We start from the raw sequence: 106,317 nt of genomic DNA on the forward strand, positions 1-106,317 counted from the left end.
ACCGTGCCGTCGGCGTTGAAGCGGTCCATCCGCGGACCGAGCATCCACGCGGCGGTGAGGCCGGCGATGCCGCCCATCCCGTGGACGATCATCCCGCCCGCGAAGTCGTGAAAGCCCAGCCCGTCGAGGAAACCGCCGTCCCAGGTGAGGCCGGTGACGACCGGGTAGATGACCGCCGCGAGCAGCACCGTGTAGGTGACGTACGCCCGGAGCTTCGCGCGGCCGGCGACGGCCCCGGAGACGATGGTCGCTGCGGTCATCGCGAACACCGCGCCGAACAGCCAGTACACCCAGTCGACCGACGAGCCGGGCGCGTAGACCCCCTCGAACGCGCCGACGACGGAGTACGATCCGCCGCCGGTCGCGCCGCCGACGACGGCCGAGACGGCCGCGCCGACGAGGAAGAAGGTGATCACGCCGACGCTCCACGTCAGCAGGTTCTTCGTCAGCTGGTTCGCGACGTTCTTCGCGCGCACCTGGCCCGCTTCGAGCATGGCGAACCCGGCGTGCATGAAGAAGATGAGGAACGTGACGGTGAGCACCCAGACCATGTTGACGCTCTCGACGACGGCCGAGAGGTCGGTCTGCAACAGCGCCCCGGTCATTCTCCCCTCCTGATATCGAGCGGTTCGGAGTCACTTCTTGGACAAACGTTTACGGTTCCGCCGAGTTTGGTCGAATCTTTGTCGGTGATCACGGTGAAAGGTCACGGAACGTCTCTATATAAGGGTTGGCGTTAACAAACGTCTATTTTAACACGGAATAGTAGATGTACGTCCGGTTTAAAATCGAATAAGGGTTATATAAGGTCGTTTATCGGAGGATCGGTGGACAAATGTTGCCGCGGAATTTGACGCCCGTAGTGTCGGACGAACTACCGGTTCGTCGAAACGGCGTCGATCGGGGGACGGTTCGCGTCTCGCGCGGCGGGGACGAGCGCCCGTTCGCGGTCGCGAGCGGTCGGAGAGCGCCCCGTCCTACAGCCTCGGTGCGACGTCCTCGGCGAAGTACGTCAGGATCAGATCCGCGCCCGCCCGCTTCACGCACAGGAGCGATTCGAGCGCCGTCTCTTCGAGGTCGAGCCACCCCCTCTCCGCGGCGGCGTGGAGCATCGCGTACTCCCCGCTGACGTTGTACGCGGCGACCGGGCGGTCGAACTCCCGTCGCACGTCGCGGACGACGTCGAGGTACGGCAGAGCCGGCTTCACCATCAGCACGTCCGCGCCCTGCTCGACGTCGAGGCGGACCTCGCGCATCGCCTCGCGGGCGTTCGCGGGGTCCATCTGGTAGTGTCGCCGGTCGCCGAAGGCCGGCGCGCCGTCGGCGGCGTCCCGGAACGGGCCGTAGAAGGCGCTCTCGAACTTCGCGGCGTAGCTCATGATCGGCACGCTCTCGAACCCCGCGCCGTCGAGCCCCTCGCGGATCGCGCCGACCATCCCGTCGGTCATGCTGCTCGGCGCGACCATGTGCGCGCCCGCCTCGGCGTGGGAGACGGCGATCTCCGACAGCAGTTCGAGCGTCTCGTCGTTCCGCACGGTGAGGCGGGGGTCGCTCTCCGCGCTCTCCTCCAGCAGGCCGCAGTGGCCGTGATCCGTGTACTCGCAGAGGCAGACGTCGGTGATCACGTAGGCGTCCGTCTCCGCGACGATCCGGCGGGTCGCCTCCTGGACGACGCCGTCCTCGGCCCACGCGCGGCTGCCGCGCTCGTCCTTCGAGCGCGGGATGCCGAACAGCATCACCGCCTCGACGCCCGTCTCGCGCACCTCCTCGACGCGGGCGACCGCCTCGTCGATCGGGACGCGCTCGTGGCCCGGCATCGAGTCGATCGGGACGCGCTCGTCCGCCGTCGCGTCGACGAACACCGGCGCGATGAGGTCTGTCGGGGCCAGCCGCGTCTCGCTCACGAGCGGCCGGACGCCGTCGCTTCGCAGGCGTCGAGGGCGGTCTCTGAGCTCCATGGCGGGTGCTTGCCGCCCCCGACGCAAAACCGCATCGCTCGCGGACCGTCCCGCGCGGAGCGTTCTCGCCCGCCGGACCGTCAGCGCGGGGTCAAAAACGATATAGCGGAGAGTGAGGAAGGTAGTCCCGATGGTAACGCCGGTCCTCCAGGTCGAGGAGATGCCCGCCGAGTTTCAGCAGCTCCTCGAATCGGAGTACGCGCTCTTGGTCCTCCTCGGGGTGTTCGTCCTCGAGGGGGCGATGCTGATGTACTTCATGCCGAGCGAACTCATCGTCCCGGGGTCGATCTTCCTCATCGGCGACACCTCCCGCCTGGTCGCTCCGGCGAACCTCGCGATCATCGCCATCGCGGTCGTCGGCGCGACCATCGGCCAGTACGCGCTGTTCAAGGTCGCGCGGCGGGGCGGTCGGGAGTACCTCCTCCAGAAGCGGTGGTTCCGGATCAGCGAGGCGCAGCTCGACCGCTTCGACGGCTGGTTCGAGCGGTGGGGACCGGCCGCCGTACTCCTGAGCAACACGCTGCTCTTCACCCGCGGCATGCTGACCGTCCCCGCGGGGCTCTCGGACCTGAGCGATCGGCGGTTCGTCGCCTACTCGGCGCTGGGGACGCTCTCGTTCGAACTGATCCTCGCCGGGCTGCTCGTCTTCGCCGGTCGGTTGCTCTGAGGCGATTCGCCCGACGGCGTCCGACCGCGCCGCCGTCGAAGGGTCGATCGAAGGGGGTCGAGAGCGAAAAGAGGCGACGAGATCGCTCGCGGTCTACTCGGTTCGGTCGATGTCGAGCTTCTCGCGGAGCGCCGCGAGTTCGTCGGAGTCCGCGAGCTCCTCCAGCCGCTCGCGGAAGTGGACCTCGCAGAGGCCGACCTTGATCCCGTCCTTCTCGGCGGCGTAGGTGGCCTCGCGGTCGCAGTAGTGGCAGTACATACACGGAGTTCGCGCCCGACCGGGTTGAAGGCTACGCTCTCGGCAGCCGAGTGCCGCGCTTTCCCCGGGCGGTCACCCCAGCGCCCGCGCGGCGAACTGGTCGAACGCCTCCCGCGGCGGCCCGGCCAGCCCCAGCTCGGTCCCGTGCGCGTCGCTCCCGCCCGTCGCCAGCAGGTCGCGCTCCGCGATGACGCGGTCGAGGAGCGCCGCGTCCACCTCGCGGTCGTACGGGTAGTACCGTTCGACGGCGTCGAGGTGCGCCGTCAACGCCAGGGCGCGCTCGGGATCGTCGTAGCGGAACGGGTGCGCCAGACTCGTAACCGCACAGGTCTCCGAGAGCAGTTCGACCCCGCGCTCGAACGGCGTGAGCCGGCGCGGGACGTAGCAAGGCCCCCCGTCGCCGATGAGGTGATCGAACGCCCCCTGGTAGTCGTACGGCGCGTCGCTGGCTTCGATCGCCCGGGCCACGTGCGGGCGGCCGATTCCCTCGCGCGCCTCGATCCCGAGGTCGACGCCGAGGGACGACTCGACGCGCGCGACGATCTCCGCCCCGCGCTCGACCCGGTCCCGCTGGAGTCGGTCGAGTTCCGCCGTCAACGCCTCGGTCGGGCGGACGGCGTACCCGAGCAGATCGACCGGCCGTGGATCGGCGTCCACCCGGAGTTCGAGTCCGCGGACGACCGTCACGCCGCCGCGCCGCTCGACCGGGTCGTCGAGGCCGGGGTGATACCGGTCGTGATCCGTGATCGCCACGCACTCGACCCCGGCGGCGCGAGCCGCGGCGGGCACCGCCGCGAGCGTCAGCTCGCCGTCGGAGGCCGTCGTGTGGACGTGCAGATCGGCGACCGGGCGCGCGTCTCCCATGCCTCCGGTTCGGCGCGTCCGTCGCAAATCGCTTGCGGACCGCGTGCGACGGAGCGCGGACGGCAGAGCGCGGACGACGGGATGCGGACGACGGGATGCGGAGGACGGGCCGCGGACGACGGGAGACGCACGGCGGGACGCGGACGGCGAAGCGCGTGCGGATTAATGACCATTAAGGAATCGAATCACTCTAAGGATGTACATGGAAAATCGTTATAATTATCTTCCGGGTAGAATCTGCCGATGCGACTCAACCGCACCGGCGACGCGTTCGACGGTCACGAGTTCCCCGCCACGAGCGAGGAACTCGTCGAGGAGTACGGCGATCAGCTGATCGAACTACAGAACGGCGAGGAGACGTTCCGGGAGGTGCTCGAACGGCTCGGAGCGCAGACGTACGAGGGCCCGGACGACGTTCGGAACGCCCTGCTCACGGGCGTGAGCCACAAGGCGATCGGCCGACGCTTCTACAGCGACCGCGACGCGCCCGCGCTGGGCGAGAACGGTCCCGACCCCGTGTCGTTCTGACCCGGCTCCCGACGCCCTCCTCGTTTTCGCGGCCGGTACGTCAAACCCAGTCCAGCGCTCCGTCCAGATCGAGCGGGAGTGAGCCCTTGCTGTACCCTTCGATCCGCCCGTCGGGCCGCGCTCGAAAGACGAGCGCCGGGCGGTGTCGGACCTCCGGCCGCTCGCCGCGGACCGCGCGCCAGTCGTCGTCGGGGAAGGACGTGCAGTCGACGAACAGCACGACGCCGCCGCCGTGGCGTTCGAGCTGTCCGCTCGTTTTCGTCTCCGCGGTGTCTCTGACGGCGGCGACGGGCGTGCTCGCGCTCCGGCGGTTCGGCGGCAGCGGGCGCGTCACCTCGACCAGCGTCCCGTTCTCGCCGGGTCGCTCGGCCCGGAAGTCGAGCGAGTGCCCCGTCGTCACCTCGATCTCGGGCGTCACCTCGTAGCCCGCGCCGACGAGAAGCTTCGCGGCGTCGAACTCGCCCATCGCGGCGCTCATCCGCACTGGATCGAAGCGCGCGGAGGTGCCGAGTTTGCCGGCCATCTCCTCGCGGTAGGAGTCGAACACGCCCGTCCGGAGGAACTCCTCGTAGAAGTCGAGCGCCTCGTCGCGGGTCGCGTCGGGGAACCCGGCGGCGTGTTCGTCGAAGAACCGGCGGGTCGTGTCCCGGCCGTCCTTCGAGAGGAAGACGGGGAGGAAAAACCACGAGAGGTGCGGGTACGGTTCGAGCCACGGCGACTCCTCGTGGAGCTGCGCGAGCAGTTCGCGCTGCGCCCAGCGCGCGACGGGGTAGGGGACCTCTTCGAACCCGTACTTGTTGGTCTTCCACAGCGCGCTCGGCGTCTCGGTGTTGCCGAGCCAGTACCCGCCCGGTCGCCGGTCGCCGCCCGTCCCCGCCGGGCCGTCGTCGGCGTCCGTCGCCCAGCAGAACAGCGCGAGATCGCCGTTGTCCATTTCGAACCGCCGGGCCTCGTAGCCCGGCGGCGGTCTGAACCACGGATCGCGCATCGTCGCGCCGAGATTCGAGTCGAGCGGCTTCAGCAGGTCGCGGCGGAGTCGATCCGGGGTCCACCGGCCGGGCGAGTACCGAAATCGGAGTGGGCGTGCCACACCCTCCGTAGGCGCTTGGTAACTAAAGGTTCGCCCTTCTGTCCGCCGCGATCGGAGTCGTTCTCCGGCATGCTACGTGTATGACCGTTACATATTTATCCGAAAACTTGCTACGCCATGTCGTATCATGTCAATGGGTGCCTACGACGAGAACGAACACGAGCGGCGCGAGCAGAAGACGGCTCAGATCGACATCGAGTCCGACGACCGACGCGGGGACTTCCACGGCACGCTCGAGTTCGACGCCGGCGACTCGGCCGAAGCACTCCTCGACCAGTTCCGCAAGATCAAGGGCGATCACGCCGACTAGCCGGTTCTGAGTGACGCTATCGCCACCGACGAGACGACGGTGACTGCGACGACGTGGCCGCCGACCGCGAGCAGCAGCGCCGGCTCGTCCCGGACGAACGGCACGAGCGCGAGCTGCGCCGCGGCGAAGCCGACGTTCGTCGCGTCGAGCCGCCGGAGCGCCCGCGCCGAGGTCGACGCCGGGAAGCGCGCCGACGATGCTCTCGTACACCCACGCCTCGCCGCACTCCGTCCCCGAGTCGCCCATACCCCGGCGCAGCGCGCCCCCGACCTGAACCGACCCGAACCGACCCGCGTCGGCCCGGCCGGTCACCACCCCGGCGTCGGTGGTGCCCCTCGATCCTCCTCGACAGACGCGGCGAGGCCGGCCGCGTCGGCCGCGTCGCCCCCGCGGTCGCCCGCTCGCTCCTCCCACTCCTCGACGGCTCGACCGACCCACGAGTCGGCGGCCCGCGCCCGCGCCGCCGCCTCGGCCGCGCGCGACTCGTCGACCTCGGTCGCCCCGGGCGTCGATCCGACCGCGACGCCGACGAACTCGGCGCGGTCGGCCGCGGTCAGCCGCCCCTCGGCGGCGCGCCCGACGATCCCTCCGAGTCGCCCGGGCTCGGGGTGGACGAACAGCACCGATCCCACCGCCTGCGGGCCGAACCGGGGGCCGTGGAGGTCGTCCGGAACCGTCCGGTCGAGCAGCCGTTCGCCCCCGTGGGCCGCCTCGACGCGCTCGCACTCGGTTTCCCGGTCGAGCGCGAGGTTCCGTCCCGGGTAGTCGGCGCACGCCTCCGGGTACAGGTCGTCGTCGTGGATGCGACACTGGAGCGTCTCCGGGTCGAGGAAGACGCAGGCGTCGAGCCACCGCCGCCCGAGCCCGAACGGGTCGACGGGCTTCGGCGGCTTCCGCAGGCCGACGGCGAACACCGGTCGTCCGTCGAGCGCGGCCAGGTCGCGACCGTCGATCGTCGCCGCCCCGTCCGCGCCGCCCGCCGCGAACAGTCGCGGGATCAGCGCGTCGCCGTAGCCCGCGTCGAGGAAGTCGCGGACCTCGTCCCGCGTCAGCGGCACGAGGTTGTACGTGTCGTCGAGCGGCCGGCGCGAGCCGCGGCGCTCCCGGTCGAGCGAGTCGGGCCCGATCGGACGCCAGTCGATGCAGCACCCGGCGCACCCCCGGCAGTTCACCTCCATGCGTTGGTGTTCGGTACGGTAGCGCGGCACAATAAGGACGCGGCCTCGCGCCCGCCTCTCCGCCGTCTCGCTCGCGACGACGTCGGTGCCCTCTTCTCTCTCGCCCCCCTGGGTTCGAGCCATGAGCAGCGAACCGTGCGACGGCTGCGGTCGGAGGGTGCGGATCGCCGGCGGCATCGGCGACTTCTGGTCTTTCGCGGAGGGGTCGACCGGTGGCATCGACCTCGAACTCGCAGACGGGAGCCGGCACTTCCTCTGCTTCGACTGCCTCGAACGGCTGCCGGACGACCGGGAGGTCACGGCCGCGGACGTGCGACGGCTGGGGTGACGAGGGGAGGGCCCCCCGCCCGACTCCCGTCGCCGAGTCCGGCGTCGAATCCGCGTCGCCGAAGCCGGTGGATTTAGGCCGGCCGCCAGTCACAACCGACCGTGGACCCGGAGCGCATCCTCGACGAGTTTCCCGCCCCGAGCTTCCGCGGCAACCAGGAGCGGGCGCTCCGCGACGTTCGGGACGCGTTCGCCGCCGGCAACGACGTGGTCCTCGTCCGCGCGCCGACCGGCAGCGGCAAGTCGCTGCTCGCCCGCGCGATCGCCGGGGCCGCCCGCCGGCTCGACGAGGCGGAGCCGAAGGAGGCGACCGGCGCGTACTACACGACCCCGCAGGTCTCCCAGCTCGACGACGTCGCCGGCGACAAGTTGCTCTCGGATCTGAAGGTCATCCGGGGAAAGCGAAACTACACGTGCATTCTCCCCGGCGAGCACGACACCCCGGTGAACCGCGCCCCCTGCGCCCGGCAGAAGGGGTTCGACTGCTCGGTGATGCACCGCTGCCCGTACTTCTCCGACCGCGCCATCGCCTCGGGCGGCGGCGTGGCGGCGATGACGCTCGCGTACTTCATGCAGACCGCCGGCTCGGACGTGTTCAGAAAGCGCGACGTGGTCGTCGTCGACGAGGCGCACGGGCTCGCCGAGTGGGCGGAGATGTACGCCACCATCGAGCTGAAGCCGCGGACGGTCCCCGTCTGGGACGACGTCGGCGTCCCCGAGGTCGACGCGGCCGCCGATCCCGTCGAGCGGGCCGCCCGGTTCGCCGAGACGCTCGTCGGGGTCTGCTCGCGCGCCAAGGACGACCTGCTGGCGAAGCCGGAGCTCACGCCCGAGGAGGCCGCCCGTCGGGACCGGCTTCAGGAGCTCATCTCGGAGCTGAACTGGTTCGTCGACGACTACCGCGACCCCGAGAGCCCGACGACGTGGGTGGTGGACCAGGCCCCCGGAGCGTCGACGGCCGGCGGGAGCGGCGCAGACGGGAAGGGGGGACCGATCACCATCAAGCCGCTGAACCCGGAACGGTACCTGCACCACACCGTCTGGGACCGCGGCAACGCGTTCGCGCTCCTGTCGGCGACCATCCTGAACAAGGACGCCTTCTGCCGGCAGGTCGGGCTGAACCCGGCGAACGTGGCGCTGGTCGACGTGGCGCACACGTTCCCCCTCGAAAACCGCCCGCTGTACGACGTGACGCGGGGGAAGATGACGTTCGAGCACCGGGACGAGACCGTCCCGAAGATCGCCCGGCTGCTCGTCCGCCTCATGGCGAAACACCCCGACGAGAAGGGGATCGTTCACGCGCACTCCTACGCGATCCAGGAGCGCCTCGCCGACCTGCTCGTCGACTTCGGCGTCGGCGAACGCGTGCGCGTCCACGGCCGCGACGACCGCGACGCCGAACTGGAGGCCTGGAAGGCGAGCTCCGACCCCGAGCTGTTCATCGCGGTGAAGATGGAGGAGGCGCTGGACCTCAAGGGCGACCTCGCGCGGTGGCAGGTGCTCTGCAAGGCGCCGTACCTCAACACCGGCGACTCCCGCGTCGCCCGGCGGCTCGAAGAGGGGCAGTGGGCGTGGTACCACCGCGCCGCCCTCCGGACGGTCATCCAGGCCTGCGGCCGCGTCGTGCGCGCGCCGGACGACTACGGCGCGACCTACCTCGCGGATTCGAGCCTCCTCGACCTGTTCGACAGGGCCCGAAGCGACATGCCGCCCTGGTTCGAAGCGCAGGTGTCCGCGATGACCGAGCCGACCCTGCCCGAGTTCGACCCGGCGGCCGCGCTCGGGAACGTGTCGGCGGGCGGACGATCCCGGCGGTCCCGGCGGTCGCGTCGGGGACCGTCGCGGACGACGCGATCGAGCGCCGACAGGCGGAAGGATCACCCGCTGTCGGACGTGTGGGGCGACAACTAGAGGAAGAGGCTCACGCTGTAGACGATCGAAGACCCGACCATGAGCGCCGCGAGCAGCAGCGCGATGAGCTGTTGGCGGTCCATGTGCGCGGCTCGGTCCGGCTCGGTTTATGTCCTTTGGCGCGCCGCTCCGACTGGGCAAATATTGCAAGTGTCGCGAATATTGCCGGACAAGTCCAACACGATTCTTCATACAGCAATACGAACGTATGATAGTCTCGGGAAATAGATAACGAATGTACTGATTTAGACGGAGCAAATCGAAGTATTGCTACTATTTCTCACGATACCTTTACATGCTTTGTTTCGGTACGTGGTACCGAAGACTGATGCACACCCACTCCCTCACGCAGGCCCTGACCCTGTATCAGAGCGGCACGCTCACGCTCGGTCAGGCCGCCGCCCGCGCCGGCCGCTCGGAGGACGAGTTCGAGAAAACGCTCCGTCGCTACGGCCTCCCCGTCCGCCCGGAGCCGGTTTCGGTCGAGACGACGACCCGTCGCCGGGTCGGAGCCGACTGAGACACCTGAGTCGACTCAGGGCCGGTCTCGCCCCGACGCCCGGCCGCCCGATCGTCCCCTTTAGCAGAAGTTCTGCGTCGCGTAGACCGCCGTCCGCCCGTCCTCGGTCGTCACCGCGACGCCGATCCCCTCGTTCTCCCAGTACGGCTGGAGGAGGTTCTCGCGGTGGCTCGGGGAGTTCATCCACCCCTCGACGATCGCCGCGGCCAGCTCCTCTTCGGTCTCGTACCGCTCGACGCCCCCGTCGGTCGCGACCGGCGCGCCGCGGTAGTTCTTCGCGATGTTCTCCCCGCCCGTCGCGTACTTGAGCCCGGAGACGCGCACCCGGCACTCGTAGCCGAACTTTTCGTAGCGGTCGCTCAGGTCCTCTCCTTCGGGGGAGACGTGGGCGAAGTAGCCGCGCTCGGCCATGTCCTCCGAGTGGTACCTCGCGACCTCGCGGAGCTCCGGATCGAACGCGACCGGGTCGAGGCCCCGTTCGGTCCGCCGGTCGTTCACCTCGGCGTGGATCGCGTACTCCAGCGCGGTGCGGTTGACGCCGTGCTGAACCGCCTCGTCCGAGACCGCCGGCCGGTCGGCGGGCTCGCGGTCGTCCCCGCCGAGCGGCGGGAGGTCGGGCCCGCCGTCGATCCCCAGCGCGCCGAACTGCGCGGCGAGGAGGGCCGCGCCGGCGAGGACGGCGACGAAGAGCAGAAATCGGACGATCGCGCCGACGATCGATCCGACGATACCCGCCCGAAGCGGGCCGGAGGGCTCTGCCCCGCGCCGTCGCCGGTCGCGGGCTTCGTGCGTAGACATCGTCTCTCGGACGACCGTGCGGTCCGGAGGACTATGTGCCGTTCGGCTCCTCTCACTCGGTGGGAATTCCGCGCCGCCGGGCGGTGCGGCGTATCGGCGCGTCGCGTCGCCCGGCACGTCGCCCCGGTCGACGCGACCGCGGCTACCGTCGCCGAACGAAGTGGTCGTCGAGCGATCGTCGGTCAGCCGTCGAGGGCGTCCTCGGGAACGACGTGGAGCCCGGCGCGGCTCTTGAACACGGGCACGGTCGCGGCGTCGGGATCGAAGAAGTCCGGCCGGGGGATCGTCTTCGACTCGAACGTCTCCGGGTCGAGCACCTGCACGGCGTGTTCGTCCTCGACCGTGACGACGGTCGTCTCCGCCGCGTCCTCGACGGTTCCGAGCGATCGGGCGTCGGGCGCTTCGCCCTCCTCGAAGCTCGACTCGTACCGTTCGCCGGAGACCAGCCTGATTCCCTTGAGGTTCCCGCGGACGCTCCGGACCAGCACCGGTCCCTCCCCGTCGGACGGATCGATGATGTCGCCCGGCGTGAACTCCGGCAGGCGGACCGCGTAGGTGACCCGGTAGACCTCGTTGCCGTCCTCGTCCTCGGTGACGAGCGTCGGGTGGGTGTTCACGCGCCCGCCGAGCTCGCGGGTGATGCGGTTCGCGATCGCCTGCCCGAGCTGGTTCGTCGAGACCTTGACGTCGACCCCGTCGGCGACCTCGTCGATCTCGGTGATGAACGCGTCGCGGTCGCCCGCTTCCTCGCGGTCGGCGACGAACTCCTCCGCGATCTCGACCGCGCGGCGCTCCTCGTCGGCCGTCGGCGTCCGCTCGTCCGCGCGGACCTGCACGACGCCCGCGTAGTAGCCGCCGGCGATGCGGCCGCAGCGCTGGCAGGTCCCCCGGGAGATCTTCACCGGGACGACGACTTCCTCCTCCACGGGCGTCCCGCGGACGACGCCCGAGAAGTAACAGTGCATCCGGATGGTGTTCTGGTCGACCTGCTCCGGTTCGACGGCCCAGGCGACGTCCTCGGCCTTCACGTGGACGCCGAGCGCCTCGGAGACCGACTCGACGGCGACGTCCGTGTAGTCGCGCGCCCCGACGTCGACCCAGCGGTTCCCCCGGTGGACCGCGCCGCAGCTCGAACAGACGAGCACCTCGACGCGCTCCGGCGCGTCCACGAGGTCGAAATCCTCGAAGTAGCACGCGTCGCAGAGCGCCTCGTCGCGGTCCCGCGGCGACCCGGGCAGCGGCTCGTCCCGCTCGGGCACCGGGTTTCCGCAGCGCGGGCAGAACTCGCGGGATGTCATCGCCCCCGCTACGCCGGTGCGACGTTTAAGCCCCCCGAACGCGGTCCGCCCCCGGTTTCGATCGACCGTCTCGATCACCGCCCCCACCGCCGACCACCGCCTCCCCACCGCCGATTACCGCCGATCCCCGTCGACCACCGTCGAGCGCCGGATCGTCGCGCTCCGCGACCGCGCGGTTCCCTCGCCCCGAGGGCGACTCACGCGCTCCGGGGGTGAGTCACTCGTCCCGGAGGTACTCGATCGCCTCCTCGTCGGGGACCTGCCTGAAGTCCCGGTAGTACGCGCCGACCGCGCCGAAGCCGGCGGGCGTCTCCACCGCGACGATCCCGTCGGCCTCGCCGCGGAGCTCTTCGACGGCTCTGGGCGGGGCGACCGGCACCGCGAGCACGGTTCGCTCCGCGCCGGCCTTCCGGATCTGCCGGAGGCAGGCGACGGCCGTCGCGCCCGTGGCGAGCCCGTCGTCGACGAGCGCGACCCGCTTTCCCTCCAGGTCCGGGAGCGCTTCGCCGCCGCGGTACTGTTCGACTTTCCGCCGCGCGGCTTCCGCCTCCTCCCCCCGGGTCCGCTCGACGTACTCCTCGGAGACGCCGAGCTGTTCGACGAGGTCGTCGTTGAGCCAGACGCTCCCGTCGCCGGCCACCGCGCCGATCGCCAGCTCCGGGTTGTGCGGCGCGCCGAGCTTCGACGCGACGATCACGTCGAGCGGGACGCCGAGGCGGTCCGCGACGGCGCGCCCGACCGGGAGCCCGCCGCGCGGGATCGCGAGCACGACGTCGACTTCGATCCCGCGCTCGACGAGGCGATCGCCCAGCCGCCTCCCCGCGTCGGTTCTGTCGGTGAACATGGCTCACCGGAACTAGGACCGCGACGATGTTAAGGGCTCACACGCGTCGCCCCGCTCACTCGTCGAGAAATCGCACCGCTCACCGATCCAGGAGCGACGGCGGCTCGACCGCCTCGTCGGCCGCTTCGCGCCACGAGTGCGCCGGCGTCCAGCCGAGCAGGCGTTCGGCCTTCGCGGTCGACAGCGCCGACTCGTCGCCCTCGACGCGGCACGGCTCCGGGACCGCGCCGAAGAACTCCTCGACGACCGCGGCGGTCGGGCGGTCGAGGTAGTTCTCCGCCGCCGCGGCGTGGAACGCCTCGTGGCCGTCGAAGTCCGCGTCGAGCGCGGCGGCGACGACGCCGGCCACGTCGCGCGCGTCGACGTACGACCAGAAGTTGCCCGCGCCGGCCGCGAGATCGCCGAGCACCTCCTCGGACCGGCAGTTGTACTCCCCGGGATACTGAATCCACGACGGGCGGATCGAGGCCACCGGCACGCCGTACCGCCTGGTCACCATCTTCGCGATCTCCTCGCCGACGACCTTCGAGGTCCCGTAGGGGTCCTCGGGGCGCATCGGGTGCGTCTCCGCGATCGGGAACTCGTCGGGGAGCGTCTTCTCGCGGGCGAACGGGAAGCCGTACGCGCTCTCGCTGGAGGCCCAGACGACCCGCGCCCCGGCGCGGCCGGCGGCGACGAGCGCGTTGTACGTCGAGAGGGCGTTCGTCTCGAAGACGCGACCGCCCGGGTGCCGCGTCGGCGAGGGCAGCGCCGCCCAGTGGACGACGGCGTCGGGGCCCACCTCGGCGACGAGGTCGAACGCCTCGCCGCGGTCGGTGAGGTCGGCGGCCCGGAAGTCGATCCGGTCGCGCTCGGGCACTTCGAACCCCGGCTGCGACAGGTCGACGCAGACGACGTCGTACTCCCCGGCGAGGCGGTCGACGATCCAGCGGCCCGAGCGGCCGAGGCCGCCGGTGACGAGCGCGGTTTCCATGCGTCGACCGACGGCCGCGGCCGACTATTAGTCCCCTCCGGCGGCAATCCCGGCCGGCTCTTCGGCGTCACGGAGCGCCTCCGGAGAGCGATTCCGATCGGCGGCGCCCTCCTGCCGGCAAGTACGGTTATGCCCTCTCGCCACCTCAGTGGAAACGCCTACAGGAGCGAGTGCAGCGTGAGTGACGACGAATCCATTTCAGAGACGGACGTTCGAGAGGCTGTCGAGCGCTCGCGGAGCGGCGCGCCGGCCGCCGGGAAGGCGGTCAGAGATCGGTTCTCCCCGGACGAGATCTTCCAGCGCATCATCGCCGCGGCCGACGAGGAGATCACCGCCGGCAACCGGGAGCTGTTCTTCAGCGGGCTCGCGGCCGGCTTCGCCATCACGCTGACGTTCTTCCTCCACGCGTCGGTGACCGCGTCCACGGGGGACGAGACGGGGCTCGTCGGCGGGTTGCTGTACCCCCTCGGCTTCGTCTACATCATCCTCGGCGGCTATCAGCTGTACACCGAGAACACGCTCCCGCCAGTCGCGCTGGTCCTCGAACGCATCGCGAGCGTTCCGGCGCTCCTGCGAATCTGGACGATCGTCCTGATCGCCAACGTCGTCGGGGCCGGCGTCGGCGCGTTCGTGCTGGCGAACACGGGCGTCCTCTCGACGGAGGCCGTCACCACCGCCGCCACGTTCGGCGCCGAAGGGCTCGAAACCTCCTGGTGGGACCTCTTTTTCAAGGGCGTCTTCGCCGGGTTCATCGTCGCCGGCGTCGTCTGGCTGGACTACGCGGCGCGCGACACCATCTCCCGGCTCGTCCTGGTGTACCTGGCCTTCTACACCATCGCCGCCGGCCACCTCTACCACGTCGTCGTTTCGGTCTGCGACATGTTGTTTCTCGTCTTCCGGGGGGAGATCGGCCTGTTCGCCGGCGCCTGGGAGTTCGTCTTCCCGGTGTTTCTCGGCAACACGCTCGGCGGCGTCGTGCTGGTGACCGTCGTGAACTACGGGCAGACCAGCCAACGGCGGTTCAAGACTCCGCAGGAGTCGCCCACCGAGCTTCAGCCGGAGCTGAGCTTCAAGGAGTGGATCCTCGGCGGCTTCGCGGGACGATCGTACGTGCCGCCGTCGGGCGAGCGCGAGGCGCGCCAGCGGTGAGCGCCCGTCGAACGAAGGAGCTCCCCTCGAACGGAGCGAACGGAGCGAACGGGGCGCCCCTCGAACGAACGTCTCGCGTCGGTAGAGTTTATGCCGCTGAGACGGTAGGTTAGTGCATGAAGTGGAAACCGGACTGGGGACTCCGTGGGCGGATGGTGCTCACGATGTTCCTGCTGTTCGCCCTCTACGTCGTCTTCGTGGGGGCGCTCCTCCGAACGGGGTACGGCGTGTTCCTCCCGCTCATGGCCCTGTTCGTGCTCGCGCAGTTCTTCTTCAGCGACAAGCTCGCGCTCTACAGCATGGGCGCCAAGGAGGTCAGCGAGGAGGAGTACCCCGAGCTCCACGCGATGATCGGCCGGCTCGCCCAGCAGGCCGACCTGCCGAAGCCGAAGGTGGCGGTCGCCGACACCCGCGTCCCGAACGCCTTCGCCACGGGGCGGTCGCAGAAGAAATCCGCCGTCGCCGTGACGACGGGGCTGCTGCGGACGCTCGACCGCGACGAACTCGAGGGCGTGCTCGCGCACGAACTCGCGCACGTCAAGAACCGCGACGTGGCCGTGATGACCATCGCGTCGTTCCTCTCGACGATCGCGTTCATGATCGTCCGCTGGAGCTTCTGGTTCGGCGGCGGCCGCAACCGCAACAACGGGAGCGTCTGGGTCGCCGTGCTCGTCTCCCTCGTCGTGTGGATCGTCTCGTTCATCCTCATCCGCGCGCTGTCGCGCTACCGCGAGTTCGCGGCGGACCGCGGCGGGGCGGTCATCACGGGAAAGCCGGGCGCGCTCGCCTCGGCGCTCCTCACCATCGACGGCACGATGGATCGCGTCCCCGAGCGGGACATGCGCGAGCAGGCCGAGATGAACGCGTTCTTCATCATCCCGATCAAGAGCGGGTTCATCGGCAAGATCGCCAGCACGCACCCCTCGACCGAAAAGCGCGTCGAGCGGCTCCGCGAACTCGAACGCGAGATGGAAACCGCCTAGATGGGCCTCCTCGACTCCATCCGCTCGGTGTTCGGGCTCAGCGCCGAGGCGGACGCGACGCGCAAGGCGGACCCCGAGGACCTCTTCGGGATGAGCACCGCCTACCTGACGATGGAAGCCGACCTGGGCTACGAACCCGGTGGCGTCGCCGCGCTCTGCTTCTCGTCGGTCGACAGCACCGACTTCGCCGACACCCTCGCCGAGGTCGAGGCCATCCTCGAAGCGGGAGAGGAGGAGACGGGGACCACGTTCCGCCGACGCGAGGACTCCCACGGCTACAACTGGGTGATCCTGGAGGACTCCGACCCCGAGGATCTGCTGACGAGCGTCCACTTCGCCGCCGACGAGTTCGTCGAACAGGGGTACGGCTCGCGGCTCCTCGCGGCCGTCTTCGCCTTCGAGAAGGGCGGCGACCGCGCCTACTGGATCTACTCGTTCCGCCGCGGCGCGTACTACCCGTTCGTTCCGAAGCGCGGCCACGAGCGGGACCAGCGCGCGGAGTTCAAACTCCAGTCGGTGCTCGACGGCGAACTCGAAGTCGAGGGCGACGAGCAGTACTGGTACCCCCTCTGGCCCGACCGATCCGGCGGCCACCCCTGGGAGTAGCGACGTCGGCCCGGACGTAGCGACGCCGGCCCGAGAGCCACGCCGTCGGTTCGGGACCGACGCGTCCGACGTCGCGGCCGTCCCGTTTTCACCCATAACGTTCACGAATCGTTTGCAGTCCGCATCGTTTCCGTCTTCCATTTTCACTTCCACCACGCTGTTAACGAGACTTTATGTACCGGGCGGAACAAGCGGGAAGTACATGGCAGAAGACGACCTCGAAAGCCTCCCCGGAGTCGGCCCCGCGACCGCGGATAAGCTCGTCGAAGCGGGCTTCGACAGCTACCAGAGCATCGCGGTGGCGAGCCCCTCGGAGCTCTCGAACACGGCGGACATCGGCGAGAGCACGTCGGGCGACATCATCCGGGCGGCCCGGAAGGCGGCGGACATCGGCGGATTCGAAACCGGCGCGGCGGTCCTCCAGCGGCGCGAGACGATCGGCAAGCTGAGCTGGCAGATCCCCGAGGTCGACGACCTCCTCGGCGGCGGGCTGGAGACGCAGTCGATCACCGAGGTGTACGGCGAGTTCGGCGCGGGCAAGTCGCAGGTCACCCACCAGATGGCCGTCAACGTCCAGCTCCCCCAGGAGTACGGCGGCCTGCGCGGCAGCTGCATCTTCATCGACAGCGAGGACACGTTCCGGCCCGAGCGCATCGACGACATGGTCCGCGGCCTCGACGACGAGATCATCCAAGCGACCATGGACGACCGCGAGATCGAGGGCTCCCCCGGCGACGAGGACGCGATGGAGGAACTCCTCGCCGACTTCCTCGACAGGATCCACGTGGCGAAGGCGTTCAACTCGAACCACCAGATCCTCCTCGCCGAGAAGGCAAAGGAACTCGCCGGCGAACACGAGGACACGGAGTGGCCGGTGCGGCTGCTGTGCGTGGACTCGCTCACGGCGCACTTCCGCGCGGAGTACGTCGGCCGGGGCAACCTCGCCGAGCGCCAGCAGAAGCTCAACAAGCACCTCCACGACCTGATGCGCATCGGCGACCTGTACAACACCGCGATCCTCGTGACAAACCAGGTCGCGTCGAACCCCGACTCGTACTTCGGCGACCCGACCCAGCCGATCGGCGGGAACATCCTGGGTCACACCTCGACGTTCCGCATCTACCTCCGCAAGTCCAAGGGCGACAAGCGGATCGTCCGGCTGGTCGACGCGCCGAACCTCGCCGACGGCGAGGCGATCATGCGCGTCCAGGGCGCCGGGCTGAAGCCCGAATAGGATCGTTTTACTTCGTCGGGCGTCCTCGCGCGACGCGGTGCGTCGCGCTGCGAGCACCACTCCTCGCAACACGCTCCGCCAAAAATCTCCGCTCGCCCCTTTCAGTCGCTCGCGGTGAGTGCGCTCGTGCTCCCGCCCGAGGAATCGAGGCGTCTCCGGCGGCTTCGCGTCCGACCCGGTCGACGAAGTGGCGACGAACGCCCGGCGCTCCTCCGCGAGACGTCGCCCCTCCTTCGTCTTCGGGTGTAGAGACGCTAGCTGGACCCTCCCCATCCCCTCGACTACCCCAAATCTAAGGTATTACGGCACGTATTACCGAGCGTGAGCAAATCCACGCGCATCACGGAGAAGGGGCAGGCGACCATCCCGAAGGAGCTGCGGGACAAGTACGATCTCGAACCCGGTGACGAGGTCGTCTGGCTGGACACCGAAGAGGGTATCGTCGTGAGAAAGCGCACCCGCACCGCCGGCCGCGGGATGCTCCTCCCCGACGACACGTCGGCGGAAAAACGCGAAGAGGTGGCCGAGGAGCTCGATCGGCGCATCCGCGAGCGCCGCGACCGTAACTACGGCGAGGCGTGACCGTGACGACGTACACGGCCGACGCGGTCGCCCTCCTCGTCTATCTCGTCGACGCACTCCCGCGAGGGGCCGATCGCGCGTTCGCCGAGGCCGAAGCCGGGGAGACGGTCATCCAAGCGCCGGCCACGGTTCTCGCCGAAGTTCTCTACTCGGTTTCGCGGGACAAGGACGTCCGCGGAGTCACGCTGACCGGTACGCCGGCGGCCGCCCGACGGGCGCTCGTCGCTGACGGCCCCGTTTCGCTGACGCCCGTCGGCGACGAGGAACTCGCTGAACTCGCCGGTATCGTCCACGAATTCAGCATTCACGACGCGTTCGTCGTCGCCAGCCACCGGGCGCGAGGAACGGACGCGATCATCACGACCGACGGCGCCGTTCGGGACGCCGGCGTCGAAACCATCTGGGAGTGAGAACGGCTCGCAGACGGTTTCTCTCACAGGGTATCACGTTTATTGCTCACGACGATCGGGGTCGTCATCCCGGCACAAGGGGTTCAGGCGTCTCCGGCGGCTTCGCGTTCGACCCGGTCGACGAAGTCGGCGACGAACGCCCGGCGCTTCTCCGCGAGACGGCGGCCCTCGTCCGTGTACATCCGCTCCGGCAGCAAGAGGATCTTCTTGCGGAGGTGATTCACCTGCGTGCGTCCCGCGGACGAATCGTCGACCGAAGCGGGGAAGTCCGGATCGTAAATGGGCTGACCGAGCTCGCCGCCGTAGCAGAAACACCGGGCGAGGCCGACCGCGCCGAGAGCGTCGAGGTTGTCGGCGTCGCACAGCAGTTCGGCCTCGATGCTCGCGGGCTCGATCTCGTTCGAGTAGCGGTGGCTGTGAATACACTGCTGCACGCGGGTGATCGCACCGTCGCTCACCCCGAGACCTTCGAGAATCTTCCCGGCCTCCGTTGCACCCCACTCGGCGTGATCGTCGATCTCTCCGCGATCCTCGCGGCCGCGGCCGATGTCGTGGAGGAGAGCCGCCACCCGTAGAATACGCGTGTCGACATCGTAGGATTCAGCCAGCGTCACGGCGAGGCGTTCGACGCGTTCTACGTGGTGCCAGTCGTGCGACAGTGCGACGTCTCCGAAGTAGCTCCGCGCGCGCTTCCGAACGTCGGCGAGCATCGTTCTTCCAAGAACGACAGAGAATTTAACAGTTCGGACGCGCTCCGCCGCGCTCCCCGCGTCGGTAGGATCCGAAGAAGAGAGCGGTCAGACGTCGTCTTCGGTCGTCGTCTCCTCGATCTCGATCTCGCCCTCGTAGATCATCGCGCCGTCCTGCGCCACCTTCTCGGCGAGCACGGCGCACTTGATCCGCATCGGGCTGATGTCGACGCCGAGCATGTCGATCACGTCGTCGCGGTCCATCTCCTTCAGCTCCGACAGCGTCGCGCCCGGCAGGCGCTGGGAGAGCATGCTCGCGCTGGCCTGGCTGATCGCGCAGCCGTCCCCGGAGAAGGCGACGCGTTCGATGGTCTCGTCGTCGTCTTCGAGGCGCACGTCGATCCGGATCGTGTCGCCGCAGGAGGGGTTCTCGCCGACGTGCGAGAACGTCGCGTCCGGAAGCTCCCCGTAGTTCCGGGGATTCTTGTAGTGATCCAGAATCTGCTGCCGGTACATGTCCGAGCCCATACCCATAGTTGAACTGGGCTAGGCGAGTGCGCTGTAAAAGGATTCCGGGGAGACGTCCCGCGCGTCCGGCTCTTCCCGGGGCGGCGGATCACCCCGGTGCCGAGGCTGCGGTCGTCGGTGCCCGCCGGACCTCAATCGCCTCCCGTCCCGCCGGTCGCCGGCCGACTACCGCTTCGCCAGACGCTCGTCGAGGTCCGAGAGCGCGACCGTCTCGGTCTCGTCGCCCGCTCCGGTCCGCGCCTCCTTGAACCCGCTCCCCGTCGCGACGAGCACGACGTCTTCGTCCGCGCCGAGTTCGCCCTCCGACGCCAGCTTTCGCGCCGCCGCCAGCGCCGTCGCCGACGAGGTCTCGACGCAGAACCCCGCGGCGCGCGCGAACTCGTCCCTGGCGTCCAGGATCTCGCCGTCCGTCACCGCGACGACCGCGCCGCCCGTCTCTCGCGCGGCGACGAGCGCCCGTCGCCCGCTCGGCGGATCGGCGTTGGCGATGGAGTACGCGACCGTCTCCCCCGCGTCGACGGGCTTCACCTCGTTCGCGCCCGCCTCGAACGCCTCGGCGATCGGGGCGCACGCGGCGGCCTGCGCGAAGTAGAGCCGCGGGGCGCGGTCGATCGCTCCGGCGGCGGCGAGTTCGCGGGCGGCCTTCCAGACGCCGCTCGCGTGGCCGCCGCTGCTGACCGGAACGATGACGGCGTCGGGCGCTTCGGGGGCGAACGCCTCGCAGATCTCCAGCATCGTGGTCTTCTGCCCCTCGACGCGGAGCGGCGCGTCGGAGTTGAGAAAGGCGACGCCGCGCTCCTCGCCGAGCCGGAGGGACTCCTCGTACAGCCGCCCGTAGTCCCCCTCGACGCGGAGGACGGTCGGGCCGTACTGCGCGATGATCCCGAGCCGCTCCGCCGGGATGTCGTCCGGCACGAGCACTACGCAGTCCAGCCCGGCGCTCGCCGCGTGCGCGGCGGTGCTCATCGCCATGTTGCCGTGCGAGACGGTGCCGACGGTTTCGACCCCCGTCTCCAGCGCGAGCGCGACGCCGAGCGCGCTGCCGCGGTCCTTGAAACTCCCGGTCGGGTTCTCGCCCTCGTCCTTCACGTGGACGCGAACGCCGCCCGGATCGTCGAGGCTCGGCGTCCTGACGAGCGGCGTTCCGCCGGCCGCGTCGGCGACGCCGCCGGGGGAGGCGGCGGGCAACAGCGCCCCGTACCGCCACACGCCCGGCGCGTCGACCGTCGAGTTCCAGTCGAAACCACGGGGGTCGGTACGGACCCAGAGGTGCTCGCCGCACTCGCACCGGTAGTCGGCGACCGGCGGGGCCGCCGGCGCGGTTCGACCGCAGTCGCAGCAGGTGAGTTCGAGCGCCATGTCGAACACTCGGAAGGGGAGGCGGCGAGAAATAAGTAGGCGGCGGAAGCGGGTGCGGGCAGATGCGTCGGGGCGGTGACTCTATGCGAACAGCTGGCGCGCGTCGTCGACCGCGTCGATCAGCGCGTCGATCTCCTCGCGGGTGTTGTACACGTAGAACGACGCCCGCGTCGAGGCCGCGACGCCGAGTTTGTCGTGCAGCGGCTGCGTGCAGTGGTCGCCCGCGCGGATGGCGACCCCGTGGTCGTTGAGGATGCTGGAGAGGTCGTGGGCGTGGACACCCTCGAGGTTGAACGCGACCAGCCCGCCGCGGTCGTCGCCCGGCGGGCCGTAGATCTCGACGTCGTCGAACGCCGCGAGGCGATCGTATGCGTACTCGGCGAGGAGCTCCTCGTGCCTCTTCACGTTGTCCATCCCGAGGTCGTCGAGGTAGTCGACGGCCGCGTGCAGGCCGATTCCCTGCGCGATCGGCGGCGTGCCGGCCTCGAACTTCCACGGGAGGTCCTCCCACGTCGACTCCTCGTAGGTGACCTTGCGGATCATCTCGCCGCCGTAGAGGTACGGCTCCATCTCATCGAGGACGTGGCGCTTCCCGTAGAGGACGCCGATGCCGGTCGGTCCGCACATCTTGTGCCCGGAGAAGGCGAAGAAGTCGGCGTCGATCTCCTCGACGTCGACCGGCCGGGTCGGGACGGACTGCGCGCCGTCGACGAAGACGTACGCGCCGACCTCGTGGGCCACGTCGGCCAGCTCGGCGACGGGGTTCACCGTGCCGAGGGTGTTCGAGATGTGGACCGCGCTCACGAGCTTCGTGTCCCCGTCGATAAGATCGCGCGCGTGATCCATGTCGAGCCGCCCCTCGTCGTCGGTGCGGACGTACTTCACCTCCGCGCCCGTCTTCTCGCCGATCTGCTGCCAGGTGACGAGCGAGGCGTGGTGCTCCATCTCGGTGAGCACGATCCGGTCGCCCGGACCGAGTTCGTTCAGCCCCCACGCGTAGGCGACGAGGTTCATCGCCTCGGTGGTGTTCTTCGTGAAGACGACCTCCTCGCGGCCGCCGGACGCGCCGATGAACTCGGCGACGCGGTCGTGCGCCTCCTCGTAGGCGACGGAGGCCTCCTGGCTCAGGTGGTGGATGCCGCGGTGGACGTTCGAGTTGTAACCGTAGTAGTAGTCCACGATGGCTTCTACCACCTGCTTCGGGGTCTGGCTCGTCGCGGCGTTGTCGAGGTACACGAGCGGCTTCGTGTCGTCCGGGCCCTCGCCAGGCGTGGTGACGTCGCCGCCGACCTTCCGCCGCAGGATCGGGAAATCCTCCCGGACGGCCTCGACGTCGATCGGGTACTGTTCCTGCGTACTCATTGTCGACTAGCAGGAACTCTACCATCAACATCCCTTCGGTCCGACCGGGCGGAAGAAACCGAAACCGGTTACGTGCGCGGCGATCGTCGGCGCGGCGGTCCGACGTCAGCGCATCCAGAGCAGCTGCGCGTGGCGCGTCTCGCCGACGTCGAGCACCGTCTCCTCGTCGATGATGCCCGCCTCGACGGCGATCCCGACCGCCTTCTCGCCGACGATGTTCGCGACGGTCGCGCGGGTGAGGCTGTCGACGACGGCGTCGGCGTCGGCGAGGGTGGCCTCCTCGCCGCCGTAGAAGTCCTCCGTGACGGTGAGCGTCACCTTCCCGTTCCGGTACGTCTCGCCGAGGCAGTCGGGGTCGCAGACCGAAACCAGGAGCCCCTCGGGCGTCTCGCGTTCGCGGACGAGCATCAGTACTCCTCGACGAGGCGCTGTTCGGCCTCCTCGCGCAGCTCGTCGGCCCGCTGTTGGACCTGTTCGGCCTCCTCGTCCTCTCCGAGCTCCTCCAGCGCGATCGCCTTCTCCTCCAGCACCTCGGCGTCGCGCATACCGAGCCGGATGGCGTTGTCGAGGGCGGTGAGCGCGTCCTCGTGGAGGCCGCGTTCCGAGAGGAAGTACCCGCGGTTGTACCACGCCTGCGCGAACCGGGGGTCGATCTCGACCGCGCGCTCGGCGTGTTCGAGCGCCTGCTCGGTGTAGCCGGACTCCCACAGCGCGTACGCCAGGTTGGTCTCCGCCGTGGCGGCGTGTTCGGAGTCGTCGTCGATGCGGAGCGCCTCGCGGTACGCGCCGATCGCCTCGTCGTACTCCTCCAGTTCGGCGTGGGCGACGCCCTTGTTCACCCACGCCTCCTGGGCGTCGAGGCTGTCTTCCTCGGCGAAGCGTCCGGCGCGCTCGAACGTCTCGGTGGCCTCCTCGAAGCGGTGGATCTGCATGTACGCGAGGCCGACCTCGATGAGCCCCTGGACGTCCACGTCGTCGCGGTCCACGTTCCGCCGATCGAGGATGTCGGTCAGCGCGTGCGAATCGACCGGATCGACCTTCGTCGGATCGACCTTGAGCTCCGGCGGGTCGAGCGAGAATTCGTCGTAGTCATCGCTGAACCCCTGTCCTTCGGAGTAGCGATGCGGTCGGTCGCCGTCTTTCATGCCCCGGGCTTGGCGGTCGCCGCGGTTAAGCGCTACGTCCTGCGCGCGAAGCGAAACTATCATTTCGATTACCTCCGTCGAAGAACGTCCGATGCAGACGATCGTCTCGCTCGTCCGTCACGCCCACGCCCCCCGCGTCCGCGATCTCGAAGCGACGCGGGAGCTCTCCGAGCGCGGCCGCCGGGACGCCGCCCGCTTCGCGGCGCTGCTCGCCGGAGAGTGCGACGCGGTCGTCTCCAGCCCGTACCTGCGGGCCGTCCAGACGGTCGAACCGCTCGCGGAGGCGCTTGAAACCGCCATCGTCGTCGACTCGGACTTCAAAGAGCGACGCCTCGCCGACGGCCGCGTCGAGGATTCCGCGGGCGCGACCGCGGCGCTGTGGGACGACTTCGACGCCTCGCTCCCCGGCGGCGAGTCCAACCGCGAGGCGCAGCGCCGGGGGGTGGCGGCGGTCGAGCGCGTGCTGGATCGCTTCGCGGGCCGACGGGTGGCCGTCGGAACGCACGGGACGATCATGACGCTCGTGCTGAACGCGTACGACCACCGGTACGGCGAGGCGTTCCGGCGCGAGCTTTCGACGCCGGACGTCTACCGGCTGACGTTCGAGGGGACCGATCTCGTCTCCGTGGAGCGCACGTGGGAGGCGCGAGACCCGTCGGAGTAGATCGCTCCGGCGGGGACCGCGAGCGAATCGGACGCGGCGAAAGCGATCACTTCCGCGCTCGATCGTAAGTGATCGAGGGGCCCGAAATCGTGGCTCTGGAGCCGGGATAAGCGCGCGTCGGACTCCCTCGGTTCACTTTCACCCTGCTGTTGGCGACGGTTTATCCTCGTTCGAGGACTACGGAGAGCATGGCAGCGACGGTTACTCTCGAAAACCTCCCCGGCGTCGGACCGGCGACCGCGGAGAAGCTCAGCGAGGCGGGCTACGACTCCTACAAGGGGATCGCGGTCGCGAGTCCGGGGGAGCTCTCGGACGCGGCGGACATCGGCGAAAACAGCGCGGCCGACATCATCCGGGCGGCCCGGAAGGCGGCCGACGTCGGCGGGTTCGAAACCGGCGCGGCGGTCCTCCGGCGTCGCGAGACGATCGGCAAGCTACGCTGGGGCGTCCCGGCGGTCGACGACCTCCTCGGCGGCGGCGTCGAGACGCAGTCGATCACCGAAGTGTACGGGCAGTTCGGCGTCGGCAAGTCGCAGATCACCCACCAGCTCGCGGTGAACGTTCAGCTTCCCCGGGAGCACGGCGGGCTCGCCGGGAGCGCGCTGTTCGTCGACAGCGAGGACACGTTCCGGCCCGAGCGCATCGACGACATGGTCCGCGGCCTCGACGACGAGGTACTCGCGAGCGAGTTCGAACGTCGCGGAATCGAGGGTTCGCCGGACGACGGGGGCGCGATGGAGGAGCTCGTCGCCGACTTCCTCGATCACATCCACGTGGCGAAGGCGTTCAACTCGAACCACCAGATCCTCCTGGCCGAGAAGGCCAAGGAGCTCGCCGCGGAGTACGAGGAGACGGAGTGGCCGGTGCGGCTGCTGTGCGTGGACTCGCTCACGGCGCACTTCCGCGCGGAGTACGTTGGGCGAGGCACCCTCGCCGAGCGCCAGCAGAAGCTCAACAAGCACCTCCACGACCTCGTTCGGATCGCCAACCTGTACAACGCGGCCGTCGTCGTCACGAACCAGGTCCAGAGCAACCCCGATTCGTACTTCGGCGATCCGACCCGCCCGATCGGCGGGAACGTCCTGGGTCACGCCTCCAGCTTCCGCCTCTACCTGAAGAACTCGAAGGGGACGAAGCGGATCGTCCGGCTGGTCGACGCGCCGAACCTCCCGGACGGCGAGGCCGTCATGCGAGTCGAAGGAGCCGGACTCCTCGCCGAGTAGCGCCGAGGGAGGGGCGGAGTAGCCACCGCACGCCGCTTCGCTTGCGAACAGACGGCACGGAGCGCGGGAGCGAAACGCGAAGCGGGGTGCCGTGCTTCCGCGGACCGCTTCGCGGCGGTCGTCAGGTCACGGGGGGTCTGGTTCATCCTCGTATAAAAGAATCCGCACCCGATCCGTCCCGAAGCGCCGCCGGTCGGGTCTTCGGCGCGCCGACCCCGAACGTTAACCGCCCCGTCGTTCGATACTCGGTCATGCGTCTGTTCGTAAGTATCGACCTCCCCGACTCGCTTTCCGCGGCGATCGCGGACGTTCAGGACCGCCTGCGGGACGCAGAGGGGCTCCGGTTCGTCGACCCCGACCAGGCACACGTGACGCTGAAGTTCCTCGGCGAGACGCCCGAAGACCGTGTGTCGGCGGTCGAGGACGCGATCGAGACCGCGGTCGACGACGCCGGCGTCGATCCGTTCGAGGCGACTCTCGCCGGCCTCGGCGTCTTCCCGAGCCTGGACTACATCAGCGTCGTCTGGGCGGGCGTCGGGGACGGGGCGCCCGAGATGACGCGACTCCACGAGGCGGTAGAGCGCGAGACGACGGCGCTCGGGTTCGAACCGGAGGATCACGAGTTCACGCCGCACGTGACGCTCGCCCGGATGAACGACGCGCGCGGGAAGGACCTCGTCCGCCGAACGGTCGAGGGTCACGACGCGTCGCTCGGCTCGTTTCGGGTCGATCAGATCCGGCTGAAGGAGAGCACGCTGACGCCCGACGGCCCCGAGTACTCGACGGTGAGTCGCTTCGGGCTGTGACCGTCGCTTTGGGCGGCCACCGCCGTCCGCCGACTTACTCCCGCCGCTCCTGCGGTTCCCTGAGGCGGACCTCCTCGTCGGTCACTTCCTCGACGTGCTCGCCGTGGAGCCGGCCGCTGTCGTCGTCCGATCCCCACCCGAGCATCTCCTTTATCCCCTTCGTGATGCCCGGCGCCGACTTCATGTCGGCGTACTCGTCCGAATCGCCCGTCAGTTCGACGGTGCCGACCTCGTTGCCCTCGTGGTCGACGACGCGCTTTCCGTCGTCCTCGCCGCGGAAGTTTCGCGCCATGTCGACGTGTTGTCTCTCGATGGACATGTACCTGGTGCCCGCCGCCCGCGCCGCCCCTCGTAGAGGCGTTACGGGGGAGACTGCGGCGGTTCGGCGGTGCGCTCCGGGGGCGAGACGCGAAGGAACAAGATTTTATGGCGCGCAGGGGAAGTCAAAGCCACTATGGGCAAGAAATCGAAGGCGAAGAAGAAGCGTCTGGCGAAACTCGAGCGCCAGAACAGCCGCGTTCCCGCGTGGGTCATGCTCAAGACCGACATGCAGGTGACGCGAAACCCCAAGCGCCGTAGCTGGCGGCGGAGCGACACCGACGAATAATGAGCGCGAGCGATTTCGAAGAGCGAGTCGTCACGGTCCCGCTCCGCGGCGTCAAGAACGAACCGGTCCAGAAGCGCGCAGACAGGGCGATGACGCTCGTCCGCGAGCACCTCGCGAAGCACTTCAAGGTCGACGAGGGCGACGTCCGCCTCGACCCCGCCCTCAACGAAGCCGTCTGGGCGCGCGGCCGGCAGAAGCCGCCGCGGAAGCTCCGCGTGCGCGCCGCCCGCTTCGAAGAGGACGGCGAAGCCGTCGTCGAGGCCGAACCGGCCGGGTAACAGTGCTTCGCGCCTCCTTCGTCGGCTCGTCGTACGTGGGCGTCTTCGCCCGCGCCACCGACGACGTGCTCCTCGTGCGCCCGGACGCGGGCGACGAACTCGTCGCCGACATGGCCGACGAGCTCGACGTCCGCGCCCTGCAGACGACCATCGACGGCTCCGGAACCGTCGGCGCGCTCGCCACCGGCAACGAGAACGGCGTGCTCGTCTCCAGCCGCGCGACCGACCGCGAGCGGGAGGAGATCGCCGACGTCGTCGACCTGCCGGTCGTCGAGCTCCCCGGCCGCATCAACGCGGCGGGGAACGTCGTGCTCGCGAACGACTACGGTGCCTGGGTACACCCGGAGCTGGACGACGATGCCGTCGCCGCGGTCGAGGAGGCGCTCTCCGTCCCCGTCGAGCGGGGTTCGCTCGGCGACGTCCGAACCGTCGGCACCGCCGCGGTGGCGACCAACAGGGGCGTCCTCTGTCACCCGAAGTCGCGCGAGCCCGAGCTGCAGGCGCTGGAGGAACACCTCGGCGTCCGCGCCGACATCGGGACGATAAACTACGGCGGTCCCCTCGTCGGCTCGGGACTCGTCGCGAACGACGCCGGCTACGTCGCGGGGCAGGACACGACCGGCCCCGAACTCGGGCGCATCGAGGACGCCCTCGGCTACCTCGACTAGCGCCGCGGGTTTCGATTCCCGAGTAGGAAGATACTTCCCGCTCGCTGCCGCATGTCCTTTCATGAATCAGCACACTGTCAGCGGCCGCTTCCGATCGCAGGCCGGCCGGCGGAACCTCGAAACGGACGTGATGTGCGAATGATGGGCGGCGGACAGCAGCAGCTGCAGCAGCTCTCGCAGGAACTGCAGGCGATCGACCAGGAGATCGAAGCGCTCGAAGGCGACATCGAGGAGCTGCAGTCCGAGAAGTCGGAGACGGACGAGGCGATCGAGGCGATCGAGACGCTGGAGTCAGGCTCGACCGTGCAGGTGCCGCTCGGCGGCGGCGCGTACCTCCGCGCGGAGATCCAGGACATCGACGAGGTCATCGTCGACCTCGGCGGCGGCTACGCGGCCGAACAGGAGCAGAACGACGCCATCGAGGTGCTCCGTCGCAAGCAGGATCTCCTGGATCAGCGCATCGCCGAGGTGCGCGGCGAGATCGAGGACCTCGAAGACGAGGGCGAGGAGATCGAACAGCAGGCCCAGGAGATGCAACAGCAGCTCCAGCAGCAGCAGCTCCAGCAGATGCAGCAACTGCAACAGGAAGACGAGGACGAGTAACCGCCGATGTTCGACGGGCTGAAAGAGAAACTAAACCGCTTCCGCCAGGACGTCGAGGACACCGCCGAGGAGAAGGCGGAGGAAGCGGCGGCCGAAGACGGCGCGGCCGAGGTCGCAACTGAAGAAACCGCGGCGGAAACCGCGACCGACGGCGACATCGGGGCGGACCGCGCCGGCTCCGGCGAGGGGCCCCCCCCGGCCGACGATTCCGCGGTGGCGCCCGCGGCGGAGGGAACCGACGCGGCGGCTTCGACCGGCTCGACGGTCGACGCGTCCGCCGAGGGGGCCGAAGCCGCGGAGCCGTCGGAGGCGACCGGGGGCGCCGGCGCGTCGAGGCGGGAACCGGAACCCGAGTCGCCGCCCGCCGACGCCGCGTCCGAAGTCGACGAGGCCGGTCGAGGAGATGACGAGACCGACGACGCCGAGGGCGACTCGGGATCGACGATCAGCCGGTTCAAGCGCGCGAAGGCGTTCGCCACCGGGAAGATCATCATCGAGGAGGAGGACCTCGAAGGGCCGCTCTGGGACCTCGAGATGGCGCTCCTCGAAAGCGACGTCGAGCTGAACGTCGCCGAGGAGATCCTCGACACGCTCCGCGAGAAGATGATCGGCGAGACGCGGGCGCAGGTCGAGACGACCGCGGAGCTCGTCGAGGTGGCGCTGCGCGACGCGCTGCTCGACGTCATCAGCGTCGGCCAGTTCGACTTCGACGAGCGCGTCCGCGAGGCCGAAAAGCCGGTCACGATCATCTTCACCGGCGTCAACGGCGTCGGCAAGACGACGAGCATCGCGAAGCTCTCGGAGTACTTCGAGGAGCGCGGGCTCTCGACGGTGCTCGCCAACGGCGACACCTACCGCGCGGGGGCGAACGAGCAGATCCAGAAGCACGCCGACAACCTCGGGCGGAAGCTCATCTCCCACGAGCAGGGCGGCGACCCGGCGGCGGTCATCTACGACGCCGTCGAGTACGCCGACGCCCACGACGTCGACGTCGTGCTCGGCGACACGGCGGGCCGCCTGCACACGAGCAACGACCTGATGGCGCAGCTCGAGAAGATCGACCGCGTCGTCGACCCGGACATGACGCTGTTCGTCGACGAGGCCGTCGCCGGCCAGGACGCGGTCCAGCGCGCCAAGAAGTTCGACGAGGCGGCGGAGATCGACGGGGCGATCCTCACCAAGGCCGACGCCGACTCCAACGGCGGCGCGGCCATCTCCATCGCCTACGTCACCGGCAAGCCGATCCTCTTTCTCGGCACCGGCCAGGGGTACGACGACATCGAGCGCTTCGATCCCGAGCTGTTGGTCGACCGGCTGCTGGGCGAAGCCGACGGCGAGTAGCGCCGGCGGCTGCTCGACCGTTCCGCGGCCGTCCGGCGGCGTTTCCGGATAATCGTCCCACCTCGGGCCGCGTTCGACCTGCGCGCCTCGGAGCGCGGGACGTTCGACGAGGTGCCGGATCGACGCTGAGACGATCCGGTCGCACCCGAAGACCCTCTCTTCCGCATCGGAGAGGAGTTATCTCCGCCGCAACCGTACGAGCGACATGGCAGTCGAATCCGTACTCGTCGCGGGCGCGACCGGCACGCAGGGGGGCGCGGTCGCCGATCACCTCTTAGAGCGGGGCGTCGAGGTCCACGCCCTGACCCGGAACGCCGGGAGTGACGGCGCGCAACTCCTCGCTCGGCGCGGCGCGGAGGTCGTCGAGGGCGACATGACGGACCGGGAGGCGCTCGATCCGCTGGTGGCCGACGTCGACGGCGTCTACTGCGTGACGACGTTCTTCGAGGCCGGCGGCGTCGAGGCCGAGGTCGAACAGGGCGTCACCATGGCGGAGGCCGCCGCCGCCGCCGAGGTCGATCACTTCGTGCTCAGTTCCGTCGCGGGAGCCGATCGGGACACCGGAATCCCGCACTTCGACTCGAAGTACGAGGTCGAAGAGCGCGTTCGGGAACTCGACCTCCCGGCGACGATCGTCCGACCGGTCTTCTTCGTGCAGAACTTCGAGGGGATGCGCGAGGCGATCGAAGACGGTCGGCTGGCGATGGCGCTCCGGCCGCGCGTGCCGCTCCAGATGGTCGACGTCGACAACGTCGGCGCGATCGTCGCGGAGGCGTTCGGGAAGCCCGACGAGTACGTCGGCGAGGTGTTCGAACTGGCGAGCGACGAGCTCACCCTCCAGGCGGCGGCCGCCCGGTTCGCCGACGTGCTCGGCGTCGAGATGGCGGTCGAGCACGTCCCGATCGACGGGCTACGAGAGCGCCGCGGCGAGGAGATGGCGACCATGTTCGAGTGGTTCAACGAGCGCGGCTACGACGTGGATCTGGCGGCGCTGCGACGCGACCACGACGTCGCGTTCACCCGACTGGAGGAGTACCTGGCGAGCGTCTGGTAACCGCGGAACGGGACGAACCGGACGACGCGGAGGACGCGCGAAACCGGGAGCGGAGCGGCAGGCGCCGGCAGGTCAGGAGATCCAGAGGAGGTCGACCGCGAGCTTCGCCGTGCAGCCCGTGTCGCCCCCGTACCCCGCACAGCGCCCGGTTTCGACGATGCGGACGAACCGCGTCGGCGTCCCGCACTCGGGACACTCGATGTAGTAGCCGTCGTCCTCCTCGCGCAGTTCGTCCGGGGTGATGCTCATGTGCGCCGCCTCCTCGATGTCGATGTCGACCGTGGTGTCGCCGGTCATAGCCGAACGTACGTCGGGCTCACGTAAATCCGCGGCGGCGAACGGCGTGCGGTCCGCCGCGCTCAGCGTTCGAACGCCGCGCCGTAGTGGTACGGCGGCAGGTCGACCGCCTCGACGTGGTCGAACCCGGCTTCGCCTCCCCGCCTGGTGTCTGGAATCGGGTATTTCATCTAAAAATAGTAATCTATCTGCCAAAAGTTTAAAATTACAATATTAATTCCGATATTACGATGTCAGAAGACAGTCCCTCCAGGAGAACGTTTCTGCGCGCCGCCGCGGGCGGTCTGACCCTCGCCGCCCTCGGCAGTGCGCCCGCTTCGGCCCGCGAGCCCTCCGAATCCTCGGCGTCCGACCCCAAGCGCGGTCGGCACACGATCCTCGAAGGGACCGAGTACGAAACCGACGTTTACCACGTCGATTCAGTCGAACCGGGTCCGACGGCGCTCGTCGTCGGCGGTATCCACGGGGACGAGGCGGCCGGCTACGCCGCGGCGCGCGCCCTCGCCGCGCACCTGACCGTCGACGCGGGGCGGGCGGTCGTGATCCCCGAGGCGAACGCTCCGGCGGTCGAGGCCGGGTCGCGGGCCGAGCCGAACGGCGACCTGAACCGGCAGTTCCCGGCCGGCGAGACGCCGACGACGGAACCGGCCCGAACGCTCTGGAACGAGACGCGCATGATCGAGCCCGACGTCGTGATCGACCTCCACGAGACGCCCGGACTCTACGGCCGCGAGCCGTCCGGCGGCGGGCAGGCCGTCTTCTACACCGGCGCGGACGACGAACTGGCCGAACGGGAGATCGCCGAGCGCGCCGTCGAACCGGTGAACGAGTTCTTCGTCCCCCGGCCGGTCGAGCAGCACGAGTTCTACACCGACGTCACCTCGGAACTCGTTTCCGACCCGAGCAGCCTGTTCGTCACGAAGGCGGCCGAGGAGTTGGAAGCGCCGAGCTTCCTCGTCGAGACCTACGAGGACCTCCCGCTCCCGGTTCGCGTGAACATGCACTGGCTCCTCGTCGAGGAGCTCCTCGCGGTCGCGGGACTCGTCGAATAGCTCCTCGACACGCGAGCTCTCCGGCGTCCGCCTCGCTCGCGCCGACCGTCCGGCGCGACGGACGAATAAAGGCTTTACCGGCTCGGAACCGTAGCCCGGGGTAATGGTACTCAACGATCTCGGGACGTCCCTCCGCGGCACGATGGACAAGCTGCGGGGGAAGACCCGCCTCGACGAGGAGGACGTCGAGGAAATCGTCAAGGAGATCCAGCGGTCGCTCCTCCAGGCCGACGTCGACGTCGGCCTCGTGATGGACCTCTCGAACTCCATCAAGACCCGCGCGCTGGAGGAGGATCCGCCGGCGGGAACGAGCGCCCGCGACCACGTCCTCAAGATCGTCTACGAGGAGATGGTCGCCGTCGTCGGCGACTCGACCGAGATCCCGCTCGAACCGCAGACGATCCTGCTCGCCGGCCTGCAGGGCTCGGGGAAGACCACCTCCGCGGCCAAGATGGCGTGGTGGTTCTCGAAGAAGGGGCTCCGCCCGGCGGTCATCCAGACCGACACGTTCCGCCCCGGCGCGTACGACCAGGCCAAGCAGATGTGCGAGCGCGCCGAGGTGGAGTTCTACGGCGACCCCGACGAGGAGGATCCGGTGACGATCGCCCGCGACGGACTGGAAGCGACAGAGAGCGCCGACGTCCACATCGTTGACACCGCGGGCCGCCACGCGCTCGAAGCGGACCTCATCGCGGAGATCGAGGAGATCGAGAACGTCGTCGACCCGGACCTGAGCCTGCTCGTCCTCGACGCGGCGATCGGTCACGGGGCGAAAGAGCAGTCGCGCGAGTTCGACGAGGCGATCGGCATCGGCGGCGTCGTCATCACGAAGCTCGACGGGACCGCGAAGGGCGGCGGCGCGCTGACGGCCGTCAACGAGACGGACTCGTCCATCGCCTTCCTCGGCACCGGCGAGACGGTGCAGGACATAGAGCGCTTCGAGCCGAACGGGTTCATCTCGCGCCTGCTCGGGATGGGTGACCTCAAGCAGTTGTCCGAGCGCGTCGAGCGCGCGATGGCCGAGACCCAGGAGGCCGACGACGACTGGGACCCCGAGGACATCATGCGGGGGAAGTTCACCCTGAAGGACATGCAAAAGCAGATGGAGGCGATGAACCGGATGGGTCCGCTCGACCAGGTCCTCGACATGATCCCCGGACTCGGCGGCGGGCTGATGGATCAGCTGCCCGACGACGCGATGGACGTCACCCAGGACCGGATGCGCTCCTTCGAGGTGATCATGGACTCGATGACGGACGCGGAGCTCGAAAACCCGCGCTCCGTCGGCGCGAGCAGGATCCGGCGCATCGCCCGCGGCAGCGGCAAGGACGAGGAGACGGTCCGCGAGCTGCTCGAGCAGCACAAGATGATGGACCAGACGCTCAAGCAGTTCCAGGGCATGGGCGACGGCGACATGAAGCGGATGATGAAGAAGCTCGAAAAGCAGGGCGGCGGCGGCATGGGCGGCATGGGACCGTTCGGCGACTGATCCGTCGGCCGTAAAGGCCGACGGAACGCCGTCCTCCGTCAGAGCACCGTCCGTTGCCGACCGCCGCTTTCCGTCCCCTTTTTGTCGACCGCCGCCTCCGCCCGGACGATGGCACTTCGCCTCCGAGGTCTCGCCCGATTCGACGCCCTCGCGCTGACGGCGCTGCTCTGGTTTCTGGCGAAGTTCCTCCGGTACGCGTTTCCTCCGCTCTTCGGCACCCTCCGGGAGACGTTCGGGGTTTCGAACGCGGCGCTCGGGGCGACCTTCAGCGCGCTGATGGTCGCGTACACCGCGATGCAGTTTCCGGCCGGGGCGCTCGCCGACCGACTGGGGTCGGTGCGAGTCATCGCCGCCGGCGCGCTCGTCGCCTCCGCCGCGGCGATCGCGCTGGTCGCCCCGCCGTCGTTTCTCGTGCTCGTCGGGGGCGCGGTCCTGGTCGGCCTCGGTACCGGGGTGCACAAGACCGTCGCCGTCCGACTCCTCTCGACGATCTATCCCGAGCGGACCGGCCGCGCGCTGGGCGCGCTCGACACCGTCGGGGCGTTCGGCGGGGCGGCGGCCCCCGCCGCGGTCGTCGCCGTCGCCGGCGCTCCCGGGTGGGGCGCGCTCTTTCTCGCGAGCGGCGTCGCCGGCGCCTGTCTGACCGTCCTGTTCGCCCGACGCGTCCCGCGACGGCTCCCGTCCGGCGGCGACGCGAGCCCCGACGACGGCGATCGATCCTGGCGCAGGTACACGGCGCGGTTCGCCGACCGGCGGTTCGCCGCGTTCGTCGCCGCGACCGTGCTGTTCTCCGCCGCCTACAACGGGGCGGTGGCGTTCCTCCCGCTGTATCTGACCGACGAGGCCGGGCTGTCGCCGGCGCTCGCGAGCCTGTTTTACAGCGCGCTGTTCCTCGTCAGCGTCGTGCAGATGGGGACCGGCGAGCTGAGCGACCGGGTCGGCCGGCTGTCGGTGATCGCCGCACTGCTCGCGGTGGCGGCCGCCGGCCTCGCGGTCCTGCTCGTCGGTTCGACCCCGCTCGCGCTCGCCGCGGGCGTCCTCCTGTTCGGCGTCGGCGGGCACGGCTACCGGCCGGTTCGGGGCGCGTACCTCGTCGCCATCATCCCCCAGTCTCTGACCGGCGGCACCCTCGGCATCGTCCGCACCGCCAGCATGGCCGCCGGCGCGGCGTCGCCCGCGCTCGTCGGCGCCCTCTCCGACGGGGCCGGCTTCGACGTCGCGTTCGGCGGCCTTTTCGTCTCGGCGTGCCTCTCGACCGCGTTGGTCGCCGCGCTTCTCGCGACGCGCGATCGTCGGTCCGGCGTCGGCACGGCGTAGCCGACTGCGGACCGGCTCCGCTCCGGTCGCCGCGCTCCGCGGTACGTTCGTACACACCTGACTTTTAACCGTCGCGTCCGTCCGTCCCCACATGACGATCCGCGAGGTCTCTGTCAGTGCGTACCGGGAGGCGCTCCCGGTGCTGACGCTCAGCGCCGTCGGCGGGCTGTTCGCCGGCGTGGTGCTGGGAGGGATGGAAGAGGAGCTCCGCGTCATCCCCGGTCTGCTCGTGCTCGTCCCCGCGCTCCTCGCGACTCGCGGGAACGTCTACGGATCGCTCGGCGCGCGGCTCGGCTCCGGGCTCCACCAGGGGCTCGTCGAACCGCGCTTCTCCGTCGGCGACCGCCGCGTCAACGCCGCCGTCGCCGCGGCGCTGGCGAACGGCATCCTGATCAGCGTGCTCGCGGCGGTCATGGCCTACGCGCTCCTCTCGGTGCTGGCGCGGTCGGTTGCGCCGCTGTCGACGCTCGTCGCCATCGCGCTCATCGCGGGCGTGCTGTCGGGGCTCCTCCTCACCGCGGCGGTGGTCGGCGTGGTGTTCGTCGGCTACCGGCGCGGGGTGAACCCGGACACGCTGGCCGGCCCCGTCGTCACGACGACCGGCGACGTCGTCGGCATCGCCACGATGCTTTTCGCCGCGCGGCTCGTCCTCTCGCTCGGGGTCGGTGGTGCCTAGCCGTGCCCTCGGCGTGGACCGTCCGGTCGATCACGCGGGCGATGCTCCCGGTGCTCGTCGTCCTCACGGCGATCGAGCTGGGCAGCGGACTCGTCCTCGACACGTTCGAGGGAACTCTGCTGCGGTACCCGAGCCTCCTGGTGCTCGTGCCGGTCACCATCGGGATGGCCGGGAATCTCGGGAGCATCCTCGCCGCGCGGCTCTCCACGGCGTTCCACCTCGGCCTGCTCACGTTCGATCCGACCGACGACCAGCTCGCGGGGAACGCGGTCGCGACCGTCGGCCTCGCGGTCACCGTCTTCCCGTTCGTCGGCGCGGGCGCGTGGCTCCTCCAGTGGCTCCTCTCGGAGCCGGCGCTGGCGTTCGGAACCGTCGTCCTCGTCGCCCTCACGAGCGGCGTCGCGCTCGCGGTGCTCGCCGTCCTCGTCACGCTCACGGCGACGTACGCCGCCTACCACTTCGAACTCGACCCCGACGACGTCGTCATCCCGGTCGTGACGAACGTCTGCGACGTGCTCGGCGTGCTCGTCCTGTTCGGGGCGGTGCGGCTGTTCGTTTGAGTCTCAGACGGGCGGCGCGCGCGACGCACGCTCGGACGCGGCCGGACCGACGGCGCTTAGTTCGCCCGCCTCCGAACGCCGAACGTGCAGGGATTCGTCGCGCAGGCTCTCGAATCGCTCGGGTGGCTCGTCCCGCTCCTCTCGGAGGTGCTTCCGCGGGTCGTCCAGATCGGCCTCCTCGTCGCCGTCGGGGTGTTTCTGGCGAACGTCCTCGTCGCGTTCGGGGTCGTAGAGCGGATCGCCGGTCTCTCGCGGTACCTGACGGGGCCGGCGAACCTCCCCGACGAGATCGGAACGGCCATCCTGACGACGGCCGCCTCCACCACCGCCGGCTACGGCATGCTCGCCGAGTTCCGCGAGTCCGGGACGCTCGACGACCGCGCGACGCTCGTCGCGGTGACGATCAACACGTTCTTCGGGTTCGTCCAGCACGTCTTCACCTTCTACGCGCCGGTGCTGATTCCGATCCTGGGGCTCGAAGTCGGCCTCCTGTACGTCGGCGCGCGCGCCGGAATCGCGCTGGCGATTACCCTCGTCGGGGTCCTCGCGGGGGCGCTGCTGCTCTCGGAGCGGAACGTCGATCCGAGCGCGAGCCTCGACGTCGACGGGCCGGACGGCGACGCCGCCCCTCCGGGGGAGACCGTTCGGCGCGCCTGGGAGCGGACGGTGCCGACGCTGTCGCGCATCGTCCCGCGGCTCGCGGTCGTCTACGCGGTCGTGGCGGTACTCGTCGAACGGTACGACCTCGAGGCGCTGACGGCCGCGGCCGATCCCCTCGCGACGGTCGTCGGCCTCCCCGGCGCGTCGATCCCGGTCATCGCCGTCTTCGCGCTGGACACGACCGCCGGCGCGGTCGCGATCGCGCCGCTCGTCGGCGGGACGTTCACGCCCGAGCAGGCGGTGGCGACGATGCTCCTCGGCGGCATCATCTCCTTCGCCGTCTCGACGTTCAAGCGCTCGATCCCGTTCCAGTTCGGGATCTGGGGGCCGTCGTTCGGAACGAAGGTCGTCGCGGTCAACACCGCGCTGAAGGTGGCGTTCATCGGCGTCGCGCTCGTCGTGCTCCTCGCGCCGTAGCGGGGGAGCCGGGGAGACCAGAAACTGGGAACGAGGACGGAAAGGAACGGCCGAGGAGAAGGCGGCGGCCGAGAAGTCGACCGAGGCGCTCTCGGCTCAGCGTTCACGCCGGTTCCGGTCGGGATCGACGGGCATCCCGTCCTCGGTCGGCGGGGCGACGTGGTCGACGAACTCCTCGACGCTCGGCTCGCGGACGGTGACGTGGACCTCGATGTCGCCGAGTTCGTCGGGGCTGCCGACGGCGAAGTTGACGACGCCGCGGAACGCTGCCTGCTTTTTCAGCGCGAACGAGAAGCCCTCGTCGGTCGCGCGCTTTTTGAACTCGCGGCGGGCGGTGTCGAGGATCTCCTGCTCGTGGAGCCGGTCGGAGAACGGGTCGAGCGTGTGCGTCTCGGCGACGAGTCGGCCGGCCTCGCGCCGGACCTCGGCGTTCGGAAAGAGGTTCTCGACGGCGTCGGCGACGCGATCGGTCACCTCCGTCTCGCGGACCGGCGCGACGATGCGGACGTCGACGCTGTAGATCATCGCTCCACCCCGGCGCTCGTCGAGCGGCCGCCGTCGGCCGTCCCCGCCTCCGTCCGGATGATCTCGCGGACGCGCGACCGGAACGCCTCCAGCGTGTCGGTGTTTTCGATCACGACGTCGGCGCGGTCCATCGCGTCCCGCATGCCGAACCCGAGTTCGCGCTCGTCGCGCCTGCGGAGGGCCTCGCCGCCGTCCTCCGCCGGCTTGTCGCGGCCGCGCTCCGTGACGCGGTCGGCCCTGAGATCGAAGGGCGCTTCGATGCTCACGAGCAGGAAGTCGTCGCCGAACGCCTCCTCGAAGCGGTCGACTTCGACGCCCGAACGGATGCCGTCGACGAGGACGGTGTCGGACGAGTCGAGGGAATCCTCGACGAGGGGGAGCGACCGGGCGGCGATGGCGTCCGGGCCGTTCTCCTCGCGGAGCGCCCGCGCGACGCGACCGTGGTGCTCGGCGGGATCGAGCCCCCGGTCGCGGCACTCCCGGCGGATCACGTCGCCCATCGTCACGACGGGGATCCCCTCCTCGCGGGCGACCCTGGCGGCCTCCCCCTTGCCGCTTCCCGGCAGCCCGACGGTTCCGATGACTCTCATCACCACCCGCTACTGGTGTCGCGGACTTAGGTTTGCTGTTCGTCCGCGACGCTTTTGCTCGCACCCCTCCTCCGAGTGGTATGAGCGAGCGGTCCCTGCTGGTTCGGGCACTGTGGTTCGTCCTCGTCGGCTGGTGGGCAACCCCCGCCGTCGTCAACCTGGCGTGGTTCCTGATCACGACGGTCGTGCTCCTCCCGCTCGGCGTCGCGCTGATCAACCTCGTCCCCACCGTGCTCTCGCTGAGGGAGCCGCGGTCGCGTTCGGCTCCGGAGACGGCCCGGGGTCAGCACTCGTTGCTCGTCCGGGCGGCGTACTTCGCGCTCGTCGGCTGGTGGCTGAGCTGGCTGTGGGCGAACGTCGCGGCGTTCCTCGCGGTGACGATCGTCGGCCTGCCGGTCGCGTACTGGATGTTCAACCGGCTCCCGTACGTGACCTCGCTGTACCGCTTCGACGGCTGATCCAACCCAAATCGCTTTTTATGCCGGCTCGTCTTTGACCGAGTGAGGGCACGTAGCTCAGTCTGGATAGAGCGTCGGACTTCTAATCCGACGGTCGTGGGTTCAAATCCCATCGTGCTCGCTTCTCCGCGAACGACAGTGAGCGGGAAGCGACGGCCATGGGATTTGAAGTACGGACCGAGGGAGCGGAAGCGACCGAAGGTCAGGTAGTTCAAATCCCATCGTGCTCGTCCACCTTTTTTGCCTCGGGTGCGCTTCGCGCACCGCTCGGCAAAAAATCTGGACCAAAAAGCCGCTCACTCCCTCCGGTCGCTCGCGGTACAAATCATACGGAACGAGCGGAACGACCACAGTACAAATTCCGTCCGCCTCGTTTCGGACGGAGCCTCCCCGCTCGGTTGACTGTCTCAAGTGTCAACTCGAAGAACGATTATCCGTGTCCGCGATGAACACGCTACTGCCATGGAGGACGCGCCAGACACCACCGGAAAGTTCCGCTCGCTCGACATCAACGGGATCTTCGACCTGTTCGACGGAACCGAGCTCCCGGCGACGACGGACGAGGTCCTCTCGGAGTTCGGCGACGTCGAGGTCACCTACCCCCGCGGGGGCTCCGAACCGCTCGACGCGGTGCTCAACGCTTCCGGGCGCGAGACGTACCGGACGATGGACGACCTGCAACTCGCGGTGCTCAACGGCGTCCAGCGGGACGCGGTCGGCCGTCCCCGCTACAGCGACCGCGACCCGCCAACCATGGGCGAGACGCGGGACTTCCGACAGTCCTTCTGACTCGCGTTTCCCGTTTCGGGACGGCCACCCGTCGGATTCGCGGACAGAACGTCTATGCGAGCCCGCGCGCATCCCTAGCCCGGTGGGAGTCCTCATGAACATCGAGACGCTGCACGACCTCTTCCTGTACGAACTGCGGGGCGCGTACTACGTCGAAACCGAACTCGCGGACGCGCTCGAGGGGATCCGCGACCGCGTGGCGGTCGACACGCTGGACGAGGTGGCCGACGAAGAACTCCACGAAACCGTCGCCGAGGCGTTCGCGTCGCACCGCGAGGAGACGGAACGGCAGGTCGAGCGCCTCGAACGCGCCTTCGACGCGATCGACCGGCAGCCGGAGACGCGGGAGATGCCGTCGCTGGACGCCCTCGTCGACGAGACCGAGCGGTTCAACAACGTCGTCCTGAACGACGCGATCCGACCGCTGTTCTACCTCGACGCCGGGACGAAGATCGAGCGGCTCGAACTCCGAATGTACGACAGCCTCCTTCGTCTCGCCCGCGCGCTCGACGCGCCCGAGGACGCGATCGATGCCCTGGAGACGAACCGACGCGAGGAGGAAGCGGCGCTCACGAACCTCCGGGAGCTGTCGGACGGTTCGGAGGCCGACTCCGTTCTCGACGAGTTGGCCGAGCGGAGCTCGGGATTCTAGGGCGGGCCGCCGCGGCGACGACCGTTCTTCGAGGGCGATCGGCCGCCCGAAGCCGCGACCGGCCGCCGAGATCCCGTCAGCCGTCGTCGCCGCCCAGGTCGAGGTCGTCGAACTCGTCGGCGAGGCCCTCGAGAACGTCCTCGGCTCGCTCCTTCGTGTCGTCGTCGATGTCGTCGATCTGTTCGACGCTGTGCCCGCCGCTGTAGGCGGTCTTGATCGCGTTGCTGTTCAGGTTGCCGTCGGGGTCGACGACGGGGAGCTTCAGGTCGGTGAAGTTCTCCGGGTCGTCGAACCCTGACGACGAGAGGACGAAGTGGGCCGCGATCTCCGAGAGGTCGTCCGCGTCGAAGTCGTTCTCCTGCGGCGCGCTCCAGTCGTCGGTCGTTGTGCCCGAGAATTCGGGCTCGTGAACCTCGTAATCCGACATCGGGGGACACTGTCGCCCGAGAGGCTCATCAGCGTTCGGGCCGGATTCGTCGGCCGCGCCCGTGCGATCGGCGGCCTACGTCCGTGTCGGTTCGGCCGCCTCCGAGGACCCGTCCGAGAGCGCGAGCAGCCCGACGCCGAGCGCCGCCCACGCGCCGACGATGACCCACTCGTACGGCCACGCGAGCGCCGAGCCGCCGCCCGGAAGGTAGAGCGTGAGGAAAAACAGCGTGACGAGCAGGCCGAACGCGCCGACGGCGTACCCGGCGGGGAGGCGCAGCGGGCGGTCCATCTCGGGCTCGCGCCGTCGGAGCACCAGAAAGGAGACGACGACGAGGAACCACGCGACGACGATGCCGAGGCCGCCGGCGTTGACGACCCAGACGAGCATCTGCTCGCCGAACAGCGGGGCGAGCGCGGCGATGCCGCCGACGAGGAGCACCGCGTTGGCGGGCGTGCCGTGTTCGGGGTGCGTCCGGGCGAGCCAGGCCGGGAGCATCCCCGAGTCGGCGAGCGCGAAGACGGCGCGACTCCCGCCGATGACGAACGCGTTCCAGCTCGTGAGAATGCCGGCGACGCCGGCGAGCGCCATGATCCGCCCGATCGTGACGCTTCCGAAGAGAGACGACATCGCCGCCGCCGCGGGCAGCGGGCTCTCGACGAGCGCCGCGCCGGGCATCGCCCGCCCGGCCGCCCAGATGACCGCGATGTAGAACAGCGCCGCGCAGACGACGGCGGCGACGAGCAGGTACGCGAGGTACTTCGAGGACACGTCGGCCTCCTCGGCGGCCTGCGGGATGACGTCGAAGCCGACGAACATGAACGGGGTCATGAGCGCGACCGTGAACACGCCGGCCAAGCCGGCGCCCGCCATCGGCGCCTGACCGGTCGGACCGCCGTTGGCGACCGCGCCGCCGACGAGCGTGACGCCCGCGAGCGCGATGACCACCGTGAGCACGGCCTGCACCTGCGCCGCGGGCCGGACGCCGATGTAGTTGAGGTACGTCATGACCGCCGATCCGAGCAGGCCGACGGCGACCCAGGTCCCGTAGACGGGGACGCCCGCCACGCGCCAGAGCTCGACCGCGTCGAACCCCGGGATCAGGTACGCGAGCGCCGACGGGAGCGCGACCGCCTCGAAGGCGACCACGCTCACGTACCCGAGGATGATCGCCCACGTGCAGACGAACGAGCCGAGGGATCCGAGCGCTCGAAGGCTGTACGCGTGCTCGCCGCCGACGACCGGCATCGCCGACGCGAGCTCGCCGTAGATGAGCCCGACGGCCGCGACGAGAATCCCGCCGAGGACGAACGCCAGAATCGACCCCAGCGCGCCCGCCTCGTCGATCCAGTACCCGGTCTGAATGATCCAACCCCAGCCGATCATGGCTCCGAACGCGAGGACGAACACGTCCCGCTTCGAGAGCACTCGCTTGAGCCCGTGTTCCGATTTCATGCGTGGGACACCCACACGAATACTCGGACTCGATCCGATAATTTTTTCGGAAGCTGTCTGACACCAAGTGGACTTCGGACTCGTTCGGACGGAGTGCTTTCGCGGCGATCGGAGCCGCCGCTCCCCCTCTACTAGCTGCGCGAAAGAAACGGGGATCCGGAGGTTCGAAACGTCGGCCGATCGGCCGACCGATCGCGAGCGGTGCGGAACGGCGGTTTCGGTGGTGAGTGCGGCTCAGAGAGCGGGCTTCACATCGCGCCGCCCATGCCGCCCATACCGCCCATGCCGCCCATACCGCCCATGCCGCCGCCCGGCATGTCGTCGTCCTCGTCGTCGTCGCCGACCTGGCCGCCGGAGAGGTCGCCCGCGGCGATGACGTCGTCGATCCGGAGGATCATGACGGCGGCCTCGGTGGCCGACTCGATGGCCTGCGTCTTCACGCGGAGCGGCTCGACGACGCCCTCGTCTTCCATGTTGATCACGTCGCCCGTGTAGGCGTCGAGGCCGGCGTCGAACTCGCCGCCGTCGTGGCGCGACCGGAGGTCGACCAGCGAGTCGATGGGGTCGAGGCCGGCGTTCTCGGCGAGCGTGCGCGGGATGATCTCGAGCGAGTCGGCGAACGCCTCGACGGCGAGCTGCTCGCGGCCGCCGACGGAGTCGGCGAAGTCGCGGAGTTCGAGGGCGAGCTCCGTCTCGGGAGCGCCGCCGCCGGGGAGGACCTTCCCGTCCTCCAGCGTCGTGCGGACGACGCCGAGGGAGTCCTCGATGGCCCGCTCGACCTCGTCGACGACGTGTTCAGTGCCGCCGCGGAGCACGAGCGTGACGGACTTGGCGTCCTCGACGTCCTCGACGAAGATGCGCTCGTCGCCGCCGATGTCCTTCTGGGCGACGGAGCCGGCGAAGCCGAGGTCGTCCTCCTCGAGGTCGTCGAGGTTGCTGACGACGCGGGCCCCGGTCGAGCGCGCGATGCGCTTCAGGTCGCTGCTCTTGGCCCGGCGGACGGCGAGGATGCCCTCCTTGGCGAGGTAGTGCTGGGCCATGTCGTCGATGCCGTCGCCGACGAAGACCGCGTCCGCGCCGACGTCGACGAGCTTGTCGACCATCTCCTTGAGCTGCTTTTCCTCCTGGTCGAGGAACTGCTGGAGCTGGTCGGGGTCGGTGACGTTGACCTCCGCGTCGATCTCGGTCTCCTTGACCTCGAGCGCGCCGTCGAAGGCGACCACGTTCGCGTCCTCGACCATGTAGGGCATGTTCTCGTCGACGCGCTCCTTGTCGACGATGACGCCCTCGATGAGCTCCGAGTTGTCGATGGAGCCGCCGACGACCTTCTCGACGCTCACGTTCTCCGTGTCGATGCCGTCCTCGTCAGCGACGGCGAGCACGGCGTCGACGACGAGCTCGGCGAGGAGGTCCTTGGCGCTCTCGGCGCCCTTGCCCGTCATCGCCGTCGAGGCGATCTCGACGAGCGTCTCGCGGTCGTCCTCGCCCACGTCGATGGCCTCCTCCTCGAGGATCTCCTTCGCCTTCTCGGCGGCCTGCCGGTACCCCTGCGCGACGGTCGTCGCGTGGATCTCGGATTCGAGGAGTTCCTCGGCCTGGTCGAGCAGTTCGCCCGCGATGACGACCGCCGTCGTGGTCCCGTCGCCGACCTCGTCCTCCTGCGTCTCGGAGACCTCGACGATCATGTTCGCCGCGGGGTGGTCGATGTCCATCTCCTTCAGGATGGTCACGCCGTCGTTCGTGACGACGACCCCGCCCGAGGAGTCGACCAGCATCTTGTCCATGCCTTTCGGACCGAGCGTGGTCCGAACGGCCTCCGCGACCGCTTTGCCGGCCGTGATGTTCATCGACTGCGCGTCCCGCCCGGAGGTCCGCTGGCTGTCCTCCGAGAGTACGATCATGGGCTGGTTACCCATTCGTCGCTGAGCCATAATCACTCCGGGATTGTTTGTGCTTCTATAAAAAATCTTCGCCACCGATCCGTGACAAACCGACGCACGGAATCGGGATGGGGGCCTTCGCGCTCCGTCCCGACGCGTGGACGGGGAGGCGCAGACGGGGAGGGCCTCCCATCCGCTCGGTCGGCGCTGCGACGCTACGCCCGATCGGCCCAGAGCTGCGTTCCGAGCAGCGCGAACGCGAGGCCGACCGGCAGCCCGAGCGCGAGCCAGGTCAGCTCCGCGCTGACCGACGGGCCGACGACCGTTTCGAGGAGCCAGACGCCGCCGAGCGCCACGGGAAGCGAGACGATGAGGAGCCCGGCCGCGAGGCGCGCCGGCACCCGCCCCGTCGCCTGCCTGAGGTCGATCCCGAGCGGAATGCCGCCGATGACGACCGCGAAGTAGCCGAGCGAGACGGCGAGACCGCCCGGCGAGGTCATCGTTCGCTCGCCGGCGACGACCCCCAGGGCCGATCCGGCGGAGAGCGCGATCAGCCCGAGGCCGACGAGCGCCGCGCCGCCGAGGCCGACGGTGCTCGTCCCGTCGATGTACCGGAAGAAGACGCCGTACAGCCCGCCGAGAAGCAGGAGGAAGCTGGCGACCTCCGGCAGCGCGAAGACGACGGACGCCGGAACGAACGGGAACAGGTCCTTGACGATACTTTCGACGAACGGCAGGAGCACGAACAGCGCGCCCCCGGCCGTCGCGGCGATCCCAGCGCGGCGCGCGTGAGCGGAGCGAAGCCCGGTCTGTTGTGCCGTAACTGTCGGTGGTTGGCTGGTTGTCATTGGTGGTTCACTCGTATTCGACTCAATACCGAACCTACGAGTGGGTGGGGCTCATGGGTAATAAGTCATTAAATGTCCGTCGGCGTTGAAAAGCTGATATTTATCGAGAGGTAGACACGGTTCGAATCTCCGAACCGACCGCTTCGGCGGACGGACTCGGCTATCCCGACAGGTGGGGGTCGAACCCCCGCGTGAGTTCGTTGTGCTTGCGTTCGAGGAACGAGTACACCGCGCCGTGCGGCGCGCCGTCGAGGAGCATCCCGACCGCCCGGCGGACGGCCTCGACCTCCTCGGGCTGGCCGATGATGCCGAGCGTGGAGCCGTAGATCACCACGTTCGCGCCCGTGAGCTCCTCCATCAGCTCGCGCGTCCGTCCGTTCTCGCCGATGAGGCGGCCCTTCTGTCGGTGGAGGTCGTTCTTGTTTCTCGTCTGCTCGCCGAGGTCGATGAGGTCGAACATCCGCACGTCGTTTTCGAGCAGAGAGAGGGCGGCTTCCGGCGGGAATCCGCGACCGATCGCCCGGACGATGTCGGGCGCGACGAGCCCTGCAACGGGGTCGCCGACCGAGTCGATGGCGACCGCCCCGGTCTCGGAGTCGATGTCGAGGCGGACTTCGGCCCGGCGCTCGATCTCGCGCATGGTCTCGCCGCCGTCACCGATGAGAACACCGATGCGGTCCTGCGGAACCTTCACGTGTTGCATACGCGTGCTACCGGGCGGAGCCGTTTAAGAGTTTGTCCACGGTCGCGGCGTCCCGTCCCCGGCCTCGACGCCGGAACGCGACGCCGATACGCCCGCTCCGAGTCGATCGCGAACGGTCGAACTACGAGCCGACGCTCGGCCCCCGGCGTCGGCTTGGCGGTTCGCGAACGGTCGCGTTACTCTCAAATATCGATATATTCCTCACAGAGCTACTGTTCGTGTCATTGTCGCTCTTCCGACTATTCTGCCGGCGGAGTCTCTGCGGATCAAACTCGGTTTCGGAGAACGAGCGCACGGCTCGGGGGAGCGACGCGGGACGAAGCAGCGCCGTTCAGTCGGACTTCTCGGCGACGGCCCTGGCGACGGTGTCGACGCCCACGTTCTCCCACGCGTGGTCGTAGTGCGCGCCCTCGCGCTCCTGCGCGCTGGGGGCGACGCGGACGAACTCGGCCTTCTCGCGCGCCTCGGGGATGGTGCGGCCGCCGCAGTAGCTCACCCCCGACTGGATGCCCGCGGCGAACTCCGAGACGACCTCCGCGACCGGCCCCTTGTACGGCGTGAAGCCCTCGACGCCCTCGTCGGCGCGAACCTCGTTTTCCTTGTCGGATCGCTCCTCCGCCGCGGCCGTCGTGGCCATGCCGCGGGAGCGCTTGTAGCGGATTCCGTCGCGCTCTATGACCGCGCCCGGCGACTCCTCGGCCCCGGCGAACAGGCTCCCCATCATCACCGTGTCCGCGCCGGCCATGAGCGCCTTGACGGCGTCGCCGGAGGTGCGGATCCCCCCGTCGGCGATGACGGTGATGTCGAGGTCGCGGGCGGCGCTCGCGCAGTCGTCCACGGCGGTGAGCTGCGGCACCCCCGCGCCCGCCACCTTCCGCGTCGTGCAGTGCGATCCGGGACCGATGCCGACCTTCACGCAGTCCGCGCCGACGCCGTAGAGGTCTTCGACGCCGGCCGGCGTCGCCACGTTGCCGACGACCAGCTCGACCGCCGGGAACTCCGCCCGGATGTGCTCAACGGCGTCGAGACACTTTTCGAGGTGCCCGTGCGCGACGTCCACCACGACCGCGTCGACGCCGGCGTCGACGACGGCCTCGGTGCGGTCGAGGTAGTCCTCGTTGATGCCGACGGCCGCCCCGACGCGCTCGCCCGCGTCCTTCACGGCGCGGACCTCGGCGGCCTGTTCTTCGATCGTCAGGAACCGATGGATCGTTCCGAAGCCGCCGACGCGCGAGAGCGCGATCGCGAGCTCGGCTTCCGTCACCGTGTCCATCGGGGCGCTCAAGAGCGGGGTGTCGAGCCGGATGCTCGGGGTGAGGTCGGTCGACAGGTCGACGTCGCTCCGGCTGTCGACCGGCGATCGCTGCGGGACCAACAGGACGTCGCCGTACGAGAGGCCGATTCTGAGGTTGTCCATACCGCCGAACATCTAGTCGGTCCCGTCTGTTAACGCCACCGGTTCCCTTCGCGCGGTGAGAACGCCGCCTTCGCCGGCGTCGCGGATCAGAACACGTCCGGCCGAAGCCGCCCGCGCTCCTCCTCGGTCAGCCGGTACGGCGCGACCGCCTCGCTCACGTCCCCGTCCGGCCGCCGCGACTGGTGCGTCGCCAGGAAATCCGCGATCCGCTCCGCCGCGTACTCTTTGAGCTCCCCCGTCAACAGCTCCCCGTCGCGGTACTCCCGGGCGAGCCGTTCGACGGTCGCGTCGTCCTCCTCGAAGAAGTAAAACAGGAGCTGATAGGCGACGTCCACGTCCGGGTCGCCGCCCTTCTCGCGGTGCTCCTCGACGTCGGCGCGGCCGCCGGAGTAGGCGTACTTCATCACCTTCTCGCGGACCGCCTCCCGGTCGTCCGTGAGGAGGACGCTTGGCTCCTCGTCGGACGTGCTCATCTTCCCGCCGCCGCCGCCCAGCCGCGGGAGGAACTTCGACAGCAGCGCGCCGGGCTTCTCCACGTCGTGCCGACGCTTGCCCGCGATGTCCCGCGCCAGGCGGACGTGCGGATCCTGGTCGACGGCGATGGGGACGGTCGTCGGGTGGCGGCCGTGGACGAGCTGCGGCAGGAGGAGGTGCGTCGCCTGGATCGCCGGGTAGAAGGACAGCCCGACGTTCGGCGGCTCGCCGTAGGTCGCCTCGACGGTCGCGGGGGTGACGTCCTTCGCGAACTCGGCGGCGAGCGGGTAGATCACGTCCGCGTCCGCGGTGTCGACGACGATGCGCGTCCGCTCCGGGTCGAAGCCGACCGCGAGCAGGTCGCGGACGTTGTCGCGCGTGGCCTCGCGTATCTCGTCGAAGGTGAGGTCCTTGGCGAAGTACTTCTCGTCGTCCGACAGCGGCACGTACACGTACGCGCCCGTCTCCTCCTGGAGCCACTTCGCGAAGTAGAAGGGGAGGATGTGGCCGAGGTGCATCGGGCCGGAGGGGCCGCGACCGGTCACGACGGAGGCCGTCCCCCCCTCGTTCGCGGCCTCGGTGAACCGGTCCACGTCGCGGCCGGCGTAGAACACCCGCCGGCGGAGCAGCGGGTGCGGCGGCTGCGGGAACCGCGAGAGCTGTTCGTCGGTCAGCGCGTCCGCGCCGAAGCGGTCGAGCAGGCGGTCGTAGTCGACCTCGCCCTCGACCGCGTACGGCGTGACGGTGAAATCCTGCGCGTGATTCATGTCGGTGGTTCGTGTCGGTGATTCGCGCCGACAGTTCGTGCCGGCGTCGCTCGGAAACGGTGCGAAGCGCGGAAGAACGGAGTGAGCGCCCGGACCGGCCGCGCAGGGTTACGCCGCGACGCGGTCGTCCGCGGGACTGTCCGCTCCCGGGAGCAGCTCCCGCCAGCGCCACGGCGTACCGGGTGCGGACATAGTCAGCCGGATCTACTCGGCTGACGGATATGAGAATTTCGCCGGCCGCGCCGCGAGAGCGGACTGTGAAAACTCGACCCGGCTCCCCGGCGGACCCGTCGCGATCTCGTCCGGTCCGCAGTGCGTCGACGGATGGACGTCGACGCCCATCGACCGTAGGCTGATCGCCCGGGACGCTCCGAGCCGTTCCCGCACGATCACTTAGTTTTCCGACTCCCTACCTATCTCTCTGTGCCTCGCGTGTTCCACCCACTCTTCGACCACCGGCCTACTCACGTATCGAACCATCCCGCTACGGCTGTCGTATTCGACCACTCCGGCGGCGGCGAGTTTCGGCAGATCTCGTTGTAGGAGCGTCGGAGTCGTCCGCTCGACTCGCGAGTCCGTCGTCGAACCCGCCGGCGTCTCCGCGCAGAACCCGCTCTTCGAGCTCGTCAAACGACACTGCGCCGTCCTTCGACATCAGGTAGTACAGGAGACGCCGCCGCCGGCGCTTCGACAGCAGTTCGAAGACGCTATCGAGTAGTGCGGCGGTGCTATTCCCGTCGTTTCCCATGCTTCCGTCCCCGTGCCGTCTCGGCATCTCTCCTCCCTGGTCCCTCCGTGCGGTATTTCTCCATCTACGGGAGTCAGTGTGCCCATCGGCCAATGAGAGTTCGCTATGGTGTACCATGCTCCTCCCGCGGTTAGCGCCGAGAAATACCCGAAACGGGGCTGCGTTCACTCGTCGGAATCGCCTGTCAGAAGCGTGTTCGTTACCAGCGACGTGATCGCACGCCGCAACCGCTCAGTTACCGCCTGGTTGGAGATGTCGAGCTCGTCGGCTATCTCGACCGTCGTGCTTCGGCGCGGGATATCGTAGTAGCCGCGTCGGACAGCGAGTAGCAGGGCCTCGCGCTGGCGCGCTGTGAGCCCGTAGCCCGATACGGTCCCCGGCTTGCTCGGGTTGTACACGCGAAGCACGTCCAGCTCGATCCCCGTCGCATAACAGTGTTCTTGGAAGTCGGAGAGCGATTTGTGATCCGGAAAGCGTACTTCGAACGCCCACGACTCCCCTTCGCCTTTCGCGCTCAGTATCTGCGCTTTCTGGGCGGCGATTCCTCCGAACAGATCGTCGCGTTCGATCGACCATTCGAGCGCGAACAGGGTCCGGTCCTGGAAAACGTCCACTTCTTTGAGATTCTGGACTGACTGATGGTTTCGCGTCCGCTCTTCGAACGAGCGGCGGTCCGCGTTGTACACCCAGATAAACGGCACCGCCGTCCCGCCGACCGGTACCATCGTCTCGAGGTCGATCGTCGTTTCGCCTCCCATCTTCAGCATCCGGCCTAGCTCGAATGAGCCGGCCGGAATCCGAAACTCGACAATGACGCTCATCCACTCGTACCCTGATAGACCATGCTGCGGGATAGTGGGGGTGCCTGGTAGACCATGGCCGCTCGACGGATCGAGGGATCGGTGCGAACGTGTCGAAGTTGTAGAGCTGCGAGCGCGGGTGCGAGGGGACGACTTATCCCTCCCCGTCGATTAGATCAGGCTGAGAATGCAAGCCTAGTGTTGCGAGGATTCCATCGTATCCCGTGGGTAGCGGAACTCCTTGCGTGCCTTTCGGTTCCTTCGCATCATTGATCCCGTATTTCTCCACGCGAACGGAGCTTCAAAAATGGTACCTACAACGCCTTCGGACGACGCTATCACCACCGCGGAACAGTTCAACGCTCGACTCGGGCTGCTCGTTCGAGAGGCGTACGACAACGATATCTCCGTCGAGGGGGGTGGGAGTGTCGCAATGACGGCGAACACCCCGACTGGGACGTGACGATCCTCGTGGTCGAAAAACCGCCGGACACCGACGAGTCGTAGCTCCGCTCAGCTCGACAGATCCGGCTCCGCCTCGGTCACGTAGTCGTACAAGTCGTCTCCGTCGACGGCGATACCCTGTCTCGAAAAGAAGTTCGAAACGTTCGTACAGTCGCGGCGGAGGAACTCGTCGGCGTTCGGGTGGTGGACCGTGACCGCCTGCCCGAGATCGATGACGAAGAGCTCCCCGTCGTGGACGATCAGGTTGTACTCCGAGAGGTCGCCGTGGACGAGGCCGGCGCCGTAGAGGCGGCGCATGTACTCTCGGACGACCTCGTAGGCGGTTTCGGGGTTTTCGACGCGGACCTCCGCCAGGCGGCGGGCGCGGTCGTCGACCTGGCCGACGAGCTCCATCACGAGAACGTTGCGCTCGACGGCGATCGGTTCCGGCACGCGCACGCCCGCCTTCTCGGCGCGTTCGAGGTTGGCGAACTCCTTTCGGGTCCACGCGAGGACGACCTTCTTCTTGTCGTTTCCGATGCCGCGGAATCGCGGATCCCCTTCGAGGTAGTCGCTCATGTGCCGGAAGTTCGAGGCGTTGATCCGGTAGACCTTGACCGCCACGTCGCGTTCCTCGGCCCCGAGCGCCTCGTAGACGTTCGCCTCCTTGCCCGTCGAGATCGGGCCGCCGAACGCCTCGACGTGGCCGTCCTGGACGAGCTTGTAGAGCGCGGCGAAGGTGGCGTCGTCGAAGACCGACTGCTCGACCTTGAACTGGTCGGCGTCCTTGATGCGCTTTCTGAACTCGTCGAACTCCCTGTCTCGGCGGCGCGCGATGCGGTCGGCCTCGGTGTCGGAGACGTCGATCTCCTCCCACTCGTCGCCGAAGCCCTCGCCCGCTTCGGGTTCGAGCAGGCCGAACTCGTCGCTCATTCGCCTCCCCCTACGGACGCCGGCGCCAAAAGCCTCACAGGTGACGGCGCGACTGCTCTCCCGCGAGCCGGACGGCGGCCGCTCACGGGCCGCGACGAGTCGGTTCGGCGTACTGGTGCCGTCACAGAAATCGAGGCGTTACTGGATGTGTCCTTCGCGGCGGAGCTGGTCCGCGTCAGCCTTCTCGTAGCGCCAGGTGATGTCGGCCTTCTCGTCCTGCCAGTCCCACGGCTCCACGAGGACGACGTCCCCCTCGCGGATCCAGATCCGCTTCTGCATTCGACCCGGGATCCGGGCGGTTCGCTCCTTGCCGTCCGCACAGCGCACTTTCACGCGGTTCGCGCCGAGCATGTTCGTCACCGTCGCGAACACCTCGTCGTCGTCGGGCATTCGGAGGTCGCGTCTGCCTTCGTTCTCGCTCATGTGCGAGAGGTTCGGTCCCGCGACGTAAAACATTTTATAGGGGTGGGCGGTCGGATCAGGGCGCTCGGAGTCCGGTCAGTCTCGTTCGGATCGAAGGGACGTCCCGATCGAAAGTCCACCCCCCTCCGACCGAGATTCGTCTCACTCCGATCGAATCATCTCTCGACCCGGTGCGATGAGCTCGTCCAGGTACGCCGCGAGCGCCCCCTTCGCGTCCGCCGGGTGGAGCTCGCCCGATTCGAGGTCGGCCGCGAGCGACTCGTAGTCGTCGTAGGTCAGGTCGCCGCCGTACTTCTCGGGGCGCTCGACCACGACCGCCTCGAAGCGCGGGAAGACGTGGTACTCGAATATCTGGAGCACCGGGTTCTCGCGCTCGTTGCCATCGTCGTCGGGCTCGGGATCGCGGGTCGGCGGACAGTACGCCCTGTTCACCTTCTCGCGGATGTCCGCCGTCGAGTCCTCCATCGAGATCGTGACGCCGGCGCTGGAGGACATCTTGCCGACGCCCGTCGAGAGGTCGGCGATGAGCGGCGTGTGCAGGCACGTCGGCGCCTCCTCGCCGATGCTCGGGAGGGTGTCCCGCGCGAGCATGTGGACCTTCCGCTGCTCCATCCCGCCCACGGCGAGGTCAACGTCGAGGTAGACGATGTCGAGCGCCTGCATGAGCGGGTACACCGCCTGCGACACCTTCGCCGTCTCGCCGCTTTTGATCTCGGCCATCGCGCGCTCGGCCCGCGCCATCGACGTTTCGAGTTCCAGCGCGTGCAGGTCGAGCACGTATTCGCGGTCGAACTGGAACTCCGAGCCGAGGACGAACTCCGTCCTCTCCTCGTCGAGACCGTAGGCGACGAACTGCTCTCTCATCCGGTCGGCAGTCTCGCGGATCTCCTCGAACGTCCCCTTGTCGTTGAGGTAGGCGTGCACGTCCGCGAGCAGCACGGTCACCTCGAAGCCCGCCTCTTGGAGGTCGATGAGCTTCGTCGCCGTGAGCATGTGGCCGATGTGGAGGACGCCCGAGGGCTCGTAGCCCACGTACGCCCGCTTGCCTTCCGGCTGTTCGGCTAGCGCGCGCACCTCGTCTTCCGTGACCACCTCGGAGACGTTCCGGGTGATCCGCTCGTAGGCGTCCATACGAGAGTGCACTGTGGGGTGCGGGATATGACTTCTGAAAACGCGCCACGCGATCGGTGGTTCATGCTCACGAGGGCGGCAGGAGTCCCGGACCGACGGCGAGCGGATCGGCGTCGGGAGGCTGGCGGACATCGCGTGTCAGCGCGAGTTTCGGGATCGCTCGCTCTCGTCTCCGAGCGTTCAAATACGATGACGGGCCCACCGACGCTCGTGGAGGAGTGAGTCGCCGCGAAGCGAGTCGAGGCGGGTGCGCGGCACGCCGCTTCGCGGACGCCTGTGCCGCCTGTTCGCCCCCCTTTCCCCCGTTCTGGATTCGCCCGGTGCGGTCCGGACCTGCTCAGTCGCTGCTACCCGGCCGATTCTCCGGTCGACGTTGCCGGCCGCCTCCCCGTCACGGTCGCTCTAACACCTCGTAGTGGTCGTCGAACACCTCGATCGTCGATTTGAACAGGCCGAGCAGGATCGGGGCGAAGAAGAGCCCCATCGGACCGAGCACGTACACGCCGCCGAACACGCCGACGAGGATGACCGCCGAGTGGATCGTCGAGCCGCGGTCGATCAGGATCGCTCGGAGGTAGTCGTCGATGAGCGCGACGATGGTGGCCCCGTAGAGGGCGAGGAGCGCGGCCGCCACGACGCGGTTGAGCACGAAGAGGTAGACGACGGCCGGGCCGAGTACGGCCCCCACGCCGACGATCGGCAGCAGCGCGAGGAAGGTCATGACGAGCGTCCAAAAGCCAGCGTTCGGAATCCCGACGGCGAAGAGCCCTACGCCCGCGACGATCGCCTGCACGATCGCGACGAACACGTGTCCCTTGATCACCGCCCACGTCATCCGTTCGGCTCTCGCGTGCAGATCCTCCTGTACGGGCCGCGGAAGCGGCGTCGCGTACTTCGTCCACGACACCAGCTGTTCTCCGTCCTTGAGCAGGTAGTACAGCACGAAAATGAGGAGCAGTACGCCGAACAGCGCGTGCAGTCCGGCGCCGGCGATAGTCGAACCCTCGTTGGCCAGCACGTCCGAGGCCTGGTCGATCGCCGCGTTCGCCCACGCTCCGAGCGACACCTCGATCCCGAGCACCCCCTCCAGGGTCCGTTCCGTCCGACGGACGATCGGGGCGCGGCCGAACGCGTCGGGCGCCCGCGGTGTCGCGTTCAGGGCGGCGTTCAAAAACGCGGCCAGCGGCGCGACCAGCGCCAGCATCGAAAACGCGACCAATCCGCCGGCCGAGAGCCGCTCCCCGACGGCGGGCGCCAGCCGACGGTGCAGCGGATACAGCACGAACGCCAGGAGCGCGGCTGCGAGGAGGTACGTGAGAAACGGGCGGAGCACGAGGGCGGATCCGAGCGTCAGGACCGCCACGAGGACGGCCGCGAACGCGACCCGGACGTTCGTCATCGCGACCGTCGCGCCGTCCCCCGGCCGTCGCTCGGACCGACGACCCGCGCGGCTTCGATGCGTCTGTCGGTGCGGGCGGAACCGATTGCCGGCGGCGCGCGTGACATCCCACCGTGTCCGTTCTCCCCGGCGTCTGATGGCTCTTTGGGCGTCGACGCAACCGACGCTCGGGGAAGCGATCAGTCGCTCCGACCCTCGCCCGCGCGGTGCTCGGAGATGATCTGGTCGACCATGTCGACCTTCTGTTCCCGGCGGCGCTCCCTCGCGCGCGTCTCCCAGTCGTCGATGACGCCTTCGATTTCGCGCTCGCGGGCGACCGCGAGTTCGTCGACCTCCTGGATCGTCACGTCGGCGGCGGGGCCGACCGGAACCTCTCGTTCGAACAGCACCTCGTCGGCGACGTCCGACAGCCCGCCGTCGCGGAGCACGACCCGCGGCTCCGTCTCGGCGAGCAGTTCGGCCGTGCTCCGGCCCGCACCGCTGGCGTCCCGGAGGTACACGACGTCGCCGGGAGCGAGGCCGTAGTTCTCGTCCGCGCGCTCGATCGCGCCCCTGGTGAACTGATCTATCACCTTGACCGGCACGAGCCCGCGTCCTTCGGCCACGTCCGAGAAATTGGAGTGATCGAGCTTCCAGAGGGTTTTCAGGCGCGCGAGCTTGCTCTCCAGCTCGTCGACGCGCTCGCGTTCGGCGTCGAGTTCACGCTTCAGCCGCCCGTTCTCGCGTTCGAGGCGGTTCACCTCGCGCCGCTCTCGCGCCTTCCGTCGCTCCTCGCGCCGGGCGTCCGACAGTTCGCGTTTGTACTCCTCGATGCGCTCGTCCTTCTCGCGGAGCGTCTCCTTCAGGTCCTCGACGTGGCCTTCGAGCCGATCGACCTGCGTTTCGAGCCGGCGGACGCGCTTTTCCTCCTCGGTGAGCTCCCGCGGGCCGTGTTCTTCGGACTCCTCCTCCGGCTCGTCGTCTTCGGCGAGGTCCGAAAGCACCGCTTCGACCGACTCGCCGCCGGCGACGACGCGGGCGATGACCTCCTCGCGGTCGAACTGCGGCGGCACCTTCCGGCCGATGCGCTCGAACTGGTCCTCGTGGGCGTCGTACGCGAACAGCGCGGCCGCCATGGCGTCCCGCTCGTGGTCGTTGTCGTACTCCGCGTTCCGGGTGCGGTGGAGCTTCTCGTCGACCAGGAGGTCGGAGGTCGGCTCCCACCCGGCGGCGTCGAAGCTGCGGCGGAACTTCTCGACCGTCTCGGGCATCGGGGTGACGTCGGCGGCGACGACGATCGGCCGCCCGCGCTCTATGAGCCACTCGATCACGCCGGCCGTGTCCGCCGTCCGCGAGGAGTACATGTCGAGGACCGTCCCTTCGAGATCCACGACGGCCGCGGCGGTCGTCGTGCCGGGATCGATGCCGACGAGGACGTGGTCGCGACGCTTCGCGAGCGGCTCGAACTCGATCCCGTCGCGTCGGACCGGCTCGATCTCGATCCGCGTGTCCCCCGACCGGCGGGACGACACCGGGATGTCGCCGGGCCTCGCTCTGACCGTGAACGTCGCGTTCGCGTAGCCGCCGTACTTCTCGGTCACGTCGCGCTCGTACTCCAGCCCCGCCTCCTTCAGCTTCGACTCCACCTTCCGCGCCGCGTTCCTGACGTTGCCGTGGATGCGGCGGGTGTACCGGTCCTGGCTCCAGCCGCCCTTGCCCGTCGAACGGCCGCGGGAGACTTTCACCGTCGTCGTGTTCGTGAAGGCGGCTACCTCGTAGCCGACGTTCGCGGCCGCGAGTCTCGCGGCGGCCTCGGCCTCCTTCATCGGGTTCTTTCCGTAGGGGACGCCGTGGCGCGAGGCGACGCGCGAGAGCGGCTCCGGCCGCTCCGCTCCCGTCACCTGCACCAGCTTCGTTTCCTCGGGGAGCGAGCGGAGAAAGCGCACGAGGGACTCTTTGTCCTCCGCGAGCTCGTACATGTTGTCCGTCGCGACGATGGCCGGCTTCTCTCGCGATACGAGGCGTCGCAGCTTTCGAAAGGAGACGACGTCGCGGTCGATGTGCTCGCCGTCGAACGCAACGAGAGCGTAGGAGGGAGCGTCGCCCCGGATGTCACCGCTCTGAACGTCGACGCCGAACACCAGCGAATCGAGCGCACTCGTCCGGGCGTTCACGGCCCCGCGTAGGACGGCGCCGAATAAATACCCCACGGCGGCGACCCGCGCGCTCGCCGCCTCCTCGTGCGTTCATCGAACCGGATCAGAGCAGTTGTCCCCTGGCGATGGGGACGACGCTCCCTCCGACGTCGACGGTGATCTCCTCGCCTCGCTTTTCGGCTCGCAGGTGCAGGAGCGACGGCCGGCCCATCTCGTACCCCTGTTCCACCCGCGCGTCCACCGGTTCGTCGCCGAAGTACCCGTGCTCGGCGAGGTACGCCGCGAGACAGCCGTTCGACGATCCGGTCGCGGGATCCTCGGCGATGCCGAGGCCGGGGGCGAACATGCGAGCGGCGAGATCGTTGTCGCCGCTCCGGGGCTCCGGGCAGAACACGAGGACGTTCTTCGCGCCGGTCCGCTCGACGAACGCGTCGTACGCCTGCCGGTTCGCCTCTGCCCGCGTCAGCGCGCTGCGGTCCGAGAGCGGGACGACGAGCGTCGGTAGCCCCGTCGAGACGACCTGCGGCCGCCACGCGCCGTCGAGCGCGCCGGGCGAGAGCGAGACGATCTCGGCGACGGTCTCGTCGTCGAACGCCTCCCCGAACGTCGGCGGGCGCTGCGTCATCCAAAGCGTCTCCCGCCCGTCCGTCTCCTCGATCCGGACCGGGATCTGCCCGACCGGCAGGTTGAGGACGATCTCGCCGTCCGGCTCGTCGTCGGAGCCCCCGGTGCCGGTCGCCGCGCCGTCGATCAGGCCCCGGAGGACCGACGCGGTCCCGAGCGTCGGGTGACCCGCGAAGGGGATCTCGGCCTGCGGCGTGAAGATGCGGACGTCGTAGCCTCCCTCGTCGGGCTCCGTGGACTCGACGAACGTCGTCTCGGAGTAGCTCATCTCGGCGGCGATCGCCTGCATCTCGTCGTCGGAGAGGTCGGCGCCGCCTTCGACGACGGCGAGCGGATTCCCGGCGTACTTCCGCTCCGCGAAGACATCGACGATGTGGAACGTGGTAGTCGGCATGATCGGGGCGTGTTCCTCACCACAGAAGGGCAGCCTCGGGGTTAAAGTCTTCCTCGGTGGCCTTCGATTCCCCCTCGCGACCGTCGATTCCACCGCGGCCGACTCGACTGGGCTCGGTCTCCGAAGTCCCTCCCCGGATTCGATCCGTGGTGGCGCTTCGCTACTCCGCGTCCGGGTACGGGATTTCGACCTTCTGGCCGTCGGCGGCGACGAACGACTCGCCGTCGAACGCCTCCGCGACCTCCCGGGCCAGCGGCGAGGGGTCGCCGGCGTACCGCGAGGAGACGTGCGTCAGCGCGAGGCGCTTCGCGTTCACCCGCGAGGCGATCTCCCCGGCCTCCCGCGCCGTCGAGTGGGCGGTCTGTCTGGCCCGCCCGGCGTTGTCGCTGGCGAACGTCCCGTCGTGGACGAGCAGGTCGGCGTCCTCGGCGATCTCGACGGTCGCGTCCGTCGGCCGGGTGTCGCCGGTGTAGACGAACTTCCGGCCGGGCCGCGGCTCGCCGACGACCTGTTCGGGTCGAACGACGCGGCCGTCCTCCAGTTCGACCGGCTCGCCCTCGTGGAGCGTTCCGAACTTCGGGCCGACCGGGACTCCCAGCTCCTCCGCCTTCTCCCGGTCGAACCGGCCGGGGCGTTCGTCCTCGATCAGGGCGTAGCCCACGGAGCGGGTGCGGTGTTCCGTCCGGAAGGTCCGCACCTCGCAGTCGTCCCCCCGAAGCGCGGTCGATCCGGGCCGGACCTCGTGAACGCGGACCGCGTACCCCGGCTGGTAGCCGCCGGCGTGGACGAGCCCCTCGACGTGCTTTCGGGTGCCGGCCGGGGCGTGGATGGCGAGCGGCTCCTCGCGGTCGTTGAAGTCCCAGCTCTGGATCAGCCCGGGGATCCCGAGGATGTGGTCGCCGTGCAGGTGCGTGACGAAGATGTGCGAGACGGCGAAGCCGGTGCCGAAGCGCATCATCTGCCGCTGGGTGCCCTCGCCGCAGTCGAAGAGGAGGCGCTGCCCCTCGCGGTTGACGAGGATCGCGCTCGGGGCCCGCTCCGTCGTCGGGACCGCCCCACTGGTTCCGAGAAACGTCACGCGCATCGACATACCCCGCTCTCGGGGGCGACGGACTAAACGCGTGTCGGAACGCGCCGCCGTCGCGTCTCCGAGCCGCCAACCGACCGATTCTTACCCCGGCGTCGACTACCCCGTCCCGATGGACGCGCCGCTGTGGACGGAGACGCACGCGCCGACGCTCGACGACCTCCCCCAGGAGGAGGTCAGAGAGCGCCTTTCGCGCGCGGTCGACGAGCCCATGAACCTCGTCCTGCAGGGGCCGCCGGGCGTCGGCAAGACCGCGGCGGTCCGCGCGCTGGCCGAGGAAACGCACGCCGACCCGGACAACGACCTGATCGAACTCAACGTCGCCGACTTCTTTGACCGAACCAAGAAGGAGATCCGCGAGGACCCGCGCTTCGAGCCGTTCCTCGCCGGCAGGAGTCGGATGGCGAAGCGGGACATGATCAACCACGTCCTGAAGGAGTCTGCCAGCTACGCCCCCGTCTCGGGGGACTTCAAGACGCTCGTGCTCGACAACGCCGAGGCGATCCGCGAGGACTTCCAGCAGGCGCTGCGCCGGGTGATGGAGCGGCACCACCGGACCACGCAGTTCGTGATCACCACGCGACAGCCCTCGAAGCTCATCCCCCCGATCCGCTCGCGCTGTTTCCCCGTCCCGGTCCGAGCCCCGACGACGGACGAGACGGTCGCCGTCCTCGAACGGATCGTCGAAGCGGAGGGCGTCGAGTACGAGGCCGACGGCCTCGAATACGTCGCGGGCTACGCCGACGGCAACGTCAGGCGGGCGATTCTCGGCGCGCAGGCGACCGCGAGCGACGCCGGCGAGATCACCATGACCGCCGCCTACGAGACGCTCGGCGAGATCGGCCGCGACGACGAGATCCGCGGCGCGCTCGAAGCCGCCGAGTCGGGCGACGTCGCCGCCGCGCGAAAGGCGCTCTCCGGCCTCCTCGACGAGGGGAGCTACGGCGGACAGGAGCTCCTCGGGGAGCTCCTCCGCGTCGCTCGGGGGACCTACGGCGGCGACGATCTCGCCCGCCTGCACCTCCTGGCCGGGCGAGTCGACATGGATCTGGCGATCGGCACGGACGACCGGCTCCACCTCACGCACCTGCTCGCCGCCTGGGCGAACGACGCCGACGGCGCGGACGGATCGAGCGCGTGATGTGCGTGATGCGCGTGACGCCCGCGGGGGCCGCGTGAGCGTCAGTCCGCGGTTCGCGCCCGGCGCGTGGCGGTTCGCCGCGCCGCCGCTGCTCCTCGGCGCGCCGCTCCTCGTCGCCTCGCCCGCCGTCGGCCTCCTCTGCCTTCTCGCCGGAGCCGCCGTCCTCGCGTTCTTCCGCGACCCCGAACGGGCTCCGCCGCCGACCGGGGTCGTCTCGCCCGCCGACGGAAAAATATCGGTGATCCGCGAGGAAGGCGACAGGGTCAGGGTGGGCGTGTTCATGAACGTCACCGACGTGCACGTCAACCGCGCGCCGCTGGACGGCTACGTCGAGTCGGTCCGCCACCGCCCCGGCGCGAACCGCCCGGCCTTCTCGAAGGAGTCCGAGCGCAACGAGCGGGTGGACGTCGACTTCGGCACCCACGAGGTGTCGCTCGTCGCCGGGTGGTTCGCCCGCCGCATCCACCCCTACGTCGAGGCCGGGGACGCGGTGACGCGCGGCGACCGGATCGGCCACATCGCCTTCGGGAGCCGGGCGGACGTGCTGCTGCCGGCCTGGGTCGATATCGGGGACGTGCTGGTGGAGAACGGGCAACGGGTGCGGGCGGGCGAGACGGTGCTCGTCGAGCGGCGGGAGTGAGGCGCGGGTCGGTCGTCGCGTTCTCCGCGATCGTGAGCCTGCGTCGCCTCTCTCTTACGCCCGTTCCAGCACGTGCACGTGCCGAACCAGCGACCGGTGGACCCGCCGCTCGAAGACCGCCTCGACGCGCCACCCCGCGTCGACCGCCTCGCTCCGCCACGACCGGTCCGCCACCACGACCGCCCGCGGGGCGACCCGCCGCGCCTCCGAGAGCGCCCCGGCGACCAGATCGCGCAGGTCGTGGCGGGCGATCTTCGACTGCCGGCCGTACGGGGCGTCGAACGCGACGCCGTCGACCGCGTCGTCGCACAGCGGCAGCGCCGTCGCGTCGCCGCGGAGCACGTCCCACGGCGCGCCCTCGTCCCGTCGCCGGTCCGCGGCGTCGCCGTCGAGGTACTCGCGCAGGTTCTCGCGCGCCCCCCGGACCATCTTCCGCTGGGCGTCGATCCCCAGGGCCCGCGCGCCGACGAGCCCCGCCTCGATCAGGACGCCGCCCGTCCCGCACATCGGGTCGAGCACCGTCGCGCCGGGGGCCGAGCCCGCGATGTTCGCCAGCGCTCGCGCGTCCAGCGGGTCCATGCTGCCGGGTTGGAAGAAGGGCCGGTCCGTGGGCTTTCGGCTGCCGAAGTCGCGGACGCTCTCTGCTTCGAGCCAGCCGAGCAGGCACGCGTCGTCCGAAAACAGCGCCCGGAGTTCGTGATCCGGGTCGTCGAGGTCGACCGCGAAGCCGCGCTCGACGAGCGTCCGCCCGAGTTCGCGCTCGACCTCGCGCGTGCTCACGCCGGTCGCCGAGTGGACGTCGCGCGCGCGGACCGCGACGGTGCCCTCGCGGTCGATCGGCGCGGCCACAAGCAGGAGCCGGGCGCTCTCGACGCTCGCGTCGGTCCGGCCGACGAGTTCGCTCGCCCGGCGGGTGTACGCGAGCGACCGAACCCGGTCCGGGCGGACGCCCCCCGCGACCGCGAGGCCGGGGGCGACGACTTCGACGCCGGCCGCGGCGCTCTCGGCCTCGCGCGCCGCGAACGCGTCGTCCTCCCCGGCGAGTTCGAGACAGTACACGGTCGACCCTGTGCGCGTCCGGCCATGAGCGTGTCGGATCCGCCGCGTTCCCGAACTATCAGCGACCGGTACCAACCTTTTTAAACCTTAAATACGACACTTAAATCGTTACATGACCGACCCCAAGGACACCATCAACATCGAGAACGTCGTCGCTTCCACGGGAATCGGCCAGGAACTCGACCTTCAGAGCGTGGCCATGGACCTGGAGGGGGCAGACTACGATCCCGAGCAGTTCCCGGGGCTCGTCTACCGGACCCAGAACCCGAAGTCCGCCGCCCTCATCTTCCGGTCCGGCAAGATCGTCTGCACCGGCGCGAAGTCGACCGACGACGTCCACGAGAGCCTCCAGATCGTCTTCGACAAGCTCCGCGAGCTGAACATCCAGGTGGAGGAGGACCCCGAGATCACGGTCCAGAACATCGTCACGAGCGCCGACCTAGGGCGCAATCTGAACCTGAACGCCATCGCCATCGGCCTCGGCCTGGAGAACATCGAGTACGAACCCGAGCAGTTCCCCGGCCTCGTCTACCGCCTCGACGAACCCGAGGTCGTCGCCCTCCTGTTCGGCTCCGGGAAGCTCGTTATCACCGGCGGCAAGAAGCCCGTGGACGCCGAGCACGCCGTCGAGGAGATCACCGCCCGCCTCGAAGAACTCGGCCTACTCGACTGATCGCCGGCCGAGCATCGACTGACTGACCGTCCGGGAATCGACGGTCGCGGATCGTCGACGACGCCTCGCCGGCGTCGACCCGCGGGTTCTCCGCCCGACTCCGCCCGCGGAGCGGCAGGACCAAAGTCCCGGGGTCCGAACCCGCTCGCATGGTCGTCACCCTGCAGACCGGGTCGGTCGGGAGCCCGCTGGCGATCGCCGGGACGTTCGGGCTGTTCGCCCTGTTCCTGACGCTCACCGCGCACATCGCCGCGCGGAACGTCCTCGGCGACGTCGAGGTGAAGAAGGCCTTCGCCGTCGGGCCGGTCCCGGCGGCCATCGGCGTCGTCTCGACCGCGCTCGGCGTCAACTCGTTTCTCGCCCTGCTCGTCGCCGTCCTCGCCGACGCCGGGATGATCCGCTACCTGTACGGCCGGTCGGCCGGCGTCACCGCCTACATCACCCTGATCCACGTCGTCGTCAGCGTCATCCTCGGAACCGTGCTGTTCGGCGTGCTCTTTCTGGCGACGAGCGCGCCGGGGTGATCTCGGAGCGAGAGCCCGAAGGGGAACCGTCCGCCGCGTTCGCCGCGGCCGAGCCGGACGACGAGAGCGGAGGGCACAGGAGTCAAGTCCGCCGCAGCCGCAACGCCGGTATGCCCCTCGACCCCGCGTCGCTCGTCTGGAACCGTGACGAACGCCGCCTCCGCGCCCTCTGGCGGATCCTCGCCGCGATCGTCCTGCTCGCCGCCTCGTTCGTCGGATTCGGCCTCCTCGTCGCTCCGTCGCTCGGGGCGGTCCGGGTGGCGCTGGTCGGCTTCCTGGGAACCGCCGTCGCCGACGTGGCGATCGTGACCGTCGCGCAGGCGGCCGTCGGAACCCTGTTCGTCCTCGTCGTCCTCCTCGCCGGACTGCTGCTCGACCGGCGTCGGCTCTCCGATTTCGGCTTCCGCTTCGACCGCGACTGGTGGGTCGACTTCGGCTTCGGGCTGGCGCTCGGCGCGGCGCTGATGACGCTCGTCTTCGCGGCCGAACTCGCCCTCGGCTGGGTGCGCGTGACGGGGACGCTCCGGGCGGCGTCGGGGGCGTTCCTCCCGGGGTTCGTCTCGGCGCTCGCGCTCTTTCTGTTCGTCGGCGTGTACGAGGAGCTGTTCGCCCGCGGCTACCTCCTGACGAACGTCGCCGAGGGGCTCGACGGGTTCGGCCCGATCGGCCGACGCGGCGCGGTCGCCGTCGCGCTCCTCCTCTCGTCCGCGGTGTTCGGCGTCCTGCACGCGAACAACCCCAACGCCACGGCTCTGAGCACGTTCAACATCTCCCTCGCGGGGGTCTTCCTCGCGCTCGGCTACGTGCTGACCGGCGAGCTTTCGATCCCCATCGGCCTGCACATCACGTGGAACTTCTTTCAGGGCGCGGTGTACGGTTTCCCCGTGAGCGGGCTGGCCCCCTTCGCGACCGTCGTCGCCGTCGAACAGCGCGGCCCCGACCTCGTCACGGGCGGCGAGTTCGGCCCCGAGGCGGGCTTCATCGGCGCCGCCGCGATCGCCCTCGGCTCTCTGGCGATCGTCGGGTGGGTTCGGTGGCGGTACGGCGCGGTCCGGATCGACCCCGAGGTGACCGTTCCGGACCTCCGCCGCCGCGGCTGAGAGGGGCTATTCGACGAGTCGTTCGATCTCCGTCACGAGGATGTCCGTCGCGCCCACCGCCCGGAGGTCGTCGATGACCGCGAACACGTCGCGCTCGTCGACGACGGCGTGAACCGCGACCTTCGAGTCCCCCGCGATGTCCATCACCGTCGGCCCGCCCATGCCGGGGATGACCTCCCGGACGTCGTCCAGCCGCTCCTTCGGGGCGTTCATCATCAGGTAGCGCTTGCCCTCGGCCGCGAGCACGGATTCGAGCGCCGTCGCCACCTGCCGCACCTTGTCGTCGTCGGCGACGTCCGGCCGCGCGAACAGGCGGACGGAGCTCTCCAGCACCTCGTCGACGATCGCGAGTCGGTTCACCGCGAGCGTCGTGCCCGTGCTCGTGATGTCGATGATGGCGTCGGCCATCTCGACGTGGGGGGTGAGCTCGGTCGCGCCCGTCACGCGCACGATCTCGGGATCGATCCCCCGCTCCTCGAAGTACGCGCGGGCGACGGTCGGGAACTCGGTGGCGACGGTCCTGCCGGACACGTCCTCGACCGCCTCGATGTCGCCGTCCTCCGGGGCGGCCAGGACGAGCCGACACCGGCCGAACCCCAGATCGAGCACGTCCACCAGGTCGTGGCCCGACTCGCGGACCTGATCGAGGCCGGTGACGCCGACGTCGGCGGCCCCGTCGCGGACGTACTCGGGGATGTCGGCCGCGCGGACGAAAAGCACCGTCACGTCGGGGTCGACCGTTTCGGCGTACAGCTTCCGGTCCGCGCCGTTTTCGATGTGAAGCCCGGCGCGCTCTAAGAGCTCCATCGTCGGTTCGTGCAGGCGCCCCTTGTTGGGCACGGCGATGCGCATACCCTCCCCTCACGCCGACGGGGGAACACTGTTTCGACCCCGTCTCTTCGCCGACCGACGAGGGGGGTCAACGGCGAGTATGCCGACGTTACTCCCCCGTTTTGCGGTGATTAACAAAATCGCCCCGTGGTGAATGTTCGGATCGCATGAACGATCGAAGGACACGACGGGCCGTTCTCGGTCTCGCGGGGACGACGGCCGCCGCGGGGCTGTCCGGCTGCACCGGGCTGCTGTCGGACGGATCGGAGGCCCGGAGCGGCGCGACGGACGCGCCCGACGATCGGGAAACGGAATCCCCGTCGGGGACGGAATCGACGCCGGAGAACGCGACCGAACGGTCGACCGACGAGCCCGCCGAACAGCCGAAGGAGTCGCCCCTGAAGCTCGAAAAGCCGGACGGGAAGATCAGCTCCGTCTCGGTTCCGAAGGACGCGGCGAAGCGCGAGTACCCGGTCGCCGGAACGGGGACGGCCCCGGTCCGGGTGACGCTGTACGGCGGCTGGAAGTGCCCGTACACGAAGCGGTTCGTGCTCGACGGCATGGGCGACCTGCTGGAGGCGTTCGTCGAGCCCGGCGACGTGGATCTGGAGTTCCGGGCCGTCCCCTACAGTGACGGCGAACCCTTCCACGGCCCCGACGAACCCGGCCTCGCGCGAGCCGGACAGGCGGTCTGGCACGGCGATCCAGAGTCCTTCTGGTCGTTCTTCGCGTACGTCTTCCACAACTACCGCCGCGAGAACGGCTGGTACACGGCCGACCGGATCGAGGCGATCGCGGACGCCGCGGGCGTCTCCGACGACGCCGACCTCGACGCGGCCGTCGAGAGCGATAAGTACGCGGACCTGATCGACGCGACGATGAAGCGGGTGCGGTCGATCCCGATCTCCACCGTGCCGCGGATCGTCGTCGACGGCGAGACGTACACGCCGACGGCGAACCCCGGCGGGACGCGCTCGGCGATCGAGGCCGCGGTTCGGAAAGCGAAGCGAAAGTGACCCGCACTACCTCCCCCGCGCCTCCCGCCCGACGGAGCCCCGGAGCGCCGCGCCCGCGAGGAACCCGACCGTCCCGACGGCGAACCCGTAGGCGACGCTCACGCCCAGTGCCGTCGCGAAATCGCCGCCGGCGGGCCCGGTCGAGACGCCGACGCGCACGCCCGCGCCGGCGGCGGTGCCGAGGACCAGGCTCGCGAACAGGCCCCCGCCCCGGTAGGCGCTCGCGGTCGCGGGGAGGGACATCAGGAGCACCGTCGCGACGAGGCCGGGGACGAGCGCGCCGGGGAGGAGTCCGAGTTCGCGCGCGCCGACGAACCCCGCGAACCCGACGAGAAAGAGCGCCGCGGCGAGCGGGACGACCGATCGGAACGCCCCCCGGCGCCCCACGAGCAGGCGGACGAACGGACGACGGGCGACCGGAACTGACATAGCGAGACTGACGACCGCCGGTGGGATAATTCTGCGCGTCCGATCCCCTCGGCGCATCCGAAGGACGGCGCGGTAAGACGCCGACGGAACGCGGACGGAAAGACGCGGTGCGTAAGACGCGGACGAAGAGACGCGGACCGAAAGGCGGTGGATTAAGGCCCCGTCGCCCGGTACCCCGGGTATGGACGCGCTGCTCATCGCCGGCGGACGGGCGTTGCTTCCGGACCTGCGGGTCGTCGAGGCCGACGTGCTGGTCGACCGCGAGGCGGGGACGATCGCGGAGGTCGGGGACCTCGACGCGACGGCGGCCGACGCGGCCGAGACGCTCGACGCGTCGGGCGGGCTCGTGATCCCCGGCCTCGTCAACGCCCACACGCACGCCGCGATGACGCTCCTCCGCGGCTACGCCGACGACAAGCCGCTCGACGAGTGGCTCCGGGACGACATCTGGCCGGCGGAGGCGGAACTCTCCCCCGGGGACGTGCGCGCCGGGGCGGAGCTCGGGATGCTGGAGATGATCCGGTCGGGGACCACCGCCTTCGCGGACATGTACTTCCACGTCCCCGAGGTGGTCGAGGCAGTCGACCGGGCGGGGATGCGCGCCCGGCTGGGCCACGGCGCGGTCACCGTCGGGAAGGACGACGGCGACGCCCGCGCCGACGTGGAGGAGAGCCTCGACGTCGCGCGGGAGTTCGACGGCGCGGCCGACGGCCGCGTCTCGACCGCGTTCATGCCCCACAGCCTCACGACCGTCGGCGAGGAGTTCCTCCGCGAGAGCGTCGCCGAGGCCCGCGAGATCGGCGTTCCGATCCACTTTCACGCCAACGAGACGGCGAACGAGGTCGACCCGATCGTCGACGAGCGGGGGGTCCGCCCGCTGGTCTACGCCGACGACCTCGGCATGCTGACCGGGGAAGACTTTCTCGCCCACGGCGTCCACGTGAACGCCGAGGAGATCGACCTCCTCGCCGAGCGGGGCACCGGGGTGATCCACTGCCCGGCGTCGAACATGAAGCTCGCGAGCGGGATGGCGCCGATCCAGCGCATGCTCGACGCGGGCGTGACCGTCGGGGTCGGCACCGACGGCGCGGCGTCGAACAACGACCTCGACGCGTTCGGCGAGATGCGCGACGCGGCGCTGCTCGGCAAGCTCGCGGCGGACGATCCGAGCGCCGTCGCGGCCGAGAGCGTCGTCCGCATGGCGACGGCGGGGAGCGCGGACGCCGTCGGGTTCGGCTCGGGCCGGATCGAGCCCGGCGCGAACGCCGATCTCGCGGTAGTCGATCTCGGCGCTGCCCACCTGACGCCGGCCCACGACCTCGTGAGCCACCTCGCGTACGCCGCGCGCGGCTCCGACGTGCGGCACACGGTCTGCGACGGCCGGGTGCTCATGCGCGACCGGGAGGTGCTGACGCTCGACGCCGAGAGCGTGCTGGCGAGCGCGCGCGAGCGGACCGCCGCGCTGCTCGCCCGGCTCGACTAAGGCGCGCTCGGAAAGGGTACTCGTGCTGATTGCTTCCCCGGGGTCGACGACCGAACATCATCTAAACCGGACTTTGGGGCCGTTTCACGCCGGACGAAACTGAATGAACGGATAGAACGAATGTCTCTATTTATTACAGTTGCCTCCGATCGGTCGGACGTAATGGGAGGGAGAAGCCGATTCGCAGTGGCTCTCGCAGCGGTGCTGCTCGCGGCCGCCGTCGCCCCGGCGTCCGTCGGGGTCGCGGCGGCCGACGGCGGCGTCGAGGTGGCGATCGAACAGGACGGAGACGGCGGCGCGGCGACCGTGTCGGTGACGCGCGACGGCGGCGCCGTCGAGGGCGCGCCGGTCGCGGTCTCCGCCGATCGGGACTACGCCGGCGTCGGCAACTACACGACGGGCGAGAACGGCACGGTCGGGCTGCCCGCGCCGAACGAGTCCGTGAACGTCACCGCCGCGGCCGCCGTCGGCGGTGAGACGGCCGAGACGACGGTGAGGCTCGACCCCGCCGGAACCGAGACCGAGCCGACGCCGTTCGGCCTGCGCGTCTCCGCGTTCGTGGTGAGCCTCCTCGGGTCGGACGGGGCGGCCGACGACGAGGGCGGCATCGGCGAGCGCGTCTCGGCGTTCGCCCGGGAGAACAACCCGAGTTCGGAGCGGGCGTCCGGTCGCGCCGGTCCCCCGTCCGACGGAGCCGAGGGTACCGACGCCGTCGACGACCGCCGCGGGCCGCCTCCGTGGGCGGGACCGCCGACGGACCGCAGCCCGACGCCGGACGGCACCGCGGACGCCGGAAGCGACGAGAAGGGCGAGGACGACGAGAACGACGGCGGTGACGACGGAACGGACGGCGACGACGAGCGAGGCGTCGACGTTCAGATCGAGGTCGGACTGGGCCCCGTCGTCGGCGGAGCGGCGATCCGCTGACGTCGCGCCGGCGAGTCGACGACGGTCGGACGGCGTCCGGACGCCGTCCGCGACGGGAGCGACGGGTGCGATCCGCGACGGGGAGGGCGGACGCTGTCCGCGACGGACGAGCGGGACGCGTTTCCCCGGTTTCGCACGCGGCTCGACGCTTCGGTAGGGTTTTGGGCGGCGTCGCCGAACGCTCCCGTATGAGCACGACCGCGTATCCCCCCGTGAGCGAGCACCTCGACGACGTCGAGGCCGCGCGCGCCGAGGGGCGGCGCAAGATGGACTGGGCGCTGCAGCACATGCCGATCCTGCGGGCGCTCCGCGAGGAGTTCGAGGCCGAGAAACCGCTCGACGGACAGACCGTCGGAATGGCGATGCACGTCGAGGCGAAGACGGCCAACCTGGTCGAACTGCTCGCGCTCGGCGGCGCGGAGGTCGCCATCACCGGCTGCAACCCGCTGTCGACGCACGACGACGTGAGCGCCGCGCTCGACGCCAACGAAAACATCAACTCCTACGCCGTCCGCGGGGTGGACGAGGAGGGGTATTACGACGCCATCGAGGCCGTCGTCGCCCACGAGCCGACCGTGACGGTCGACGACGGGATGGACCTCGTCCACGCCGTCCACGAGGACCGCCCCGACCTCATCGACACGATCGTCGGCGGCTGCGAGGAGACGACGACGGGCGTCCACCGCCTCCGGGCGATGGACGCCGACGGCGCGCTGAAGTACCCCGTCTTCGCCGTGAACGACACGCCGATGAAGCGGCTGTTCGACAACGTCCACGGGACGGGCGAGTCGTCGCTCGCGACCATCGCCATGACGACGAACCTCTCGTGGGCGGGCAAGAACGTCGTCGTCGCGGGCTACGGCTACTGCGGCAAGGGCGTCGCGAAGAAGGCCGCCGGCCAGAACGCGAACGTGATCGTCACCGAGGTCGACCCCCGGCGGGCGCTGGAGGCGCACATGGAGGGGTACGAGGTGATGCCGATGGAAGAGGCCGCCGAGGTCGGCGACGTGTTCCTCACGACCACGGGCAACCGAGACGTCGTCGTCCGCGAGCACTTCGAGCGCATGAAGGACGGCGTCCTCCTCGCCAACGCCGGACACTTCGACATCGAGATCGACCTCGACGCGCTCTCGGACCTCGCGGCCGACCGGTACGAGTCGCGCGAGGGCGTCGAGACGTACGAGCTGGCGGACGGCCGCCGCCTGAACGTGCTCGCCGAGGGCCGCCTCGTCAACCTCGCGAGCCCCATCGCGCTCGGACACCCGGTCGAGGTGATGGACCAGAGCTTCGGCGTCCAGGCGGTCTGCGTCCGCGAGGTGGTCGAGAACGCCGACGCCTACGAGCCCGGCGTCCACGACGTGCCCGACGCGCTGGACCGCGAGGTCGCGGAGATCAAGCTCGCGGCCGAGGGGATCGAGATCGACGCCCTCACCGAGGCGCAGGAGGAGTACATGGGAAGCTGGCAGCACGGCACCTGAAGTCACCTCGGCCCGCTTGGCGCGTCGCCGCCGCGCCGGCTCGACCGGTATTGGCTACCACTCGATCAGCCTGAGAAACCCGCGGACGCGGGCGGGGACAGTCGGCTCCTTTAAGTCCTTCCGACCGAGACTATCGGCGATGTCGAACGCGAAAGGCGACCGCCGCGAGCGCGAACTCGTCAACAGGCTCGACGAGGCCGGATTCGCCGTCATGCGCGCCCCCGCGAGCGGGAGCGCGACGACGCGCGAACTCCCGGACGTCCTCGCCGGCAACGGCGAGGTGTTCTACGCGATCGAAGCGAAGTCGAGCGCCGGCGACCCGATCTACCTCTCGGGCGAGGAAGTCGAAGCGCTGATCTACTTCTCCCGGAACTTCGGCGCGAAGGCCAGAGTCGGCGTCCGCTTCGACCGCGAGGACTGGTACTTCTTCCACCCCGGCGACCTGTACGTCACGGACGGCGGCAACTACCGGGTCAAAAAGGAGACCGCGGTCGCCGACGGGACCGACTTCGACGAGTTCGTCGGTCGCTCCGTCCGGACGCGCCTCGGCGAGCGAACCGACGACTGACGCCCGGCGCGGCGACGCGGGCGGGGCGGGCCGAGCCGGTTGCGCCGACTCCGGGTTCGTTCCGCTCCGGGCTTCGGCGGTTACCGCCCGGTAATCGGGCCGAGTCACGCGGGCGTTGTCTCAGCTACATATACGGGTGCGGGGTACTGGCGGCACGAGCGACCTATGACGCCGAACCAGCCAGCCGAGAGAACCCGCGCGACCGAGACGGAGTGGCCGTCGTTCGAACTCGAATACGCGTTCAATCCCGGAGTCGCGGACGTCGAACTCGCCCCCGACGAGGTCGTCGTCTACGACCGCCGGTCCGGGATCTCCGGGGCGCGCTGGATCGCCGCCGAGCGCGGATCGTACGTCCCGGTCGAGGAGACCCGCTGAGCCGATGTCGAACGCTTCCTCGTCCGTCGAGGGCGGTTCGCCGCCGTCCGTCGTGGACGCGCGGTTCCTCCTCGCGGGGGCGGCGCGGCTGGTCCTGTTTCCGCTGCGGTTTCTCGCGTTCTGGACCGCCGTCGCCATCCCGCTCTGTTATCTCTACCTGCTGGTCCGCGGACTCGCGGCGCAGCAGTTCGCCCGGCTCGGGCTGCTCGTCGCGGTCCACGCGGTCGCGCTGCTGGTCGGCCACGGTCACAAACGGAGTTGAGCGCGCCCGCTCGACGTCGCCGCTCTCGCCGCGGCTCGCAACCGCCTCGGCGCGGTCGACGGAGTCCGTCGTTCCCGTTCGAAAATCGCGTTCAGGCGCCGGCGAAGGCGTCCAGGCTCGCCTGCGCGCCGCGGACCCGCTCGCTCCCGAGGCGGCGGAGCCGCGACGCCGGGAAGCCGTACCGCTTTAGCTCCGACGCGTCGACGGAGCCGTCGAGCCCGCGAACCGAATCGAGGTAGACGGCCTCGATGACCGGCTCGTGGTCGCCGTAGTCGCCGTTGGTCTCGTACGCGGCGATCGTGGTGCCGTCGTCCGTCGTCGCCTCGTCGGCGCGCCGGTTCGTCACCCGGGTGACGATCAGGCGCCTGCCGGTCTCGCGGTCGCGCACGAGGTCGCCGACCGCGACCTCGTGGCGCTCGCAGAGCTGCGGGCCGATCTCCGTCACCGCGACGAACGTTCGCCGGCCGCAGACCGCGCAGGCCGACGTCCGCTTGCCCGGCGGCGGAACGCGGCCCTCGGTGACCTCGATGGCGACGCGGCGCAGGTGCTTGCAGCGGGATCCCCGGATACTGTGGTCCGGGCAGGTGCACGTCCGCCCGTCGAGGTCGACGACGTACGTGCCGTGGTCGGTCTCGACGACGTACCGGTCGTCGCGGAGGGGGCGGACGAGCATCGGCTCGGCCCGCGCTCTGCGCGAGCGGCCGGTGTAGCCGTCGCTGGGGAGGGTGGTCTTCGCGCTGGCGGGGTTCGGTGACGCTGGTGGGTTTCGAGCTTGCGTCATGGTTCTGTCGGTCGGGGCGACGGGGCCGCCCCGGAGCAATCGTTCTAGGTGCTCGACGAACCTAAACCTTCTCCTGAGCGGCGAAAGGGCCGAAATTCGGCGATTCGGGTCGATCGGCGACCCCGGCCGAACGGGGTATCGAAGTCCTTTTGAGACGTCCGGCGGAATCGCCGGGCATGGCTCTCGAAGAGGAGGCGCTGCGGGAAATCGTCGTCTCCGTCGTCGCTGTCAGCTTCTTCATCGCGCTCATTCTCGGCATCGGGGCGACGTTCGGCACCGGACTGGGACAGGCCGGCGGCCTCGCGCTGGTCGGCAGTATCGTCCTGTTCGTGCTCGTGATGGCGCTCGTCGGCTTCTTCCTCGCGCGCTGAGGCCGTCGGCGCTCGCGGGGGAATCAGGCCTCGGATTCTTCGGCGCGCTCGCGCCAGTCTACCACCCCGTCGGCGTCCGCCAGCGCGGCCTCGTAGTACGTCATCGGGTGCGAGATCGTCTCGCAGCGGTCGTCGCGGTTCACGCAGTCGCCGTACGCCTGCATCGTCGCGCAGGACGGCGACGCGTACTGCGATCCGGTTTCGTCGCGGAGGTACTCCGTCTGGTAGCGGATCGCCTCCTCGTCGAGCGGGGAGTCGCGGTAGAGCTCGACGATCTCGTCCGTGTCCATGCCGATGCCCGTGAGGAAGGCCGTGAGCGCGAACGCGGAGTGGGCTTCGAGTTCGGCCTCGCGTCGGGCGCGTTCGAGGAGGTGTTTCATGCACGGCGGAAACAGTTCGGGCGCGACGGTGTCGATCCGCCAGGTCCGACCGCGATCGGCGAGGAGTTCCCGGAGGCTCTCGATCTCCGGCTCCAGCGCCTCGGCGAGCCGGTCGCCGCCCGCGCTTCCGCGGACCTCGAAGGGCAACCCCTCGGCGACGCGCCGCCGGACGGCCTCCTCGAGGAGCCGGTAGAGCTCCTCGCGTTCGATCCGCACGGCTCCCGCGGCGACCTCCCTGTTGACCAGCCGCCAGCGTTCGCCCCACCCGGCGTCCGCCAGCCGGAGGTAGGTTCCGAGCCCGACGCGGAACGTCTCCGGCCGACGGGCGGTCGTCGGCGGTTCGGCCGTCACCTCGTCGTCGAGCCCGAACTCGTCGAGGAACTCGTCGAGCGAGGCCGCCCGCCTCCCGGTGCTCCGCAGACCGTCGTCGCCCGCCTCGAAGTCCGTGACGAACCGCTCGTGCGCCGTGGCCGCCTCCGCGGCGGCGTACTTCCGAACCGCGGCGGCGGAATCGACGAGCGACACGAGGATGCGCGCGATGGGGTACGAGAGCAGCTCGTCGCGGGGGCTCCACTCGCCGGGGTCCTCCGGGGCGGTCGTCCCGGCGCGGAGGGCGCGCTCGACCCGCTCGCGCCCGCGGGCGACGGCCGGGGCGCTCTCCGCGACGAGCGCGGCGAGCGAGACGTCGGACGCCTCGACCGCCTCCCGTGCGGCGTCGAAGAACGGGTACCGCGCGTGGAGCGGGTTCATCGCTTCGGATATTCCGGTGGGCGAGGATAAACGCGACGATTGTCGGAGCGAGGCAGAACCCGCGCTCCCCGTCGGATGACGCGTCGCCGTCCGCTGAAGAGGGACGCCGCCCCCGTCGGGGGAAACGTTCCGTCTCTCACGACACAGGCGCGAACCGCACAATCTATATTCGCTACCACTCAATCGGCCTGACAGTGCCGAGCTTCGAGTATCCGTGTCCGGGCTGCCGCACGACGAACAGCCTCCACGAGGCCGACTGCCGGTTCGAGGGGACCGCGTGGCCCGACATCGAGAAGGGCTACACGGACCTCGTCTCGCTCCTGTCCGTCGAGGCGCGGAGCGAGGACGACCTCCGGCGCGACGTCCACGGCGAGTGGGGGCCGCTCCACGCGGCCGCGCTGGATCAGCTCCGGACGGAACAGCGCGTCGTCGAGGAGAACGGCGTGCTCCGGCTGCTCACGGCCGCCGAGTACAAGGAGACCGTCTCCGAGCCGACGCGGGAGCCGATGCGGACCATCTACCGGAAGGGGAGCGTGCCCGGCTGCCACGACAACGCCGTCTTCGCCATGATCGCCTGGTACGAGATGGTCGGCCTCTCGTGGGCCGAGACGAAGGAGAACGTCGTCGCGTGGCTCCGCGAGAGCGGCTCCTGGGCGCGCGGCGGCTTCGAGGAGGCCTCGCCGGAGGAGCTCGTCGAGAAGAAGCGCCACGTGTACGAGGCGGGCTACGGGTGGAAGGAGAAGGCGCAGTCCGCAAAGCGCGTGATCGAGCGGGCGGTCTGATCTCCGACACCTCGGCGACACCAACGTTAGGCCCGCCGCGACCCTTCGGCCGCCATGAGCGCGCCCGAAGCCGCGACGGCGACGACCGCGGCGCGAACCTCGCGGCGAGCGCTCCTGACCGTCGTGGCCGTCGTCTTCATCGACCTCCTCGGCTTCGGCGTCGTCATCCCCATCCTCCCGTTCTACGTCCGGAGCTTCGGCGTGAGCGACGTGTACATCGGCCTGCTCGCCGCGTCGTACTCGCTCGCGCAGTTTCTCTTCGCCCCGCTCTTCGGCCGTCTCTCGGACCGTCGGGGCCGCCGGCCCGTCATCACGCTGTCGCTCGCGGGGAGCGCGGTCGCGTGGATCGTGTTCGGCTTCGCGGCGGAGGTGTCCGCCTTCTTCGGACTGACCGCGGGCCTCGCCGCCCTCTTTCTGTCCCGGACGCTCGCGGGCGCGATGGGCGGAAACCTCGCCGCGGCGCAGGCGTACGTCGCCGACATTACGCCGCCGGAGCGGCGCGCCGGCGCGCTGGGACTCGTCGGCGCCTCGTTCGGGCTCGGGTTCGTCTTCGGCCCGGCTATCGGCGGGCTGTTCGCCAGCGAGCCGGTCGTCGCCGCGGCCGACCGCCTGTTCCCGGCGTTCGTCCCCGCGACGACCTTTTCGCTCCCGAGCTTCGCCGCCGCGGGGTTGAGCCTTCTGAGCCTCGGGTTCGCCGCGGCGTTCCTCGTCGAACCGGAGCGACGGCACGGACCCGACGCGCGGACGACGTTCGTCGAGGGGTTCGCGGCGGCCCTGCGCGACGCGAACCTCCGGGGGCTGGTCGCGGCGTTCTTCCTCGCGTCCGTCGCCTTCTCGGGGATCCAGGTGATGTTCATCCCCTACGCCGCGGACGTCTACGGGTACGACGCGACGCAGACCGCGTTTCTCCTCACCTACGTCGGCGTACTCGGCGTGATAAACCAGGGCGTGCTCGTCGGCCGACTCTCGCGGCGGTACGGGGAACAGCGCGTCGCCGTCGCCGGCGCGGCGACCCTCCTCGTCGCCCTCGCGGGGCTTCCGTTCTCGCCGTTCGTCGGCCGGCTCCTCCCGCCGCTTTCATCGATCCTCGCGCCGCTCCCCTTCCTCTCGCGGGAGCTTCTCGCGCTGCTCGTCGCCCTCGCGCTGCTCTCTCTCGGCAACGGACTGCTGAACGTCGCGCTGTCGACGCTCGTCTCGACGGCCGCCAGCGCGGACGCGCAGGGCAGCGCCTTCGGCGTCACGCAGGGGGCCGGCAGCCTCGGGCGGACGGTCGGCCCGCCCGCGATGGCCGCGCTGTACGTCGCCGCCTACTGGTCGCCGTTCGTCTCCGGGGCGGTCCTCGTCGTCCCGATCGTCGCCATCCTCGCGGGACTCGCCCGACGGGGCGGCTCCCCGTCGGCCGGGTGACCGCCGTTCGTCGTCCGCCGGAGTCGATCGCGCCGATCAGGGCGACGGATCGCGGGGCCGCGGATCGCCGGGCGACGGGGGCGAGCCGCCGCTACAGCAACAGGCTGAGGACCGCCAGCACCAGGAAGATGATGACGAAGATCCTCGCGATCTCCATCGACAGCCCCGCGATGCCGCGCGCCCCGACGAAGTACGCGACGAGCGCCAGGACGAAGAACACGATGGCGTACGTGAGGAACTCTCCCGTGAACTGCAGCGGGAAGAGCGCCCCCGCGGACGCGAGAGGCACCATCGCGCTTCAGAGCTCCGCGAGCCTGATCTCGTCGTCGGTTATCGTCTCGATCGCCTCCTCCTGGAGGGGGTAGCTGTCCTCGTCGGCCTCGCTCCAGCCGAGCTTCGACAGGACGGTGTCGGTCAGCCCCGGATCCGGGTCCACGTACGCCGTCCCGTGCCGCACCTCGACGACGCGTCCGATCTCGTCGCCGCCGGCGTCTACGACGCGCTTCCCCTCGTCGTCATCGGTGATGCTATTTCGCATACACGGAAGTGTACTCCCTCAGAGATTAAATCGCTTCTCGCCACATGAAAAAAATATGACACGATGGCGAGCCGCTTCGCTCCGAATCGGCGGGAGCGGACGGAGTCGGCGAAACCCGGGATCGCGAGCCCCGCCGGACGTACCGGGAGGCTCCGGCGGGAGACGGAACGCCGGACGAGGTGGCTTTCGAACCGAAAGCGGCGCGTCAGTCGCTCTGAATCCGGGGGGCCAGCATGTACGTGACCTGCCCCATGCCCTCGGCGATCTCGTAGTGGAGCTTCACCGGGAATTCCTCGCCGAGCTCGACCGTGACCTCGGCGTCGCCGGGGATCGCCTTGTTCATGTCCTTGAGGTAGTCGAGCGAGAAGAGGGAGTTGGCGGGGCCGGCCGCGAGGTCGATCAGGTCGTCGCGGCCGAGTTCGAGGTCGACGTCGTCGGTGTCGCCCTCGGCCTCGATGAAGAACGCCTCCTCGTCCTCGTCGACGCGGAGGGCGATGTGGTCCGAAACCATGTCCGCGGCCTTGATTCCGCGGTCGAGCTGGTTCCCCTCGAGGACGATGGTCGCCGGCAGGTCGAGATCCGGGATGTCCGGCTCCTGGCGGATGGAGTCCGGGTCGATCAGCGCGAGCGTGTACGAGAGGCCGTCGATGCGGATGTGGAGCTTGCGCGTCTCCTCGTCGAGTTCGAGGTGGACGAGGTCGCCGGCGTTGGCCATGCCCGCGATGTCCTCCAGCCGCGAGAGGTTGACGCCGATGACGCCGCCGTCGGCCTCGTAGGACTCGAAGGCCGCGGCGTCGAGGGCGAGATCGACCATGCCGACGTTCGCGGGGTCGACGGCCCGGATGGCGAGTTCGTCCTCGTTCAACCTGATCTTACACTCGTCGACCAGCACGCTCACGGAATCGAGCGCGTCGCGGAGCGTCGACGCGCTGACGATGGCCTTGAACATATGCGTGGTCGTACGATTGGGGTGTTAAAAATACCCTTGATTGTACTCTCGCGCGCGCCCGCAAGCGCGCGAAATCGGCGTACACGAGATCAGAACACGCCCGCGATGAACCCGACGCCCATGAGGACGAGCACTGCGGCGGAGAACGCCGGAAGGTAGGGCGTGTACTTCTCGACCGTCTCCTCGAAGTGCTCGTACCCTGCGATCAGAAGCATCGTCAGCCCGACGATGCCGACGATGACCGTGATCGCGTACGCGCCCATCAGTTCGAGGCAGTGGTCCGACCCGGCGCACAGCGCGATGATCTCGAACTCCTCCTCGTGGGCGAACCCGAGGACGAACGCGAACCACGCGATCCCGAGCAGACCGCGGTCGGCCGCCTCGTCCGCGTTCTCGTCGTGATCGCGGTGACGCTCGTGATCCTCCTCGCCACCGCGGTCGTGAGAGTGATCGTGCGAGTGGCCGCCGACGAACGGGACGAACGCCTTCACGCGGGCGGGCACTCCGCCGCGAGAGCCGTCGTGGGTTCGATGGTCGTGCCCGTGCGCGTGCCCCTCGCCGTGGCCGCGGTGGTGCCCGTGGTCTTCCCCGCTACCGCGGTCGTGATCGGTGTGATCGTGACCGTGACCGCCTCCGTGACCGTCCCGAGCGTCCCCGCTGTGACTGTGAGCGCGCCCGTGGGTGTACTCTCGAACCCCGAGCGCGATGAGCAGTACCCCTGCGACGACGCTCACCGGACCGCCTATCCGAACGCCTCCGAGTATCGCGATCGGCTCGTTGACTTGCGCGAGGTCGAAGTACGCCTTCGCGTAGAAGAACGCGGCGACCATCGCGACGCTGCTGACGAGGTGTCCGATTCCGATGACGAGGCTCGCCGCGAGGCCGTAGAACCACTTGTTGGTCCGATCGAGGGCGTACGAGGCGGCGACCGGCCACCCGTGTCCCGGTTCGACGCCGTGGACCGCGCCCAGGGCGACCGCGCCGATGAGCAGCCCGAGCGCCTCGTTGTGTAGCATCTCCCACGAAATCGTCGGCGACCGGCGCGCTTAGGGGTTGTTAATACCGTGACGGGGCGATCGTCATACGAACCTCAGCGCGGAAACCCACGACTAAAGTCGTGGGTTAGCTTATAACGAGGAGTCTTGTACCGGCGCGATAAGGGGAGAGTGGATGCGAACGAGCTTCAACATCCCCGACGAGATCGTCGAGGAGTTCGACCGGGTGTGGCGGGAGCAGGGACTGGAGAGCCGGTCGCGCGCCGCGCGGGAGGCGATGCTGGAGTACGTCGAGTCGCACTCCCGGCTCGAAACGACGACCGGCGAGGTCGTCGCGCTCGTCGGCTTCGACTACCGGCACCACGACGTGATCCGGGAGCTGCACTCGGTCCAGCACGACTACCAGGACGTCATCCTGAACACGAGCCACACCCACCAGGGGGAGTGGTGCCTGGAGTCGCTTTTCTGCCGCGGCCCGGCCGAACGGGTGCGCGAGCTCACGTACCGCCTCCGCGACTTCGACGGCGTGCGGCGGGTGAAGGTGATGGTGATCCGCGAGAACGAGAACTGAGGCTACGAGGTCGGAGCGAAGGTCGTTTACGCCGTCCCGCCGACCTCGGGAGAGGGGGTCCTGAAACCTGCTCGGCAACAGGCCGGGTTTCCTCGTGCGGGGGAAGCTCCGTCGTTTACGACGGGGAGGATGTCACCCGGCCGGCCAAGTACTCCGATTCACTCTCCCAGCTCTCGGAGCTTCTTCTGCACCCGCGCGTAGACCTTCGGGTGGAGGTTCATCCCCTCGTCCACGAGGTCGTACAGGACGTCGGTCGCCTCGTCCGCCGTCACGTCCCCCTCTTTCGCGCACCTGAGTAACAGCGTCGTCACCCACCAGCACTCGACGCCGTGACTCCGGGCGACCTCGATCAGTCCCTTGTTGTTGGCGAGGAGGATCTCCTCGTCGGCCTCTGCCAGCAGGATCACCGACGCGTCGGCCACCGCTATCCCCTCCATCGACGCCACCTTGTCGGCCGCCTCCGGAGTTTCGTGAACAGTTACGTCCTCCAGAAACCCGTCGAGCGCCGCGGTACCGCGCTTCCCCTCGGTGAGGACTTCCCCCCGAACTTCCTCTGTCGTCCGGATTTCGTCGAAGGCGGTCGTGACGAGGTCGAGCCGGCCGACCCACGCGAGCGGGATCAGCGCGGAGGAATCGACGACGACCATCAGATTCGGTCGAGGTCGCGTTCCAGGTCGTCGGTCGTGTACCCGACGTCGATGCCCTCCTCGGCGGCGAGGGTCAGCATCTCGACGTACGAGACGTTTGCCCGTTCGGCAGCCTTTCGGAGCGTGATGGAGTGGTCTCGGAGGTGGTCGAGTGCTCGCTCCGTGCGCCAGTCGGAGAGGCCCTGTCGGATGAGGCGACGAAGTACTTCTGACCGGTCGGCGCTCATCTCCTCCTCCAGTTCGGCAAGTGCCTCCTCGTCGTCTTCCGGGATGCGCGTGGTGACCGTCTTCATCGTTACGATCCATTACGTTACGATACGCAATAGACGTAACGGTAGGTCTCGTGGCGGAAGACGACCTCGCCGTAGTCGTCGCGCTTCGTCACCTCGTCCGCGTCGACGGCGGCGTCGATGGCGTCGTTCAGCCGCTCGCGCTCCCACGTTTCTTCTGAATCCGTCGCAGAGCGCTCGCTGAGCGGGTCTGGAAGCATCGTGTCCGAACCACTCGACGACCTGCCCGCTTCTCAAACTCGTTTAACTAGAGCGCGCCAGTGCGGCACGCATTTGACCGTGGGTGCCTTCCGGAGAGGTATGAGATCGAACCTGGTGATGCGCCGCGCGGATGCCGAAAACGTATCAGTGAATTTCGGGTGGTAGGCGTGAGTGGTCGCGATCACTACTACAACAAGGCCAAACAGGAGGGTTACCGCTCCCGGGCGGCCTACAAGCTGAAGCAGCTCGACGAGGAGGCGGGGCTCCTGAGCCCGGGGGACACCGTCGTCGACCTCGGAGCCGCCCCCGGCGGATGGCTCCAGGTCGCCGCCGAGGCCGTCGGACCCGGCGGGACGGTCGTCGGGGTCGACCTCCAGCGGATCAAGCCGCTCGACGCGGACAACGTCGAGACGATCCGCGGCGACATGACCGACGAGGCGACGAAGGAGGAGCTCCGCGAGCGGATCGGCGGGGAGGGCCCGAGGGGCGACGGGGATGGCGACGAGCCGTCGCGGCCCGCGGACCTCGTCGTCTCCGACATGGCCCCGAACATGAGCGGCGAGTACTCGCTGGACCACGCTCGCTCCGTCCACCTCGCCCGGCAGGCGTTCGAGACGGCGAAGGACCTCCTCGCGGCCGGCGGGGACTTCGTCGTCAAGGTGTTCGACGGGCCGGACCTCGCGGCGCTGAGGTCGGAGATGGAACGGGAGTTCCAGTACGTCCGGGCGATCCACCCGGAGGCCTCGCGCGCCGAGTCGTCCGAGGTGTACCTCGTCGGCAAGGGCCGGCTGACCGCCCCCGTCTCGGCGGGCGACGAGCTGGAGGTCGAGATCACGGCGACCGGCCGGGAGGGCGACGGCATCGCCAAGGTGGAGGGGTTCACCGTGTTCGTCTCCGACGCGGCGGAGGGGGACACCGTCACCGTCCGCGTCACCGACGTGAAACCCCGGTTCGCCTTCGCCGAGCCGGTGGAGTGATTCAGACCTTTAGACCGACCGCCCGGAGTCGTTCTCGACAATCAGATCCAGCGCCAACTCGGCGTCGCACGGTCCGCCGCGCCACGCCCCGCGCGCACACCCGCCGGCCGCGATGATGTCCCCGAAGGACGTGTAACTCCCGCACTTCGGACAGCGTACCCCCCCTTCCATGCTGTCCCCCTCGGTGATGCGTATGCGTCGCTCTCCGGCCATGTGTGGGGTTAGGTAGCAGCTCTCATAAATTGCCACGGTCGCGCCGTCCGAACGATACGTCGCGGTCCGCCTCAGTCGGCGAGCGCCGAACTTCCCTCGACGGCGTCGGCGTCGCGCAGCATACCGACCGCGGCGTACACGAGCGGCGTGTCGAACACCGCGATGAGGAACTTGCCGACGTACTGCCCGACGACGAGGCCGACGATCACCTCCGTCGGAAGGGCCGCGCCGGTGCCGAAGAGCGCCGGCGCGACGGCGAACGCGACGACGGTGAAGATCGCCGTGTCGATGAGCTGGCTCGTCGCCGTCGAGCCGACGTTCCGCAGCCAGAGCGCGTCGCCGTCGGTCCACTCGCGGATCCGGTGGAAGGCGAACACGTCCCAGTTCTGGCTCGCGAGGTAGGCGACGAGCGAGCCGAGGACGATGTTCGTCCCGGCGCCGAGGACGGTCGAGAAGGCCCCCGGATCGATGGAACCGCGCGCGGCAGGCGCTCGGATGGTCAGCCACACCAGCGCCAGCATCACGAAGTTCATCGCGAACCCGACGTTGACGACCCGCCGGGCGAACCGTTCGCCGTAGAGCTCGGAGATGCAGTCGGAGGCGAAGTAGGTGCCGGCGTACGCGAGCGTCCCGCCCGGCATCGTGAGGACCACGCCCGCGATCGGCAGCGTCACCGCGATGAGCTTGGCGGAGACGAGCTGCGCGGTCACGAGGGCGGTGACGAACAGCCCGACGAGCGCGATCGGGGCGAGGGAGGGCGTCGCCCCGCGCTCACTCATCCTTCAGTCTCCCGTGCCGAGCGTCGATCTCGTCGAGCGCGTCGAGCGTCTTCCGGATTGACGCCCGGATCGCGTCGCTCCGGTTCACGAACTTCCCGTCGTCGCCGACGTGTTCGTCCAGATCAGCCAGCAGCTCGTCGGGGATCTCGACGCTTATCTTGGCCATAGTCGGATATTCCTGACGTAATACAAACGCATTAGGGTTTTTCTTCCCTCGCAGCCGATGCGACCGCGACGAGCCGCCGTTTCGCCGTCTGCGACCCGCCGGCGATCTCGCTAGACCGCCGGACCGCTTTCCGCGGCGAGCCGCTTTCCGCGACGATCGTTTCTCCACCGAAGACGCCGATCCGTGGCGGTTCTTCCGCTCCCGGTCGTCGCCTCGCGACGGTCCGTCGTCGAAAGGAGTCGAAAGAAGCCGAAAGAGCAGAAGGGGGTCGAAAAAGGCGAAGCGGATCGAACGGCGTCGGAGCAGCGCTCGGTCCCGCGGGTTCGGTCAGACCTCCGCCCCGCGCGACGGCGCGAGGTCGCGGCGGCCGCCGAGGGTGAGCACGAACAGGATCGCGAGGCCGACGCCGTAAGCGACCATGAGAGGGATCGTCACCAGGAACATCGTGATGACGCCCGCGGGGGTGAACACCGCCGCGAAGGTGAGGATGGCGACCGTCACCTCGCGCCATCGGTCGCGCATCGCCCGGTAGGGGACGCCCGCCGTGTTGAGCAGGATCATCAGCACCGGCACGTCCGCGAGCAGGCCGATCCCCGCCGTCGTGTAGAAGATCAGCCAGAAGAAGTCCGTGATGCGGTAGCTGATGATCATGTCCGCGCGGACCGCGTCGGCGACGAGGTACGAGATGACCGTCGGCGCCACGTACGAGTACCCGAGCGCGAATCCGCCGACGAGGCCGAGCGCGAGGGCGACGACCCAGCCGTAGATGACGCGCCGGTGTCCGCGGACGAAGCCGCGGTCGCGCAGGGCCGGCCAGGCGTAGTAGCCGACGATCGGCAGCGTGACGATGACGGCGACGAGCGTCGAGAACTTCACTTCGAAGATGAGCGCCTCGACCGGGTGGAGCGCGACGACGGTGAGCGAGTCGGGTTGCACGTCCGTCGGAAGGCGGCTGAGGAAGTCCGCCCGCACGTCGCCGAGGCCGCCGACGTAGAGCCACGTGAACGTCGCGCCGAGCACGAGGCTGAAGATCCCGACGATGCGGAACGTCCGCGAGGTGATGCTGTCGAGGATGAAGGCGACGTCCTTGTAGTACCCCCCGATGTCGTCCTCGTCGGTCTCGCCGTCCGTCAGCTCGTCGAAGAAGGTGCCCCCGGCGCGGGTGGTCCGGTCGCCGATGCTGCCGGGATCCGGCGTCGCCTGCGCCTCCATCCCCGTCTGCACCTCGTCGTACCGGTCGAGGATGGCCTGCCCTCTCGCCTCGTCGCCAGCCTTCATCGCGCGGTCGGCGCGGGCGAGCGCCTCGTTCTCGGTCATCTCGGCGAACAGGACCGGCGGCGCGCCGCGGATCTCGTCGGTCCCGAGGGCGCGCAGGTCGCGCGCCGCCGGGTCGCGCCCGGCCTTCCACGCGGCGTACAGCGCGTAGAGCGCGGCGACGGCGAGGACGACCGCGAGCGCCAGGACGGCGCCGACGAGCGCCGCCTGCTCGTCCGGCAGGCCGCCCCGGAGGCGGGCCAGTTCGAGGAACGCCCGACCGCGGTACTGCGACGGGACGTTCGGGACGACGTACTCGCGGGCGTACCGCCAGACGGTCACCGAGTAGGCCGTCGTGAGAGCGTAGTACGTCCCGCCGGCGACGAGCACGGCGAGACCGAGGAACAGGTTCCACGTGGCGCGGAGGCGGTCCCGCCAGCTCACCCACCCGAAGCCGCGTCGGAACGTCTCGACGAGGCCGGTCGGCTCGCGCATGCCGACGGTCCCGTCAGCCCCGGCGGCACCGCCGCCTCCGGTCGCGGGGGAGCCGGCGGCGGTCGACGCGCCCGTCTCCGCCTGCTCGTCTCCCTCGTGCGCCTCGTCGTACCGGTCGAGGACGGCCTGCGCCTTCGCGTGGTCGCCCTCGTCGAGCGCGGCGCTGGCGATCCCGAGCGCCTCCTCCTCCGTCATGTCGGCGAACGCCTCCGGCGGCGCGGCGCGGACGCCCGCCTCGTCGAGCGCGCCCACGTCGATCGACCCCGGATCGCCCAGCCGCCGGTCGGTCTCGACGGCGGCGTCGAGCTCGACGTAGGTGAAGTACATCAGCGCGAGGGCGGCGAGGACGAGGCCGACGGCGGCGCCCACGACGGCGACGGTCGCGTCGGCCGGAAGCGGCAGGATCGACTCCGCCGGCAGGGCGCGGTACTCGCTTCCGAACCGTTCGAGCAGGGCGTTCACTGCGGCGACTCCGCCCCGAGTGTAAAAGAGGTAGGCGCACGCGACTCCGACCGCGACGGCGGCGAGGAGGACGTTCCAGTGAGCGCGGGCGGTCCGGCCGACGCTGACCCGCTCGCTCCCGCGCTTCGCCGTCACCACGATCTTCGCGAGGTAGAGGCTGAACGCGTAGAGCACGAGCAGCGGTACCGCCCACATGATCTGCGTGAACGGGTCCGGCGGCGAGAACACCGCGCCGAAGACGAAGAAGATGACCACCGCGTAGCGCCACTTGTCGCGGAACGTCTCGTAGGGAACGATGCCGCTGTAGGACAGTCCCGTGACGACGAGGGGCATCTGGGCGGCGAGCCCGAACGACAGGGTCAGAAAGAAGATGAACTCGGTCCACATCACGATGGAGTACGTCGTCGCGAACCCCGCGGAGAGCGCGTTCTGCGCGAGGAACTGGAACATGATCGGGAAGAACAGGAAGTACCCGTAGAAGAGCCCGCCGAGGAGCAGAACGAGGGACAGGAGGGCGAGCACCGCGAGCTTCCAGATTTTGATCGGGGCCTTCGGCCAGAGGTCCCGCGCTCTCAGCGCGTCGCGGGAGAAGTAGACGAACACGGGGAGCGCGACGATGAGGCCGACGACGAGGCTGATCTTCGCCTGCAGGAGGATCACGTCGAACGGCGTCTGGGCGATGATCTCGACCTCCCGGGCCGTCATCGAGTCCATCTGCGCCTTCGTCACGCGCTTGAGGAAGTTCCAGACGTAGTTCCGCAGCGCGTAGAACGTCCCCAGAAAGCCGAGAACGAAGACGATGAACACCTTCTGGAGGTCCTTCTGGGCGGCCCGCAACATCGCGCCGGCCGTCTCCCGCCCCTCGTCGAGAGCGCGGCGGGTATCCTCGTCGAGCGCGCTGGACATAGTGGTGGAGAACCGTCTCGCAGTTATCAATCTTTTCGACCGAGCCGCGCCGCGGCCATGCAAAAAGGCCTATAACGAACCGGGGGCGTAGAGCAACTGAATGGGCGACGAACCGGAGTCGGGCGCGCGTTCCGGCGTTACTGAGCTGTCATCTGACTCGGACAGCGACGGGTCCGTCGAGTCGGACGCCGACCCGGAGGGCGGCGCTCCGAGCGCGGACGAGGCCGATCCGGAGCCCGATCCCGAGGCGTCGGCCGACGCCGACGCGGACGGCGGTGGATCCGATCCGTCCGACCCCGACGGGATCGGCGACGGGGCCGACCGAGACGGCACCGCCGTCGCCTCCGGCGATCCGGACGCGTCCCGCGACGGCGACGCGGCGGCCGGGACGGACGATGACGAAGGAGAGACCTCGGACGGGGAGGCGGCCGCTGACGAAGGAGAGAGCGCAGCGGAGAAATCGGCCGCGGCGAGGGGGTGGACCGATGACGGGGAAGTGACAGCGGACGAAGAATCGACCGCGGACGACGAGACGCCCCCGGACGAAGGAACGGCGGGTTCGACCGACGCGGCCGATCCGGACGTCGATCCGGAGGGTGACGGTCCGGTTCTCGACCCGCCGACGAGCGAAGACACGGTGTCCGACGTCGACGAGTACCTCGAAGCGGAGCGGGAACACCTCGACCGGAGGGAGGAGGAGTTGATCGCCGAGGACCCGTTTCTCGACGCGGACGCCGAGGGGGACGCCCCCCCGGACGGGGACGAACCGCTCGACGCGGCCGAGAGCGCGGCGGCTCTGGAGTCCGAGGTCGATCCGATTGATCCGCCGGTCGAGCGGCGCGAGGACAAGTTCGGCGTCGAGGAGGTCCCGCCGGGGGAACCGGATCCCGGCTCGGACCCGGACCCGGTCGGCGGCGGCGACGACTCGCTCGACGACGGACTACTCGGCGACGGCCCCGAGTACGACAAGGAGATGCCCCTGGCGGACCACATCGAGGAGATGGTCCGCCGGCTGGGGATCGTCTTCGCCATCGGCGGCTTCGTGACGCTCCTCGCCTTCCCGCTGTCCGACCAGCTCATCAACTTCATGTGGAACAGCCACATCCCCGGCGCGGCGACGCCCGGCTCGCGGCTCCGCCCCCGGCTGTACGGCCCCCTCGAACTCGTTCTGACGGAACTGAAGGTCGCTGGCCTGTCGGGGCTCGTGGTCGGCCTCCCGATGCTCGTCTACCAGACGTACCTGTTCATGAAACCGGGGCTGTACCCGAAAGAGCGGCGCTACTACCTCGCGGCGGTGCCGACCAGCCTCGTGCTCGCGCTCGTGGGGATCGCCTTCGCGCACTTCATCGTCCTGCCGACGATCTTCGCGTACTTCACGACGTACACGCAGGACGCGGCCGTCATCGCCTTCGGCCTCAAGGAGACGTTCAACCTCATCCTCCTGCTCATGGGGTACATGGCGATCGTCTTTCAGATCCCGCTCTTCGTCATGCTGGCGATCATGATGAACCTCGTCACCCGGCGGTGGCTGGAGGACAAGCGCCTCATCTTCTGGGGGTCGTTCCTCGGCCTGTCGTTCCTCGTCAGCCCCGACCCGACCGGCATGGCGCCGATCATCGTCGCCGCGACGATGGTCGCGCTGTTCGAGGGGACGCTCGCGCTGCTGCGCTGGACCGGGAACTGATACCCCGACCCCGATTCGGCCGTTCGTTCGACGACGAACTCGCCGAGGGGCGGGCCGGTCGTCGCTCGTGACGTCTCCCCTGACGTATTCGACCGACCGCAATACGTGTTTATTATCTCACAGCTCCATTGGAATGGGTGATTACGATGGTTACTACTGTACACAGAAACGGCGTCTGGGGCTGGAATCCGGTGTTTCTCCGCCTCGCGCTCGGCGTCCCGCTGGTCGTGGCGGGCGCCGGAAAGCTGCTGAACGTCGGGCCGAAGGCCACCGGGGTCTCCGGGTTCGCGGGCTTCCTCGCCTCGCTCGGGGTCCCGTTCCCGGAGCTCTTCGCCTGGATCGTCACACTCGTCGAGCTCGTCGGCGGGCTGTTCCTCCTCGCGGGGCTCTTCGTCCGATACGTCGCGGTGCTCGTGGCCGTCGACATGGCCGTCGCGACGCTGCTCGTCCACGTCCCGAACGGCTTCGCCGTCTCGACCGGCGGGTTCGAGTACACGCTGGTGCTCGCCCTCGTGGCCCTCGCGGTCGTCTTCAGCGGCCCGGGCAAGCTCTCCCTCGAATACGCGGTCTTCGACCGCGAACTCCTCCCCGGCGGAACCCGCGGCGAAGACGCCGGCGCGGAAGGGCGAATCCGCGGGTAGGTTCGCCGTCGCCCGAGGCTGACGCCTTTTTCGACGCGTCCGACGCTCTCTCCGCTCGGAATCAGGCCGCGAGGCCGCCGTCCGAGGTCCGCGCGTCGGCTCCGATTCCCTCCATCAACTCGCCTCTCGCCGCCGCCTCGGCTCGCTCCTTCAGCGCCCCGTTCATCTCCCGGAAGCCGCGCTCGGTCGCCGGGCCGAGCCAGCGAGCGAGCGGGCCGGCGAGCGCGCCGCGGAACGACTCCGACTGCACGAAGCGCGTCCGATCGCCGTCGTTGAGGGGTTCGAGCGCGAAGCGGTGCTCCCCGTCGAAGAGTCCCGGCGCGAACAGGTGACCGAGCCACCGGAGCTCCCGGCCGCGTTCGACCGCCGTCACCGTCGGTCTGAAGCGGGCCGCCGACCGCCCCGGCGGGCGCACTTCGACGACGAGGTGCGCCCCGTAGTTCGGCCTCCCGACGACGGTCAGGAAGGGGTTCCACTCGGGGTACCGATCGAACGCCGTGAGCACTCGCCAGACGATCTCGGGGGGCGCGTCGATCTCGGTCGTCGCGCGGATCTCGTGCATACCGTCCTTTCGCCGTCGGCCGATATGAGTCTCGCGAGCGGGGTTACGAGTGGTGGTGCCGGCGCAGTGAGGCTCTCTTCTCGCTCCCCCGACGGCGGCGCGCCGTCACTCGCCGACGGGGTAGTCCCTGGCGAACACGTCCTCGACGAGCGGTTCGTCCGATTCCTCCGCCGCGGGGCTCACGCTCCCGGTCCGGTAGCCGTGCAGGTCGAGGGTCACGTGGTCGAACCCGACGTCGGAGAGGTGTTCGCGCGCGGCCCGGACGAAGTCGACGTCGAGGGCCGCCTCCATCTCCTCCGGGGCGATCTCGATTCGCGCGAGGCCGTCGTGGTCGCGCACGCGGAACTGCGAGAAGCCCCAGGTGCGGAGCAGCCGCTCCGCCTTCTCGACGCGCGAGAGCCGCTCTTCGGTGACCGAGAGGCCGGTCGGGATGCGCGAGGAGAGGCAGGCCATCGAGGGCTTGTCGGCGACCGAGAGGTCGTACCGGCGGGCGATCTCCCGAACCTCCTCCTTTCCGATGCCGTGGGCGAGAAGCGGCGAGAGCACTTCGAGCTCCTCGACTGCGCGCAGGCCGGGCCGGTGGCCTTCCCCGGGGTCCGAGGCGTTCGTCCCGTCGCAGACCGTCTCGATCCCGAGCTCCCGCGCCCGTTCGTACATCTTGCCGAGCCGCATCGTCCGGCAGTGGTAACACCGCTCGCCGTCGTTCCTGACGAAGTCCGGGTTGTCCAGCTCGGAGAACTCGACGATCTCGTGTCGGACGCCGATCTCCTCGGCGACCCGCTTCGCGTCCGCGAGCTCCTCCTCGGGGAGCGTCTCGCTTTTCGCCGTGCAGGCCACGGCGTCCTCGCCGAGCGCGTCGCGCGCCAGCGCGGCGACGACGCTCGAATCGACGCCGCCGGAGAAGGCGATCAGGACGCCGTCCCGCGTCGCGAGGTCCTCGCGCGCCGCCTCCAGTTTCTCCTCGACGGTCGTGCTCATGGACGCGATTTATCGTCCGAGCGCAAAAGCCCGTTGCACCCGGCAGTCGCCGCCTTCGGGCCACGCGCCACCGTCGGAGGCGAGCGAGGCGGCCGGATCGCCGCTCGCGGCGACGACCGTTCCCGGCGCGGCGGCGGGAACGCCCGACCGCGGCCGACCCGCAACGTTTTGTGCCCGCCGGGGATACCCCGGGGTGAATGGAGTTCGAGGCCATTCCGGGCGTCGGGGAGAAGACGGCGGCGTCGCTCGCCGAACTCGACGACGCCGAGGCGGCGCTCCGCGACGGCGACGTCGCCGCGCTCGCCCGCGCGCCGGGGATCACCGAGGGCCGGGCGGCGGCCATCGCGCGGGCCGCCGTTCGGATGGAACATGGCGACGACGGGACGTTCCTCGCGACCGACCGCGCCCGGGAGGTGTACCGCGACGCGCTCTCGTTGCTCCAGCGGCGGACGGTGACCGACTACGCCGAAAAGCGGCTGGAGACGCTGTTCCCGAGTTCCTCGCGGTCGCGGATCGACGAGGTGCGCGCGTTCGCCGAGCGGGCGATGGAGCGCGACCCTGATCCGGCGGTGCTGGACGCGCTGGAGGGCGTCGAGCCGCTCCAGTCAACGCCGCCGCGCCGGGTACGCGAGCGGTGTCTGGCGACGACGGACGCCGAGCGCTACGCCGAGGCCCGCGACGCCGTCCCCGAACTGTCGGCCGAGATCGTCGACGACGGCCGCGACGTCGCGGAGCTCGCGCGGTCGTACTCGACGGTGATCGTGCTCGACGAGGAGTTCGCCGGCATCGACGTGCCGGGCGACGTGCAGGTCCGCCCCGACGCGCTCTCCCGCCCGGAGGAGCTCGTCCCCGAGCGGCTGCTCGCCTTCTTCGCCGAGAACCGCGACCGCCTCGAAGCCGCGGCGGCGGTCCACGAGGCGGCGGGGACGGAACCGGCGTGTCCGCTCGACGCGCTCCGCGACGGCCTCTCGCGCGTCTCCGACGACGGGACGGTCGTCGGCGACGACGAGCTCGACCGGCTGACGGCCGCCGTCGACGACCTCGACGCGGCGGTGTCGACGGCCGAGTCGGTCGCGAACGACCACCTCCGCGACGCCATCCGCGAGCAGGACGTGACCATCGAGGGGACGGACTTCCTCTCGCTCGTCGAGCGGGGCGCGCGGGTCGACTCGCTGCTGTCGCGCGAACTCGCCGACGAGTACGACGAGGCGGTCCGCCGCGCCCGCGAGCACCTGGTCGACAGCCTCGCGCTCGACCCCGGCGAGGCCGACCTCCTCGACCGGCTGTTCGACGACGAGCCGACCTTCCCCGTCGAGCGCGACGAGGAGGTCGTCGCCCGGCTCAGGACGGAGCTCGCGGCCGCCCGCGACCGCCGAGCGGCGCGGCTGAAAGCCGATCTCGCGTCCGACCTCGCGGCGCTTCGCGGGCCCGCGGAGGACCTCGTCCGCGACGCGCTCGAACTCGACGTGGAGCTCGCGGTCTCGCGGTTTGCCCGCGACTTCGACTGCGCGATGCCGGCGTTCGGCGACGCGGGGTCCGGATTCGCCGTCGAGGGCGGCCGATCGCCGCTCCTCGACGTGGATTTCGAGGCGGTCGACCCCGTCGACTACGAGGTCTCCGGGGTGGCGCTCCTCTCGGGGGTCAACAGCGGCGGCAAGACGTCGACGCTCGACCTCGTCGCGGTGCTCGTCGTGCTCGCGCACATGGGGCTCCCGGTCCCGGCCGAGCGGTTCGAACTCGGGCGGATCGAGGAGCTCCACTACTACGCCAAGAGCCAGGGGACGCTCGACGCGGGCGCGTTCGAGAGCACCCTCCGGGACTTCGCCGACCTGACCGCGGGCGCGGAGCGGCGGCTGGTGCTCGTCGACGAGCTGGAGAGCATCACCGAACCCGGCGCGAGCGCGAAGATCATCGCCGGCATCCTGGAGGCGCTCGACCGGCAGGGCGCGACGGCGGTGTTCGTCTCGCACCTCGCGGGCGAGATCCGCGAGACGGCCGACTTCGACGTCGCGGTGGACGGCATCGAGGCGGTGGGACTGGTCGACGGCGAACTCCGGGTGAATCGCTCGCCCGTCAAGGGCACGCTCGCCCGGTCGACCCCCGAACTCATCGTGGAGAAGCTGTCGGACGAGAGCGACCTCGACTTCTACGACCGGCTCCTGGACAAATTTTAGCTGAATTGAGGCGCTAAGCCCCCTTCCTCAACGCCCAAGCGAAGCGAGGGCGTAGGGAGGGGATACAGCGTCCCCAGAACGCTTCGCGTTCTGGTGTGCGGACGAGACGCAAAGCGTCTCGTCAACGCCGCACGTTTGTTCATGTACTCTACGACGGCAGGCCCACAACGTTCTATCGGTATCTTTATCGAGTATTGTGTGTATCATACTTGTGTGGCAACGCGCAAGAACATCACTGTCCGCGACGACCAAGAGGAGTGGATTCAGGAGAACCACCTGAATCTCTCTCGTTTCGTCCAAGACAAATTGGACGAACTTATCGAGGAACGCGAGGACTGATGTACTACGCCTACAAGTATCGACTCAAGCCGTCCGACGCCCACCGCGAGGAGTTGGACCGCCACCGCGATATTTGTCGGCAACTGTACAATCACGCGCTCTACCGCTTCAACCAAATCCCCGAGGACGCAGGAACCCTCAATCAGCGCGTTCGGTCCATCCGCGATGAACTACCCGGTCTCAAAGGCTGGTGGGATGGCCTCTCGGACGTGTACTCGACAGTTCTTCAGACCACCGTCATGCGGATTGAGCAGAACATCACGTCTCTCGGGAAACTCAAACAGAACGGCTACGGTGTCGGCCAACTCAAGTGGAAGCCACCACGAGAGTTCCGCAGTTTCACGTACAGTCAGTCTGGCTTCAAGCTCGACAAGAAGGGCGGTCAGACTGTCCTGTGCCTCTCGAAACTCGCGGATATACCGATTCGGCTTCACCGCGCCATCCCCGACGACGCGACACTCAAGCAGGTCACGCTCAAGAAGGAACCGACGGGCGAGTGGTTCGCCACGTTCGGCGTCGAAATGGACCGTGAACCACCTGAACCGCCTGAGAATCCCGAGCGGTGTGCCGGTATCGACGTAGGGATTCTCACGTACGCCCACGATACGGACGGCATGGCGGTCGGGTCGCTCGACCTCTCGAACGAACGTGAACGCTTGGAGCGCGAGCAACGGAAGCTCTCGCGCAAACAGCACGGGTCGAACAACTACGAGAAGCAACGGCGTCGAGTCGCGGAGTGTCACGCCGATCTCCGACGGAAGCGCCGCGACTTCCTGCACAAGCTCTCGAACTACTACGCTCGGGAGTACGACCTCGTAGCTGTCGAAGATTTGAACGTGAAGGGGATGGTGGAATCGCCGTCGAACAGTCGAAACACGGCGTCTGCGGCGTGGCGGACGTTCCTCTCGCTACTCGAATACAAGTGCGAGCGCGAGGGGACGCACTCCGTGGCGGTCAACCCGAGAGGGACGACCAAGGAGTGCGCATCGTGCGGAGTCTCGACGGAGAAGCCGTTGTGGGTCCGTGAACATTCCTGTCCTGCCTGCGGGTTTGAGGCGGACAGGGACGCGAACGCGGCGTGGAACATTCTTTCTCGCGGCCTCGAAGATATAGGAGTGGGATACTCCGAATCAACGTCCTCAGAAACGCTTCGCGGTTCTGATGGGCTGCGAAAATCACTACGTGATTTTCGAACGCCTGTGGAGACTGCGCTCCCTGTGGATACGCCTGTATCTGCAAAGCGCGTCGTGGAAGCAGGAAGCCCTCCCCTCAAGCGCGAGCCGTCAGGCGAGCGGTAGGGTAGTTCACCTCCCCCTCACGTCGCCTTCGCCTCGACGCTCAGCGCGTGGTAGAGGCTCGGTCCGAGCAGGATCGTCGCGCCGGCGACGACCCACGCCGTCGACGCCGCTTCGCCGCCGGCCGCGACGGTGCCACGGAACGCGACGACGCCACCGATCGCGACGGCGACGCCGAGCGCGAGTCCCGCGACGACCAGCCGGCGCCGGAGGCGGTACCCGAGCGGTGCGCCGCGGGCGTTCAGGTACAGGCCGCCGCCGAGAAACAGCGCGAGCGCCGTGAGCGAGCCGAGCAGCGGCGCGCCGACGAGGACGCCGTACCCGACCGTTGCGGCGGCCACGAGGGCGGCGAGCGCGAACGTCGCCCGGGGCGAAAGCGGGTTGCGCCGCTCCCCGTAGCCGACGTGGTACGCCGCCGCCGGGAGCGCCAACGCACCGGCGACGACCGCCCCGAGGAGGACTCGCCGCGGCGTCGAGGCCGGCGGCCCGTCGAGCGCGACGACCGCCCAGACGGTCGCGCCGGCGGTCGCGCCCCCGAGCAGCACCGCGTCCGGTCGGAGCACGTCCGTCGGGTCGTCCGCGTGTCGGACGGCGTGCGCGACGAACGGGAACCCGACGGCGAGCGCCGCCAGCGTCGTCGCGGGGAGATCGCCGGTGAGGACGACACCCGAGACGAAGAGCGACAGCGCGAGGAAGACGCCCGTCACGAGCGCCAGTTCGGGTGCGCGGCGGGACACGCCGCAGAATCGGAGGGCGGCGAACAAAGCACTTCCGCGCGGGCGGTTCGAGGATCGGACGCGCGGTTCGGGGGCGGGTGCGCGGCGGAATCGCGGTCCGGTGTGCGGGAGAATCGCCGTCGGGCGACGACCTCCGTCCCGCCGCCGGGCTCGCCGCCGTTCGGCCGCGTCGGCGGCGCTCGCGAAGGCGCAAGCGTTTATACGCCGCCCGAATTACTCGCGGATATGCCGGACTGTCCACTGGCCGACGAGTGCCCGAGTTTCTCAGAACGCATTCCGGGGATGGGGTGTCGACACTACGGCGACCGAGGCGGCGCCGAGTGGTGCAACCACTACAACATGCCCATCTACGAGCTGAAGCAGCAGCCGGTCACCCCCGGCGAGGAGGTCGTCGTCGAGGTGACCGACATCCACGAGAGCGGCGCGGGGGTCGGCCGGACGGAGGACGGCTTCATCGTCATGGTCGACGGCGTGCTCCCCGACGCCCGGGCGCTCGTGAAGATCACGCAGGTCAAGTCGAACCACGCCCGCGCCGAGGAGATCGAGCGCCTGCCGATGGAGGGAGAGGAAGAGGGCGAGGCGGAAGCGGAGATCGGCGAGAGCCGGGACGCCGACGAGTCCGAGTCCGAGGAAACGGACGGCCCGACCCGTCCGACGGCGCTCGGGAGCCGGGACAACTTCTGGGGCTCCTGAGCCGGCGCGCCGACAGCCGCGGAACCGGCCGTGGACAGCGGATTCTGTAGGATTTTTGCGACCCGAGTGTCTAGCGGGGGTATGGACGACGCCCCGGACGTGGACGCGAACGCGCTGCTCGAGGGGGCGGGCTTCGACCCCGAGCGGAGCGTCCTGACGCGACGACAGGCCGAGGTGCTGGCGCTGCGCGAGCGCGGCGTCCGCCAGACGACCATCGCTGACCTCCTCGGAACCTCGCGCGCGAACGTGTCGAGCATCGAGGCGAGCGCCCGGGCCAACGTCGAGAAGGCCCGCGAGACCGTCGCGTTCGCCGAGGCGCTCACCGCGCCCGTCGGCGTCGAGGTGGAGGCCGGAACGGACCTCTACGACGTGCCGAAGCTGGTGTACGACGCCTGCGACGAGGCCGGCGTGAAGGTCAACCACACCGCGCCGGACCTGATGAAGCTCGTGAGCGACGCCGCCGGCGACGCGGTCCGCGGGCGCGAGGTGCGCGAACCGCTGCTCGTCGGCGTCACGAGCGAGGGGACGGTTCGCGTGCGGCGATCCGGATAGCCGCCGACCGTCCGAAGGACTTCCGGCGCGTCGGGCTGCTGTCTTCGGTCGACGGTCGTGAGGGGCGTAATCTGGACCCACTTGATTATCCGGGCCGACGAATAGACGGGTATGAGCGACAAAACGATCGCCGAGGAATCGCTGTCCCGGGAAGAAGTAGCGGACCGCCTGGAATCGCTCGCGAACCAGTTCCGCGGGGAGCACGACGCAGACGTCGCGGTGGGAAACAAGACGGTACGGCTCTCGCCGCCGTCGACGATCGAGTACGCGATCACGGTCGAAGAGCGGAGCTCGATGCTCGGCGGCAGGAAGGAGGCGATCGGTATCAAGATGAACTGGAAGCCCGCCGACGAGTGAGCGGCCTCGGGGAGCGGGGTATTCCGTCCGGCGAGGTTCCCTTCCGATCGCCCGCCGCCCGTCCAGCGATTAGCCCCCGCCCGTCCACCGGTCGCCCGCCGATCGCCCGCCGATCGCCCGGTTTCGGAAGTTCCGGAAACCACTCTGATTCGATTATAGGCGTCGGGGTAAAATATCCGTTTGCGATGTCGACGAGTAAAATCGAAAACGGATCGAACGACGAACGCCGCGGCGCGCCCGCGCCGACGCTGGTAGCGGGACGGACCGCCCCCCGGCGCGGACGGATTTCTCCCGCGCTCTGCGGCGCACAGCCGAACGTCCGCGGTCGGTTCGTCGGGAGGCCCGATGGCTGAGACGGACGCCGGGCTTCGGGCCGCCGTCACGCTCGTGCTGGTGGCGGTGTGGGCGTCGCTCGTCGTCGGCGTGGCGTTCGGCTACGCCTCCAACGCCCCGTTTCTGGTTCCGATAACGGCGCTCGTGTTCCTGATCGTCCGCCGCATGTGGAGAATCGACGCGCGGGGGCTGCTCGGCGGCCTCGTCGGCGGCGCGATCCGAGAGCGTCGCCGGTGACACCGCCGTCGGCCCGACCGAGAGCTCGACGAGCGACTGGGTTTTACCGGAGCATGTCGAACGCTACCGTATGTCACGAGATGCCCCCTCGGACTTCGATCCCGAACGGCGCGAGGCCCGGGAAGTCGCCGCCGAGGCGGCTACGGACCGCTCGGAGTTCCTCTCGCTGATGCCGCACTACTACCGCGGCGAGGTCTCGCAGATGTCGACGCGGCTGGACCGCCTCGACCTCTCCGTCGACTGGGCGATCGCCGTCATCGCGGCGGTGTTCGCGCTCTCGTTTCAGAGCGCCGAGAGCCCGCCCTATTTCCTGCTCATCGGGATGCTGGCGGCGACCATGTTCCTGCTCTTCGACGTCCGCCGGTATCGGACGTACGACGCGGCCCGGTCGCGGGTCCGGATGATCGAGGAGAACGTCTTCGCGAACGTGTTCAGCCCCGGCGAGCCCACCCTCCGAAACTGGCGGGACGAGATCGCGGACGACCTCCGGAAGCCGACGCTGAAGGTCTCGTTCCGGGAGGCGCTGTCGCGCCGGCTCAAGCGGGTGTACTTCCCGCTGTTCTCCGTCCTGCTCGTCGCGTGGATCTTCCGGATCACGGCGTTCGTCCCCGGCGAGGACTGGCGCGAGACCGCCGCCGTCTCGGACGTCCCCGGCGTCGTCGTGGTGGCCCTCGTCGGCCTGTTCTACCTCGTCGCGCTCGTCCTCACGTACTGGCCGACGCCGCGGCGGGCCAAGGGCGAGTTTCACGGCGCGGAGGTCGGCGAGTGGAAGACGGACAAGTGAACCGGCGTCCGCCCCGTCAGAACCGCTCTTCCTCCTTCAGCGCGGCGACGACCTCCCGGACGCGCTGAGCCTCGGCTTTCGGAACGACGAGCACGCGGTCGTCCCAGGCGATGACGGCCAGCCCCTCGACGCCGACGAGCGAGACGTGCTTGTCGTCGCTGGCGATCACGTTCCCCGACGCGTCGACCGCCAGCGCGTCGCCGAGCGCGACGTTGCCGGCCGAGTCGGGTTCGAGCGTCCGTTCGAGCGCGTCCCACGACCCCAGGTCGTCCCACGCGAAGTCGGCGGGGACGACGGCGGCGTCCGCCGCGCGTTCCATCACCGCGTAGTCCACGCTGACGGGGTCGACGGCGCCGAAGCCTGCCTCCGGATCGCCCGATTCGAGCGCCTCGACCAGCGGCGCGAGCGGGGAGTCGCGGGCCGCCCCCAGCAGCGCCTCCGGCGTCCACGCGAAGATCCCGGCGTTCCACAGGTAGCCCGCCTCGACGTACCGCGCGGCGGTCTCCGCGTCCGGCTTCTCGTGGAAGCCGGCGAGTTCGAAGTGGTCCCCGCGGTCTGCGCCCGGCTCGACGTAGCCGTAGCCGGTGTCGGGGCGGGTCGGTTCGACGCCGAACGTCACGAGCGACCCGGCGTCGGCCGCGACCCGTGCGCCCGTCCGCGCCGTCGCCTCGAAGGCGGCGTCGCCCGCCACGTGGTGGTCGCTCGGCAGCGCCAGGACGACGCAGTCGCCGACGACCTCCCGAATGCGGTGCGTCGCGTAGACGAGCGCCGGCCCCGTATCCTTCGCCTCGGGCTCGACGATCACGGTCGCGTCGGGCGCGTGTTCGGGCACCTCCGGAGCGAACGCCTCGCGGGTCGAGACGAACGTCTCGTCGGCGAACGACGCGCGCTCGGCTGTCCGCGCGAGCAGCGACTCGCCGCCGGAGAGGGGGAGGAACTGCTTCGGACGGTCGCTCCGGCTTGCCGGGTACAGTCGGGTGCCGGTGCCGCCGGCGAGCACGAGCGCGACGAGCGGTCTGTCCATGACGGCCCTTCCCGGCCGACCCACAAAAAACGGCGCTCCCGCCGGTTCGCTCCGCCGGTCGCGGTGGCGGGACCGCGTCGCGACGACGCCACCGCGCTATCCGCTTACGCGACGGCCGGAGTACCGCGCTTTCGACGCCGGACTACCACGTCTCGACGACGCCGTCGCGGACGTCCTCGACGCAGCCCCGGCAGTCCGGATGCTCCGGGTCGAAGCACGAGGGCCGCCCCTCGCCGTCGACTTCGACCGCCCGCTTTTCGGCGTAGCGTCGGCAGACGATCCGCGCGCGACCCTCGCCGTCCCGCGGCAGGTCGAACCCGTCCGCGCCGTCGGTCGCGGTCCGGCCCTCGCGGTACGCCTCGCGCGCCTCGGCGTATCGCCGGCCGGCCGAGCGGAACGTGGTCCGGATGAAGCGTTCGAGCCGCTCTTCCATGGGTTCCGTTCTCGGCCGCCGCCCAAAGGTGCGTCGCCTCGGCGACCGCGCGCCGATCCACGTCCGAGACGCGCCGGCGCTCCGAACCCTCCGCCCCGCGAAACCTTCCGCCCACCCCGATTTTCTTCGCCGCCGACGAAGATCCGAGAAAAACCCTCCGACGGACGTCTGACGGCCGGCTCCGTCCGATTTCACTTTCACCCCGCTCGCGTAACTTTTTATACCATCAGGCACCAACTGACGTACGCCTCTCGTCGAAAACCCAAGCGGAGGCAGTGAGACCACATGACAGCGTTGCGAACCCACGCAGAGGAGATTGCGGAACAGTTCTCGGACCACCTGGACGTAGACGCGGACGAGGTCGAAGAGCGGCTGGACAACCTCGTCAACGAGTACAAGGTCCCCGTCGAGGAAGCGCGCCGGAGCGTCGTCAACAGCTACCTCGACGAGGCCGGCCTGGAGCGCGACGCCATCCGCGGCGGCGGAGGCGGCCAGGCGGCGAAGGTGGCCGACATCGACGAGGACGAACAGTGGGTCGACATCACGGCCAAGGTCGTCGACCTGTGGGAGCCCCGGAGCGACTCCATCTCGCAGGTCGGCCTGCTCGGCGACGAGTCGGGCACGATCAAGTTCGTCTCGTTCAAGACCTCCGAGCTCCCCGAGCTCGACGAAGGTTCGGTGTACCGGCTGGAGAACGTCGTCACCGACGAGTACCAGGGGCGGTACTCGGTGAAGCTCAACCGGACGACGACCATCACCGAACTCGACGAGGACATCGAGGTCGGCGACAACGCCGTCACGGTCGAGGGCGCGCTCGTCGACATCCAGAGCGGGAGCGGCCTCATCAAGCGCTGCCCCGAGGAGGGCTGCACGCGCGTCCTCCAGAACGGCCGGTGCTCGGAGCACGGCAGCGTCGAGGGCGAGTTCGACCTCCGGATCAAGGGCGTCCTCGACGACGGCAACGAGGTCCGCGAGGTCATCTTCAACCGCGAGATGACCGAGGAACTCACCGGCGTCACCCTGGAGGAGGCCAAACAGCGGGCGATGGACGCGCTCGACACGACCATCGTCGCGGACGAGATGCGCGAGACGACCCTCGGTCGCTACTACAGCGTCACCGGGCCGACCCTCGGTCGGTACGTGCTCGCCAACGAGTTCGAACAGCTGAACGGACCGACGAACGCCGAGGAAGTCCTCATCAAAGCGAGGTCGATGTAAATGAGCCAATCAGTTCCCTCCCGAGAAGTCGCCCGGCGCGTCTTCGCCCGCGAGTTCAACGACGCCGGTTACACGTTCAAGGAATCCGAAGACGAGCGCGCGCCCGTCTACCTGCTGCTCCCCACCGGGGAGCGAGCCAACCGGGTGTTCCTCGTCGGCACGCTCACCGAGAAGGAGGACGTGGGCGAGGACAGCGAGTACTGGCGCGGTCGCATCGTCGACCCGACCGGGACGTTCTTCGTCTACGCCGGGCAGTACCAGCCCGAGGCCGCGAGCGCCCTCCGCGACCTCGAACCGCCCGCGTACGTCGCCATCGTCGGCAAGCCGCGCACGTTCGAGACGGACGACGGGCAGATCAACGTCTCGGTCCGCCCGGAGTCCATCACGACGGTCGACGCCGCGACGCGCGACCGCTGGGTCGTCGAAACGGCCGAGCGCACCCTCGATCGCGTCGCGGCGTTCGACGAGGAGGGTAACGAGTACGCTCGCATGGCCCGCGAGCGGTACGACCTCTCCGTCGACGCCTACAAGCAGGGTGCCATCGAGGCGCTCCAGAGTCTCGAGGAGACGGACGAACTCGCGGCGGAAGCCTGAGACGGCGGCCGACGCGCGTCGCCGTTTTTCGCGGACCGGGGTCGAGGGCCAACGTCGCCCCGACGCCGACAGCGACTGCTGACGACGGAACGGCGCGATAGAACGCAGTAGAACACGAAACGGCGAACCGCTCGCAGACCGTCGCCCGCGCCGCGGGCGCACACGCGCTCGACGCAAAGTGCGCCCGGGTGTCACCAGCACCCAGACGCCGGGCATACCTGATCCACAAGCAGCCCAGTGAACGTTGATTGCGCTCTCCCACAAGAACGTACCGAAAACGCGAACGAGATAACCGGCCCGCACGACGGCCGCGACAGCGACGGCCGCCTCGATCACCGCTACTGGCGGTGTGAGCGCTGCGGGCTCGAAAGCACCGATCCACGGCTCCGCGACGGCTGTTTCCGCTGCGAGTCGCCGTCGGCCGACTCAACGCGAAACGCCGCTCCCGACGCGCCCGACGATGCCGGGTGAGCGAGCCTCCCCCAGCGGCGGCTGGCGCGAGGTAGCCGACGCGATGGGCGTCGACCCCGACGCGTGGTTCGAGGAGGATGCGGACGAGACGAAAGGACCGGACGGGACCGACGAGTCGGACGCGAAGGACGAGGCGGAGGAGGGACGCGGGACGGACGAAGGAGGTGAGACGGGCGGGACGGACGAGACGGACGACGAAGACCGGCCTCGCTGTCCGGAGTGCGGCCGGTCGCCGGCGGCCGAGACCGAGGACCCGTACTGCCCGCGTCACCGCGACCGCGCCCGTCAGCCCGACGGGCACCCCGCGGACTGACCCGACCGTCCACCGCCTGCGGGGTAGTGTAACTGCTACGAAAATCCGAAGCGGTCAGACGCGCCGCTCACGGCGAGGCCGGACGCGTCACTCCAGCGCCTCGCCGAGCGCCGCCCGCGAACGCCGGTCGAGCGCGCCAGACGAGACGAGCGCCGCGACGGCTTCGATGTCCCGGTGGCTCGGCCGATCCTCGTCGAGCGCCGGAACGACCTCCCTGACTGCGTCGTAGATCGCCCGAGTTCCCGGGGCGTGCGAGAGCGCGGGGTCGACGAACTCCGCCGCCTGCGCGGCGCAGAGCAGCTCGACGGCGACGACCGTTCGGACGCGCTCCACGACCCGGCGAACGGCGAACGCCGAGGTCGCGCTCATGCTGACGTGATCCTCCTGGCCCCCGCTGACGGGCGTGTTGTCCGTCGACGGCCTGCCCTCCGAACGGCACTCGGCGAGCAGCGCCGCGGCGGTGTACTGCGGGATCATGTAGCCGGAGCGCAGGCCCCCTTCCGCCGTCAGAAACGGCGGCAGGTGCGGCTCCTGGAGGTTCGGGTTGAGCATGCGATCGACTCGCCGCTCGGCGACGGCCGCGAGATCCGTGAGTGCCCCCGCGACGTAGTCGAGCCGGAACGCGAGCGGCGCGCCGTGGAAGTTGCCGCCGGAGACGACCGCCGCCGTCTCGGTCCCGCTCGCGCGAGGGTCGACGTCCTCGCGCGGGAACACGAGCGGGTTGTCGGTCGCGCTGTTCAACTCGACCGCGACCGCCTCGCGCAGGTGCGCCACCGCGTCGCGCACCGCGCCGTGGACCTGCGGCAGACATCGGATCGAGTAGGCGTCCTGCACGCGGTCGCAGTTCCGGTGCGACTCGACGATCTCCGACCCCTCGGTCAGCCGCTTCACGTTCCGGGCGCTCGCCGCCTGCCCGGCGTGCGGGCGGACCGCCTGGATCGCCGGGTCGCAGGCGGCGGTCGTGCCCATCGTCACCTCCGTCGTGAGCGCGCCGGCGGCGTCGGCCGCGCGGAGCGCGCGCTCCACGTCGTGGACGGCGAGCGCCGCCAGCCCGACGGTGAGCTGCGTCCCGTTGATGAGCGCGAGGCCCTCCTTGGCCGCGAGCGCGAGGGGCTCCAGCCCAGCCGCGGCCAGGGCCTCGTTCCCCGGCAGGCGCTCGACCCCGTCGCGGCGCTCACCCTCATCGAGGTCTCGACCCGGCGGACGCTCGCCGTCGGAGGCGCTTTTGAGCCCCCGTTCGACGTCCGCCTCGCCCTCGCCGATCAGGACGAGCGACAGGTGCGCGAGCGGGGCGAGGTCGCCGCTCGCGCCGAGGCTCCCGCGGGATTTGACGACGGGGTGGATCCCCTCGTTGAGCATCGTCACTAGGTGGTCGACGACGACCTCGCGGACGCCCGAGTACCCCTTCGCGAGCGCGTTGACGCGGGTGAGCGCGAGCGCGCGAACCTCCTCGGTCGAGAGTTCGCGCCCGGCTCCGGCGGCGTGGCTCCGGAGGAGGTTCTGCTGGAGTTCGTTGATCCGCTCGCGCGGGATCCGCACGTCGACCAGCTCGCCGAAGCCCGTGTTGACGCCGTACACAGCTTCGTCGCTCTCGACGATCTCCTCGACCCGCGCCCGCGACTCGCGGACCGCCTCGCGCGCCTCCTCGTCGACGGCGACGGGCGCGCCGCGTCTGGCGACGGCGACGACCTCCTCGACGGTCAGCGACTCGCCGTCGAGGACGACCGCGTCGGCGTCCGTACCGGGTTCACCCATGCGTCGCCTCCGACCCGTCCTTCGCGTGGACCACCTCTCCGCCCTTGAGCACGGTTTCGACCGCGTTGACGGCGAAGTTGTACGGAAGGTGGACGTACGACGGCGCGTCGAGGACCAGCAGGTCGGCCGCCGCGCCCTCGCGGAGCGTCCCGAGCGACTCCTCCCTGTCGAGCGCCAGCGCCCCGTTCCTCGTCGCCGCGACGAGCGCCCGCGCGGGCGTCATCCGCATGCCGACGCAGGCGAGCGACACCGCGAACCCCATGTTCTGCGAATAGCAGTTCGGGTTGAAGTCGGTCGCGACGGCGACGGGCGCGCCGCGGTCGAGGAAGGCGCCGGCGTCGGCGTACCCCGCGCCGAGCGCGAACGCCGTCCCCGGCAGGAGCACCGGGACCACGCCGGCCTCGACGAGCGCGTCGATGTCCTCGTCGGTCGAGCGCAGCAGGTGGTCGGCGCTCGTCGCGCCGAGGTCGGCCGCCAGCCGGGAGCCGCCGAGGTTCGCGAATTCGTCGGCGTGGATCTTCGGGGCCAGCCCCGCCTCGATCCCGGCTTCGAGCACCCGCCGCGACTGCTCGACGGTGAACGCGCCCTCCTCGCAGAACACGTCGCAGAACTCGGCGATCCCCTGCGTTTCGACCGCCGGGAGCTGCTCGGAGACGACCTCCTCCGCGTACTCCGCCGCGTCGACGTCCGGGGGGACCGCGTGCGCTCCCATGAACGTCGGCACCACGTCCACCGGGTGCCGGTCGTTCGCGCGGTCGATCGCCTCCAGCATCCGGAGCTCCGTCTCGGTGTCGAGCCCGTAGCCCGACTTCACCTCGGCCGTCGTCGTCCCGTGGGCGAGCATGACGTCGAGGTGGCCGAGCAGGTTCGACAGGAGCGCGTCGTCGTCGGCCGCGCGCGTCGCGGCGACGGTCCGCAGGATGCCGCCGCCCTCGGCCATGATCTCCTGGTACGTCTTCCCCCGCAGCTTCGCCTCGAACTCGTCGGAGCGATCGCCGGCGAAGAGCGCGTGGGTGTGCGAGTCGACGAACCCCGGGATCACGCTCTTTCCCGCGGCGTCGACGGCGTACTCGGCGTTTTCCGGGGGGTACTCGCGCGTCACCTCGTCGGAGGGACCGACGGCTGCGACGCGGCCGTCGACGACCGCGACGGCGGCGTTCTCGCGGCGGATCAGCGGCTCGGTCGCGTCGTCGGAGCCCCCGCCTTCAGTGCCTCCGGCTCCGTCCTCGGGGGGACCGACCACGACCTCCGCGGCGTCGCGGACGACGGCGGTGAGTTCAGGCATCTCGGTCCCCCTTCGCGCCGTATCCACTTAGGAAGTGGGCGACGGCGCGGGCGCCGGCGGCCGCGGTTCGGCCGCCCTCGTCCAGCGGCGGCGCGCACTCGACGACCTCGAAGCCGGCGACGCGGTCGTCCGCGGCGACCCGGCGGAGCATCCGGAACAGCTCGCGGGTCGAAAGCCCGCCCGGGGTCGGGGCGCTCACGCCCGGCGCGGCGCTCGCGTCGAGCACGTCGAGGTCGGCGCTGACGTAGAGCGCCTCCGCGTCCGTCATCGTCGCCAGCGCCTGCTCGACCGCGCCCACGGGGTCGCTCCCGACCGCGTCCGCGGTCACGATCGAGCCCCCTCGGTCGCGGACGTAGTCGGCGTAGGCGGTCGAGGTTTCGAAGTGGCGCGCGCCGACGCAGGCGTAGGCGTCGAGCCCCGACTCGAACAGCTGCCGGTACGGCGTCCCGCTGGTCGCGTCGTCCCGAACCTCGCGCACGTCGAGGTGGGCGTCGAAGTTGACGACGCCGAGCGACCGGTCCAGAAGCGGCGCGGCGTTCGGGTACGTGAGCGAGTTGTCGCCCCCGAGGAACACCGGGAGGGCGTCCGTCGCGTGTACCCGGTGGGCGATTTCGCTCACCGTCCCCTGCACCGCGCGCACGCTTCCGTCCAGTATCTCGACGTCCCCGAGGTCGCCGACGGCGCCGACGGGGCCCCCCTCGAAGTGGTGGGTCTTGACCGCCGCGAGCGCCTCGCGGAGCGCGGTCGGCCCCTCGCGAGCGCCCGTCCGTCCGACGACTCCCCCGTCGTAGGGTTCGCCGACGAGCACCGCGTCGTAGCGGTCGGCGCGGTCGAGGCGGGCCGGCTCCGCGGCGTCGTCCGCCGCCGTCCGGGCCGCCGAGCACGGCTCGATCACGTCGCCGAACTGCTCGTCGTTCGGATCGTCCGACGGCCCCGACCACGAGGGCGGGTCGCGGAGCCCGGTCATCGTCGGTCGCGCGCGGGGATCGGCACGTTCGACGCCGACGCCTCCTCCAGCGCCTCCTCGTAGCCCGCGTCGGCGTGGCGGATCACGCCCGTCCCGGGGTCGGTCGTGAACACCCGACGGGCCTTCTCCGCGGCGAGATTGGTGCCGTCGAGGACGACGTGGTTGTTCGCGTGGAGCGCGTTGCCGATACCGACCCCGCCGCCGTCGTGAACGGAGACGATGTCCGCGCCCGCCGCGCAGTTGAGGAGGGCGTTGAGGATCGGCCAGTCGGCCACCGCGTCGGTGCCGTCCCGCATCGCCTCCGTCTCGCGGTGCGGGCTGGCGACGCTCCCCGCGTCGAGGTGGTCGCGGGTGACGACGATCGGCGCGGAGATCTCGCCGGCACGGACGAGGTCGTTGATGCGGAGGGCGAACTTCGCGCGCTCCGTCAGGCCCTCCTCGTCCGCGGCGTACCCCAGCCAGCACACGCGGGCGGGGAGCCCCTGGAAGGAGATCTCCTCCCGAGCCAGGTCGATCCACCGGCGGAGGTGGTCCTTCTCGGGGAACAGCTCCTTCACGGCCTCGTCGGTCCGGTAGATGTCCTCGGGGTCGCCGGAGAGCGCCGCCCAGCGGAACGGCCCCTTGCCGCGGCAGAACAGCGGCCGGATGTAGGCGGGGACGAACCCCGGGAAGTCGAACGCCCGGTCCATCCCGCGGTGCTCCTTCACCTGCCCGCGGATGTTGTTGCCGTACTCGACGGCGATCGCCCCCCGGTCCCGCATCTCCAGGATTGCGGCGACGTGGCGCTCCATCGTGTCGAGGCTCTCCTCGACGTACCGCTCGGGGTCCTCCTCGCGGAGCCGGTCGGCCTCTTCGATCGCGTAGCCGCTCGGGACGTACCCCTCCAGTTCGTCGTGGGCGCTCGTCTGATCCGTGACGACGTCGGGGACGAAGTCCCGTTCGAGCATCGCCTCCAGCACGTCGGCGGCGTTGGCGCGGACGCCGACGCTGTACGGCTCGCCCGCCTCGGCGGCCTCCTCGGCCTTTCGGATCGCCTCGTCGAGGTCGGCCGTCTTCTCCACGCAGTAGCCGGTTTCGATGCGGCGGTCGATCCGCGACTCGTCCACCTCGGCCGCGATGCACACCCCGCGGTTCATCGTCACCGCGAGCGGCTGCGCGCCGCCCATGCCGCCCAGGCCGCCGGTGACGACGATCCGGCCGCGGAGGTCCGCCTCGCCCTCCCCGTCGGAGAAGTGCCGCCTGGCGAGCTCGGCGAGCGTCTCGTAGGTCCCCTGGATGATCCCCTGCGTGCCGATGTACGCCCACGATCCGGCGGTCATCTGGCCGTACATGATCTTCCCCTCGGCCTCCAGTTCGTGGAAGTGCTCCCAGTCGTCCCACTTGCCGACGAGGTTCGAGTTGGCGATGAGGACGCGCGGGGCGACCTCGTGCGTCCGAAAGCGGCCGACGGGCTTGCCCGACTGGACGAGCAGCGTCTCGTCGTCCTCCAGCTCCCGGAGCTCCGCGAGGATGGCGTCGTAGGCGTCCCAGCTCCGGGCGGCGCGTCCGGTGCCGCCGTAGACGACGAGCCGCTCCGGCTTTTCGGCCACCTCCGGGTCGAGGTTGTTGTTCAACATGCGGAGGGCGGCCTCCTGCCGCCACCCCTTGCACTCGATGTCCGTGCCGGTCGGCGCTCCCTGATACCGCCGCCACTCCTCGCTCGGCGGGCCGATTCGATCCTCCGTCCCAGCGGGCGTCTGTCGGCTCATCTCGTTCGATCGTTTGTCAACGAGTGGCAAATACCTTCGACCCACCGAGCGGAGGTGGATTCATATACTCGGACGGCGGAGTCGGCGCATGCTGTACGAGGCGACGTTCCGGATCGCGGACGGCGGCGCGTACGCCGACGTCACGGCGGCCACCGGCGCGCGGATCGAACTGTGGTGCAACGACCACTGCGACCTCCTCCACGTCACTGACGGGGCCGCCGACGAGGTGCTGGCGCACGTCGAGTCGCGCGTCGGCGTCCGGGAGCGCCTCCGGACGGCCGACGAACTCGTCGTCGTCACCGCGTCGTGCCTGAAGACGCAGGACCCGGATCACGTG

At 69.5% G+C, this 106,317-nt stretch carries 122 protein-coding genes, 1 tRNA gene and 2 pseudogenes (2 of these 125 cut by a window edge); 63 read left to right on the plus strand and 62 right to left on the minus strand.

Annotated elements, in window-relative coordinates; all coding sequences use genetic code 11:
* Positions 1-605, minus strand: the start of a protein-coding gene (locus tag CNO20_RS05115; RefSeq protein WP_199174740.1) for an ammonium transporter. 859 nt of this gene lie to the left of the window's left edge; 605 of the gene's 1,464 nt are visible here — the first part of the coding sequence; it begins with the start codon at positions 603-605; its stop codon lies off the left edge, out of view.
* A gap of 372 nt (positions 606-977) precedes the next feature.
* On the minus strand, positions 978-1,958 hold the full coding sequence (gene hemB, locus CNO20_RS05120) for a porphobilinogen synthase (RefSeq protein WP_101295080.1): 981 nt from the start codon (positions 1,956-1,958) through the stop codon (positions 978-980).
* A gap of 130 nt (positions 1,959-2,088) precedes the next feature.
* Here hemB and CNO20_RS05125 point away from each other — a divergent pair, with 130 nt between their 5' ends.
* A complete protein-coding gene (locus CNO20_RS05125; RefSeq protein WP_101295081.1) occupies positions 2,089-2,625 on the plus strand; it encodes a DedA family protein in 537 nt (178 codons plus the stop codon).
* A gap of 93 nt (positions 2,626-2,718) precedes the next feature.
* On the opposite strand, the gene CNO20_RS23220 is transcribed toward CNO20_RS05125, so the two are convergent.
* Together CNO20_RS23220 and CNO20_RS05130 are read right to left on the minus strand one after the other, a co-directional pair.
* On the minus strand, positions 2,719-2,883 hold the full coding sequence (locus tag CNO20_RS23220; RefSeq protein ID WP_199174741.1) for a DUF6757 family protein: 165 nt from the start codon (positions 2,881-2,883) through the stop codon (positions 2,719-2,721).
* Between the two features lie 72 nt (positions 2,884-2,955).
* Positions 2,956-3,747 carry a PHP domain-containing protein gene (locus CNO20_RS05130; RefSeq protein WP_101295082.1) on the minus strand — a complete coding sequence of 264 codons (792 nt, stop codon included), beginning with the start codon at positions 3,745-3,747 and terminating at the stop codon, positions 2,956-2,958.
* Between the two features lie 243 nt (positions 3,748-3,990).
* Between CNO20_RS05130 and CNO20_RS05140 the strand changes: the two genes are divergently transcribed.
* Positions 3,991-4,275, plus strand: a complete 285-nt coding sequence (locus CNO20_RS05140; RefSeq protein WP_101295083.1) for a DUF5789 family protein — start codon at positions 3,991-3,993, stop codon at positions 4,273-4,275.
* Positions 4,276-4,315: 40 nt separating this feature from the next.
* On the opposite strand, the gene CNO20_RS05145 is transcribed toward CNO20_RS05140, so the two are convergent.
* Complete coding sequence (locus CNO20_RS05145; RefSeq protein WP_101295084.1) at positions 4,316-5,365, minus strand: DUF5784 family protein; 1,050 nt, start codon at positions 5,363-5,365, stop codon at positions 4,316-4,318.
* A gap of 127 nt (positions 5,366-5,492) precedes the next feature.
* Between CNO20_RS05145 and CNO20_RS05150 the strand changes: the two genes are divergently transcribed.
* Positions 5,493-5,675, plus strand: coding sequence for a DUF5786 family protein (locus CNO20_RS05150; RefSeq protein ID WP_101295085.1), 183 nt, complete (start codon positions 5,493-5,495; stop codon positions 5,673-5,675).
* Here the strand turns inward: CNO20_RS05150 and CNO20_RS24485 are convergent.
* Together CNO20_RS24485 and CNO20_RS05155 are read right to left on the minus strand one after the other, a co-directional pair.
* Positions 5,672-5,833: pseudogene (locus tag CNO20_RS24485) on the minus strand (DUF7530 family protein); the annotation flags it as partial. The gene CNO20_RS05150 and the pseudogene CNO20_RS24485 sit on opposite strands and share 4 nt — an antisense overlap.
* A gap of 150 nt (positions 5,834-5,983) precedes the next feature.
* The gene (locus CNO20_RS05155; RefSeq protein ID WP_101295086.1) at positions 5,984-6,853 is read right to left on the minus strand and encodes a YkgJ family cysteine cluster protein; all 870 of its coding nucleotides are present in this window, start codon (positions 6,851-6,853) and stop codon (positions 5,984-5,986) included.
* 121 nt (positions 6,854-6,974) lie between these two features.
* Here CNO20_RS05155 and CNO20_RS05160 point away from each other — a divergent pair, with 121 nt between their 5' ends.
* From CNO20_RS05160 to CNO20_RS05170, 3 genes are all read left to right on the plus strand, one after another.
* Positions 6,975-7,181, plus strand: coding sequence for a DUF7561 family protein (locus CNO20_RS05160; RefSeq protein ID WP_101295087.1), 207 nt, complete (start codon positions 6,975-6,977; stop codon positions 7,179-7,181).
* 101 nt (positions 7,182-7,282) lie between these two features.
* Positions 7,283-9,091, plus strand: coding sequence for an ATP-dependent DNA helicase (locus CNO20_RS05165; RefSeq protein ID WP_101295088.1), 1,809 nt, complete (start codon positions 7,283-7,285; stop codon positions 9,089-9,091).
* A 328-nt stretch (positions 9,092-9,419) separates the two neighbouring features.
* Positions 9,420-9,611 carry a DUF7317 family protein gene (locus CNO20_RS05170; RefSeq protein ID WP_101295089.1) on the plus strand — a complete coding sequence of 64 codons (192 nt, stop codon included), beginning with the start codon at positions 9,420-9,422 and terminating at the stop codon, positions 9,609-9,611.
* Positions 9,612-9,671: 60 nt separating this feature from the next.
* Here CNO20_RS05170 and CNO20_RS05175 read toward each other — a convergent pair whose 3' ends face one another.
* The 4 genes from CNO20_RS05175 to CNO20_RS05190 all read right to left on the minus strand — a co-directional run bounded on the left by CNO20_RS05175 (position 9,672) and on the right by CNO20_RS05190 (position 13,524).
* Positions 9,672-10,409 carry a CAP domain-containing protein gene (locus CNO20_RS05175; RefSeq protein WP_101295090.1) on the minus strand — a complete coding sequence of 246 codons (738 nt, stop codon included), beginning with the start codon at positions 10,407-10,409 and terminating at the stop codon, positions 9,672-9,674.
* A 182-nt stretch (positions 10,410-10,591) separates the two neighbouring features.
* Positions 10,592-11,707, minus strand: coding sequence for a 60S ribosomal export protein NMD3 (locus CNO20_RS05180; RefSeq protein ID WP_101295091.1), 1,116 nt, complete (start codon positions 11,705-11,707; stop codon positions 10,592-10,594).
* Between the two features lie 217 nt (positions 11,708-11,924).
* Positions 11,925-12,551: a phosphoribosyltransferase gene (locus CNO20_RS05185; RefSeq protein WP_101295092.1), complete on the minus strand. Its 627-nt coding sequence runs from the start codon at positions 12,549-12,551 to the stop codon at positions 11,925-11,927.
* Between the two features lie 79 nt (positions 12,552-12,630).
* Positions 12,631-13,524 carry an NAD-dependent epimerase/dehydratase family protein gene (locus CNO20_RS05190; protein ID WP_101295093.1) on the minus strand — a complete coding sequence of 298 codons (894 nt, stop codon included), beginning with the start codon at positions 13,522-13,524 and terminating at the stop codon, positions 12,631-12,633.
* A 129-nt stretch (positions 13,525-13,653) separates the two neighbouring features.
* On the opposite strand from CNO20_RS05190, the pseudogene CNO20_RS05195 reads away from it, so the two are divergent.
* The 6 genes and pseudogenes from CNO20_RS05195 to CNO20_RS05220 all read left to right on the plus strand — a co-directional run.
* Positions 13,654-14,640 (plus strand): annotated as a pseudogene (locus CNO20_RS05195) (formate/nitrite transporter family protein); the annotation flags it as partial.
* A gap of 149 nt (positions 14,641-14,789) precedes the next feature.
* A complete protein-coding gene (gene htpX / locus CNO20_RS05200) occupies positions 14,790-15,656 on the plus strand; it encodes a zinc metalloprotease HtpX (protein ID WP_101295095.1) in 867 nt (288 codons plus the stop codon).
* Complete coding sequence (pspAB, locus tag CNO20_RS05205; RefSeq protein WP_101295096.1) at positions 15,657-16,262, plus strand: PspA-associated protein PspAB; 606 nt, start codon at positions 15,657-15,659, stop codon at positions 16,260-16,262. It begins immediately after the preceding gene.
* Positions 16,263-16,464: 202 nt separating this feature from the next.
* The gene (gene radA / locus CNO20_RS05210; protein WP_101295097.1) at positions 16,465-17,496 is read left to right on the plus strand and encodes a DNA repair and recombination protein RadA; all 1,032 of its coding nucleotides are present in this window, start codon (positions 16,465-16,467) and stop codon (positions 17,494-17,496) included.
* A 321-nt stretch (positions 17,497-17,817) separates the two neighbouring features.
* The gene (locus CNO20_RS05215) at positions 17,818-18,078 is read left to right on the plus strand and encodes an AbrB/MazE/SpoVT family DNA-binding domain-containing protein (protein WP_101295098.1); all 261 of its coding nucleotides are present in this window, start codon (positions 17,818-17,820) and stop codon (positions 18,076-18,078) included.
* A 2-nt stretch (positions 18,079-18,080) separates the two neighbouring features.
* On the plus strand, positions 18,081-18,488 hold the full coding sequence (locus tag CNO20_RS05220; RefSeq protein WP_101295724.1) for a PIN domain-containing protein: 408 nt from the start codon (positions 18,081-18,083) through the stop codon (positions 18,486-18,488).
* An 83-nt stretch (positions 18,489-18,571) separates the two neighbouring features.
* On the opposite strand, the gene CNO20_RS05225 is transcribed toward CNO20_RS05220, so the two are convergent.
* The 6 genes from CNO20_RS05225 to CNO20_RS05250 form a co-directional block, all read right to left on the minus strand.
* On the minus strand, positions 18,572-19,198 hold the full coding sequence (locus CNO20_RS05225) for an HD domain-containing protein (RefSeq protein ID WP_101295099.1): 627 nt from the start codon (positions 19,196-19,198) through the stop codon (positions 18,572-18,574).
* Positions 19,199-19,285: 87 nt separating this feature from the next.
* Positions 19,286-19,711 (minus strand): Fe-S cluster assembly sulfur transfer protein SufU, encoded by a 426-nt coding sequence (sufU, locus tag CNO20_RS05230; RefSeq protein WP_101295100.1) that lies wholly within the window; start codon positions 19,709-19,711, stop codon positions 19,286-19,288.
* Positions 19,712-19,870: 159 nt separating this feature from the next.
* Positions 19,871-21,064 (minus strand): threonine synthase, encoded by a 1,194-nt coding sequence (gene thrC, locus CNO20_RS05235; RefSeq protein ID WP_101295725.1) that lies wholly within the window; start codon positions 21,062-21,064, stop codon positions 19,871-19,873.
* Positions 21,065-21,145: 81 nt separating this feature from the next.
* Positions 21,146-22,426: a bifunctional cysteine desulfurase/selenocysteine lyase SufS gene (gene sufS / locus CNO20_RS05240; protein ID WP_101295101.1), complete on the minus strand. Its 1,281-nt coding sequence runs from the start codon at positions 22,424-22,426 to the stop codon at positions 21,146-21,148.
* 105 nt (positions 22,427-22,531) lie between these two features.
* On the minus strand, positions 22,532-22,834 hold the full coding sequence (locus CNO20_RS05245; protein ID WP_101295102.1) for a DUF424 domain-containing protein: 303 nt from the start codon (positions 22,832-22,834) through the stop codon (positions 22,532-22,534).
* Positions 22,834-23,571, minus strand: a complete 738-nt coding sequence (locus CNO20_RS05250) for a tetratricopeptide repeat protein (protein ID WP_101295103.1) — start codon at positions 23,569-23,571, stop codon at positions 22,834-22,836. Before CNO20_RS05250 ends, CNO20_RS05245 begins: the two co-directional genes overlap by 1 nt.
* Positions 23,572-23,662: 91 nt before the next feature.
* Between CNO20_RS05250 and CNO20_RS05255 the strand changes: the two genes are divergently transcribed.
* The 3 genes from CNO20_RS05255 to thpR all read left to right on the plus strand — a co-directional run bounded on the left by CNO20_RS05255 (position 23,663) and on the right by thpR (position 26,264).
* Positions 23,663-24,235, plus strand: coding sequence for a histidine phosphatase family protein (locus CNO20_RS05255; protein ID WP_101295104.1), 573 nt, complete (start codon positions 23,663-23,665; stop codon positions 24,233-24,235).
* A gap of 188 nt (positions 24,236-24,423) precedes the next feature.
* Positions 24,424-25,458, plus strand: coding sequence for a DNA repair and recombination protein RadA (gene radA / locus CNO20_RS05260; protein ID WP_101295105.1), 1,035 nt, complete (start codon positions 24,424-24,426; stop codon positions 25,456-25,458).
* A gap of 251 nt (positions 25,459-25,709) precedes the next feature.
* A complete protein-coding gene (gene thpR, locus CNO20_RS05265) occupies positions 25,710-26,264 on the plus strand; it encodes an RNA 2',3'-cyclic phosphodiesterase (protein ID WP_101295106.1) in 555 nt (184 codons plus the stop codon).
* A 34-nt stretch (positions 26,265-26,298) separates the two neighbouring features.
* Here the strand turns inward: thpR and CNO20_RS05270 are convergent, their stop codons facing one another.
* The gene (locus tag CNO20_RS05270) at positions 26,299-26,556 is read right to left on the minus strand and encodes a hypothetical protein (protein ID WP_143423147.1); all 258 of its coding nucleotides are present in this window, start codon (positions 26,554-26,556) and stop codon (positions 26,299-26,301) included.
* Positions 26,557-26,718: 162 nt separating this feature from the next.
* Here CNO20_RS05270 and CNO20_RS05275 point away from each other — a divergent pair, with 162 nt between their 5' ends.
* The 6 genes from CNO20_RS05275 to CNO20_RS05300 all read left to right on the plus strand — a co-directional run bounded on the left by CNO20_RS05275 (position 26,719) and on the right by CNO20_RS05300 (position 30,815).
* Positions 26,719-26,871: a 50S ribosomal protein L39e gene (locus CNO20_RS05275; protein WP_101295108.1), complete on the plus strand. Its 153-nt coding sequence runs from the start codon at positions 26,719-26,721 to the stop codon at positions 26,869-26,871.
* Positions 26,871-27,149, plus strand: coding sequence for a 50S ribosomal protein L31e (locus tag CNO20_RS05280; protein WP_101295109.1), 279 nt, complete (start codon positions 26,871-26,873; stop codon positions 27,147-27,149). Before CNO20_RS05275 ends, CNO20_RS05280 begins: the two co-directional genes overlap by 1 nt.
* Before the next feature lie 2 nt (positions 27,150-27,151).
* On the plus strand, positions 27,152-27,817 hold the full coding sequence (locus tag CNO20_RS05285; protein ID WP_101295110.1) for a translation initiation factor IF-6: 666 nt from the start codon (positions 27,152-27,154) through the stop codon (positions 27,815-27,817).
* 141 nt (positions 27,818-27,958) lie between these two features.
* Positions 27,959-28,420: a prefoldin subunit alpha gene (pfdA, locus tag CNO20_RS05290; protein ID WP_101295111.1), complete on the plus strand. Its 462-nt coding sequence runs from the start codon at positions 27,959-27,961 to the stop codon at positions 28,418-28,420.
* 6 nt (positions 28,421-28,426) lie between these two features.
* Positions 28,427-29,761 (plus strand): signal recognition particle-docking protein FtsY, encoded by a 1,335-nt coding sequence (gene ftsY, locus CNO20_RS05295; protein ID WP_101295112.1) that lies wholly within the window; start codon positions 28,427-28,429, stop codon positions 29,759-29,761.
* A gap of 205 nt (positions 29,762-29,966) precedes the next feature.
* Positions 29,967-30,815 (plus strand): NmrA/HSCARG family protein, encoded by an 849-nt coding sequence (locus CNO20_RS05300; RefSeq protein WP_101295113.1) that lies wholly within the window; start codon positions 29,967-29,969, stop codon positions 30,813-30,815.
* 72 nt (positions 30,816-30,887) lie between these two features.
* Here the strand turns inward: CNO20_RS05300 and CNO20_RS05305 are convergent, their stop codons facing one another.
* Positions 30,888-31,112, minus strand: coding sequence for a hypothetical protein (locus CNO20_RS05305; RefSeq protein ID WP_101295114.1), 225 nt, complete (start codon positions 31,110-31,112; stop codon positions 30,888-30,890).
* 230 nt (positions 31,113-31,342) lie between these two features.
* On the opposite strand from CNO20_RS05305, the gene CNO20_RS05310 reads away from it, so the two are divergent.
* The 6 genes from CNO20_RS05310 to CNO20_RS05335 all read left to right on the plus strand — a co-directional run bounded on the left by CNO20_RS05310 (position 31,343) and on the right by CNO20_RS05335 (position 37,283).
* Positions 31,343-32,164 carry a M99 family carboxypeptidase catalytic domain-containing protein gene (locus tag CNO20_RS05310; protein ID WP_101295115.1) on the plus strand — a complete coding sequence of 274 codons (822 nt, stop codon included), beginning with the start codon at positions 31,343-31,345 and terminating at the stop codon, positions 32,162-32,164.
* A 103-nt stretch (positions 32,165-32,267) separates the two neighbouring features.
* Positions 32,268-33,653: a signal recognition particle protein Srp54 gene (locus tag CNO20_RS05315; RefSeq protein ID WP_101295116.1), complete on the plus strand. Its 1,386-nt coding sequence runs from the start codon at positions 32,268-32,270 to the stop codon at positions 33,651-33,653.
* Between the two features lie 108 nt (positions 33,654-33,761).
* Positions 33,762-34,970 (plus strand): MFS transporter, encoded by a 1,209-nt coding sequence (locus CNO20_RS05320; protein WP_101295117.1) that lies wholly within the window; start codon positions 33,762-33,764, stop codon positions 34,968-34,970.
* Between the two features lie 91 nt (positions 34,971-35,061).
* Positions 35,062-35,646 (plus strand): magnesium transporter, encoded by a 585-nt coding sequence (locus CNO20_RS05325; RefSeq protein ID WP_101295118.1) that lies wholly within the window; start codon positions 35,062-35,064, stop codon positions 35,644-35,646.
* A gap of 41 nt (positions 35,647-35,687) precedes the next feature.
* Positions 35,688-36,206 carry a magnesium transporter gene (locus tag CNO20_RS05330; protein ID WP_101295726.1) on the plus strand — a complete coding sequence of 173 codons (519 nt, stop codon included), beginning with the start codon at positions 35,688-35,690 and terminating at the stop codon, positions 36,204-36,206.
* Between the two features lie 84 nt (positions 36,207-36,290).
* The gene (locus CNO20_RS05335) at positions 36,291-37,283 is read left to right on the plus strand and encodes a nucleoside recognition protein (RefSeq protein ID WP_101295119.1); all 993 of its coding nucleotides are present in this window, start codon (positions 36,291-36,293) and stop codon (positions 37,281-37,283) included.
* 96 nt (positions 37,284-37,379) lie between these two features.
* On the opposite strand, the gene CNO20_RS05340 is transcribed toward CNO20_RS05335, so the two are convergent.
* Together CNO20_RS05340 and CNO20_RS05345 are read right to left on the minus strand one after the other, a co-directional pair.
* Positions 37,380-37,808: an RNA-binding domain-containing protein gene (locus CNO20_RS05340; RefSeq protein WP_101295120.1), complete on the minus strand. Its 429-nt coding sequence runs from the start codon at positions 37,806-37,808 to the stop codon at positions 37,380-37,382.
* Complete coding sequence (locus CNO20_RS05345) at positions 37,805-38,398, minus strand: AAA family ATPase (RefSeq protein WP_101295727.1); 594 nt, start codon at positions 38,396-38,398, stop codon at positions 37,805-37,807. Before CNO20_RS05345 ends, CNO20_RS05340 begins: the two co-directional genes overlap by 4 nt.
* Positions 38,399-38,478: 80 nt before the next feature.
* On the opposite strand from CNO20_RS05345, the gene CNO20_RS05350 reads away from it, so the two are divergent.
* The 4 genes from CNO20_RS05350 (at position 38,479) to CNO20_RS05365 (ending at position 40,297) form a co-directional block, all read left to right on the plus strand.
* Complete coding sequence (locus tag CNO20_RS05350; protein WP_101295121.1) at positions 38,479-38,856, plus strand: YccF domain-containing protein; 378 nt, start codon at positions 38,479-38,481, stop codon at positions 38,854-38,856.
* 46 nt (positions 38,857-38,902) lie between these two features.
* Positions 38,903-38,977: transfer RNA gene (locus CNO20_RS05355), tRNA-Arg, on the plus strand.
* Between the two features lie 341 nt (positions 38,978-39,318).
* Positions 39,319-39,645, plus strand: coding sequence for a DUF5789 family protein (locus CNO20_RS05360; protein WP_101295122.1), 327 nt, complete (start codon positions 39,319-39,321; stop codon positions 39,643-39,645).
* Between the two features lie 82 nt (positions 39,646-39,727).
* The gene (locus CNO20_RS05365) at positions 39,728-40,297 is read left to right on the plus strand and encodes a YciE/YciF ferroxidase family protein (protein WP_101295123.1); all 570 of its coding nucleotides are present in this window, start codon (positions 39,728-39,730) and stop codon (positions 40,295-40,297) included.
* A 76-nt stretch (positions 40,298-40,373) separates the two neighbouring features.
* On the opposite strand, the gene CNO20_RS05370 is transcribed toward CNO20_RS05365, so the two are convergent.
* The 9 genes from CNO20_RS05370 to CNO20_RS05410 form a co-directional block, all read right to left on the minus strand.
* Positions 40,374-40,724: a hypothetical protein gene (locus tag CNO20_RS05370; RefSeq protein WP_101295124.1), complete on the minus strand. Its 351-nt coding sequence runs from the start codon at positions 40,722-40,724 to the stop codon at positions 40,374-40,376.
* 75 nt (positions 40,725-40,799) lie between these two features.
* Entirely contained in the window at positions 40,800-42,179 is a 1,380-nt protein-coding gene (locus CNO20_RS05375; protein WP_101295125.1) for an APC family permease, read from the minus strand.
* Between the two features lie 248 nt (positions 42,180-42,427).
* Positions 42,428-44,080, minus strand: coding sequence for a thermosome subunit alpha (gene thsA, locus CNO20_RS05380; RefSeq protein ID WP_101295126.1), 1,653 nt, complete (start codon positions 44,078-44,080; stop codon positions 42,428-42,430).
* 194 nt (positions 44,081-44,274) lie between these two features.
* The gene (locus tag CNO20_RS05385) at positions 44,275-44,907 is read right to left on the minus strand and encodes a hypothetical protein (RefSeq protein WP_143423148.1); all 633 of its coding nucleotides are present in this window, start codon (positions 44,905-44,907) and stop codon (positions 44,275-44,277) included.
* 160 nt (positions 44,908-45,067) lie between these two features.
* Positions 45,068-45,610, minus strand: a complete 543-nt coding sequence (locus CNO20_RS05390) for a KH domain-containing protein (RefSeq protein WP_101295128.1) — start codon at positions 45,608-45,610, stop codon at positions 45,068-45,070.
* Between the two features lie 331 nt (positions 45,611-45,941).
* On the minus strand, positions 45,942-47,027 hold the full coding sequence (locus CNO20_RS05395) for a guanosine monophosphate reductase (protein ID WP_101295728.1): 1,086 nt from the start codon (positions 47,025-47,027) through the stop codon (positions 45,942-45,944).
* Between the two features lie 86 nt (positions 47,028-47,113).
* On the minus strand, positions 47,114-48,268 hold the full coding sequence (locus tag CNO20_RS05400; RefSeq protein WP_101295129.1) for a tryptophan--tRNA ligase: 1,155 nt from the start codon (positions 48,266-48,268) through the stop codon (positions 47,114-47,116).
* Between the two features lie 393 nt (positions 48,269-48,661).
* Positions 48,662-48,898, minus strand: a complete 237-nt coding sequence (locus CNO20_RS24490; RefSeq protein WP_449405037.1) for a DUF7344 domain-containing protein — start codon at positions 48,896-48,898, stop codon at positions 48,662-48,664.
* A gap of 282 nt (positions 48,899-49,180) precedes the next feature.
* Entirely contained in the window at positions 49,181-49,837 is a 657-nt protein-coding gene (locus CNO20_RS05410) for a helix-turn-helix domain-containing protein (protein WP_101295130.1), read from the minus strand.
* 286 nt (positions 49,838-50,123) lie between these two features.
* Between CNO20_RS05410 and CNO20_RS05415 the strand changes: the two genes are divergently transcribed.
* A complete protein-coding gene (locus CNO20_RS05415; protein ID WP_199174743.1) occupies positions 50,124-50,279 on the plus strand; it encodes a hypothetical protein in 156 nt (51 codons plus the stop codon).
* Positions 50,280-50,329: 50 nt separating this feature from the next.
* Here CNO20_RS05415 and rio1 read toward each other — a convergent pair whose 3' ends face one another.
* The 7 genes from rio1 to rnz form a co-directional block, all read right to left on the minus strand.
* Positions 50,330-51,193: a serine/threonine-protein kinase Rio1 gene (rio1, locus tag CNO20_RS05420; protein WP_101295131.1), complete on the minus strand. Its 864-nt coding sequence runs from the start codon at positions 51,191-51,193 to the stop codon at positions 50,330-50,332.
* Between the two features lie 138 nt (positions 51,194-51,331).
* Positions 51,332-51,616, minus strand: coding sequence for a translation initiation factor eIF-1A (eif1A, locus tag CNO20_RS05425; RefSeq protein WP_101295729.1), 285 nt, complete (start codon positions 51,614-51,616; stop codon positions 51,332-51,334).
* Positions 51,617-51,757: 141 nt separating this feature from the next.
* Complete coding sequence (locus tag CNO20_RS05430) at positions 51,758-52,747, minus strand: tyrosine--tRNA ligase (RefSeq protein ID WP_101295132.1); 990 nt, start codon at positions 52,745-52,747, stop codon at positions 51,758-51,760.
* A 391-nt stretch (positions 52,748-53,138) separates the two neighbouring features.
* A complete protein-coding gene (locus CNO20_RS05435; protein WP_101295133.1) occupies positions 53,139-54,146 on the minus strand; it encodes an AI-2E family transporter in 1,008 nt (335 codons plus the stop codon).
* Positions 54,147-54,325: 179 nt separating this feature from the next.
* The gene (locus CNO20_RS05440) at positions 54,326-56,299 is read right to left on the minus strand and encodes a DUF460 domain-containing protein (RefSeq protein ID WP_101295134.1); all 1,974 of its coding nucleotides are present in this window, start codon (positions 56,297-56,299) and stop codon (positions 54,326-54,328) included.
* An 85-nt stretch (positions 56,300-56,384) separates the two neighbouring features.
* On the minus strand, positions 56,385-57,299 hold the full coding sequence (locus tag CNO20_RS05445) for a PhzF family phenazine biosynthesis protein (protein WP_101295135.1): 915 nt from the start codon (positions 57,297-57,299) through the stop codon (positions 56,385-56,387).
* A gap of 160 nt (positions 57,300-57,459) precedes the next feature.
* The gene (rnz, locus tag CNO20_RS05450; RefSeq protein WP_101295136.1) at positions 57,460-58,389 is read right to left on the minus strand and encodes a ribonuclease Z; all 930 of its coding nucleotides are present in this window, start codon (positions 58,387-58,389) and stop codon (positions 57,460-57,462) included.
* A gap of 109 nt (positions 58,390-58,498) precedes the next feature.
* Between rnz and CNO20_RS05455 the strand changes: the two genes are divergently transcribed.
* Positions 58,499-59,527 (plus strand): AAA family ATPase, encoded by a 1,029-nt coding sequence (locus CNO20_RS05455; protein WP_101295730.1) that lies wholly within the window; start codon positions 58,499-58,501, stop codon positions 59,525-59,527.
* 34 nt (positions 59,528-59,561) lie between these two features.
* On the plus strand, positions 59,562-60,167 hold the full coding sequence (locus CNO20_RS05460) for a protein sorting system archaetidylserine decarboxylase (RefSeq protein WP_101295137.1): 606 nt from the start codon (positions 59,562-59,564) through the stop codon (positions 60,165-60,167).
* A 54-nt stretch (positions 60,168-60,221) separates the two neighbouring features.
* Here CNO20_RS05460 and CNO20_RS05465 read toward each other — a convergent pair whose 3' ends face one another.
* Entirely contained in the window at positions 60,222-61,226 is a 1,005-nt protein-coding gene (locus CNO20_RS05465; protein WP_101295138.1) for a THUMP domain-containing protein, read from the minus strand.
* 112 nt (positions 61,227-61,338) lie between these two features.
* On the opposite strand from CNO20_RS05465, the gene CNO20_RS05470 reads away from it, so the two are divergent.
* The 3 genes from CNO20_RS05470 to CNO20_RS05480 all read left to right on the plus strand — a co-directional run bounded on the left by CNO20_RS05470 (position 61,339) and on the right by CNO20_RS05480 (position 63,523).
* Positions 61,339-61,899: a TATA-box-binding protein gene (locus tag CNO20_RS05470; RefSeq protein ID WP_101295139.1), complete on the plus strand. Its 561-nt coding sequence runs from the start codon at positions 61,339-61,341 to the stop codon at positions 61,897-61,899.
* A gap of 149 nt (positions 61,900-62,048) precedes the next feature.
* Positions 62,049-62,423, plus strand: coding sequence for a DUF7473 family protein (locus tag CNO20_RS05475; RefSeq protein ID WP_101295140.1), 375 nt, complete (start codon positions 62,049-62,051; stop codon positions 62,421-62,423).
* A gap of 110 nt (positions 62,424-62,533) precedes the next feature.
* Positions 62,534-63,523, plus strand: coding sequence for a CPBP family intramembrane glutamic endopeptidase (locus CNO20_RS05480; protein ID WP_101295731.1), 990 nt, complete (start codon positions 62,534-62,536; stop codon positions 63,521-63,523).
* Positions 63,524-63,529: 6 nt separating this feature from the next.
* Here the strand turns inward: CNO20_RS05480 and hisG are convergent, their stop codons facing one another.
* Positions 63,530-64,375, minus strand: coding sequence for an ATP phosphoribosyltransferase (hisG, locus tag CNO20_RS05485; protein ID WP_101295141.1), 846 nt, complete (start codon positions 64,373-64,375; stop codon positions 63,530-63,532).
* A 146-nt stretch (positions 64,376-64,521) separates the two neighbouring features.
* On the opposite strand from hisG, the gene CNO20_RS05490 reads away from it, so the two are divergent.
* Positions 64,522-65,370 (plus strand): DsbA family protein, encoded by an 849-nt coding sequence (locus CNO20_RS05490; protein WP_101295142.1) that lies wholly within the window; start codon positions 64,522-64,524, stop codon positions 65,368-65,370.
* A gap of 6 nt (positions 65,371-65,376) precedes the next feature.
* On the opposite strand, the gene CNO20_RS05495 is transcribed toward CNO20_RS05490, so the two are convergent.
* Complete coding sequence (locus CNO20_RS05495) at positions 65,377-65,799, minus strand: hypothetical protein (protein WP_101295143.1); 423 nt, start codon at positions 65,797-65,799, stop codon at positions 65,377-65,379.
* A gap of 181 nt (positions 65,800-65,980) precedes the next feature.
* On the opposite strand from CNO20_RS05495, the gene CNO20_RS05500 reads away from it, so the two are divergent.
* The 6 genes from CNO20_RS05500 (at position 65,981) to CNO20_RS05525 (ending at position 70,892) form a co-directional block, all read left to right on the plus strand.
* Positions 65,981-67,282: an amidohydrolase gene (locus CNO20_RS05500; RefSeq protein WP_101295144.1), complete on the plus strand. Its 1,302-nt coding sequence runs from the start codon at positions 65,981-65,983 to the stop codon at positions 67,280-67,282.
* Positions 67,283-67,468: 186 nt separating this feature from the next.
* Complete coding sequence (locus CNO20_RS05505) at positions 67,469-68,209, plus strand: hypothetical protein (protein ID WP_199174744.1); 741 nt, start codon at positions 67,469-67,471, stop codon at positions 68,207-68,209.
* Between the two features lie 188 nt (positions 68,210-68,397).
* Positions 68,398-69,687, plus strand: a complete 1,290-nt coding sequence (locus CNO20_RS05510) for an adenosylhomocysteinase (RefSeq protein WP_101295145.1) — start codon at positions 68,398-68,400, stop codon at positions 69,685-69,687.
* A gap of 139 nt (positions 69,688-69,826) precedes the next feature.
* Entirely contained in the window at positions 69,827-70,255 is a 429-nt protein-coding gene (gene hjc / locus CNO20_RS05515) for a Holliday junction resolvase Hjc (RefSeq protein WP_101295146.1), read from the plus strand.
* 165 nt (positions 70,256-70,420) lie between these two features.
* The gene (locus tag CNO20_RS05520) at positions 70,421-70,630 is read left to right on the plus strand and encodes a hypothetical protein (RefSeq protein ID WP_101295147.1); all 210 of its coding nucleotides are present in this window, start codon (positions 70,421-70,423) and stop codon (positions 70,628-70,630) included.
* Positions 70,631-70,634: 4 nt separating this feature from the next.
* Positions 70,635-70,892 (plus strand): DUF8028 family protein, encoded by a 258-nt coding sequence (locus tag CNO20_RS05525; RefSeq protein WP_101295148.1) that lies wholly within the window; start codon positions 70,635-70,637, stop codon positions 70,890-70,892.
* 91 nt (positions 70,893-70,983) lie between these two features.
* On the opposite strand, the gene CNO20_RS05530 is transcribed toward CNO20_RS05525, so the two are convergent.
* A complete protein-coding gene (locus tag CNO20_RS05530) occupies positions 70,984-71,673 on the minus strand; it encodes an SWIM zinc finger family protein (RefSeq protein WP_101295732.1) in 690 nt (229 codons plus the stop codon).
* Positions 71,674-71,849: 176 nt separating this feature from the next.
* On the opposite strand from CNO20_RS05530, the gene CNO20_RS05535 reads away from it, so the two are divergent.
* A complete protein-coding gene (locus CNO20_RS05535) occupies positions 71,850-72,044 on the plus strand; it encodes a DUF7472 family protein (protein WP_101295149.1) in 195 nt (64 codons plus the stop codon).
* Positions 72,045-72,067: 23 nt separating this feature from the next.
* Here the strand turns inward: CNO20_RS05535 and CNO20_RS05540 are convergent, their stop codons facing one another.
* Positions 72,068-73,174 (minus strand): DNA primase large subunit PriL, encoded by a 1,107-nt coding sequence (locus CNO20_RS05540; RefSeq protein WP_101295150.1) that lies wholly within the window; start codon positions 73,172-73,174, stop codon positions 72,068-72,070.
* A gap of 194 nt (positions 73,175-73,368) precedes the next feature.
* Between CNO20_RS05540 and CNO20_RS05545 the strand changes: the two genes are divergently transcribed.
* Together CNO20_RS05545 and CNO20_RS05550 are read left to right on the plus strand one after the other, a co-directional pair.
* Positions 73,369-73,956 carry a DUF7474 family protein gene (locus CNO20_RS05545; protein ID WP_101295151.1) on the plus strand — a complete coding sequence of 196 codons (588 nt, stop codon included), beginning with the start codon at positions 73,369-73,371 and terminating at the stop codon, positions 73,954-73,956.
* 54 nt (positions 73,957-74,010) lie between these two features.
* Entirely contained in the window at positions 74,011-75,363 is a 1,353-nt protein-coding gene (locus tag CNO20_RS05550; RefSeq protein WP_101295152.1) for an MFS transporter, read from the plus strand.
* A 91-nt stretch (positions 75,364-75,454) separates the two neighbouring features.
* On the opposite strand, the gene CNO20_RS05555 is transcribed toward CNO20_RS05550, so the two are convergent.
* The 4 genes from CNO20_RS05555 to CNO20_RS05570 all read right to left on the minus strand — a co-directional run bounded on the left by CNO20_RS05555 (position 75,455) and on the right by CNO20_RS05570 (position 77,866).
* Positions 75,455-75,655, minus strand: coding sequence for a DUF1328 family protein (locus CNO20_RS05555; RefSeq protein ID WP_101295153.1), 201 nt, complete (start codon positions 75,653-75,655; stop codon positions 75,455-75,457).
* 6 nt (positions 75,656-75,661) lie between these two features.
* Positions 75,662-75,901: a hypothetical protein gene (locus CNO20_RS05560; protein WP_101295154.1), complete on the minus strand. Its 240-nt coding sequence runs from the start codon at positions 75,899-75,901 to the stop codon at positions 75,662-75,664.
* Positions 75,902-76,106: 205 nt separating this feature from the next.
* Complete coding sequence (locus CNO20_RS05565) at positions 76,107-76,850, minus strand: DNA polymerase sliding clamp (RefSeq protein ID WP_101295155.1); 744 nt, start codon at positions 76,848-76,850, stop codon at positions 76,107-76,109.
* An 89-nt stretch (positions 76,851-76,939) separates the two neighbouring features.
* Entirely contained in the window at positions 76,940-77,866 is a 927-nt protein-coding gene (locus CNO20_RS05570; RefSeq protein ID WP_101295156.1) for a hypothetical protein, read from the minus strand.
* A 154-nt stretch (positions 77,867-78,020) separates the two neighbouring features.
* Here CNO20_RS05570 and CNO20_RS05575 point away from each other — a divergent pair, with 154 nt between their 5' ends.
* Positions 78,021-78,416, plus strand: coding sequence for a CopG family ribbon-helix-helix protein (locus CNO20_RS05575; RefSeq protein WP_101295157.1), 396 nt, complete (start codon positions 78,021-78,023; stop codon positions 78,414-78,416).
* A gap of 158 nt (positions 78,417-78,574) precedes the next feature.
* Here CNO20_RS05575 and CNO20_RS05580 read toward each other — a convergent pair whose 3' ends face one another.
* From CNO20_RS05580 to CNO20_RS05590, 3 genes are read right to left on the minus strand one after another with little or no spacing between them, the layout of a single operon-like run.
* On the minus strand, positions 78,575-79,063 hold the full coding sequence (locus CNO20_RS05580) for a PIN domain-containing protein (RefSeq protein ID WP_101295158.1): 489 nt from the start codon (positions 79,061-79,063) through the stop codon (positions 78,575-78,577).
* The gene (locus tag CNO20_RS05585) at positions 79,063-79,356 is read right to left on the minus strand and encodes a UPF0175 family protein (protein ID WP_101295159.1); all 294 of its coding nucleotides are present in this window, start codon (positions 79,354-79,356) and stop codon (positions 79,063-79,065) included. The genes CNO20_RS05580 and CNO20_RS05585 overlap by 1 nt, the downstream gene beginning before the upstream one ends.
* Before the next feature lie 17 nt (positions 79,357-79,373).
* Complete coding sequence (locus CNO20_RS05590; protein WP_101295160.1) at positions 79,374-79,553, minus strand: hypothetical protein; 180 nt, start codon at positions 79,551-79,553, stop codon at positions 79,374-79,376.
* 168 nt (positions 79,554-79,721) lie between these two features.
* Here CNO20_RS05590 and CNO20_RS05595 point away from each other — a divergent pair, with 168 nt between their 5' ends.
* Positions 79,722-80,531: a 23S rRNA (uridine(2552)-2'-O)-methyltransferase gene (locus CNO20_RS05595; RefSeq protein WP_101295161.1), complete on the plus strand. Its 810-nt coding sequence runs from the start codon at positions 79,722-79,724 to the stop codon at positions 80,529-80,531.
* A 9-nt stretch (positions 80,532-80,540) separates the two neighbouring features.
* Here CNO20_RS05595 and CNO20_RS05600 read toward each other — a convergent pair whose 3' ends face one another.
* From CNO20_RS05600 to CNO20_RS05615, 4 genes are all read right to left on the minus strand, one after another.
* Positions 80,541-80,744, minus strand: coding sequence for a hypothetical protein (locus tag CNO20_RS05600; protein ID WP_101295162.1), 204 nt, complete (start codon positions 80,742-80,744; stop codon positions 80,541-80,543).
* 71 nt (positions 80,745-80,815) lie between these two features.
* Positions 80,816-81,523, minus strand: coding sequence for a queuosine precursor transporter (locus tag CNO20_RS05605; protein WP_199174745.1), 708 nt, complete (start codon positions 81,521-81,523; stop codon positions 80,816-80,818).
* Positions 81,516-81,689 (minus strand): ribbon-helix-helix domain-containing protein, encoded by a 174-nt coding sequence (locus CNO20_RS05610; RefSeq protein WP_101295163.1) that lies wholly within the window; start codon positions 81,687-81,689, stop codon positions 81,516-81,518. The genes CNO20_RS05605 and CNO20_RS05610 overlap by 8 nt, the downstream gene beginning before the upstream one ends.
* A 327-nt stretch (positions 81,690-82,016) precedes the next feature.
* Positions 82,017-84,806, minus strand: coding sequence for a twin-arginine translocase subunit TatC (locus CNO20_RS05615; protein ID WP_101295164.1), 2,790 nt, complete (start codon positions 84,804-84,806; stop codon positions 82,017-82,019).
* A 100-nt stretch (positions 84,807-84,906) separates the two neighbouring features.
* Between CNO20_RS05615 and CNO20_RS05620 the strand changes: the two genes are divergently transcribed.
* Together CNO20_RS05620 and CNO20_RS05625 are read left to right on the plus strand one after the other, a co-directional pair.
* Positions 84,907-86,490, plus strand: a complete 1,584-nt coding sequence (locus tag CNO20_RS05620; protein WP_101295165.1) for a twin-arginine translocase subunit TatC — start codon at positions 84,907-84,909, stop codon at positions 86,488-86,490.
* Between the two features lie 146 nt (positions 86,491-86,636).
* A complete protein-coding gene (locus tag CNO20_RS05625; RefSeq protein WP_101295166.1) occupies positions 86,637-87,131 on the plus strand; it encodes a DoxX family protein in 495 nt (164 codons plus the stop codon).
* A 61-nt stretch (positions 87,132-87,192) separates the two neighbouring features.
* Here the strand turns inward: CNO20_RS05625 and CNO20_RS05630 are convergent, their stop codons facing one another.
* Together CNO20_RS05630 and larE are read right to left on the minus strand one after the other, a co-directional pair.
* Positions 87,193-87,693 carry an SRPBCC domain-containing protein gene (locus CNO20_RS05630; RefSeq protein ID WP_101295167.1) on the minus strand — a complete coding sequence of 167 codons (501 nt, stop codon included), beginning with the start codon at positions 87,691-87,693 and terminating at the stop codon, positions 87,193-87,195.
* Positions 87,694-87,798: 105 nt separating this feature from the next.
* Complete coding sequence (larE, locus tag CNO20_RS05635) at positions 87,799-88,671, minus strand: ATP-dependent sacrificial sulfur transferase LarE (protein ID WP_101295168.1); 873 nt, start codon at positions 88,669-88,671, stop codon at positions 87,799-87,801.
* A 197-nt stretch (positions 88,672-88,868) separates the two neighbouring features.
* On the opposite strand from larE, the gene CNO20_RS05640 reads away from it, so the two are divergent.
* The 3 genes from CNO20_RS05640 (at position 88,869) to CNO20_RS05645 (ending at position 92,482) form a co-directional block, all read left to right on the plus strand.
* Positions 88,869-90,845, plus strand: a complete 1,977-nt coding sequence (locus CNO20_RS05640; RefSeq protein ID WP_101295169.1) for a MutS-related protein — start codon at positions 88,869-88,871, stop codon at positions 90,843-90,845.
* Positions 90,846-91,058: 213 nt separating this feature from the next.
* Positions 91,059-91,184 (plus strand): hypothetical protein, encoded by a 126-nt coding sequence (locus CNO20_RS24045; RefSeq protein WP_269844121.1) that lies wholly within the window; start codon positions 91,059-91,061, stop codon positions 91,182-91,184.
* A complete protein-coding gene (locus CNO20_RS05645) occupies positions 91,184-92,482 on the plus strand; it encodes an RNA-guided endonuclease InsQ/TnpB family protein (RefSeq protein ID WP_101295170.1) in 1,299 nt (432 codons plus the stop codon). The genes CNO20_RS24045 and CNO20_RS05645 overlap by 1 nt, the downstream gene beginning before the upstream one ends.
* A 17-nt stretch (positions 92,483-92,499) precedes the next feature.
* Here the strand turns inward: CNO20_RS05645 and CNO20_RS05650 are convergent, their stop codons facing one another.
* Complete coding sequence (locus CNO20_RS05650; protein WP_143423149.1) at positions 92,500-93,216, minus strand: hypothetical protein; 717 nt, start codon at positions 93,214-93,216, stop codon at positions 92,500-92,502.
* Positions 93,217-93,441: 225 nt separating this feature from the next.
* Between CNO20_RS05650 and CNO20_RS05655 the strand changes: the two genes are divergently transcribed.
* The 5 genes from CNO20_RS05655 to CNO20_RS05675 all read left to right on the plus strand — a co-directional run bounded on the left by CNO20_RS05655 (position 93,442) and on the right by CNO20_RS05675 (position 96,172).
* Complete coding sequence (locus CNO20_RS05655) at positions 93,442-93,909, plus strand: TRAM domain-containing protein (RefSeq protein ID WP_101295172.1); 468 nt, start codon at positions 93,442-93,444, stop codon at positions 93,907-93,909.
* A gap of 66 nt (positions 93,910-93,975) precedes the next feature.
* Complete coding sequence (locus tag CNO20_RS05660) at positions 93,976-94,461, plus strand: Tfx family DNA-binding protein (RefSeq protein ID WP_394337244.1); 486 nt, start codon at positions 93,976-93,978, stop codon at positions 94,459-94,461.
* A 111-nt stretch (positions 94,462-94,572) separates the two neighbouring features.
* Positions 94,573-94,818, plus strand: coding sequence for an amphi-Trp domain-containing protein (locus CNO20_RS05665; RefSeq protein WP_101295174.1), 246 nt, complete (start codon positions 94,573-94,575; stop codon positions 94,816-94,818).
* A 345-nt stretch (positions 94,819-95,163) separates the two neighbouring features.
* Positions 95,164-95,388, plus strand: a complete 225-nt coding sequence (locus tag CNO20_RS05670) for a hypothetical protein (protein WP_101295175.1) — start codon at positions 95,164-95,166, stop codon at positions 95,386-95,388.
* Positions 95,389-95,458: 70 nt separating this feature from the next.
* The gene (locus CNO20_RS05675) at positions 95,459-96,172 is read left to right on the plus strand and encodes a DUF2270 domain-containing protein (RefSeq protein ID WP_101295176.1); all 714 of its coding nucleotides are present in this window, start codon (positions 95,459-95,461) and stop codon (positions 96,170-96,172) included.
* Positions 96,173-96,188: 16 nt separating this feature from the next.
* Here CNO20_RS05675 and CNO20_RS05680 read toward each other — a convergent pair whose 3' ends face one another.
* Positions 96,189-97,196 (minus strand): mannose-1-phosphate guanylyltransferase, encoded by a 1,008-nt coding sequence (locus CNO20_RS05680; RefSeq protein ID WP_101295177.1) that lies wholly within the window; start codon positions 97,194-97,196, stop codon positions 96,189-96,191.
* A 142-nt stretch (positions 97,197-97,338) separates the two neighbouring features.
* A complete protein-coding gene (locus CNO20_RS05685) occupies positions 97,339-97,629 on the minus strand; it encodes a DUF7091 family protein (protein WP_101295178.1) in 291 nt (96 codons plus the stop codon).
* A 285-nt stretch (positions 97,630-97,914) separates the two neighbouring features.
* Here CNO20_RS05685 and CNO20_RS05690 point away from each other — a divergent pair, with 285 nt between their 5' ends.
* The 3 genes from CNO20_RS05690 to CNO20_RS05700 all read left to right on the plus strand — a co-directional run bounded on the left by CNO20_RS05690 (position 97,915) and on the right by CNO20_RS05700 (position 100,225).
* Entirely contained in the window at positions 97,915-98,847 is a 933-nt protein-coding gene (locus CNO20_RS05690) for a replication factor A (protein WP_101295179.1), read from the plus strand.
* A complete protein-coding gene (locus CNO20_RS05695) occupies positions 98,848-99,441 on the plus strand; it encodes an RPA family protein (RefSeq protein ID WP_101295180.1) in 594 nt (197 codons plus the stop codon).
* A gap of 460 nt (positions 99,442-99,901) precedes the next feature.
* Positions 99,902-100,225 carry a hypothetical protein gene (locus CNO20_RS05700; RefSeq protein ID WP_101295181.1) on the plus strand — a complete coding sequence of 108 codons (324 nt, stop codon included), beginning with the start codon at positions 99,902-99,904 and terminating at the stop codon, positions 100,223-100,225.
* A gap of 87 nt (positions 100,226-100,312) precedes the next feature.
* Here the strand turns inward: CNO20_RS05700 and CNO20_RS05705 are convergent, their stop codons facing one another.
* The 4 genes from CNO20_RS05705 to hutU are packed head-to-tail and all read right to left on the minus strand — an operon-like array spanning position 100,313 to position 105,980.
* On the minus strand, positions 100,313-101,980 hold the full coding sequence (locus CNO20_RS05705) for an HAL/PAL/TAL family ammonia-lyase (RefSeq protein WP_101295182.1): 1,668 nt from the start codon (positions 101,978-101,980) through the stop codon (positions 100,313-100,315).
* Positions 101,973-103,265, minus strand: a complete 1,293-nt coding sequence (gene hutI / locus CNO20_RS05710) for an imidazolonepropionase (protein ID WP_101295183.1) — start codon at positions 103,263-103,265, stop codon at positions 101,973-101,975. Before hutI ends, CNO20_RS05705 begins: the two co-directional genes overlap by 8 nt.
* Positions 103,258-104,232 carry a formimidoylglutamase gene (gene hutG, locus CNO20_RS05715; protein ID WP_101295184.1) on the minus strand — a complete coding sequence of 325 codons (975 nt, stop codon included), beginning with the start codon at positions 104,230-104,232 and terminating at the stop codon, positions 103,258-103,260. Before hutG ends, hutI begins: the two co-directional genes overlap by 8 nt.
* On the minus strand, positions 104,229-105,980 hold the full coding sequence (gene hutU, locus CNO20_RS05720) for a urocanate hydratase (protein WP_101295185.1): 1,752 nt from the start codon (positions 105,978-105,980) through the stop codon (positions 104,229-104,231). The genes hutG and hutU overlap by 4 nt, the downstream gene beginning before the upstream one ends.
* A 91-nt stretch (positions 105,981-106,071) precedes the next feature.
* On the opposite strand from hutU, the gene CNO20_RS05725 reads away from it, so the two are divergent.
* Positions 106,072-106,317, plus strand: the beginning of a protein-coding gene (locus tag CNO20_RS05725) for a helix-turn-helix domain-containing protein (RefSeq protein ID WP_101295734.1). It continues 402 nt past the right edge of the window; the window shows 246 of its 648 coding nt (coding positions 1-246); its start codon is at positions 106,072-106,074; its stop codon lies beyond the right edge, outside the window.

It is taken from the genome of Halegenticoccus soli, assembly GCF_002844195.1.
GTDB lineage: Archaea > Halobacteriota > Halobacteria > Halobacteriales > Haloferacaceae > Halegenticoccus > Halegenticoccus soli.

Bases quoted from the DNA above. Each gene is read 5' to 3' on its own strand.
- hemB (WP_101295080.1), bottom strand. From the start codon at position 1,958: ATGGAGCTCAGAGACCGCCCTCGACGCCTGCGAAGCGACGGCGTCCGG.
- CNO20_RS05125 (WP_101295081.1), top strand. From the start codon at position 2,089: ATGGTAACGCCGGTCCTCCAGGTCGAGGAGATGCCCGCCGAGTTTCAG.
- CNO20_RS23220 (WP_199174741.1), bottom strand. From the start codon at position 2,883: ATGTACTGCCACTACTGCGACCGCGAGGCCACCTACGCCGCCGAGAAG.
- CNO20_RS05130 (WP_101295082.1), bottom strand. From the start codon at position 3,747: ATGGGAGACGCGCGCCCGGTCGCCGATCTGCACGTCCACACGACGGCC.
- CNO20_RS05140 (WP_101295083.1), top strand. From the start codon at position 3,991: ATGCGACTCAACCGCACCGGCGACGCGTTCGACGGTCACGAGTTCCCC.
- CNO20_RS05150 (WP_101295085.1), top strand. From the start codon at position 5,493: ATGTCAATGGGTGCCTACGACGAGAACGAACACGAGCGGCGCGAGCAG.
- CNO20_RS05155 (WP_101295086.1), bottom strand. From the start codon at position 6,853: ATGGAGGTGAACTGCCGGGGGTGCGCCGGGTGCTGCATCGACTGGCGT.
- CNO20_RS05160 (WP_101295087.1), top strand. From the start codon at position 6,975: ATGAGCAGCGAACCGTGCGACGGCTGCGGTCGGAGGGTGCGGATCGCC.
- CNO20_RS05170 (WP_101295089.1), top strand. From the start codon at position 9,420: ATGCACACCCACTCCCTCACGCAGGCCCTGACCCTGTATCAGAGCGGC.
- CNO20_RS05175 (WP_101295090.1), bottom strand. From the start codon at position 10,409: ATGTCTACGCACGAAGCCCGCGACCGGCGACGGCGCGGGGCAGAGCCC.
- CNO20_RS05180 (WP_101295091.1), bottom strand. From the start codon at position 11,707: ATGACATCCCGCGAGTTCTGCCCGCGCTGCGGAAACCCGGTGCCCGAG.
- CNO20_RS05185 (WP_101295092.1), bottom strand. From the start codon at position 12,551: ATGTTCACCGACAGAACCGACGCGGGGAGGCGGCTGGGCGATCGCCTC.
- CNO20_RS05190 (WP_101295093.1), bottom strand. From the start codon at position 13,524: ATGGAAACCGCGCTCGTCACCGGCGGCCTCGGCCGCTCGGGCCGCTGG.
- htpX (WP_101295095.1), top strand. From the start codon at position 14,790: ATGAAGTGGAAACCGGACTGGGGACTCCGTGGGCGGATGGTGCTCACG.
- pspAB (WP_101295096.1), top strand. From the start codon at position 15,657: ATGGGCCTCCTCGACTCCATCCGCTCGGTGTTCGGGCTCAGCGCCGAG.
- radA (WP_101295097.1), top strand. From the start codon at position 16,465: ATGGCAGAAGACGACCTCGAAAGCCTCCCCGGAGTCGGCCCCGCGACC.
- CNO20_RS05225 (WP_101295099.1), bottom strand. From the start codon at position 19,198: ATGCTCGCCGACGTTCGGAAGCGCGCGCGGAGCTACTTCGGAGACGTC.
- sufU (WP_101295100.1), bottom strand. From the start codon at position 19,711: ATGGGTATGGGCTCGGACATGTACCGGCAGCAGATTCTGGATCACTAC.
- thrC (WP_101295725.1), bottom strand. From the start codon at position 21,064: ATGGCGCTCGAACTCACCTGCTGCGACTGCGGTCGAACCGCGCCGGCG.
- sufS (WP_101295101.1), bottom strand. From the start codon at position 22,426: ATGAGTACGCAGGAACAGTACCCGATCGACGTCGAGGCCGTCCGGGAG.
- CNO20_RS05245 (WP_101295102.1), bottom strand. From the start codon at position 22,834: ATGCTCGTCCGCGAACGCGAGACGCCCGAGGGGCTCCTGGTTTCGGTC.
- CNO20_RS05250 (WP_101295103.1), bottom strand. From the start codon at position 23,571: ATGAAAGACGGCGACCGACCGCATCGCTACTCCGAAGGACAGGGGTTC.
- CNO20_RS05255 (WP_101295104.1), top strand. From the start codon at position 23,663: ATGCAGACGATCGTCTCGCTCGTCCGTCACGCCCACGCCCCCCGCGTC.
- radA (WP_101295105.1), top strand. From the start codon at position 24,424: ATGGCAGCGACGGTTACTCTCGAAAACCTCCCCGGCGTCGGACCGGCG.
- thpR (WP_101295106.1), top strand. From the start codon at position 25,710: ATGCGTCTGTTCGTAAGTATCGACCTCCCCGACTCGCTTTCCGCGGCG.
- CNO20_RS05270 (WP_143423147.1), bottom strand. From the start codon at position 26,556: ATGGCGCGAAACTTCCGCGGCGAGGACGACGGAAAGCGCGTCGTCGAC.
- CNO20_RS05275 (WP_101295108.1), top strand. From the start codon at position 26,719: ATGGGCAAGAAATCGAAGGCGAAGAAGAAGCGTCTGGCGAAACTCGAG.
- CNO20_RS05280 (WP_101295109.1), top strand. From the start codon at position 26,871: ATGAGCGCGAGCGATTTCGAAGAGCGAGTCGTCACGGTCCCGCTCCGC.
- pfdA (WP_101295111.1), top strand. From the start codon at position 27,959: ATGGGCGGCGGACAGCAGCAGCTGCAGCAGCTCTCGCAGGAACTGCAG.
- ftsY (WP_101295112.1), top strand. From the start codon at position 28,427: ATGTTCGACGGGCTGAAAGAGAAACTAAACCGCTTCCGCCAGGACGTC.
- CNO20_RS05300 (WP_101295113.1), top strand. From the start codon at position 29,967: ATGGCAGTCGAATCCGTACTCGTCGCGGGCGCGACCGGCACGCAGGGG.
- CNO20_RS05305 (WP_101295114.1), bottom strand. From the start codon at position 31,112: ATGACCGGCGACACCACGGTCGACATCGACATCGAGGAGGCGGCGCAC.
- CNO20_RS05310 (WP_101295115.1), top strand. From the start codon at position 31,343: ATGTCAGAAGACAGTCCCTCCAGGAGAACGTTTCTGCGCGCCGCCGCG.
- CNO20_RS05315 (WP_101295116.1), top strand. From the start codon at position 32,268: ATGGTACTCAACGATCTCGGGACGTCCCTCCGCGGCACGATGGACAAG.
- CNO20_RS05320 (WP_101295117.1), top strand. From the start codon at position 33,762: ATGGCACTTCGCCTCCGAGGTCTCGCCCGATTCGACGCCCTCGCGCTG.
- CNO20_RS05325 (WP_101295118.1), top strand. From the start codon at position 35,062: ATGACGATCCGCGAGGTCTCTGTCAGTGCGTACCGGGAGGCGCTCCCG.
- CNO20_RS05330 (WP_101295726.1), top strand. From the start codon at position 35,688: ATGCTCCCGGTGCTCGTCGTCCTCACGGCGATCGAGCTGGGCAGCGGA.
- CNO20_RS05340 (WP_101295120.1), bottom strand. From the start codon at position 37,808: ATGATCTACAGCGTCGACGTCCGCATCGTCGCGCCGGTCCGCGAGACG.
- CNO20_RS05345 (WP_101295727.1), bottom strand. From the start codon at position 38,398: ATGAGAGTCATCGGAACCGTCGGGCTGCCGGGAAGCGGCAAGGGGGAG.
- CNO20_RS05350 (WP_101295121.1), top strand. From the start codon at position 38,479: ATGAGCGAGCGGTCCCTGCTGGTTCGGGCACTGTGGTTCGTCCTCGTC.
- CNO20_RS05360 (WP_101295122.1), top strand. From the start codon at position 39,319: ATGGAGGACGCGCCAGACACCACCGGAAAGTTCCGCTCGCTCGACATC.
- CNO20_RS05370 (WP_101295124.1), bottom strand. From the start codon at position 40,724: ATGTCGGATTACGAGGTTCACGAGCCCGAATTCTCGGGCACAACGACC.
- CNO20_RS05375 (WP_101295125.1), bottom strand. From the start codon at position 42,179: ATGAAATCGGAACACGGGCTCAAGCGAGTGCTCTCGAAGCGGGACGTG.
- thsA (WP_101295126.1), bottom strand. From the start codon at position 44,080: ATGATCGTACTCTCGGAGGACAGCCAGCGGACCTCCGGGCGGGACGCG.
- CNO20_RS05385 (WP_143423148.1), bottom strand. From the start codon at position 44,907: ATGACAACCAGCCAACCACCGACAGTTACGGCACAACAGACCGGGCTT.
- CNO20_RS05390 (WP_101295128.1), bottom strand. From the start codon at position 45,610: ATGCAACACGTGAAGGTTCCGCAGGACCGCATCGGTGTTCTCATCGGT.
- CNO20_RS05395 (WP_101295728.1), bottom strand. From the start codon at position 47,027: ATGGACAACCTCAGAATCGGCCTCTCGTACGGCGACGTCCTGTTGGTC.
- CNO20_RS05400 (WP_101295129.1), bottom strand. From the start codon at position 48,268: ATGAATCACGCGCAGGATTTCACCGTCACGCCGTACGCGGTCGAGGGC.
- CNO20_RS05410 (WP_101295130.1), bottom strand. From the start codon at position 49,837: ATGAGCGTCATTGTCGAGTTTCGGATTCCGGCCGGCTCATTCGAGCTA.
- CNO20_RS05415 (WP_199174743.1), top strand. From the start codon at position 50,124: ATGGTACCTACAACGCCTTCGGACGACGCTATCACCACCGCGGAACAG.
- rio1 (WP_101295131.1), bottom strand. From the start codon at position 51,193: ATGAGCGACGAGTTCGGCCTGCTCGAACCCGAAGCGGGCGAGGGCTTC.
- eif1A (WP_101295729.1), bottom strand. From the start codon at position 51,616: ATGAGCGAGAACGAAGGCAGACGCGACCTCCGAATGCCCGACGACGAC.
- CNO20_RS05430 (WP_101295132.1), bottom strand. From the start codon at position 52,747: ATGGACGCCTACGAGCGGATCACCCGGAACGTCTCCGAGGTGGTCACG.
- CNO20_RS05435 (WP_101295133.1), bottom strand. From the start codon at position 54,146: ATGACGAACGTCCGGGTCGCGTTCGCGGCCGTCCTCGTGGCGGTCCTG.
- CNO20_RS05445 (WP_101295135.1), bottom strand. From the start codon at position 57,299: ATGCCGACTACCACGTTCCACATCGTCGATGTCTTCGCGGAGCGGAAG.
- rnz (WP_101295136.1), bottom strand. From the start codon at position 58,389: ATGTCGATGCGCGTGACGTTTCTCGGAACCAGTGGGGCGGTCCCGACG.
- CNO20_RS05455 (WP_101295730.1), top strand. From the start codon at position 58,499: ATGGACGCGCCGCTGTGGACGGAGACGCACGCGCCGACGCTCGACGAC.
- CNO20_RS05470 (WP_101295139.1), top strand. From the start codon at position 61,339: ATGACCGACCCCAAGGACACCATCAACATCGAGAACGTCGTCGCTTCC.
- CNO20_RS05475 (WP_101295140.1), top strand. From the start codon at position 62,049: ATGGTCGTCACCCTGCAGACCGGGTCGGTCGGGAGCCCGCTGGCGATC.
- CNO20_RS05480 (WP_101295731.1), top strand. From the start codon at position 62,534: ATGCCCCTCGACCCCGCGTCGCTCGTCTGGAACCGTGACGAACGCCGC.
- hisG (WP_101295141.1), bottom strand. From the start codon at position 64,375: ATGCGCATCGCCGTGCCCAACAAGGGGCGCCTGCACGAACCGACGATG.
- CNO20_RS05490 (WP_101295142.1), top strand. From the start codon at position 64,522: ATGAACGATCGAAGGACACGACGGGCCGTTCTCGGTCTCGCGGGGACG.
- CNO20_RS05495 (WP_101295143.1), bottom strand. From the start codon at position 65,799: ATGTCAGTTCCGGTCGCCCGTCGTCCGTTCGTCCGCCTGCTCGTGGGG.
- CNO20_RS05500 (WP_101295144.1), top strand. From the start codon at position 65,981: ATGGACGCGCTGCTCATCGCCGGCGGACGGGCGTTGCTTCCGGACCTG.
- CNO20_RS05510 (WP_101295145.1), top strand. From the start codon at position 68,398: ATGAGCACGACCGCGTATCCCCCCGTGAGCGAGCACCTCGACGACGTC.
- hjc (WP_101295146.1), top strand. From the start codon at position 69,827: ATGTCGAACGCGAAAGGCGACCGCCGCGAGCGCGAACTCGTCAACAGG.
- CNO20_RS05520 (WP_101295147.1), top strand. From the start codon at position 70,421: ATGACGCCGAACCAGCCAGCCGAGAGAACCCGCGCGACCGAGACGGAG.
- CNO20_RS05525 (WP_101295148.1), top strand. From the start codon at position 70,635: ATGTCGAACGCTTCCTCGTCCGTCGAGGGCGGTTCGCCGCCGTCCGTC.
- CNO20_RS05530 (WP_101295732.1), bottom strand. From the start codon at position 71,673: ATGACGCAAGCTCGAAACCCACCAGCGTCACCGAACCCCGCCAGCGCG.
- CNO20_RS05535 (WP_101295149.1), top strand. From the start codon at position 71,850: ATGGCTCTCGAAGAGGAGGCGCTGCGGGAAATCGTCGTCTCCGTCGTC.
- CNO20_RS05540 (WP_101295150.1), bottom strand. From the start codon at position 73,174: ATGAACCCGCTCCACGCGCGGTACCCGTTCTTCGACGCCGCACGGGAG.
- CNO20_RS05550 (WP_101295152.1), top strand. From the start codon at position 74,011: ATGAGCGCGCCCGAAGCCGCGACGGCGACGACCGCGGCGCGAACCTCG.
- CNO20_RS05555 (WP_101295153.1), bottom strand. From the start codon at position 75,655: ATGGTGCCTCTCGCGTCCGCGGGGGCGCTCTTCCCGCTGCAGTTCACG.
- CNO20_RS05560 (WP_101295154.1), bottom strand. From the start codon at position 75,901: ATGCGAAATAGCATCACCGATGACGACGAGGGGAAGCGCGTCGTAGAC.
- CNO20_RS05565 (WP_101295155.1), bottom strand. From the start codon at position 76,850: ATGTTCAAGGCCATCGTCAGCGCGTCGACGCTCCGCGACGCGCTCGAT.
- CNO20_RS05570 (WP_101295156.1), bottom strand. From the start codon at position 77,866: ATGCTACACAACGAGGCGCTCGGGCTGCTCATCGGCGCGGTCGCCCTG.
- CNO20_RS05575 (WP_101295157.1), top strand. From the start codon at position 78,021: ATGCGAACGAGCTTCAACATCCCCGACGAGATCGTCGAGGAGTTCGAC.
- CNO20_RS05580 (WP_101295158.1), bottom strand. From the start codon at position 79,063: ATGGTCGTCGTCGATTCCTCCGCGCTGATCCCGCTCGCGTGGGTCGGC.
- CNO20_RS05585 (WP_101295159.1), bottom strand. From the start codon at position 79,356: ATGAAGACGGTCACCACGCGCATCCCGGAAGACGACGAGGAGGCACTT.
- CNO20_RS05590 (WP_101295160.1), bottom strand. From the start codon at position 79,553: ATGCTTCCAGACCCGCTCAGCGAGCGCTCTGCGACGGATTCAGAAGAA.
- CNO20_RS05600 (WP_101295162.1), bottom strand. From the start codon at position 80,744: ATGGCCGGAGAGCGACGCATACGCATCACCGAGGGGGACAGCATGGAA.
- CNO20_RS05605 (WP_199174745.1), bottom strand. From the start codon at position 81,523: ATGAGTGAGCGCGGGGCGACGCCCTCCCTCGCCCCGATCGCGCTCGTC.
- CNO20_RS05610 (WP_101295163.1), bottom strand. From the start codon at position 81,689: ATGGCCAAGATAAGCGTCGAGATCCCCGACGAGCTGCTGGCTGATCTG.
- CNO20_RS05615 (WP_101295164.1), bottom strand. From the start codon at position 84,806: ATGTCCAGCGCGCTCGACGAGGATACCCGCCGCGCTCTCGACGAGGGG.
- CNO20_RS05620 (WP_101295165.1), top strand. From the start codon at position 84,907: ATGGGCGACGAACCGGAGTCGGGCGCGCGTTCCGGCGTTACTGAGCTG.
- CNO20_RS05625 (WP_101295166.1), top strand. From the start codon at position 86,637: ATGGTTACTACTGTACACAGAAACGGCGTCTGGGGCTGGAATCCGGTG.
- CNO20_RS05630 (WP_101295167.1), bottom strand. From the start codon at position 87,693: ATGCACGAGATCCGCGCGACGACCGAGATCGACGCGCCCCCCGAGATC.
- larE (WP_101295168.1), bottom strand. From the start codon at position 88,671: ATGAGCACGACCGTCGAGGAGAAACTGGAGGCGGCGCGCGAGGACCTC.
- CNO20_RS05640 (WP_101295169.1), top strand. From the start codon at position 88,869: ATGGAGTTCGAGGCCATTCCGGGCGTCGGGGAGAAGACGGCGGCGTCG.
- CNO20_RS05645 (WP_101295170.1), top strand. From the start codon at position 91,184: ATGTACTACGCCTACAAGTATCGACTCAAGCCGTCCGACGCCCACCGC.
- CNO20_RS05655 (WP_101295172.1), top strand. From the start codon at position 93,442: ATGCCGGACTGTCCACTGGCCGACGAGTGCCCGAGTTTCTCAGAACGC.
- CNO20_RS05665 (WP_101295174.1), top strand. From the start codon at position 94,573: ATGAGCGACAAAACGATCGCCGAGGAATCGCTGTCCCGGGAAGAAGTA.
- CNO20_RS05670 (WP_101295175.1), top strand. From the start codon at position 95,164: ATGGCTGAGACGGACGCCGGGCTTCGGGCCGCCGTCACGCTCGTGCTG.
- CNO20_RS05675 (WP_101295176.1), top strand. From the start codon at position 95,459: ATGTCACGAGATGCCCCCTCGGACTTCGATCCCGAACGGCGCGAGGCC.
- CNO20_RS05680 (WP_101295177.1), bottom strand. From the start codon at position 97,196: ATGGACAGACCGCTCGTCGCGCTCGTGCTCGCCGGCGGCACCGGCACC.
- CNO20_RS05685 (WP_101295178.1), bottom strand. From the start codon at position 97,629: ATGGAAGAGCGGCTCGAACGCTTCATCCGGACCACGTTCCGCTCGGCC.
- CNO20_RS05690 (WP_101295179.1), top strand. From the start codon at position 97,915: ATGACAGCGTTGCGAACCCACGCAGAGGAGATTGCGGAACAGTTCTCG.
- CNO20_RS05695 (WP_101295180.1), top strand. From the start codon at position 98,848: ATGAGCCAATCAGTTCCCTCCCGAGAAGTCGCCCGGCGCGTCTTCGCC.
- CNO20_RS05700 (WP_101295181.1), top strand. From the start codon at position 99,902: ATGCCGGGTGAGCGAGCCTCCCCCAGCGGCGGCTGGCGCGAGGTAGCC.
- CNO20_RS05705 (WP_101295182.1), bottom strand. From the start codon at position 101,980: ATGGGTGAACCCGGTACGGACGCCGACGCGGTCGTCCTCGACGGCGAG.
- hutI (WP_101295183.1), bottom strand. From the start codon at position 103,265: ATGCCTGAACTCACCGCCGTCGTCCGCGACGCCGCGGAGGTCGTGGTC.
- hutG (WP_101295184.1), bottom strand. From the start codon at position 104,232: ATGACCGGGCTCCGCGACCCGCCCTCGTGGTCGGGGCCGTCGGACGAT.
- hutU (WP_101295185.1), bottom strand. From the start codon at position 105,980: ATGAGCCGACAGACGCCCGCTGGGACGGAGGATCGAATCGGCCCGCCG.